The following is a 114,859-nucleotide window of genomic DNA, read 5'->3' as shown; positions in this document are numbered from 1 at the left end:
TGATCTTCGAGCCCGGCGCGGATGATCTGCCGGCCGTCGTACAGATACTCGGGTCCGATGAAGCCGACCACGGTATTGGTCAGAAGCGGATCGAACTTGCGCGCGACCGTGTAGGCGCGCACCTCGCACGTCTGCTGATCGACGCCGTGATGCGCGTTCGCCGAAAGCGCGCTGCCCTGGCCGGTTTCGAAGTACATGAGATTGTCGCCGACCGTGCCGCGCTTGAGCGACAGGCCCGCCTCGTGCGCTTCCTTCAACAGCGCGAGCGACACGCCGAAGCTCGCGTTGGCCTTCTCGGTGCCGGCGATCGACTGGAACACGAGGTCGACGGGGGCGCCTTTTTCGATGGCCGCGATCGTATTGGTCACATGCGTGAGCACGCAGGATTGCGTGGGGACATCGTAACGCTGGCGGAATTCGTCGATCATCTCGATGAGCGCGGTGATCGCGCTCAACGAATCCGATGCGGGATTGATGCCGATGACCGCGTCGCCGCAGCCGTACATGAGGCCGTCGAACATCGAGGCGGCGATGCCTTTGGTGTCGTCGGTCGGATGATTCGGCTGCAGGCGCACCGACAAGCGGCCGGGCAGCCCGATCGTATTTCGAAAGCGCGTAACGACCGGGCGTTTTTTGGCCGCGAGGATGAGGTCCTGGTTGCGCATCAGCTTCGACACGGCCGCGACCATTTCCGGCGTGAGGCCGGCCGTGACGGCGACGAGCGCGTCGGTACAGGTGGTATCGGCGAGCAGCCAGTTGCGGAAGTCGCCGACCGTCAGGTGTGAGACCGGCGCGAAGGCCTCGGACGAGTGATCGTCGATGATGAGGCGCGTGACTTCATCGTCCTCGTAAGGGATGACCGCTTCGGTCAGGAAGGTTTGCAGCGGCACGTTCGCCAGCGCCATTTTCGCTGCGACGCGTTCTTCTTCCGTTGCCGCCGTGACGCCGGCCAGTTGATCGCCGGAGCGCAACGGGCTGGCCTTCGCCAGCAGCGTCTTGAGGTCCGCGAAGCGGTAGGTTCGGCTTCCGATGGTTTCTGCGTAAGTCATCGCTCGGTCCTTTTCCTGCTGTGCACCGTGGATATTTTGCGCTGGTTCTTCAATCTTCGAGCAGCGCATCCGCCGGCGCAATGTCCCGCTGATGCCGCGTAGCGAGAAAGTATCCATAGCCAAGGGCCAGGAACCCCGCAAACACGAGCGCGACGAGCCAGTTGAAGTAGATCATGGTCGCGAGACAAACCACGGCCGCGCCGAGCGCAAAACCGGGAAAAACCGGAAACATCGGCGCCTTGAAAGGCCGCTCCATGTGGGGCTGGGTCCGGCGAAGCTTGAAGAGCGACATCATGCTGATGATGTACATCACGATCGCGCCGAACACCGACATCGTCACGATATTCGCCGTCAGCGTCTGCCCGCCGAACTGGATCAGGTTATCGCTGTAGATCGCGGCGATCCCGATCACGCCGCCCGCAATGATCGCCCGATGCGGCGTCTTGAACCGCGGATGCACCTTCGCCAGAAACTCCGGCAGATAACCCGCACGCGCCAGCGCGAAAATCTGGCGCGAATAGCCGAGGATGATGCCGTGGAACGACGCGACCAGTCCGAAAAGACCGAGCCATACGAGCATGTGCAGCCAGCCGCTGTTATTGCCGACGATGAACTTCATCGCCTGCGGCAGCGGATCGTTGATGTTCGAGAGCTTGGTCCAGTCGCCCGCGGCCCCCGCAAACACCATCACGCCGATCGCGAGCAGCACGAGCGTGATGATGCCCGCCACGTAGGCAATCGGAATCGATCGCTTTGGGTTCTTCGCTTCCTCGGCCGCCATCGCGACGCCTTCGATCGCAAGGAAGAACCAGATCGCGAACGGGATCGCGGCGAACATGCCGGAGAACGAGCCGACCGAGAAGCTGTCGGCGCCGGACCAGCCGCCCTTCACGAAGTTCGACCACTGGAATCCCGGTGCGACGACGCCCATGAACACGAGCAGTTCGAAGATCGCGAGCAGCGTGACGACGAGCTCGAACGTTGCCGCGATCTGCACGCCGACGATGTTGAGCGCCATGAAGACGAGATACGCGCCCATCGCCGCGTGCTTCGGATCGAGCCCGGGAAACTGCACGTGCAGATAGGCGCCGATCGCAAGCGAGATCGCGGGCGGCGCGAACACGAATTCGACGAGCGTCGCCGCACCCGCGAGATAGCCGCCGACCGGGCCGAACGCCTGCCGCGCGTAGGCGAACGGGCCGCCGGCATGCGGAATCGAAGTCGTCAGCTCGGTGAAGCTGAAGATGAACGTGGTGTACATCGCCGCGATGAAGAGCGCCGTCACGACGAACCCGAGCGTGCCGGCGCTTGCCCAGCCGTAGCTCCAGCCGAAATATTCGCCGGAAATCACGAGGCCGACCGCGATACCCCACAGCTGCCACGTGCCAAGCGTCTGCTTCAGTTCGTGGTGCGTGACGACGCCCGCATGCTGATTCGTCGATTCGATGCTCATCGGCTGGCTCCCGGATGAAAACGCGTGAAGGTGAGAGGACGTGTGCCGCGTCGCGGCCCGAACTGCCAATGTAGTGAGCCAAAAACGGCGGGCGTTATCGAAATTCGGCAGGAAATCGGACGTGTTTCGTAGGCTTCCTGTAATGTCGGCGAGCGGGCCGCGGGCCGCCAAAGCGCTTGCGTGCGATAATTCGCGTCCCGATCAATCGTCGAAACGCGCGTCGTCACCTTGAAAAATCTGCTCGTGAGCCTGGACCGGCTCAAGGATTTCGATGAAGTCGTCGACGTCCGCACGCCGCTCGAATTCGCCGAGGATCACATTCCCGGTGCGATCAATGCACCCGTTCTGAGCAACGAGGAGCGCGTGATCGTCGGCACGATGTACAAGCAGGTGTCGCCGTTCGAGGCGACGCGCGTCGGCGCCGCGATGGTTGCGCGCAACATCGCCCGGCATCTCGAGACCACCTTCGCCGACCGCCCGAGGAACTGGCGTCCCCTCATTTATTGCTGGCGCGGCGGCAAGCGTTCCGGCTCGATGACGACCTGGTTCAACATGATCGGCTGGCAGGCGCGTCAGCTCGACGGCGGCTACAAGACGTACCGGCGCGCGACGCTCGATTTGCTCGACGCGCTGCCGAAACGCTTTCGCTATGTCGCGCTTGTCGGTCATACGGGCAGCGGCAAGACGCGCCTGCTGCAGGCGTTGCGCGCGGCGGGCGCGCAGGTGCTCGATCTGGAAGGGCTCGCAGCGCATCGCGGGTCGCTGCTCGGCGCGCTGCCGGGCGAGCCGCAGCCGTCGCAGAAGAGTTTCGACTCCGCGCTCGTCGGCAAGCTGCGCGGGTTCGACGTTTCGCGGCCGGTGTTCGTCGAGGCGGAGAGCCGGCGCATCGGTTCGATCACGCTGCCGGAGTCGCTGCTCGTGACGTTTCACCGGGGCGCGTGCGTCGAGGTGGAGGCGAGCCACGACGACCGCATCGCGTTCCTGCTGCAGGATTACGGCCATCTCTTCGACGAGCCCGCGTTCTTCAAGCAGCAACTCGCCAAGCTGATAGGCCTGCATAGCCGCGAGCGCGTGACGCACTGGCATCGACTGATCGACGAGGGCGCGCGCGGCGCGTTGTTCGGCGAACTGATCGACCTGCATTACGACCCGGCCTATGCGCGCAGCAGCGGCGCGCATTTCACCGAGCTTGAGCATGCGACGCATGTGCTCTTTCGTCCGAACGATGCCGACAGCGTCGAGCAGGCGAGGGCGCTCCTTGCACAACTGAACGAAACGGCCGTTGCAATCGGTTGAAGACCGGCGCGCGAGCCCTGGCCCCGAATTCGCATACAACAACGCTTTATTCCCAAGACCATGAACCCCACCCTTCGACAACCGCGCATCGCACTCGGACTCGTGACGTTTGTGCTGATCGCCGTGATCGGCCTCTTCTACGTGAAGTGGTTCCCGTACTACAACCGCGCGTTCGTCGCGGCGAGCCAGCATTCGATCGGCAAGTCCATCCTGATGGGCACGGCCGCGAGCGCGCCCGAGCCGTCGCTCAAGGCTGCGCTCGATTACGCGCTGGCTTACGGCAAGGCGATCTGGCAGGCGATGGTGCTCGGCCTGCTGCTCGGCTCCGCCGTGCAGGCGCTGATTCCGCCGCAGTGGGTGGCGCGCGCGCTGGGCCGCAGCGATTTCGGGAGCGTCGTGAACGGCGGCCTGATGTCGTTGCCGGGGATGATGTGCACGTGCTGCGCGGCGCCGGTCGTCGCGGGATTGCGGGCGCGGCAGGCGGCGCCGGGCGCGGCGATCGCGTTCTGGCTCGGCAACACGGTGCTGAATCCGGCGGCGCTGGTGTTCATGGGCTTCGTGCTCGGCTGGCAGTGGATGGGTCTGCGCCTCGGGCTGGGCGTGTTGATGGTGTTCGGGCTCGGCTACGTCGTGAACCGGATGGTGACGCCGAAGGAAGCGGAGGCGTCGCGCGAAGCGCTCAAGCAGATGATCGATGAAGACGAGCCGGGCACGGCGTTTTCGCGCTGGATGAAGATTCTGGGCCGGATGACGCTGCGTCTCGTGCCCGAGTACATCGTGCTCGTGCTGTTGCTTGGCGCGGCGCGTGCGTGGCTCTTTCCGCATATCGGACCGGACATCGACAACAGTCTGATCTGGATCGTTGCGTTTGCAGTCGCGGGGATGCTGTTCGTGATACCGACGGCGGGCGAAGTGCCGATCATTCAGGCGATGCTCTCGCTCGGGATGGCGGCGGGGCCCGCCGGGGCGTTGCTGATGACGCTGCCGCCGATCAGCGTGCCGTCGCTGGCGATGCTCGGACGGTCGTTTCCGCGGCGCGTGCTCGTGGTGGTTTCGGTTGCCGTGGTGGGGTTTGGAATTGTCGCGGGGGGGATTGCCGTCGCGGCGGGGTTCTGATTTTTTCTGACGCGCGGGACGGGCTTGGTTGTCTGAGCAAAGTCCCGATTCCCGCTGCAAGCAGAATCTCGCTACCCGCCGGCCCCCGCCCGAATAAGCAGCTTGAACGGCAGAGCAAGCAACATCGTTCCGCCGACCCCGGCGAGCCAGAGCGCAAGAAACCAGCAAACTTGCGCCAGCCTGCCGCGCCCTGCGACCTTAGTGATAGTGATGTTCGCCATGGCGCACCTTCCCTCTGAAGACCCAATACCCAAGCGTGGTGTACGCCACGATCACGGGCAAAATGACCGCCGCCCCGACAATCGTGAACAACTGGCTGGAGCGCGGTGCAGCCGCATCCCACAACGAAACGCCCGGCAGGACTTCCTGCGGTGAAATGCTCACGACGAGACCCGCGAACCCGAGCAGCACAAACCCGAGCGCCATCGCAAATGGCCGCCTCTCATGCCGGGAGCGAATCGAGCGTCGCATGATCCACGCGCACGCAACCACCAGCACCGGCACCGGCAGCAGCCGATAAAAGAGCGGCGAATCGAACCAGCGCATCGCGATGCCCTGATCCTGAAACGGCGTCCAGATGCTGACCACGGCAATCGTTGCGAGCTGCAGGACGGTTAGCGGCCACACGATCCGATAGAACCGCCGCTGCAGGTCGCCCTCGGTCTTCGCAATCAGCCAGCAGCAGCCGAGCAGCGCGTACGTCACTACCAGTGCCGCGCCCGTGAACATGCTGAACGGCGTGAACCAGCCAAACGCGTCGCCGGAAAAGCGGCCGTCCGCGACCGGGATGCCGTCGAGGAACGCGCCCAGCGCTACGCCCTGGAAGAACGTCGCGCCCGCCGATCCGCCGATGAACGCAAGGTCCCAAAGGTGCTTCGTGCGCGACGCCTTCGCACGGATTTCGAACGACACGCCCCGGAAGATCAGGCACACGAGCATCAGCACGAGCGGCAGATAGAGCGCGGAAAGCACGGTCGAATAGAGCATCGGAAACGCGGCGAACAGGCCCGCGCCGCCGAGCACGAGCCAGGTCTCGTTGCCGTCCCAGACGGGCGCGACGGTGTTCATCATGACGTCGCGGTCGTGTTCGTCGGGAAAGAGCGGAAACAGGATGCCGATGCCGAGATCGAAGCCGTCCAGCACGACGTACATCAGCACGCCCAGCGCGATGATCGCGGCCCATGCGAGGGTGAGATCCATGAATTACGCTCCTTCGATCGATTGAGTGACGGCGCTCAGCGGGCGCCTCGCGGTGTGGCCGGCATCGTCCATGTCGGGCGCGCGGGTCGTCGTGCCGGGCAGCGCCGGGCCGTGCTTCAAGAGCTTCAGCAGGTAGTAGATGCCGGTGCCGAACACGAGCGTATAGACGATCACGAAGACCAGCAGCGACACGCCGACCTGCTGCGCCGTGACGGGCGACACGGCATCGGCCGTGCGCATCACGCCGTACACGACCCACGGCTGGCGGCCCGCTTCGGTCGTGACCCAGCCCGCAAGCAGCGTGATGAAACCAGTCGGCCCCATCGCCAGCGTGAAACGCAGGAACCAGCGCGATTCATAGAGCCTGCCGCGACGGCGCAACATCCAGGCCGCCGCCGACATCGCGATCATCAGCACGCCGAGTCCCGCCATGATCCGGAAGCTCCAGAAGACGACGGTCGAATTCGGCCGGTCTTCCTTCGGGAAGGACTTGAGTCCGCGAATCTCGCCGTCCCAGCTATGCGTGAGGATCAGGCTGCCGAGGTGCGGAATCGATACGGCGTACTTCGTCGTCTCGGCTTCCATGTCCGGGATGCCGAACAGGTTCAGCGCGGTGCCGCCTTGCTCGGTGTCCCACAGGCCCTCGATCGCCGCGATCTTCGCCGGCTGATGTTCGCGCGTGTTGATGCCGTGCGCATCGCCGACGATCGCCTGCACCGGCGTCAGCACGAGCAGCAGCCAGAGCGCCATCGAAAACATCTTCTTGATGGCCGGATCGCGGCGGCCCTTCAGCAGGTGCCACGCGCCGGTCGCGGCAACGACGAGCCCCGCGACGATGAACGCCGCGATTGCCATGTGCGTGAGCCGGTACGGGAACGACGGATTGAAGATGATCGCGAACCAGTCGACGGGCACGACGTGGTCGCCTTCGATGCGAAAGCCCTGCGGCGTCTGCATCCAGCTGTTCGACGCGAGGATCCAGAACGTCGAGATCAGCGTGCCGATCGCGACCATCAGCGTGGCGCCGAAATGCGCCTTCCTGCCGACCTTGTTCCAGCCGAACAGCATGATTCCGAGGAAGCCCGCTTCGAGGAAGAACGCGGTCATCACTTCATACGTGAGGAGCGGCCCGGTGATCGGCCCGGCGAAGCTGGAAAAGCCGCCCCAGTTGGTGCCGAACTCGTAACTCATCACGACGCCCGACACGACGCCCATGCCGAACGCGACGGCGAAGACCTTGGACCAGAAGAGACACAGTTCCTTGTAGACGGGCTTGCCGGTCTTGAGCCACGCGCCTTCGAGGACCGCGATGAAGCTCGCGAGCCCGATGCTCAGCGCCGGAAAAATGATGTGGAACGATACGGTAAAGGCGAACTGAATTCGCGCGAGATCCAGCGCTTCCTGAGTCGATTGCATGATGGATTGGGCGGGTTGCGCACGTCGCTCGGCGGCGCGCTTTCGTCAGTTGTTCGTTGATGGTTTGTCGGTTATGCGGCTTGTGACGGAAGAAGCTTAGCGAGCTTTCGAGATGCGTGTTGCGTCGCGTCAAAGAGTTACAAATGCGCGCAAATGCCGCAGGATCAAGGACTTGGCGCGTCTAAAGGCCTGAATTCTCTTGATTTTCGAGACAAGGCGAACGAACGCGTCGCGCGCACGGCGCGCCATTTCCGCGACAATCGACCGCACTGCGACAATCCGGTCGCGCGTGTTTGTCGCGGCATTTGTTAGAGCGATTGGAAGGCGAAGAAAAACTGTCGGCGACTTCGCGCAATTCCTTCGATCCCGCATGAGACGTGGTGCGCATAATGCTTGGAACCGTGGTTAGACATGGAAACCTGCCCGTGGGGAACTGTGCCATGTCGTCACGACGTCGGCCGTGCCGAACGGTTCGACGGATAACATAGCGGCTTTTTTGCCGCGCCAATGCGACCAGAAGAGGAGAAACACAATGCGTCTCGATGACGAAGCGGAAAGCCAGAATGTCGAGGACCGTCGCGGCGGCGGCGGGGGATTTCGGGTCGGCGGCGGCAGTATCGGGATCGGGACGATCGTCGTGGCACTGGCGGCCTCGTATTTCTTCGGCATCAATCCGATGGTGATCATCAACGGCGCGTCGCAAATGCAGTCGCACGCACCGCAGCAGCAGGCCGCACCCGCGAACCAGCCGCCCGCGAACGACGCAGGCGCGGTCTTCGTGCGCCGCGTGCTCGGCAATACCGAACGCACATGGCAGGAAATCTTTCACACGCAGTTCAATCAGGACTATCCGCCGCCGAAGCTCGTACTGTTCTCGGGCGGCACGCAGACCGCTTGCGGGGTCGGCGAAACGGCGATGGGCCCTTTCTACTGTCCCGCGGACCGCAAGGTGTACATCGACTTGTCGTTCTATCGCGAGTTGCGCGAACGCTTCGGCGCGAGCGGCGACTTTGCGCAGGCCTACGTGATCGCGCATGAAGTCGGGCATCACGTGCAGAACGTGCTCGGGATTTCGGAGAAAGTCGATGCCGCGCGCTCGCGCATGTCGCGCGAGCGCGCGAACGCGCTTTCGGTGCGCGTCGAATTGCAGGCCGACTGCTACGCCGGCGTGTGGGCCGCGACCGCGCAGCGCGACAACGCCAAGCTGATCGAGCCCGGCGACTTCGCGGAAGGCCTGAACGCGGCAGCCGCAATCGGCGACGACCGGCTCCAGAAGCAAACCCAAGGTCGCGTAGTGCCCGAAGCGTTCACGCACGGCACGAGCGAGCAGCGTCAGCGCTGGCTCAAGCGCGGACTCACGAGCGGCGATATTCGCCAGTGCGATACATTTGCGGCGTCGACGCTTTGAGCGTTTGATTAAAGCGATGGGTCGGGCCGCGCTTGCAGTGCACGCGGTCCTGCACTTTTGCCGCGATGCGTAGTGCGGCAACTCGAAGCGCGCAGCTCCGCGAACCTTATGCGCATAAAGCTCACGGAGGGGATGGTGTCGACAAATGAACGTCATCGAGCAGGCCGACGACGACGCCTTGCCGCGCGAATAAGCAAAGCAGAAATCGTCGGTTCCTTGCAGGCGGATGGATCGTTAGGCTTCTTCATCTGTCCGCTTGCGAATCCATCGACATGCCCAAACACATTCTGCTGAACGCATTCAACATGAACTGCGTCGGCCATATCAATCATGGCCTCTGGACGCATCCGCGCGACCAGTCGACGCGCTACAAGGACATCACGTACTGGACGGAACTCGCGCAGTTGCTCGAACGCGGCTTGTTCGACGGCCTTTTTCTCGCCGATATCGTCGGTGTCTACGATGTCTACCAGCAATCGGTCGATCTGCCGCTGCGCGAATCAATCCAGCTTCCGGTCAACGATCCGCTCCTGACCGTCTCCGCGATGGCCGCCGCGACCCGGAATCTCGGCTTCGGCGTCACGGTGAACCTGACCTACGAATTGCCGTATCTGCTCGCGCGACGCTTCTCGACGCTCGATCATCTGACGGACGGCCGCATCGGCTGGAACATCGTGACCGGGTACCTCGAAAGCGCCGCGAAGGCGATGGGCCTCGGGCAGCAGATCGAGCACGACGAACGCTACGACCGCGCCGAAGAATTCCTCGACGTCGTGTATGAGTTGTGGGAGCGAAGCTGGGAAGAAGGCGCGGTGCGCGCGGACCGCGAAGCGCGTGTCTACGCTGATCCGGCGCGCGTGCGGCCGATCGCGCATCACGGCAAGTACTACGACGTCGAGGGCTTTCACTTGTCGGAGCCGTCGCCGCAACGCACGCCGGTGCTGTTCCAGGCGGGATCGTCGGGGCGCGGGCAGGCGTTCGCCGCGCGCCACGCTGAGTGCGTGTTCGTCTCGCAGCAGGAGCGCGGCGCGTTGAAAAAGCTCGTGAGCGGCGTGCGTGACGAGGTCGAAAGGGAAGGCCGTCAGCGCGACGACATCAAGTTCTTCATGGGCATGTCGATCGTCACGGCAGCTACCGAGCGCGAAGCGCGCGAAAAATACGACGACTATGTGCAATACGCGAGCCCCGAAGCCGGCCTCGCTCACTACGCGAGTTCGAGCGGTATCGACTTCTCGCGCTATGCGCGCAACGAGCCGATCCGCTATGTGAAGAACAACGCGATCCAGTCGGTCGTGAAAAACCTGACCGCGGCCGGCCGCGAGCGCACTGTCGCCGACATCCTCAGCCAGGAATTGCAGCTCGGCGGGCGTTACCCGACGCTTGTCGGAAGCGCGTCGCAAGTCGCGGATGAGCTCGTCGCGTGGATCGACGATACCGGCATCGACGGCTTCAACCTCGCGCGCACGGTGACGCCCGAGTGCTATCGCGATTTCGTCGATCTCGTCGTGCCCGAGTTGCAGGCGCGCGGCGCATACAAGACGGAGTACGCCTCCGGCACGCTGCGCGAAAAGATTTTCGGCGCCGGACGCGCGCATTTACCGGCTGCGCATGCGGGGTCGAACAGGCGGGATCAACGGGAGCCGGTCAGAAAAGCGTCGTAATAAACGTTTGCACGTAATTCTTGCCGATTAAATGCTTGACGAAAAGTGGTGCGCGTCGGACGATGTTGGAATCGTCTCAATATCGTCCGCCCAATGACACTGGAATCCGTTGTCGCGCCGCTGTTGTCTGCCCTGGTTCGCCTGGGGCCTGAGGACGTGCCGCTACAAACACCGCTGGAATGGCCTATCGTCGCGGAGGATGGTGCGCTTCTGTTTGAAACCGGTACCATCGTGCGCGACGAAAACGCGCGCGACTTCCTGTTCGCGCACTTCGAGCCGCATCGTCGAAGGGAAGCCGAGGCGCCGCGTGAATCGCGTGATACTGAAGCGCCGCGCGATGCCGGGCCGCTGAAGCTCGACGACATCGGACTTGCGATCGGCGCGCGCGTGGGGCTGCGCGCGACAGTGGGCGCCGGCTCGGCGATGTACGCCTCGCGTGTGATCGGGTTTTCGTCGGGACGGCGCAACGGGGAGCGCGCGCTGTTCGTCACGCAGCCGGTGATGAACGGCATGGATCCGCTGGAACTCATCCTCGGCGAACAGGTGGAGATGGTGGCGCTGTCGGGGCGCGGCGTGTTCCGCTTCGCGTGCACGGTCGATGCCCTGTGCCGCGAACCGTTCAACTACGTCGTGCTGTCGGAGCCAGGCAACATCAAGCGTCTGCGGGCGCGCAAGTTCGCGCGCATGCCGACCCGCCTCGCGGCGCGCTTTTCAGCAGAAGCCTCGACCCAGCCGCTCGGGCAAGTGGGACGCGTGTGCGACATCAGCCCCTACGGGATGTCGCTCGCGGTGGTCGAGCCGACCGCGCAGGTCGGCGAGCGGCTGCGGGTGTCGTTTCACTTCAACACCGACGACATCGACGTCCACATCGACACGCACGCCATCGTGCGCCACGTCGGCACGGCCGATGGCGCGCAGCAGGGCGTGGCCTACGGACTGGAATTCGAGGCGCTCGAACCGTCGCAGCGCATTGCGCTGAAGTCGTTCATGGCCGAGCACAGCTAGGCGGCGGGCGACGCTCAGCCGGGAAAGCCGTCGGGAAAGAGCCGTTCGACGGCAGCTTCGAAGTGCTGCACCGGCGCCGCGCCGCGCAGGGCGATCGGCGGAGGCGGCTCTTCGCCGGGCGCGCCCTCGCGCGACAGCACGGCGAACGGCACGCCGGTCACGCCGATCTTCTTTGCGAAGTCTTCGTCCTCGATCACGAGGTCGGTGAATTCGCCTTCCGCGAGCGATTCCTCCAGCAACTCCGGATCGATGCCGCAGGTCGCGGCGATGTCGAGCAGCGCATCGGTGTCGCCGATGTCGAGGCCGTCCTCGAAGTACGCCTTGAAGAGCGCGTGATGCACGAGATCGTAGCGATTCGACTCGCGCGCGAACATCGCCGTCTCGAACGCCTTGCGGCTGCGCGGGTGGACGGCCGGCATGCGCAGCGTCAGGCCGCGCTCGGCTGCGAGCGGGTAGACGGACTTTTCCCATTGTTCGATCAGCGCGTCGCTGTTGGTGTCGGGCAGCGGCGTCGGCTCGGGGCGCAGCTCGAAAGCGTGCCAGCGGATCTCGACCGAATCGCCGTAGGCGTTGCGCAGCTGGTCGAGGACGGGCGTCTGCAGGTAGCAGAACGGGCATACGAAGTCGGACCAGACGTCGATAAACAAAGAAGGCGTGGATGCCATGAAAAGCCTCGGGGATGCGGGCGGCGCGGCTCATCTGCGCGCCGCCATCTGAACGAAAACCGCTATGTTAACGCGCCGGTGCGCCGGTGCGCTCAGAACCCGCCGTCGAGTTCGATCCTCGTGCCGTCGAAGAAGCGCGACAGACGAAATGCGCGCGGATCGACGAGCGGTGCGTCGTTCGCGACGATGTCCGCCATCAGCTTGCCCGCGCCCGGGCCGATGCCGAAGCCGTGCCCCGAAAATCCCGTCGCGATGAACGCGCCGCGCAGCCGCTCGACGCCCGAAATCACGAGCACGGCATCCGGCGTCACGTCGATATAGCCGGCCCACGACTGCGCGACCGGCGTCTTCGCCAGCTCCGGAAAGATCGCGCGGAACTCGGCGAGCGCGGCGTCGTTGAAGGATGCAACGGGCGCCGGATCGAGCGTGCGCACGGATTCGAACACGGTCGGCTGGTCGAGCCGCCAGCGACGCGGCCGGCGCAGTTCCTCGAAGAAGCGCGCGCCGATGCCGATCTTGATCGAGCCGAACTGGCTCTTGAACGCCGGCAGGAACTTCGCGAAGAGCCGGAAGCTGTCGGGCGTGATGTCGTGGTAGCTATGGAAGGCGTTCGCGAGCGTGTAACCGCCGTCGAGCCGCTTGCGATAGCCCATTTCCTGATTGCACGCGCTGACCTCCGGACCCTCGGCGACCACCGCCGTGCGCATGACCGACGAGCGCACCATCAGTTGCGGCACGTCGATGCCGAGATTGCCCGCGAAGAGCCGCGTCCACGCACCGCCCGCGACGACGACGCTCGCGAAATGGATCAGCCCGTATTCCGTCACGACGCCGCTCACCGCGCCGTCGGCCGTTTCGATGCCGCGCGCGGCGCATGGCGTCAGCACCTTCACGCCGCGGCGCCGCAGCGCGTTCGCGATGGCGGGCGCGGCGCGTTGCGGTTCCGCGCGGCCGTCGGAGGGCGTGTAGATGCCACCCGCGAAGCGGCGCGTGGAGCCTGTCATCAGCGAGGCGGTTTCGTCGGCGGAAACGATGCGCGAATCGATGCCGTCGCGCCCGACGAGCCGCTGCGCCCGCGCGAGCCAGTCCTCGTGAACGTCAAGTGACCTGGCGTCGTCGGCGGCGTAGAGGATGCCGCATTGCCGGAAGCCAGTTTCGACGCCGAGCCTGGCGTCGATTTCCCGCCAGAGTTTCAGGCTTTCCAGGCTCAGTTCCAGTTCGCGCAGGTCGCGATGCGTCGCGCGGCACCAGCCCCAGTTGCGGCTCGACTGTTCGCCGGCGATCTGGCCTTTCTCGCACAGCGCGACCGAAAGTCCTTTCTCCGCAAGAAAGAGTGCGGTCGAGACGCCGATGATTCCCCCGCCGATCACGACCACATCGGCACGTTCGGGCAACGCACGGTCCTCGCTTACCTGTTCGACTTGCGGACCCATCCCGCCTCCATGACTTTCGATGTCTGCGCGCCGCTTCCCGATCCGCTAGGATGAAGAGGGCGCTCCGCGTTTCGCCGCTGGCCAGGGCGAAAACGCTCCATGATAAGTGCCCATTTAACATCCGTCGACCGTCCGGGCATCGCGCGTGCTGCACTCATTCGTTCGCACGCGCGGGAGACAAGCCGCGCGGCGGCCAGTCGCAGCAAATCCACGTCACATTTCTGGAGAACACTCGTGCAAAAGACAGCATCGGCAAAATGGAGCGGCGGCATCAAAGACGGTAAGGGTTTCATCTCGACGCAAACCGGCGTGCTGAAGGACGCGCCGTATGGCTTCCAGTCGCGCTTCGAAAGCGGCCCGGGCACGAACCCGGAAGAACTGATCGGCGCGGCGCACGCGGGCTGCTTCACGATGGCGCTCTCGCTGCAACTCGAACAGGCCGGCATGAAGGCCGAGAGCCTGGAAACCAAGTCGACCGTCACGCTCGACAAGGTCGGCGATGGCTTCTCGATCACCGCCTGCCAGCTCGACCTGAAGGCGAAGATTCCGGGCGCCGACAAGGCCGCCTTCGAAAAGGCGGCCAACGCGGCGAAGGAAGGCTGCCCGGTGTCGAAGCTCTTCGCTAACAACGCCAAGATCACGCTGAACGCGGAACTCGAATCCTGATTCATCCCATCGAAATGATGGAAGCGCAAGGCGCGGCCCCGGCCGCGCCTTTTTTCATTGCGTGAGTCATTGCGTGAGTTCGTCGATCATCAGCCTGGCCGCCGCGGAAAGTGCCGCGCCGCGTCGCGTGACGATGCCGTAAGGTTCGGTGCGCGAGCGCACCGCGATCGCGAGGCGTCGGGCGAGGCCGTGCCCGGTGAGGAAATGGGCCATGTCAAGTGGCATCAGCGAAACGAGCGTCGGGTCGCGTTGCAAGAGAAGGACGGTCGTGATGGTCGATGACGTTTCGACCGGATGCAGCGGCAGCGGCAAGCCCGCTTCCTTGAACTCGCGCTCGAAGAGGCTTCGAAGCGGCATGATGCTCGGATAGACGATCCAGCGGCTTTGCGCGAGGTCGGCGAGCGTGACCTCGGGCGCATCGATCAGCGCGTGCTCCAGGCCCGCGACGATCGCAAGCGGCTCGTCGCGCAGTTCCACGTAGTCGTAGTGATCCGGCTGGCGCGCGACGCTCGCGCGGCAAATTGCCAGATCGAGCCGTCCCTGATCGAGTAGCGCAAGCAGGCGCGCGCTCGTGTCTTCCACCACTTCGACCGTCAGCGCGGGCTGTTTCGCGCGCAGGCGCGTGAGCGCATCGACGAGCACGCCCGACACCGCCCCCATGATCGATCCGACCGCGAGCCGCCCGCCCGCGCCTTGCAGGATGCCCGCCATTTCCTCGCGCAGATGCGCGACGTCCATGTGAATCAGCCGCGCGTAGCGGATCACGCAACGTCCGAGTTCGTTCGGCTGGATGCCTTGCGGAGAGCGCGAGAAGAGCGTCGCGCCGAACGTCGCCTCGATTTCCCGCAGCGCCTTGGTCGCGCCGGGCTGCGTGAGCGCCATTTCGTCGGCGGCGCGATGCAGCGAACCGTGCTCATCGAGCGCGATCAGCAGGCGAAGTTGCTTCAGGCGCAGGCGCGCGGCAATCGAATCGACGTTGGGCAGCATGGGCGGGATCGTGCGGCTAGGGATGACTAGGGAGAACGCGAAGATAACGGAAAGTTATCACGCGAGCAGCAGCTTTCATTATTCAAAGCGGCGCGCTTTCCCTACATTTGCGGGCAGACGCCTGTTGCGTCATGCGAGAACGAAACGCTTTGCTGAATGGAGACCCGATGAAACTGCTGCGATATGGCGCCCCCGGCCGCGAGAAGCCCGGCCTGCTCGATAACACTCACACCGTCCGCGACCTCTCCGGCGTGATCGACGACATCGCGGGCGAAGCGCTTCTGCCCGAAGCGCTGGAGCGCCTGCGCAAGCTCGATCCGAACACGCTGCCCGCCGTTGCGGCCGGCGAACGTATCGGGCCGTGTGTGGGGCGCATCGGCAAGTTCATCTGCATCGGCCTGAATTACGCGGATCACGCGGCCGAATCGGGCCTGCCCGTGCCGGCCGAGCCGGTCGTCTTCAACAAGTGGCTCTCGGCGGTGGTCGGCCCGAACGACGACGTGCGCATCCCGCGCGGATCGAAGAAGACCGACTGGGAAGTGGAACTGGGCGTCGTGATCGGAAAGGGCGGCGCCTATATCGACGAAGCCGACGCGCTCTCGCACGTCGCGGGCTATTGCGTGATCAACGATGTGTCGGAGCGCGAATACCAGATCGAGCGCGGCGGCACCTGGGACAAGGGCAAGGGCTGCGACACGTTCGGCCCGATCGGTCCGTGGCTCGTCACCGCGGACGAAGTGCCCGATCCGCATCGTCTGAGCCTGTGGCTCGAAGTCGACGGCAAGCGCTACCAGAACGGCAGCACGAGCACGATGATCTTCAATGTCGCGCATATCGTCTCGTATCTGAGCCGCTTCATGAGCCTGCAACCGGGCGACGTGATCTCGACGGGCACGCCGCCGGGCGTCGGCATGGGACAGAAGCCCGAGCCGGTTTACCTGCGCGCCGGGCAGACGATGCGTCTCGGCATCGAAGGGCTTGGTGAGCAGCAGCAACGCACTGTCGATGCATGAGGAGAACGCGATGAACCAGTACGACTTCACGAAGCGCGGCGCGGTGGTGACAGGCGGCGCGCAGGGCATTGGCCTCGCCGTGGCCGAGCGGCTGTTGCAGGGCGGCGCGCGTGTCGCGCTGTGGGACCGTGACGAAGCGGCGCTCGCCGCCGCGAAGCAAGCTCTCGCGCAGTTCGGCGATGTACTGACGGTCGTCGTCGACATCACGCAGCGCGATGCTGTGCAGCGGGCCACCGATGCGACCATCGCGCGCTTCGACGCGATCGACGTGCTCGTGCACAGCGCGGGCATCGCGGGCGCGAACGCGCCGCTCGCCGACTACGCAGCCGAGGAGTGGTCGCGCGTGATCGACGTCGATCTGAACGCGACCTTCCATGTGAACCAGGCGGTCGTTCGCACGATGATCGAGCGCGGGTATGGGCGCATCGTCAATATCGCGTCGATCGCGGGCAAGGAAGGCAATCCGAATGCGTCGGCCTACAGCGCGGCCAAGGCGGGCGTGATCGCGCTCACCAAGAGCCTCGGCAAGGAAACCGCGGCGCTCGATATCGCCGTCAACGCGATCACACCGGCCGCCGCGCGCACGAAGATCTTCGAGCAGATGGCGCAGCAGCATATCGACTACATGCTCTCGAAGATTCCGCGCGGGCGCTTCGTCGAGGTGAACGAGATCGCGTCGATGGTCGCGTGGCTCGTGTCGAAGGAGAACTCGTTCACGACGGGCGCCGTGTTCGACCTGTCCGGAGGGCGGGCGACTTATTGATCCGCCCGTCGAACGACGTCAATAAAAGCAAGCAACAAGTTGCATCGGAGGAGACAAACCGTGGAAACCCTATCGTCCGCCGTTCCGCAGGCCGCGACTCACGACGACGCCCAGCTCTACCGCAAGGTGTTCTGGCGTTTCGTGCCGCTCTTCGTGGCGTGCTTCGTGTTCTCGTATCTCGACCGCATCAACATCAGCTTCGCGAAGCTGCAGATGCAGAGCGAACTCGGTTTCAGCGATGCCGTCTACGGCTTCGGCGCGAGCGTGTTCTTCGTCGGCTACTTCCTCTTCGAGGTGCCGAGCAACATCGTGCTGCATCGCGTGGGAGCGAAGCGCTGGATCGCGCGGATCATGATCACGTGGGGCATCGCGTCGGCGGCGATGATGTTCGTGCACACCGAAACGTGGTTCTACGTGCTGCGGTTTCTGATCGGCGGGCTGGAGGCGGGCTTCGTGCCGGGCGCGCTCTACTTCTTCACGAAGTGGTTTCCTTCATCGCGGCGCGGGCGCATCAATTCGTTCTTCATGGCGTCGATTGCGCTGTGCGGGATCATCGGCAGCCCGCTCTCCGGCGCGATCATGAAGTTCTGCGATGGCCTGAACGGCATGCCGGGCTGGCAATGGCTCTTCCTGCTCGAAGGCATTCCGTCGGTCGTGCTCGGGATCGTCGTGCTCGTGATGGTCGACGACAGCATCGAGAAAGCTAAATGGCTCGATGCCGGCGAGAAGCGCGCGCTCTCCGAGCAACTGGCACGCGATCCGAAGGTCGGCGAAGTGCATTCGCTGAAGGCCGCGTTCAAGGAGCCGGTCACACTCGTGATGGCGGTGATCTACCTGTTCCTCGCGATGGGCATCTACGGCCTCGTCTTCTGGATGCCGCAACTCGTGAAGACGGCCGGCACCACGGACACCTTCGCGATCGGCCTGATCTCGATGCTGCCTTACGCGGTCGCGGGCATCGGCATGATCCTGATCGGCAAGAACTCGGACCGCACGGGCGAACGCCGCTGGCACCTCGGCGCGTGCGCGTTCGCGGGCGCCGTCGGCTACGTGCTGTGCGGCTTCTTTCCGACCAACACGGTGATGCTCGTGATCGGCCTCACGATTGCGGCGACCGGCATCATCACGTCGCTGGGTCTCTTCTGGATCCTGCCGACGCGCTTTCTCTCCGGCATCGCGGCGGCGAGCGGCATCGCGCTCATCAACTCGGTCGGGCAGTTCGGCGGCATCATCAGTCCGTACATGGTCGGCAAGGTGAAGACGATGACCGGCAGCGCGACGCCCGGCCTCTATGCGATCGCCGTGGCGTGCCTTTTGGGCTCGGCGCTGATCCTGTGGGGCTTGCCGAAGCGCCTGTACTTCCGCGAAAACGCGGGCGAGTGAGCGGTCAAGGCCTTGGACACGCCGGGTTTCGAAACCCGGCGCATTGTCAGTGGCGCGCGCCGCGCGCGGCGGACTTCAGGGACTGCTTGTGCGCGTACATCCTGCTGTCGCTCGACGCGAGCAGGTCGGCAATCGACGCGTGTCGCGCGGGATCGAAGTCCGTGTGGCCGACGCTGAAGCGGATGTCGTAGCCGCGCTCGGCCGCTCTGTTGCGCGCCGTCAGCGCCCGGTGCAGCCGCGCGACGACATCCTCTGTATGCGTGCCCTGCGCATCCGTGAGCAGCGCGACGAATTCGTCGCCGCCCAGCCGCCCGATCACATCGCTGTCGCGCAGTTCGCTGCGCAGGACCTCGGCGAACGTCGCAAGCGCGCGGTCGCCTTCCGCGTGACCGTAGGTGTCGTTGATCTGCTTGAAGTCGTTCAGGTCGAAAAAGAGCAGCGACGCCTGCCGCTCCAGCCGCCGGCACACGTTCAGCGCGTGTTGCGCGAGCGCTTCGAAGCCGCGCCGGTTAGACAGTAGCGTCAGTTCATCCATCGTCGCGAGCTGCACGGCGGCGAGTTCCTGCTCGGCCATGCAGGCCAGATCGCGCAGGAGCGCGCGATCCTCATCGTCGAGTTCACGCGGACGCACGTCGATCAGACACAGCGTACCGAGCTTCGAGCCATTCGGCACGGTGAGCGGACAGCCCGCGTAGAAGCGGATGCCCGGCTCGTCGACGACGAGCGGATTGTCGTGAAAACGCTCGTCGGCGCGCGCGTCGGGGATCAGCAGGATGTCGTCCTGCGCGATGGCATGCGCGCAGAACGACACGTCGCGCGGCGTTTCGGTCGCTTCCAGCCCGACGCACGACTTGAACCACTGGCGATTTTCATCGACGAGGCTGACGAGCGCGATCGGCACGCCGAACAGGCGCTTTGCGAGACGCGTGAGGCGGTCGAAGCGTTCTTCTGGCGCGGTGTCGAGAATCTTGAGCGAGCGCAGCGTCTCGATGCGCGCGCTCTCGTTGGCGGGTTTCGGCGGGATGAGCATGCGTGTTCGGATTCCTTGGTTTGAATGACGCGTATGGCGCTGCGAGACAGGCGTCGGTTTCGTCATACCTGTATCGATTGATCGATGATAGGGCAAAAAGTGCCCCGGATCTGCGCCTGCGTGCTGTCACACGCGTTCCGTATCGTGCCGTTGTGGACTGCGCGGCGCGGCTTGCGCACCATTTTTCGTTATGATGCCCCGGTGTCCGCGCGCGCCGCGCGCCAACAAGAACGATTGCCCGCCCGGAGCGCCGATGAAATTTAAACTCGACTGGACCGTCATCTCACCCATCGTCGCGCTCGCCGTGCTCGGCCTCGCGGTCGTGCTGACGAACGGCATCCTGCTCGTGCTCGCCGGCGTCGCGCTCGCGTTCGCGGTGTTCGCGGCGGTGCATCACGCGGAAGTGATCGCGCATCGGGTGGGCGAGCCGTTCGGCACGCTGGTGCTCGCGGTGGCAGTGACGGTCATCGAAGTGGCGCTGATCGTCTCGGTGATGCTCACGGGCGGGCCCGAGAAAGCCGCCTTGCCGCGCGACACCGTATTCGCCGCGATCATGATCGTGAGCAACGGGATCGTGGGGCTGTGTCTTCTCGTCGGCGGCATGCGGCATCACGTGCAGGACTTTCAGTTGCAGGGCGCGAGCGCGTCGCTCGCGATTCTCTGCGCGCTCTCGGTCCTCACGCTCGTGCTGCCGAATTTCACGAGCACGGTGAGCGGGCCGGTGTTGTCGATCTCGCAACTGGTGTTCGTCGGCGTGGTTTCGCTCGTGCTCTATATCGTGTTCGTGTTCGTGCAGACGGTGCGGCATCGCGACTACTTCCTGCCGCCCGTGCCCATCCGCGATCCGGATGCCGTCGACGACGAAGTGCATGCGCCGCCGCCTTCCGCCGGTCAGGCCTGGGCGGCGCTCGCGTGGCTCCTGCTTTCGCTGGTGTCGGTGGTAGGGCTCGCGAAGCTGCTGTCTCCGGCGGTCGAGGCGGGCGTGGCGAAGGCCGGTGCGCCGGAGGCCGTGGTCGGTGTGGTCATTGCGGCGCTCGTGCTGCTGCCCGAAGGCCTTGCAGCCTTGCGCGCCGCGCGGCTCAACCGGTTGCAGACTTCCCTCAATCTCGCGCTGGGGTCGGCGCTTGCCAGCATCGGCTTGACGATTCCGGCCGTGGCCGTCGTTTCCATCGCGATCGGGCAGCCTATCTCGCTCGGGCTCGATTCCAAAGAAATCGTGATGCTCGGCCTGACGCTGCTCGTCAGCGTCATTACGCTCGGCACCGGGCGCTCGACGGTGCTCCAGGGCGTCGTGCATCTCGTCATCTTTGCGACGTTCCTGTTCTTGTCGGTGGTGCCGTAGGCCGGATGAGTTTCGACCTCCCCGCGGCTCCCGCGGTCGTCTTTTAAGCTACCGTTCAGGGCTTTTTCGCGAAGCGGGCCGCCGTGCGCGTTTCGCGATGGCATCGGCTGCATCTGCAGTACGCTTTAACAGCAAGTGCATGCGCGGCAGGTCGGCGAGCGAGTGAGTGCCGGCGACACGATCGCAGGAGTGCTCGATCCAATCGAAGATCGGCTCGTCCCGCTTATTGCGCGCATGGACGGCTTGCTCTATGCGCGCCACTCGACGCGCTTCGCGACAGCAGGCATGCTCGTCGCACGCATCGCCGGCAACGGCGCGCCGAGGCGGGGTGATTTGCCGGTGCCCTGAAACTTCAATCCATCGCCGCATGCGCAAGCGATTCGTCCGGTACCTTTTTCGCCGGCCGGATCAGCAAGACGAGCGGCACTACGAGCAGCGTCGCGACGAACATCAGCTTGAAGTCGTTCAGATACGCGATCATCGCGGCCTGCTGCGTGATCGACTGGTTGAGCACCGCCATGTCGTAGGTCGATCCACTCGCGAGCATTGGCTGCAGCGCCGGATTGAACGCGGTCACGTTCGCGGCAAGGTCCGCGTGTGCCACCTGCGTGTTGCGCGTCATCAGCGTCTGCACGATCGAAATGCCGATACTGCTGCCGATATTGCGCATCAGGCTGTAGATAGCGGTGCCGTCGGCGCGTAGCTCGGGTGTGAGCGTCGAGAACGACAGCGCGGAAAGCGGCACGAACACGAGCCCGAGTCCGAAGCCCTGGATCACGCCGGGCCACACGATATCCGATGCCGAGAGGACGATCGTGTAATGCATCATCTGCCACAGCGCGAACGCCGAGATCAGAAAGCCCGCGAGCAGCATCAGCCGCGCATCGAAACGCTTGAGCAGCCGTCCCGCGAACATCATCGCGATCATCGTGCCCGCGCCGCTCGGCGCGGTGACGAGCCCGGTCGTCGCGACGGGGTAGTTCATCAGGTTCTGCAGCATCGGCGGCAGGAGTGCACGCGTTGCGTACATCACCGCGCCGATCACGAAGATGAACGACACGCCGGTTGCGAAATTGCGGTCCTTCAGCAACTCGTAGCGGAAGAACGACTTCCTGCCCGCCGTCGCCGTGTGCGCGATGAAGAACGCGAAGCTGATCGCCGCGAGAATAGCCTCGATGCGGATTTCGAGCGAGCCGAACCAGTCGAGCTGCTCGCCTCGATCGAGCATCGCCTGGAACGCGCCGATCGCGAGACTCAGGGTGGCAAAGCCAAAGGCATCGAACTTCACGCCGTGCTTGGGTTCTCTCGCGGGCAGGAACGTCAACACGCCGAAGAGCGCGAACGCGCCGATCGGCACGTTGATGAAGAACACCCAGCGCCAGTTGTAGCTGTCGGTGAGCCAGCCGCCGAGCGTCGGGCCGAGGATCGGGCCGACCATCACGCCCATGCCCCACACGGCCATCGCCTGGCCCTGCTTCTCGCGCGGATTGATGTCGAGCAGGATCGACTGCGAGAGCGGCACGAGCGACGCGCCGAAGATGCCCTGCAAGAGCCGCGAGCCGACGATCTGCCCGAGCGTCTCCGAAAGGCCGCAGAACGCCGACGCAATCGTGAAGCCCGCAATCGAAAATGCGAGCAGGCGCTTGACGCTCAGGCGGTCGGAGAGCCAGCCGGTGAGCGGCGTGGCGATTGCGGCCGCGACGATGTACGACGTCAGCACCCACGTGATCTCGTCCTGTGACGCCGACAGGCTGCCCTGCATGTGCGGCAGCGCCACGTTGGCGATGGTGCTGTCGAGCGTCTGGATCAGCGTCGCGAGCATGATCGAGATCGTGAGCATGGGCCGGTTGATCGGCGCGGCTGCGCTCGCCGGAGCGGCTTCGGAAGACATTTGAAAGGGATCGCCGGAAGATGATAAGCATGCTTATTATAAGCGGGCTTTACGCGCCGGACGCGTCCGCTTCCCTATAATCACGCGATGCAAACCCAACTCGACAAACGCTTCGGCTTTCTCGTGTCCGATGTCGGCCGGCTGGTCGGCAAGCGGTTCGACGATCTCGCAAAGTCGTCGCTCGATCTGACGCGCGCGCAATGCCGCGCGCTCGCGTATCTCTCGCATTACGGCGAGGTGAATCAGGCGCGGCTCGCGGACCTGCTCGAAGTCGCGCCGATCTCGGCCGGGCGGCTGCTCGACCGCATGGAAGAGGGCGGCTGGATCGAACGCATGCCGAATCCCGACGACCGCCGCGAGCGGCAGGTCCGCATGACGGCGAAGGCGCAGAAGGCGCTGAACGCGGCGCGGCGCGTCGGCGATGAAATCGCAGCCGAAGCGCTTTCCGGCTTCAGCGCGGCGGAGAGCGAGCAGCTGATCGCGCTGCTTGCGCGCGTGCGCTCGAACCTCAGCACGATCGTGGACCGCTAGCCGCTCAGATCATTCAGATCACATTGAGCATCGCGAGCGCGGTCTCCTGCAGCGGATGCAGCACGCGGGCGAGCGCCGCCTCCTTCGTCTCCTTGCCGATCAGCATGTTGGTGCTGAGCGCCGCGACGACCTCGCCGTGGCGGTCCTTCATCGGCACCGCGATACCCCTCACGCCCAGTTGCAACTGTTCTTCGATCACGGCGAAGCCGTCCGCGCGCGCCTGACGGATCTTTTCGTGGAGTTTCGTCTTGTTGGTCAGCGTCTGGGGCGTGAAGGGCTTCAACTCGGTATCGTCGAGCCATTGGCGGACCGCGTCTTCGTCGGGCTTGTGGGCGAGCAGCACGACGCCCGGCGAGGTCAGCGGCGCCGGCACGCGCGCGCCGAGCACGAAGCCCGTCGTCATCACGCGCGAGGTGCCGTTACGCGCGATGAACACCAGTTCCCATTCGTCGAGCACGCTCACATAAACCGACTCGCCGAGCGTCGCGCTCAGTTGCTGCAGGTACGGCTGCACGGTGCGCGGCAGCCGCGCGGAATCGAAATACGACCAGCCGACCCGCAGCACGCGCGGCGTCAGCCCGAACAGTTTGCCGTCGGTCTGCACGTAGCCGAGATGCTCCAGCGTCAGCAGATAGCGCCGCGCGGCGGTGCGCGTGAGGCCCGTGCGCATCGCGGCTTGCGTCGGCGTCATGCGGGCGTGCTGGTCGTCGAATGCTTCCAGGATCGCCAGGCCCTTTTCCAGTCCGGCGATCCAGTCGCGCTTGTCGAGCGATGTCTTCGTCATGAGCAATAACCCTCGTTCCGTGCGATCAGTGAACCGATATGCGCGATTATCGCGCGTTCGCGCCCGCTTTGCTCTGTCGCGTCACGGTCGTCGCTCCTATGCTTCGCCCATTCCGACAGCCAGGACCCGACATCATGCCCATCACCGGCACGACCCGACTCTTCTTCTGCATCGCCGATCCCGTCGATCAGGTGCGCGCGCCAGAAGTCTTCAACTCGATTTTCGCGCGTCACGGCATCGATGCCGCGATGGTGCCGTTGCGCGTGCCCGCCGCGCGGCTCGAAGCGACGCTGCGCGCGTTGCTGGACTCGCCGACGGTCGGCGGTGTGTCGCTTTCCATTCCGCACAAGGCGGCGGCCACGAGCATCGTCGATCGCGCGTCGCCGGCCGCGCTCGCCGCGAACGCGGTCAACGCCGTGCGCCTCAACGCGGCGGGCGAACTCGAAGGCGAACTGTTCGACGGTCTCGGCTTCATGCGCTCGCTCGCGCGCGCCGGCATCGCCCACGCGGGGCGGCGCGTGCTCGTGCTGGGCGCGGGCGGCGCGGCGTCGGCGGTGACGACGGCGCTGGCGGCGGCCGGCGTCGGCGAGATCGCGCTCTTCGATCCGGACCGCGCGAAAGCCCGGCAACTGGCGGCGCTCCTGCAACGCGACTTCGGCATCGCCGCTGCCGATGTGTCTTCGAACGATCCGGCGGGCTACGACGTCGTCGTCAACGCGTCTCCGCTCGGCCTCAAGGCCACCGATCCGCTGCCCGTCGACGTCGGCCGGATCGGCGCTGCCGCGGCCGTCTGCGACATCCTGATGAAGAACCAGCCGACGCCGCTCCTGCGCGCGGCGCGCTCGCGCGGCCTCACCGCCGAGCCGGGCTTCGACATGCTGATCCTGCAGACGCCGCTCTATCTCGACTTCTTCGGCTATCCGGAGCTCGCCGAATCAGTGCGCGCCGACGATTCGTATCTGCGGGAACTGCTCGTGCCGGAAGAGCTTCGTCGATCCGGCACATCGGCAAACGTCGGCTGAACGGCTCCGAAAATTTTAACCAAATGGTTAGTGCTAACCCCTGAAACGTTCGTTAATCGGACATATGCGTTCGATAATCGCACAAAATCTTGCGTAAGCCATTGCCTGCGAGGTCGCCGTCTCATATTCTCCACTCACCCCGACGCGACCCGCGCATGAACCGCTGGAAGCGTCGCCGGATGAGGGAAAGACAGCGATCCATCCGGCCTGTCGTTCGCAACAAGCGCCCCCGCGAAGACGCGAGCGAAGACTCACTGAAGATTCAATCGATTCATCCATACTGGAGACAAACATGGCTAGTTCCATGGACCACGAGCCGCAGGGCGAGCATCAGGCAAAGAAGGCCACCGCGAGCGGCTGGATCGGCTCGGCGCTGGAGTACTACGACTTCTTTATTTACGCGCAGGCTGCCGCGCTGATCTTCCCGCAACTGTTCTTCCCCTCGGGCGATCCGAAGACCGCGATCGTCGCGTCGCTTGCGACTTATGGCGTCGGTTACGTGGCGCGTCCGATCGGCGCGTTCGTCCTCGGTCACTGGGGCGATACGCACGGCCGTAAAACCGTGCTCCTGATCTGCATGTTCCTGATGGGTGCATCGACGATGGCAGTCGGCCTCCTGCCGACCTATCACCAGATCGGCATGGCCGCTCCGGCGCTGCTCGTGGTGCTGCGCCTGGTCCAGGGTTTCGCCGTTGCGGGTGAGATCTCCGGCGCCAGTTCGATGATTCTCGAACACGCTCCGTTCGGACGCCGCGGCTACTATGCGAGCTTCACGCTGCAAGGCGTGCAGGCCGGACAAATCCTGGCTGCCGCTGTGTTCCTGCCGCTTGCGTACTTCATGCCGGAAGACTCGTTCAATTCGTGGGGATGGCGCATTCCGTTCCTGATGTCCGCTGGTGTGCTGTTCGCGGGTTACATCATCCGTCGCGAAGTGAAGGAAACACCTGCTTTCGCGAAGGAAGCGGGCGAAACGCAAGTGCCGAAGTCGCCGATCAAGGAAGCGTTCAAGTACAGCTCCAAGGACATGTTCCGCGTCGTCTGCATGGCGCTGATGAACGTGATTCCGGTCGTCGCGACGATCTTCGGTGCGGCCTACGCGGTGCAGGCTTCGTACGGCATCGGCTTCCACAAGAGCGTGTACCTGTGGATTCCGGTCGCAGGCAACATCCTCGCGGTGCTGGTGATTCCGTATGTCGGCGATTTGTCTGACCGGATCGGCCGACGCCTGCCGGTGATGGTCGGCGCAATCGGCTCGGGCCTGCTCTCGTTCGGCTACCTGTATGCGATCAGCATCCACAACGTGCCGCTTGCGATCGTGATGTCGCTTCTCATGTGGGGCGTGGTGTACCAGGGTTATAACGCGATCTTCCCGAGCTTCTACCCGGAACTGTTCCCGACCCGCTCACGCGTCTCGGCGATGGCGATTGCGCAGAACGTCGGTACGCTGATCACGGCTCTCCTGCCTGCGCTGTTCGCACTGGTCGCGCCGCCGGGATCGAACAACATCCCGCTGACGGTCGGCTCGATCACGCTGGCGGTGACGGTCATTGCAGCACTGGCGGCTTACAGCGCTCGTGAGACGTATCGGATTCACCTGAACGATCTCGGCGAGCCGGACGCGGTGCCGATCGACAACCTCGACTATGAGCGCCTGCGCGCCCAGACGATGGCGGAGGAAAAGCTGGCGAAGGCTTCTGCCTGACAGCGGCGAGTTGGTGTAACGAAGAAGGCCACGCGCGAGCGTGGCCTTTTTTTATCTGGCGGGGACGTTATCGTCCGAGGGTCTGCGTCGGCAGCGGCCGCCCGTCGACCAGCGCCTTGCCGTATTCGATTGCAAACGAGCACGCCACCGTGGCGGAGGCGAACTTGCCGAGCGGTCCCATCGCGCGCCGGATGCCGTTCGGCTTCTCGACGAGTAACAGCACGTTGAAGGCCTCGGGCGTTCGGGAAACGATCGGCGTCAGCCCCCAGCCCTTGTATTCGATTGGAGTTCCGTCCATTGCGAGTCTCCTTGCCGTGCGGCGTCATCGGGAGTCACAAGACTAGTCTTGCGCACGACCGTGCGAAACCCTGCATAAGCAGGTGGCCGGATGGGGGCGCGCCGGGTCAGAACGGTTCCGAGCGGACGTCGAGTTCCCCGAAGCGCTTCCACCGGTAGACCGCCGCCGACAGCAGCCAGCACAGCACGAACACCCCGACGATCAGATAGCCGATCATCCCGAAGTTGTCGTTCAGGCTTGCTATGCCGTCCCAGAACGCGCCGCCCGGATGCAGCCGGTCCGCGATGAGTCCGAGCGCTTCGACCGTCGCGATCAGGAGCGCGACGATCACCGAGATCGTCGTGACCGTGATGTTGTAGTAGAGCTTGCGCACCGGCTTCACGTACGCCCAGCCGTAGGCGCCGAGCATCAGGATGCTGTCGGTCGTGTCGATGAGCGTCATGCCCGCCATGAACAGCACCGGGAACACGAGGATCGACCAGACCGGCATGCCCTGCGTGCCGCCCGCCGCCGACAGCCCGAGCAGGCTGATTTCCGTCGCGGTATCGAAGCCGAGCGCAAACAGGAAGCCGACGAAGTACATGTGCCAGCTCTTTCTGACGAGACGAAAGAGCGGTCTGAACAGGCGCGCGAGCAAGCCGCGCCCGGCGAGCAGCATGTCGAAGTCTTCGTCGGCGTAGCGCTTGCCGCGCCGCACGCGCGCGAAGGCGCGCAGCACCGAGCGCAGAATCGCGAGATTCATCAGCGCGATCGCGAAGAGGAAGCACACCGAGACGAGCGCGCCGATCAGCGAGCCGATTTCGCGGAAACCCGAGAGTCGCGTCTGGAGCGCGGTCGCGGTCGCGGCGATGAAGAGCGACGCGAGCACGACGATCGTCGAATGTCCGAGCGAGAACGCGAGGCCGACCGTGATCGGGCGTTCGCCGGCTTGCATCAGCTTGCGCGTGACGTTGTCGATGGCGGCGATGTGGTCGGCGTCCACCGCGTGGCGCAGCCCGAACGAATACGCGAGGAGACATGTGCCCATCAAGAGCGGATGACCGTGGAAGGTCACGAAGGCCCAGCCCCATGCAAGCACGTTGAACGCGATCAGGAACGCGTAAAGGCCCGCGACTCGTCGACGCAGCGTGCCACGCTCACAGCCGAACAACGCTTTGACAAGGAGGGTCATCGGTTCTCCAGAGAGGACCGCACAGGATAATACTTTTCATAAATATCGTCACACTGCCAAAACGATCAGATAGCATGAACGCCGACGGGCCGATGGCCGCAAGGAGGGTATATGCAGAGGATCACGATCACCATCGACGACGAGCTGCTCGCCGTCGTCGATTCATTGATGGCCGCACGCGGCTATACGAGCCGTTCGGAGGCGCTGCGCGACATCGTGCGCGAGAGCCAGGCGCGCGAGCCCGCGGACGATTCGCGCAGGCAATGCATCGCGACGCTCACCTACGTCTACGATCACGCGACGCGCGATCTCGCCCGGCGCATCACGCAGGCGCATCATGACCGCCACGATCTCTCGGTAGCGAGCATGCGGGTGCATCTGGACCACGAAAGCCTGCTGGAATCGTCGGTGCTGCGCGGTCGGGCGCACGATGTGACTGTGTTCGCGAACAGCGTGACGAGCCAGCGCGGGGTGCGCTACGCGCATCTGCATACGATTCCCGCGACCATCGAGCGCGCGCGGCATCATCACGGCGACGATGCCGCGCAGCACGAACACCTGCACGTCTGACGCGCACGCGTTGCTGCTTCAGGCTTCCACGAGAAACTGCACGATGCGGTCGCACACGCGGCCGAACATCTGCGTGCCCGTCACCGTGCCGCAGCCGCGCGCGCGGGCTGCTTCGATGAACGGCGTGAGCGGCGGCTTGGTGACCACGTCGCCGACGAAAGCCGTCGCGGGCATGCGCGACACGTCGATCGGCAAAGGGTCTTCGGCACGCATGCCCATCGGCGAGGCGTTGGCCACGACGTCGTAGTCTTCAGCGGCCACGTCGCTTGCAGCGATGCTCGCGCTGCCAAGTCCGAGTTCCGCGAGGCGCGCTACGAGTGCTCCGGTACGCGCGGCGTCGTTGTCGCGCACTGCGAGCGAGGCGACGCCGGCATTGACGAGCGCGTGCCCGATCGCCGACCCGGCCCCGCCCGCCCCGACAAGCAGCGCACGCTTGCCGTTCAGGTTGCAACCCGCGTCCTCCAGCGCCGCGACGAAACCCGTGCCGTCGAACATGCCTCCGTGCCACGAGCCGTCCGCCTGCCGGCGCAGCGTGTTGACCGCGCCGAGGAATTTCGCTTCGTCGGAAAGCGTCGCGCAATATTGCGTCGCGTTGAACTTGTGCGGCACGGTGATGATCACGCCGTCCGCGTTCTGCATCCGCGCCACCGCCGCGAAGAATCCGGGCAGGTCGTCCGGCGCGACATGCGCCGGCACGACGATCGCGTCGCGCCCCGCCGCGCGCAGCGCAGCCGTCACGCCCGAGGGCGATTTCACCTGCGCAATCGGATCGCCTACGATGAAATACACGCGCGTCGCGCCGCTCAAGCCCGTGTCGAGCGATGCCGAAAACGAGTTGTCCTGATCCATTGTGCTGCCTCCATGTCGAATCCGCTTTTTCATGCCCAGTATGATGCGGGCAAAGACAAGGTGAACTTTAATCTGAAGTGGAATTGTATTCAACAATTAAATCTGGAATAGTGTTCCGATGGACGGCTCGTTGGGAAAGACAGGGCGGCGACGTTACAGCGTGCTTTCCTGATAGAACGCCACCGTCTGCCGCAGGCCGTCTTCGAGCGACGTCTGTTGCAGACCGGGCAGCAATCGCGCGAGTTCCGGGTCCGCGGGAAACGAGGTTGTGATTGGCAGCGGCGCGCCCGCAGCATCGATGCGCGCGCCCGGCGCGATCGATTCGATCTGCGCGATCACCGTCTCGACGCTGGCGATCTCGCCCGCGAGCGTGAACGCATGCGCCCCGCGGAGATCGCGCAGCAGCGCGGCTTCGTATGCGGCGGCGACGTCTTCGGCGAAGACGAGACCCGTCGATCCGGTGAACCGGATGGTGTACGGCGTGTTGCGCGCCGCCGCCCGGCACGCGAGGCTCGGCCCCGCGCTCGATCCGCTTTCGCGCCCCGCGCCATACACGACGAGCGGCCGAAAGCCGACGCTCGCGATCCCGTGGTCGTGCCAGTAAGCGCGCGCCGATCCCTCGCAAGCCAGCTTGAACGCGCCGTAATGCGTCTGAGGAAAGGGCGTGACGCCGTCGTCGGGACCGAAGACGCCCGCGCTGCTCGCGTACAACACGCTTTTCAAGCCGGCCGCGCGGGCCGCTTCGAACACGTTGAGCGTGCCGATCAGGTTGATCTGCGCGCCCCGGACCGGATCGGCGGCGCACGCAGGCGTGAGCACGCCGGCGAGATGGATCACCGCGTCGCAGCCGTGCATTGCGCGGGCGACGTCGCTCGCGGATGAAATGTCGCCCGTCTGCCATTCCGCGCTCGCTGCACGCTGCCGTGCCAGCGCGCGTAGCAGTCGGCGGTCCTCGCGCACGTCGAAAGCACGCACGTTCAGTTCCCGCGCGAGCAGGCGCCGCATGACCCACGCCCCAAGAAATCCGCTTCCACCGGTGACCAGCACTCTCATCCTCGTCTCCTTCGTCTTGAAAAAACCGTTTGCAAATTGGCATTTGTGGAATAGTATTCCAACATCAAAGAATATTCCACATCGATGACGGATCGCCTGGCGAGCCGGAACGAACGAAGCCAAAGGAGTTTGAAATGGTGGAGACACTGGGCGGACTGGGACAGAACGATACGTTCGATGTCGTGGTCGTCGGCGCTGGCGGAGCGGGCATGTCGGCGGCGCTGTTCGCGGCCATCGACGGCGCGCGCGTTCTGCTCGTCGAAAGCACGGAGTATGTCGGCGGGACGACCGCGTATTCGGCGGGCACAACCTGGATTCCGGGCTCGAAGCACGCAGCCGACGTCAATCGCGACGATTCGGTGCAGAACGCCGAAGCGTTCCTGCAACGCGCGGTCGGCACGCGCAGCAGCGAAGCGATGCGCCGCGCGTTCCTCGCGGCGGGGCCGAAGGCGGTCGCGCATATCGAAGCGAACTCGGACGTGAAATACCGCGCGCGGCCGTTCCACCCCGACTATCTGTCCGAGCTCGAAGGCTCGACGCTGCGCGGCCGTGCGCTCGAACCGCTTCCGTTCGACGGCCGCAAGCTCGGCCGCGACTTCGCGCTGATCCGTCCGCCGATCCCCGAGTTCACCGTGCTCGGCGGCATGATGGTCGATCGCGACGACGTCGGGCATCTGCTGAAGATGACGAAGTCGTTTGCGTCGCTTCGTCACGCGGTGAAGCTGCTCGCGCGCCATGCCCGCGACCGCATGAGCTGGCCGCGCGGCACGCGGCTCGTGATGGGCAATGCGCTGATCGGGCGCCTGTTGTATTCGCTGCTCGCGCGCGGCGTGACGGTGGTGGTCGGCACGAAAGTCGAGGCGCTGCATCAGGGCGCGCACGGCGTCGAAGCGATCACGCTGACGCACAAGGGCGAGCGTCGCCGCATCGCCGTGAAGGGCGGCGTGATTCTCGCGAGCGGCGGCTTCAACCGTCATCCGGCCAGGCGCGCCGCGATGCTGCCGGGCGCCGATCAAAGCTGGTGCCCCGGCGCGCCCGGACACGCGGGGAGCGCGCAGGATCTCGCGCTTGCCGCTGGCGCGCGCTACGGCGAAGGCGCGCTCTCGAACGCGTTCTGGGCGCCAGTCTCCGTGCGCCGCCGCAGCGACGGCACGACCGCCGTTTTCCCGCATTTCCTGATGGACCGCGGCAAGCCGGGGATGGTCGTCGTGGACAAGGACGGCCGGCGTTTTCTCAACGAGAACACCTCGTATCACCTGTTCGGCATCGCGATGCAGGAAGCGAACCGCAAAGGCCAGTCGGTGCCGGCGTATCTCGTCACCGACGCCGAAGGCCTGCGCAAGTACGGCCTCGGCATGGTGCGTCCGGGCGGCAAGGGCCTCGGACCGTTTCTCGCCGACGGCTATCTCACCGAAGGCCGCACGCCCGGCGAACTGGCGTCGAAGCTCGGCATCGATGCGGCCGGTCTCGCGGACAGCATCGCGCGCATCAACCGTTATGCCGAGACGGGCGTCGATCCCGACTTCCAGCGCGGCACCACCGACTACCAGCGCGCGAACGGCGACGCCACGTGGACCGGCCCGAATCCGTGTCTCGGTCCGATCGGCCGCGCGCCGTTCTACGCGGTGCGCCTCTATCCGGGCGACATCGGCGCGGCGACCGGCCTCGTCGCCGACGAGAACGCGCGCGTCCTCGCCCGCGACGACCAGCCGATCGGCGGCCTCTACGCGTGCGGCAACGACATGCAGTCGGTCATGGGCGGCGTGTATCCCGGTCCCGGCATCACGTTAGGTCCCGGCCTCGCGTTCGCTTATCTCGCGGGGCGCCACGCGGCGGCGCGCGCGCGCGCTGGCGCGAATGCCAGCCAGAACAAGATCGCGACGACCGCATGATGAAACCGACCGAACGAAGCAGACTCCCCATGAAGCTGGAACCGATTCTCGAATGTGACGTGCTGGTGCTCGGCTCTGGCGCAGGCGGTCTCGCCACCGCCGTGACCGCCGCGACGCGCGGTCTCTCCGTGATGGTCGCCGAAAAGGAAGACGTGTTCGGCGGCACGACCGCGTGGTCGGGCGGCTGGATGTGGATTCCGCGCAGTCCGCTCGCGACGCGCGCGGGCATCGTCGAGGACATCGAGGCGCCGCGCACGTATCTGAAGAGCGAGCTTGGCGCGCACTTCGATGCCGACAAGGCCGAAGCGCTGCTCGAACACGGCCCGCAGATGGTCGAGTTCTTCGAGCGGAACACGTCGATGCGATTCATCGACGGCAACCGCGTCCCCGATTTCCATACGACAAACGGCGCTGCGAAGGGCGGCCGCTCGGTGTGCGCGATGCCGTTCGACGGCCGCGAGCTCGGACCGCTGATCGACAAGCTGCGCCCGCCACTCGATGAAGTCACCATCAAGGGCATGGCGATCGGGTCGGGACAGGACCTCGCGCACTTCTTCAACGCGACGCGCTCGCTGCGCTCCGCGTGGCATGTCACGCGGCGGCTCGTCGCGTTCGCGGGGCACAAGCTCCGCTACGGGCGTTCGATGCATCTCGTGAACGGCAACGCGCTGGTCGCGCGGTTGCTCAAGTCCGCCGCGGATCGCGGCGTGGACTTGCGCACGCGGGCCAGGGCCGTCGAGATCCTGCGCGAGGGCAATCGCGTGACGGGTGCGCGCGTCGAGATCGAAGGCGTGATGCATGTGGTGCGCGCGGCGCGCGGCGTGGTGCTCGCATGCGGCGGCTATCCGCACGACATCGCGCGCCGCGCGGAGACCTTCGCGTATACGCCGTCGGGGCGCGAACACTGGTCCGCGGCGCCGCGCTCGAATACCGGTGACGGCATTCGTCTCGGCGAAGCGATCGGCGCGCACTTCGACGCTTCGCTCGACACCCCCGCCGCATGGGCGCCCGTGTCGCTCGTGCCGAAGGGAAAGGGCAAGCCGGAAGCGGCGTTCCCGCATCTGATCGAGCGCGCGAAGCCGGGCGTGATCGCGGTGACGCGCGGCGGCAGGCGCTTCGTCAACGAGGCTTCGTCGTATCACGACTTCATCAGCGCGCTTATCGGCACGACGCATCCGGGCGATGAAGTGTGCGCGTGGCTCGTCTGCGATCATCGTTTCCAGCGGCGCTATGGGCTCGGCTTTTCGAAGCCCTTTCCGTTTCCGGTCGGGCCGTATCGACGTTCCGGCTATCTGAAGCAGGCCGCCACGCTGCACGAACTCGCGGCTCAATGCGGCATCGATCAGCAAGCGCTCGTCGATACCGTGACCACCTACAACGCCTACGCTAAGGACGGCTTCGATCCGCTGTTTCACAAGGGCTCGACGCCCTATAACCGCGTGCAGGGCGACGCGCTGCACGGCCCGAATCCGTGTCTCGCGCCGATCGTCGATGGACCGTTTTATGCGGTCAAGCTGCTGCCCGGCAGCCTCGGCACGTTCTCGGGCCTCGCGACCGACGCCCGGGCGCGCGTGCTCGACGAAAGCCATGCGCCGATTCCCGGCCTCTTTGCCGTCGGCAACGACGCGGCCAGCATGATGGGCGGCTGCTATCCGAGCGGCGGCATCACGCTCGGGCCCGCGATGACCTTCGGCTATCTCGCGGGCATCGCGCTCGCCGAGGCGCTTCAATCCGAAGCCGTCGCCGACATTTCAACTTTCAAACGTGCAAGGACAATGCAATGACTCTTTACGACGTAGTGACGCTCACGGTGAAAATCGGCACCAATGCGCAGGTCTTCGAAAACATCAGGGCGAACAGCGAGCAACCCGGCGCGAAACTGCTCGGTTGCTGGTACTCGGACATCGGCGCGCTCGGCCGCGTGATGGTGTTGCGCGGCTTCGAATCGGAAGCGGCGCTGATCGCCGAACGACGCCGCCTGCTGCTCGAAGGCAATCCGTTCAACTGCGGCGAGTTCGTCACGGACGTGAGCGTCGACAGCTACTCGCTCTTCCCCTTCCTGCCGCCGATCGAACCGGCCGAGTACGGCGGCATCTACGAGATGCGCGTCTACGGGACCAAGCTCGCGAGCCTTCAGCACACCATCGATGCGTGGAAGAACGCCGTGCCGGAACGCACGCAGCGCTCGCCGCTCGTCGGCGCGATGTATGCGCTCGACGGCACCGTGCCGCGCTTTCTGAACATCTGGCCGTACAAGAGCGTCGACGAGCGTTCGCGTATCCGTGCCGAAGCCGTGAAGGACGGCATCTGGCCGCCGAAGGGCGGACCCGCGCACCTCACGACGATGGAATCGACCATCTACGTGCCCGCGCCGTTTTCGCCGCTGCGCTAAGGAGGGCACATGTCAAAGGAAAACCTGCGCCCGCTGTCGCTTTCCGCGCTGACCGTGCTCGAACTCACGCCGCCGCAGATGGTGGAATGCGCGGCGCAAGCCGGCTATGACTTCGTCGGCCTGCGGCTTCTGCCCGCGACCGATCACGAAGTGCGTCACGACATCGTCGGCGATACGCCGTTGAAACGCGAAACGCTAGCGCGCCTGAAGGACACCGGCATACGCGTGCTCGATGCGGAGATCCTGCGCCTGAAGCCCGACACCGATGTGCGCGCTTACGAGCCGATGATGCAGACCGCCGCGGAACTCGGCGCGCGCTATCTGCTCGTCGCGGGCAACGATCCCGACGAAGCGCGCACCGCCAATCGCCTCGCGCAACTGTGTGAGCTCGCGGCGCCGCTCGGCCTCACGCCTTCGCTCGAACCGATGCCGTGGACCGACGCGAAGGACATCGTGCGGGCGGCACGGATCGTGAAGGCGTCGGGGGCGAAGAACACGGGCCTCATCGTCGATCCGCTTCACTTCGACCGCGCCGGTTCGTCAACGGACGAGTTGCGCGCATTGCCGCGCGAATGGTTCGGCTACGTGCAGTTCTGCGATGCCCCCGCCGAACGTCCGAAGGACCTGGAGACACTGCTCTACCAGGCGCGCTGCGAGCGGATGATTCCCGGCGAAGGCGGCCTCGATCTCGCGGGCATTTTGCGCGCGTTGCCGGACGGCGTGCCCGTGAGCATCGAAGTGCCGATGGAACGCTGGGCGAAGACCGCGAAGGCGGTCGAGCGCGCGAAGAAGCTGCGCGAAGCGACGCTCGCAGTGCTCGACAAGGCGTACGCGCTGAGTTGAGTCGCGCAAATTTTCGTGCGTGCCCGCGTCGTTCTATTGAGTTCCGAGCTGGAATCGTGTTCTCATTGAGAATCGGACATTCCTTGAGGAAGCAATGGCAGGCAATCTGGAACGCGCGCTCGGGATCATAGAGTTGCTGGCGAAGAACGGTGGCAGCATGCAACTCGCCGCAATCGCGGACACGCTCAACATTCCGCGCAGCGGCACGCACCGGCTGCTGTCGATGCTGATCGACGAAGGCTATGTCCGTCAGGACGAAGAGCACGGCGAATACATGCTGGCGTTGAAGCTCGTGTCGCTCGCGCTCATCTATCTCTCGACGGGCGGCGTGCTCGACGTCTCTCAGCCGGTGCTCGACCGGCTGGCGGCGGCGTCGGGGGAACTGGCGCGGCTCGGCGTTGTCGAGGACGATCACATCACGTTCGTCGGCAAGGCGCAGGGCGCGAAGTCGGGTCTGCGCTACGACCCCGACATGGGCAGCCAGCCGCCGCTGCATTGCACGGCGAGCGGGCAGGCGTGGCTGTCGTCGCTTTCCGACGAGGAAGCGCTCGAACTCGTCTCGCGTCAGGGCGGGCTCGGCAAGCCGGGGCAGGGCGGCCCGAAGGCGCCCAAAACGATCCAGCAGTTTCTTCAGGACCTGCAGGGCGCGCGCAAGCGCGGCTATGGCATCGCGAGCGAAACGTACGAAGCCGGCATGACGTCGATGGCCGCGCCGATCCGCAATCCGGTGACGGGCGTCGTGGTGGGTGTGGTGAGTCTCGCCGGGCCGACGAGCCGTCTGCCTGAAGCGCGTCTGAAGGCGCTCGCGCCCGCGCTGCTCGAAGCTGCGTCCGACATGGGCGCGGCCACCTTGAGTTCGCCGTACTTCAAGCGCAGCGTGCAGGCACCGGCTGCCGCTGCGCCTGCAACTCAGGCGACGAAAGCGCCTGCGGCAAAGAAGCAGCGTGCGCGCGTGACCTAAGTGCCCGCCTGCGGAACGACGCCGCCCGTCGCCATCCACAACACTTCTGCGTCTTGCTCGCTCGTCGACACGGCCGCGTGTCCGGTGCGGCTGTCGAAATAGAGGCTGTCGCCGGCGTTCAGATGCGTCGGCGTGTATAGCTCCGAATATAGGCACACGCTGCCGCTGATCACATACAGAAACTCCTCGCCTTCGTGACGGCCCCAGTCGTCGAAGGCGTCGAGCGTGTGCGCCGTGATGCGGATGCGAAACGGCAGCATCGCCTTGTGCGCGAGATCGGTGGCGAGCAGTTCCATCTGGTAGCCGCGATACGCGTGACGCTGCCCCTGGTCCTTGCGCGTGAGCGAGCGCCGGCCGCTCGCGCCGGGCGCGGACGCCGAGCCGAACAGCGCGCCGAGGTCGATCTCCAGGCCGCGCACGATCTTCTGCAGCACGTCAAAAGTGGGCGACATCAGCCCGTTCTCTATCTTCGACAACGCCGAACGCGACACGCCGCACAGCCGGCTCGCGGTTTCGAGCGTGAGGTCGTTCGCGAGCCGCGCGGCCTTGACCCTGCGTCCGAGATCGGATGTCGACTGTTCGGTGATCGCTTCGGTGTTTCTGGTCGCCATGGGTCGAATGTTTTCTTTCTCTTAGTTTCCGATAGTAACATCGATGCGGTCCGTGAATTCTTCATGTTCCACCGGGACCAATCGGCTATAACGGTATGAAAGCGCCATACCAGTTCATGGTTTTTACCTAGAGCGCCGGTTGCGCTGCGGTCAGCGGGCGGTGTCGTGTATAGTGGGCCGACCCGCTTTAGTTTCGTATCGGAAATACAAGGAGTCATTGTGGACGCTAATTCGATTCTCGCCGAACTCGGCATTACGAAGCTCGCCGACGGCGGCGACATGGACGTCACCTCGCCGATCACCGGCGCGCTCATCGGACGCGTGAAGACGCACGGCCAGGCGGACGTCGATGCCGTGCTCGGCCGTGCCCGCGCGGCATACGAGCAATGGCGCGACGTGCCGGCGCCGCAGCGCGGCGAACTTGTGCGGCTTCTCGGCAACCGCCTTCGCGAGAAGAAGGAAGCGCTCGGACGGCTCGTCTCGCTCGAAGCGGGCAAGATCCTGCAGGAAGGGCTCGGCGAAGTGCAGGAAATGATCGACATCTGCGACTTCGCGGTCGGCCTGTCGCGCCAGCTTTATGGCCTCACGATCGCCTCCGAGCGTCCGGGCCATCGGATGGCGGAAACATGGCATCCGCTCGGTGTCTGCACTGTGATCTCCGCGTTCAATTTCCCGGTGGCGGTGTGGTCGTGGAATGCCGCGCTTGCGCTCGTCTGCGGCAACGCGGTGGTGTGGAAGCCGTCGGAAAAGACGCCGCTCACCGCGCTCGCCGTCGATCGCATCATGCAGGATGCGATCGCGGAATTCGGCTCTGCGCCCGAAGGGCTGACGGCGCTCGTCATCGGCGGACGCGAAGTGGGCGCGCAACTCGTCGCCGATCCGCGTTCGGACATCGTCAGCGCGACGGGCAGCACCGCGATGGGCCACGCGGTTGGCGTGGAAGTCGCGCGCCGCTTCGGACGCTCGATCCTGGAACTGGGCGGCAACAACGCGGGCATCGTATCGAAGAGCGCGGATCGCGAACTCGCGCTGCGCGGCATCCTCTTTTCGGCGGTCGGCACGGCGGGACAGCGCTGCACGTCGCTGCGGCGCCTGTTCGTGCACGAAAGCATCTACGACGACACCGTCGCGCGCCTGAAAGAACTATACGCGAAGGTTCCGATCGGAAACCCGCTGGAGAAGGGTGTGCTGATGGGTCCGCTCATCGACGCGCCGTCGTTCGCGCGCATGCAGCAGGCGCTCGAACAGGCGAAAGCGGAGGGCGGCACGGTGTCCGGCGGCGAGCGCGTCGAGGTGAAGGGCTGCGAAGAGGGCTATTACGTGCGCCCGGCGCTCGTCGAGATGCCAGCGCAGACGCAGGTCGTGCTCACCGAAACCTTCGCGCCGATTCTCTACGTCCTGCGCTACAGCGACTTCGACGAAGCCATCGCGGCGAACAACGCGGCTTCGCACGGATTGTCGTCGTGCGCGTTCACCACCGACCTGCGCGAAGCCGAGCGCTTCCTGTCGGCGGCGGGCAGCGACTGCGGCATCGCGAACGTGAACATCGGGCCGAGCGGCGCGGAAATCGGCGGCGCGTTCGGCGGCGAGAAGGAAACCGGCGGCGGCCGCGAGTCCGGATCGGACGCGTGGAAGGGCTACATGCGCCGCGCGACCAACACGGTCAATTACTCGTCGGCACTGCCGCTCGCACAGGGCATCGATTTTTCGATCGGCTGAACCAACCGGACCGGGCAATGGCTTCGAAAGTGGTGATCGTCGGCGGCGGGGTGATCGGCAGTTCGGTGGCGTACTTTCTGCGCGCAAGCGCGCCGGACGTCGAGGTCACGGTGATCGAACGCGATCCGACGTACGCGCGTTCGTCGTCCGTGTTGTCGGCGGCGTCGATCCGGCAGCAGTTTTCGACGCCGCTCTCGGTGCAGATGTCGCTTTATGGCATCGAGTTCCTGCGCTCGATCGGCGAGCGGCTGGAGGTGAATGGCGCGAAGCCGTCGATCGACCTGCACGAAGGCGGCTATCTCTTTCTCGCGACGCCCGCCGGCGAGGCAACGTTGCGCGCGAATCACGCGCTTCAGCGAAGTCTTGGCGCCGATATCAGCCTGCTCGACAAGCCGCAGTTGCAAGAGCGCTTTCCATGGCTGAACGCCGACGATCTCGCAGCGGGTGCCTTTGGCGAAAGCGGCGAGGGCTGGTTCGACGGCTACGGCCTCGTGCAGGCGCTGCGCAAGAAGGCGCAGGCCCTCGGCGCGCGTTATGTGGCTTCTGACGTTACCGGCATGAAGCGCGAAGGGCGCACGGTCACGTATGTGCTCGCGTCGAACGGCGAGCGTTACGCTTGCGACGCGGTCGTGAACGCCGCGGGCGCGTGGTCGAGCCGCGTCGCCCAGATGATCGGCATAGAGCTTCCCGTGCGGGCGCGACGGCGCAGCATCTTCAATGTGTCGTCGCCGGCGAGGCTTGCGCCGTGTCCGCTCCTCATCGATCCGGGCGGCGTGTACTTTCGCCCTGAAGGGCGGACCTATATCTGCGGCACGTCGCCGTCGGCGGACAACGATCCCGACGACCTGCCGCTCGACGAAGTCGATCACGCGCTGTTCGACGATGTCATCTGGCCGGCGCTCGCGCATCGTGTGCCGGGGTTCGAGGCGCTGCGCGTCGAGAACTGCTGGTCCGGCTATTACGAGTACAACGTGCTCGACCAGAATGCGATCATCGGGCGTCACCCGGACATCGACAACTGCCTCTTCGCGAACGGTTTCAGCGGCCATGGACTGCAACAGGGACCGGCTACCGGACGCGGCGTCAGCGAACTGGTATTGCACGGCCGCTATACGACGCTAGACCTGTCGTCGCTTGGCTGGGAGCGGGTGCTCTCGAACCGGCCGATCGTCGAAAAGAACGTGGTCTGATGCGGTGCAACGTAAGGCATCCTTTGTGGTTGGTATTTGCCCGGGTCCGCCCGGGCATTTTTTTAGCTTCATCAAAGTGTGCGGCGCTGTGTTGTTCTGGCAACATCCGGCGCCTGCCGGGGCGGCGAGGCACTGGCGCCAGCGAGCTCGCCCGCCGTCCATCGAGAAAATCCACTAGGGCGCTTCGCCTTTCAAGCGCGCACTCTTTCAGTGAAGGCCAACCTTTCCATCGACTTCCACAAGGAGCGACACATGGACACCAACACGCATGCGACTTTCGCGACGTGGTTGGACGACGCCGATACCGCCGGCGACGAACAAGCACCCCAATCCCATCATTCGAGCCAGGTCTGCGCAGAGCCGGAGTATGTCGCCGAAGTCTGCGGACGCTTCGCCGGCGAAGGCGCGGAGGATGGCCAGCCAAGCCGCGTCGTGCGCGGCTATAACTAAACGTATTGCCTGACGCTTTATCGATTCATCCCGCTTTTCAGCGGACCGCCCGCAGTGTGCATTCGGCGGCCATTTTCGGCCTGCCGGGCACCGCGCGGCGTGCCTCGACCCCGCCTCCGGCCATCGGCCATCCGCATTTTCTCCCTGCCTTCCGTTGATCCGACTCGCCGTTCGCCGCGTTGCGTCCCTGTATTTTTGCGTTGACTCTTGGCCATAACCAGCCTATAAACATCCCATTGGATGGTAATAGGATGGCTAGAATGGCAAAAACAGCAATCGAAGCCCCGCGCCCGAAAGGTGGCGAGAGCGAAAAAATCACGATCAACCTCGGTCCTGTCGATCTCGGGCAGATCGACCTGCTCGTCGAAGAGGGCTTTTACTCGAACAGGACGGACCTGATCCGCACGGCGATCCGCAATCAGCTTGCGATCCACGCGAACGTCGTCAGCGAGACCGTGACGCGCCGCGAACTCGTGCTCGGCATGCAGCATTTCTCGAAACGCGATCTCGAAGCGGCGCTTGCCGCCAACGAGCGTCTGCAGATTCAGGTGCTGGGTCTTGCCAGCATCGCCACCGACGTTTCCGCGGAACTTGCACTTGCCACGATCGAATCGATCGTGGTGCTCGGAGCGTTTCACGCTTCGCCCGCGGTCAAGGCCGCGCTTGCCGACCGGATCGGCTAGCGCCCCTCACACGACAACTGGAACAAAGATGAAACTCAACGAAGGCTTTATGAATTCGATGCACAAGGTCATGGCGCTGCTGCGCAATGGCAGCCCGGCCGAAGCGACCGAAGCGATCCAGCGCGCATTGCGCGGCGAGGAAGCCGACGATGGCCGCGCGCACGAGGCACCTGCAACTGCGCCCACGCCCGAACCGGCACCGGCGCCAGCACCGGCATCGAAAGCCAGGACGTTCAAACGCACGGACCTCGATGTCGAGGATCGCGGCCACTTCACGACGCGCTCCTGCGCGAACGCCGCGGGCATGCGCGAATATCGGCTGTATGTGCCGTCGGGATATCGCGACGAGCCGCTGCCGCTTGTCGTGATGCTGCACGGCTGCACGCAGGACGCCAACGACTTCGCCTCCGGCACGCAGATGAACGCGCTCGCCGAACGGCACAACTGCATCGTCGCGTATCCGATTCAGCCGCAGCACGCGAACGCGTCGAAATGCTGGAACTGGTTCAAGCCGGGCGACCAGGAACGCGACAAGGGTGAGCCGTCGCTGATCGCGGACATCACACGCGACGTGATGGCGAGTCATCGCGTCGATCCGGAGCGGGTGTATGTCGCCGGCTTGTCGGCGGGCGGCGCGATGGCGGCGATCATGATCCGCGCATACCCCGAGCTGTATGCCGCGGCGGGCATTCACTCGGGCCTCGCGCATGGCGCGGCGCACGACCTGCCTTCCGCACTTGCGGCGATGCGCGGCGGCAAGCGCAAGGGAATGAAGATGCATCGTGCGCCGACGCAGGCGCCCGAGCGTCCGCTGATCGTCTTTCACGGCGACGCCGACAAGACCGTGCATCTCGCCAACGCGACCGAACTCGTGCGCGGCTTCGACGTGGAAGCCTCGGTGCAGCGTCACGAAGCGCATGCGGCGGGCGACGGCCACGCGTGTACGGTGAGGCATCTCAAGTCCGCACGCGGTGTCGATGCCGAGTCATGGACGATTCACGGCGCGCCGCACGCATGGGCGGGCGGCAGTTCGCGCGGCACCTATACCGATCCCGCCGGTCCCGATGCGAGCGCCGAAATGATGCGCTTCTTCCTCGCGCATCCGCGCGGCCGCTGACCGCTTCGTCGTCGTCCAGCGTCTGTCCATCGCGTGCGCGGCGCGTGCGTCGCGCCGTTGCGACGCGCGTATTCCCCAATGTAATTCATTCCTTCGACGATGCGCCGGGCAATAGAGCCTGGCCTCCATCGCATCGTGCATTGCCCGATGGAGTTCGCTTTTTTGATCGCCTACGCTGAACTGAACAAGTCTGGGGATCGCATATGGGCAGCACCGCATCATCGAGCATTGCGATAAGCGAAACGAAGCGCCTTCGTGGCGCGTGATTCTTACGAGCATCGCGATGACTCATCTCTCCCCCGACGACGATCCGCCCGTCAGCGGCCTCGCGCCGTTCTGGCGCCGGCGCGATCTGCCTGACGTGGCCGGCGATGCGCGGCGCATCGGGCGGTGCGTGACCGCATCGGCGTGTTTCGTGGTCGCATGGTCGCTCGTGGAAGTGCCGTGGGAAATCGACATCTCCGGTAGCGCGGGCGCGGACGGCACGGCGTACGCGAGCAGTGGCCCGATGAGCAGTCCGGAGGAGATCGCGGCCGTGCTCGCATCGAAGACATTGCTCTTCCTGATAGTCGGACTGGCGCTCAGGCGCAGACTCTTCGCGAGGTACGTGCTGCTCTTCGTATGCCTGATGAGCGTGCTCGCGATGGCGCCGGAGATTCCCGTCGAGTATGCGCATTCGCGCTGGCTCGCGACGCTCTCGGCCGTCGAGTGTCTCGGCAAGCTGGCGACGTTCGTGTTTCTTGCGCTCGACTTGCGCACGAAGCGCTGAATACTTCGTAGAGCGTCGAAGCCCAAAGCGGGTTATCTTCACGTAGCGGCCGCCGTGTGAGGCTGGATCGACGACGGCGGGCCAAATCGCCGCGCCGGATCACCGGATGCGCTCACGTCGGGTATCGGCGAATCGACAATAACGCGGTCCTCTCTGGAGAATTTGTCATGTTCCAAGTTCGCGCCGTTTCAGCAGCTATCGTGGCATCGATCGGCATCGGGCTCGCATGGGCGCCCGTCTCGATGGCGCAGACCGCGGCCCCGGATGCGGTCGCGTCCACGCCGAAGGAAGTCAAGAAGGCGCAGAAAAAGGCCGCGCGGGCGAAGAAGAATGCAGAGTTGAAGGAACTCGAGAAGAACGGCTATCAGCCCGGCGGGGACCAGCAGAATTATCCGCAGAACATTCAGGACGCGCAGCGCAAGGTCGATGCCGAGAAGGCAGCGAAGGGAACGGCGGCTTCGGCGCCCTGATGCGCAGACGGCGCTTCGAAACATCGACATGTAATGGACCCGCTTGCGTGCGGGTCTTTTTTTGCGCGTGGCGCACGTTGAAGAAGTGTTGGAAGATCGGTGCAGTGATCAATGCCGGGAGAACCCGTGGCGAACTTCGAACTCGACAATCCGTTTCTTGAATCGCTTGGCGCAATGTTCACCGAATGGCGCGCCGGCTATGCCGAATTCACCATGCCGGTCCTGCCGGAGCATCTGAACCGGCAGCATGTGCTCCAGGGCGGCGCGATCGCCACGCTGCTCGACGCAGCGTGCGGCTACGCTGGCCTTCACACCACGGAAGACGTGCCGCTGCATGCATTCACGTTGTCGCTTACGGTGAACTATCTGGACCGGGGGCTCGGCAGTAAGGCGGTGGCGAAGGGCTTCCTGGAGCGACAGGGGCGGTCGATCTACTTCTGTCGCGGGGAAGCGTGGATCGACGACCGGCTGCTGATCGCCAGCGCGCAGGGGACATTCAAATATGCGAGGCGATGAAGGGTGGTCCGGATCCTGTACCGTGGCGGTACCTGGCCGCGCCCGCTTTCGGCCGATATCGGGCCACAATATGGCCTGATCTGATCACTTTTGCCTCGCATGCCCCTCAAAAACCTCCTCCGCCGCCTCGACCTCACGACGCTGCAGCTTTTCCTCGCGATCTTCGAGGAAGGCACGCTGACGCGCGCAGCCGAGCGGGAAGCGATCGCGGTGTCGGCAGCGAGCAAACGACTGCTGGAGCTCGAGCAGGCCGTGGGCGCCGTGCTGTTCGAGCGCCGTGCGCGCGGCATGGACCTCACGCCCGCCGGCGGAACGCTGCTGCATCACGCGCGCCGGGTGCTGCGCGACATCGAGAACATCGGCATCGAACTCGCCGAGCACGCGAGCGGCGTGCGCGGCTACGTGCGGATGATGGCGAACCTGTCCGCGATCGTCGAATTCCTGCCGGAAGACCTGCGCGCGTTCATCACGCGTCACGACCAGATCAAGATCGACCTGGAGGAGCGCCCGAGCGGCGGCGTGATCGAAGCGGTGGCCGACAGCCTTGCCGACCTCGGCATCTGCTCCGGCGATGCCGACACCCGCGGTCTTCACACGGCGCACTATCGCCATGACCGCCTCGCGATCGTGATGCGCAGCGACCATCCGCTCGCGAACCGCGAACGCGTCCGCTTCGAAGAGACGCTCGACAGCGATCACGTCGGCCTGCATTCGGCCAGTTCGATCAACATGCGCACGCATCTCGCCGCGCGTCAGGCGGGCAAGCCGCTCAGGCTGCGCATCCACGTGCCCGGCTTCGACGCCGTCTGCCGCATGGTGCAGGCGGGGATGGGCGTCGGCGTGCTGCCGTTCGACGTCTATCGCGCGATGGGGCAGCAGCTCGGGCTCGTCGCGGTGACACTCGATGAAGAGTGGGCCGAACGCAGTCTCATCATCGCCGTGCGCGACGCGAACGCGCTTTCCCCCGTGAGCCGGCTGCTGTTCGACCATCTGCGTTCGGTCGAAGCCAGCGAGAGACACAACCCCGCGTAAATCCCGAGCGTTCGCGATCCGCGAACGGTGCTTGCCGAAATGCGGTTGGACATCGCAAGCCGCCGCTCATAACCTGCTCTCATACGAAACCCACACGGAGACAGGCACCATGAGCGGACCCCTTGACGGCATTCGCGTCATCGAGATCGGCACCCTGATTGCCGCACCCTTCGCGGCACGCATGCTCGCGGAATTCGGCGCAGAGGTGATCAAGATCGAGACCCCCAACGGAGGCGATCCCCTTCGCAAATGGCGAAAGCTGCATGAAGGAACGTCGCTCTGGTGGTATCTCCAGTCGCGCAACAAGAAGTCCGTCTGCGTGAACCTGAAGTCGCCCGAGGGGGTGGAGGTCGTCAAGCGTCTGGTGAAGGATGCCGACGTGCTGGTCGAAAACATGCGGCCCGGCGCGCTGGAAAAGCTCGGCATCGGCTGGGACGTGCTGCACGAAATCAACCCGAAGCTCACGATGGTGCGCATCTCCGGCTACGGCCAGTCGGGTCCGTACCGCGACCGGCCGGGCTTCGGCGCGATCGGCGAGGCGATGGGCGGCATCCGCTACACGACCGGCGACGAGGACGGCCTGCCGGCGCGCGTCGGCGTGAGTCTCGGCGATTCGCTCGCGTCGCTGCATGGCGTGATCGGCGCGCTGATGTCGGTGCTGCGCGTGAAGACCGGCAAGGGCGACGGCCAGGTGGTGGATGTCTCGCTCGTCGAGAGCGTCTTCAACCTGATGGAAAGCCTCGTGCCCGAATACGACCTGCTGGGCCACGTGCGCGAAAGAAGCGGCGGCGCGCTGCCAGGCATCGCGCCGTCGAACACGTATCGCACGGAAGACGGCGGCTTCGTCGTGATCGCGGGCAACAGCGATCCGATCTACAAGCGCCTGATGCACGTGATCGGCCGCCCCGATCTCGCCGACGATCCCGCGCTCGCCCACAACGACGGCCGCGCGCTGCAAAGCACGATGCTCGACGAAGCGATCACCGCGTGGACCTTGCACCAATCGGTCGACGACGTGCTCGCGACGCTCGAACGCGCGGAAGTGCCGTCGGGGCGCATCTATTCGGTCGCCGACATCGTGGCCGATCCGCATTACCAGGCGCGCGGCATGTTGCTCGACGCGGACTTGCCGGGCGGCGCGTCGGTGAAGATGCCGGGTATCGTGCCGAAGCTGTCCGATACGCCGGGCGAAGTGCACTGGCAAGGACCTGCGCTGGGTGAACACACGGCCGACGTGCTGGCTTCACTCGGCTTCGATTCGAACGATGTCGAGCGCCTGCGCGCAGAAGGAGCCGTGCAATGAACAGCATGACGAACCGTGACTACACCCAGCGCCTGATCGTCCAGGAAGTGGCCCCGCGCGACGGCTTGCAGATCGAGCCGCAATGGGTCGAGACGAGCGACAAGATTGCGCTGATCGATGCGCTGTCGACCTGCGGCTTCACGCGGATCGAGGCGGGCTCTTTCGTGTCGCCGAAAGCGATTCCCGCCCTGCGCGACGGCGACGAAGTGTTCCGTGGCATCGGCCGCCGTCCGGGCGTGATCTATGTAGCGCTGATTCCGAACGCAAAGGGCGCCGAGCGCGCGCTGGCCGCGCAGGCGGACGAGCTCAATCTCGTGATGTCCGCGAGCCAGACGCACAACCGCGCGAACATGCGCATGTCGTGCGAGGCGTCGCTCGCGGGCTTCGGCGATATCGTGCGGCTCGTCAAGGGGAGTCGCGCGAGCCTCAACGCGACGGTCGCGACGGCGTTCGGCTGCCCGTTCGAAGGACGCATCGATGAAGACCGCGTGATCTCGATCGTCGATGCATATCGCGAGATGGGGATCGCCGGCATAACGCTCGCCGATACTACCGGCATGGCCAATCCGCGCCAGGTCGCGCGGCTGGTCGAACGCGTGCTCGGTCGCATTCCCGCTGACGCCCTCACGCTGCACTTTCACAACACGCGCGGTCTCGGTCTCGCGAACGTGCTCGCTGCCTACGACGCCGGCGCGCGCCGCTTCGACGCCGCGCTTGGCGGTCTCGGCGGCTGTCCGTTTGCGCCGGGCGCGTCGGGCAACATCTGCACGGAAGACCTCGTGAACATGTGCGACGAGATGGGCATCCCGACGGGCATCGACTTGCAGAAGCTGATCGCACTGTCGCGGACGCTGCCGGCGCTCGTCGGCCACGACGTGCCGGGGCAGCTCGCGAAGGCGGGGCGCAACTGCGATGTGCATCCGGTGCCCGAGTACGTCAAGTCAATCTGAATTCACCCCTCACCAACTTATTCGACCGGACGGCGCATCGCCAGTCCGGCGTGGAGACAATCATGAGCGATCTGGGCGCAGTAGCGGCAACGAACCGTCCGCTAGCGAAGGAAAACACGGCGGACATCATTCGCAAGGTGGCGTGGCGGCTGATGCCGCTCATCATGCTCTGCTATCTGTTCGCATTCTTCGACCGCATCAACATCAGCTTCGCGAAGTTCCAGTTGCAAAGCGATCTCGGTTTCTCCGATACCGCCTACGGTCTCGGCGCGAGTCTCTTCGTGATCGGCTATGTGCTCTTCGAGGTGCCGAGCAACCTGATGCTCTACAAGGTCGGCGCGCGCAAATGGATCGCGCGGATCATGATCTCGTGGGGGCTGGCGACGACGGCAATGGTCTTCGTCTCGAACGAATGGCAGTTCTACGGGCTGCGCTTCATCATCGGCGCGATGGAAGCGGGCTTCGCGCCGGGCGTGCTGTACTACCTGACGCTGTGGTTCCCGGCGAGCTATCGCGGACGCATCACGTCGCTCCTGTTTCTTGCTTCGGCGTTCTCGGGGCTGGTCGGGGCGCCGCTGTCGGGGCTCGTGCTCGGGCATATGAACGGCGTGCTTGGCATGCCCGGCTGGCACTGGCTCTTCCTGCTCGGCGGCCTGCCTTGCGTGCTGCTCGGCATCCTCGTGTTGAAGGTGCTGAAGGATCGCGTCGATGACGCCGGGTGGCTCACCGCAGCGGAGAAAACGTACCTGAAGAGCCAGATTTCGTCGCAAAGCAAGCCGGCGCCCGGCGGCCATTCGCTCCTCGGGGCAATCAAGACGCCCGGCTTCCTCACGCTCGGACTAATCTACTTCCTGATCCAGATCGCGTCGTATGGCCTCAACTTCTGGGCGCCGCACCTGATTCGCGCAGCGGGCACCAACAATCCGACGATCATCGGCCTGCTCACCGCCGTGCCCTATGTGTGCGGTGCGATCTGCATGGTCGTGGTGGGCCGCATGTCGGACAGCTCCGGCGAGCGTCGCAAGTTCGTTTGCGTGTTGCTGCTGATGGCCGCGGCGGGCTTCTTCGCGGCAGGCGTCTTCGACAAGCAGACGACCTTGCTGATCGTGGCGCTCGGCGTGATGGGCGCGGGCGTGGTGGCTGCGATCCCGGCCTTCTGGGCGCTGCCGCCCAAGCTCCTGAGCGGTGCGGGCGCCGCGGGCGGCATTGCGCTGATCAATACACTAGGGCAACTGGGCGGCATCGTGAGCCCGGTGATGGTCGGACGCATCCGCGATCTCACGGGCAGCACTACACCCGCGCTGTATGCGATCGGCTGCATGAGCGTCGTGTGTGCGCTGATACTGATGTTCGGGCTGCCGCAATCGCTCAGGCAGAAGGATCACGCGGAGTGATCTCCGCAGCGGCCTGACTCATCAGGGAACGAAGGCCCCGCAGCGATGCGGGGCCTTCTTCATATCAGGCGTCTCATCCCTTCCAGGTCCACTCGCGAATCTCATCGCGATCGATGCCTTCCGCATGCGCATAACGGACGCTCTCGATCACCTGATCGTGCAGCCAGTTCTTCGCATGCGCACCGGTATCGCGCAGACGCGGCACGCGGTCGATCACGTCGATGGCGAGCGTATAGCGGTCCACGCCGTTGATGATCGCAAGCTCGAACGGTGTGTTGATATTGCCCTTCTCGCGATAGCCGTGCACGTGCATGTTCTCGTGATTGGTGCGGTTGTACGTGAGCTTGTGCACGAGCGTCGGATACGAGTGGAAGTTGAAGATGACCGGCTTGTCGCGCGTAAAGAGCGAATCGAAATCGCGCGCCGAAAGACCATGCGGATGTTCGGTCTCCGGCATCAACCGGAACAGGTCGACCACGTTCACGAAGCGGATCTTCAAATCGGGAAACTGCTTCTTCAGGATCTCGACGGCGGCGAGCGACTCCATCGTCGCGATGTCGCCAGCGCAGGCCATCACGACATCCGGTTCGTGGCCCGCGTCGGTGGACGCCCAGTCCCAGATGCCGATGCCCTTCGCGCAATGCACGATGGCGTCCTGCATGTCGAGGTACTGCAGATGCGGCTGCTTGTCCGCGACGATCACGTTCACGTAGTCGCGCGTGCGCAAGCAATGATCCGCCACTGAAAGCAGGCAGTTCGCATCGGGCGGCAGATAGATGCGCACGACATCCGGGCTCTTGTTCGTGACGACATCGAGAAAGCCCGGGTCCTGATGCGTGAAGCCGTTGTGATCCTGCCGCCAGACGAGCGACGTGATCAGCAGGTTGATCGACGGAACCGGCGCGCGCCAGTCGAGTTCGTTCTTTGCTTTCTCCAGCCACTTGGCGTGCTGGTTGAACATCGAATCGATCACGTGCACGAACGCTTCGTAAGTCGCAAAGAGGCCGTGGCGGCCCGTCAGCACATAGCCTTCGAACCAGCCTTCGAGCGTGTGCTCGGAGAGCATCTCCATCACGCGGCCGGCGGGGTCGAGCGCGCCGCCGTCGCTGTCTTCGGGTTTCGTTTCCGCGATCCAGCGCTTGCCCGACGCTTCGTACACGCCGTCGAGCTTGTTGCTCGCGGTTTCATCAGGACCGAAGAGCCTGAAGTTCGACATGTTGTTGCGGATCACGTCGCGCAGGAACTTCGCCAGCACCGCGGTCGGCGACGTATAGACGCTCGCCGGGCTTTTCACGTCGAACGCGTAGTCGCGGATGTCGGGCAGATGAAGCGCATGCCGCAGGCGTCCGCCGTTCGCATGCGGATTCGCGCTGATGCGGCGCTCGCCCTTGGGCGCAATCTCGCGAAGTTCTTCGATCAGCCGGCCCTCGGGATCGAACAGCTCGTCGGGCTTGTAGCTGCGCATCCAGTCTTCGAGCATGCGCAGGCTCTTGCGGTTCGTCGCCGGATCGAGCACGGGCACCTGATGTGAGCGCCAAAAGTCCTCGACCTTGTGGCCTTCCACTTCTTTCGGTCCGGTCCAGCCTTTCGGCGAACGCAGCACGATCATCGGCCAGCGCGGGCGCGCGGTGTCGTTGTTCGCCCGCGCGCGTTGCTGGTTCGCGCGAATCTCGCCGATGCACTGTTCCAGCGTCGCGGCCATGCGCTGATGCATGTCGTGCGGATCGTCGCCCTCGACGAAGTGCGGCTTGTAGCCGTAGCCGACGAAGAGCGCTTCGAGTTCTTCATGCGGAATGCGCGCGAGGATGGTCGGATTGGCGATCTTGTAGCCGTTCAGATGCAGGATCGGCAGCACGGCGCCGTCCTGCACCGGATTGAGAAACTTGTTCGAATGCCACGACGTGGCGAGCGGACCCGTCTCCGATTCGCCGTCGCCGACCATCGTGGCGACGATCAGATCGGGATTGTCGAACGCGGCGCCGAACGCATGCGACAGGCTGTAGCCAAGTTCGCCGCCTTCATGGATCGAACCGGGCGTCTCCGGCGTGCAGTGCGAACCGATCCCGCCCGGCGACGAAAACGCGCGAAACAGCTTCAGCATCCCGGCTTCGTCGTAGCTGCGGTCGGGATAGACCTCCGAGTAATAGCCTTCCAGATACGCATTCGACAGCGTCGCGGGCGCGCCGTGTCCCGGCCCCGAGACGAACAGCACGTTCAGGTCCTGCTTCACGATCAGCCGGTTCAGGTGGACCCAGGTGAACGATTGCCCCGGGTCCGATCCCCAGTGCCCGAGCAGGCGCCGCTTGATGTGCTCGGGCTTGAGCGGCTCGCGCAAGAGCGGATTTTCCCGCAGATAGATCATGCCGACCGACATGTAATTGCAAGCGCGCCAGTAGGCGTCGAGCTTGCGCAGTTCGTCGGGGGAAAGCGGCGTTTGCGATGCGGTCGTGGCGGGCGTCTGCCCTTGAACGTCGTCGTTCAATTGCCTCTCCAGTTGTTGGTGCGCCAGGCGGTTGCGCGCTCAGCGCGATGCGGTGCCCATTCCGGCGTGCGTCCGCGCTCGGGGTTCACGATTGATTATGGGACTATCGACCCCACTCTCGCAGAGACCGCGAACGTCTGTGCAAGTGCGCTACCCGACCGCTCTCGCCGCCAGAGTTCCCGTGCGACAAAACGCCCGAACTGACGGCGATCCATCAGCATCGTCGAGCAAGACGGCGTTTTCGTGACAGCCGGGCCGCACCCGAAGCCGCGCCGCACGCGAATTCCGATCGGCTCATAAAATAGCGTATGACCGACCATTCCCCTGTCGCCGATTTTCATCCTGCCGTCGCCAACTGGTTCGAGCGCCATTTCCCGGCCGCCACCGCCGCGCAGGCGCGCGCGTGGCCGCTCATCCGCACGCGCCGCTCGACGCTCGTCGCGGCACCGACCGGCTCCGGCAAGACGCTCACCGCGTTTCTCGCCGCCATCGACGAACTCGTGCGCGACGGCCTCGCGCACGGCGCGGCGCTGCCGGACGAGACGAGCATCGTCTACATTTCGCCGCTGAAGGCGCTGTCGAACGATATCCGCGTGAACCTGCAAGAGCCGCTCGCGGGCATTTCGGACGAACTCGCGCGGCTCGGCCTGCCGCCGGTCGAGATTCGCGCGGCGGTGCGCACCGGCGACACCACGCAGCAGGAGCGCGCCGCCGTCAGGAAGCGCGCGCCGCATATCCTCGTCACGACGCCGGAGTCGCTCTACGTGCTGCTCGGTTCGGACTCGGGGCGCGCGATGCTGTCCACGACGCGCACCGTGATCGTCGACGAGATTCACGCGGTCGCCGGCACGAAGCGCGGCGCGCACCTCGCGCTGAGCCTCGCGCGCCTCGATGCGCTCTGCGAGCGCAAACCGGTGCGCATCGGCTTGTCCGCGACACAGAAGCCGATCGAGCTGGTCTCGAAGTTTCTCGTGGGCGAGGGCGAGCCGTGCGAGATCGTCGATGTCGGACACGTCCGCGCGCGCGACCTTGCGCTCGAACTTCCGCCGATGCCGCTCGAAGCCATCATGTCGAACGACATGTGGGAGCGCGTCTATGACCGTCTCACCGAACTCGTCGCGCAGCATCGCACGACGCTCGTGTTCGTGAACACGCGCCGGATGGCCGAGCGCGCCGCGCGCCATCTGACCGACCGGCTCGCCAAGGAGGCGGTCGCGGCGCATCACGGCAGTCTCGCGCGCGAGCACCGGCTGGACGCCGAACAGCGGCTGAAGCGCGGCGAACTGCGGGTGCTGATCGCCACCGCTTCGCTGGAACTGGGCATCGATATCGGCGATGTCGAACTCGTTTGCCAGATCGGCTCGCCGGGGTCGATCGGAGGGTTCTTGCAGCGCGTCGGGCGTTCGGGGCATCAGGTCGGCGGGATGCCGAAAGGGCGGCTTTTCCCGACTTCGCGCGACGACCTGATCGAATGCGCGGCGCTGCTCGACTGTGTGCGGCGCGGCGAACTCGATGCGCTGTCGGTGCCGCGCGCGCCGCTCGACGTGCTCGCCCAGCAGATCACGGCGGAGGTGTCGTGTCGCGAGTGGAGCGAGGACGCGCTCTTCGAGCGCTTCACCCGCGCGTATCCCTACGCGACGCTCGCGCGCGAGAAGTTCGACGCCGTCGTGCGTTCGCTCGCGGAAGGTTTTACGAGCCGCCACGGTCCGCGCGGTGCGTATGTGCATCGAGATGCGGTGAGCGGCACGCTGCGCGGACGGCGCGGCGGCAGGCTGACGGCGGTGACGTCCGGCGGCGCGATCCCCGACAACGCCGATTTCGCCGTGCTGTTGGAGCCGCAGGGCTTGCAGATCGGCACGGTCAACGAGGATTTCGCCGTCGAAAGCCTCGCGGGCGACATCTTCCAGTTGGGCAACACGTCGTACCGGATCTTGCGGATCGAGGGCGGGCGCGTGCGTGTCGAGAACGCGAACGGCCAGCCGCCCAACATCCCGTTCTGGCTCGGCGAGGCGCCGGGCCGGAGCGACGAACTGTCTCACGCGATCGCGCGCATGCGCGGCCAGATCGACACGTGGCTCGGCAAGAAAGGCGCGGCGCCGCTCGATGCCGCTGTCGAGTCGCTGGCGGCGGAGGCGGGCATCGACCGGGACGCGGCGCGGCAGATCGTCGAATATCTGGCGCGTGCGCGTGCCGCGCTGACGGTCCTGCCGACGCAGGACACCCTCGTGATGGAGCGCTTTTTCGATGAATCCGGCGGCACGCAGCTCGTGATCCACGCGCCGTTCGGCAGCCGCGTGAATCGCGCCTGGGGGCTCGCGCTGCGCAAGCGCTTCTGCCGCACCTTCAACTTCGAACTGCAGGCCGCCGCGACCGAGGACGCGATCGTGCTGTCGCTCACGCGCAGCCACAGCTTCGCGCTCGACGAAGTGTGGCGCTACCTGCGCTCGAACACGGCGGAGCACGTGCTGATCCAGGCGCTGCTCGACGCGCCGCTATTCGGCGTGCGCTGGCGCTGGAACGCGACCAACGCGCTCGCGCTGCCGCGCTACGCGGGCGGACGCAAGGTCGCGCCGCAGTTGCAGCGCATGAAAAGCGAGGACCTGCTCGCGGCGATCTTTCCCGATCAGGTGGCGTGCGCGGAGAACGTCGTCGGCGAGCGCGACGTGCCGGAACATCCGCTCGTCGAGCAGACGCTCGACGACTGTCTGCACGACGCGATGGACAGCGAGCAATGGCTCGCGATCCTGCGGCGCATCGAGGACGGCGAGCTGCGGCTCGTGACGCGCGACCTGCCGGCGCCTTCGCCGCTGGCGGCTGAAATCCTGTCGGCGCGTCCGTACGCGTTCCTCGACGACGCCCCGCTCGAAGAGCGCCGCACGCAGGCCGTGCTGGCGCGCCGCTGGAGCGACCCGGAATCCGCAGACGATCTCGGCGCGCTCGACGCCGAGGCAATCGAAGGCGTGCGCGAGGAAGCATGGCCCGTCGTGCGCGGCGCCGACGAAATGCACGAGGCGCTGATGAGCCTTGCGTGCGTGACAGAAACCGAGGCCGGGCGCAACGACGGCTGGTCCGCCTGGCTCGACGCGCTCGCGAATTCCGGGCGCGCCACGCGCTTGCGCGTCGCGGAGCATGACGCGCTGTGGGTGCCGGTCGAGCGCCTGATGTGCGTGCGCGCCGTCTATCCGCAGGCGCCGATGCATCCCGCGTTGCACGCGCCCGAGGGCTACACCGATCCGTGGTCGGAAGACGACGCGCTCGTCGAGATCGTGCGCGCGCGGCTGTCGGGATTCGGTCCGCTGACGGTGCCGGCAATCGCCCGGGCGCTGACGCTGCCCGCATCGGCGGTGGCGCTCGCGCTGACAAAGCTCGAAGCCGAAGGCTACGTGCTGCGCGGCCGCTTCACGCCCGGCGTCGTCGATGAATGGTGCGAGCGGCATTTGCTCGCGCGGATTCATCGCTACACGGTGCGTCGGCTGCGTCGCGAGATCGAGCCGGTCGAGCGGCAGGACTTCATGCGCTTTTTATTCGAATGGCAGCATCTTTCCGCCGACACGCGCGGCGAAGGACGCGACGCGCTGCTCGCGGTCGTCGAGCAACTGGAAGGTTTCGAAGCTCCCGCCGTCGCGTGGGAAGAGGAGATGTTGCCCGCGCGAATCGCGGACTACTCGGGCTAGTGGCTCGACGAAATCTCGCGCTCGGGCAAGGTCGTCTGGAGCCGGCCGGGCGGACGCTCGCGCGCGGCAGGCGGCCCGGTGCGCGGCACGCCGATCGTCCTTCTGCCGCGCCGTCATCTCGCCGCCTGGAACGCGCTGATGCGACCGGGCGAGGCGCCGGAGATGAGCTCGCGCGCGCAGCTCGTTCACGACGCGCTGAAGGCGCACGGCGCGATGTTCTTCGACGAACTGCTCGCCGACACACGCCTTTTGCGCACGGAACTGGAGACCGCGCTCGGCGAACTGGTCGCGCTCGGGCTCGTGAACGCCGACAGCTTCGCCGGCCTGCGCGCGCTGCTCGCGCCGGCGGCGAAGCGCAACGCGTTCAGCCGGCGGCCGCGCCGGGGCGGCATGTTCATCGGCGGCATGGACGACGCCGGGCGCTGGGCACTTCTGCGCCGCACCGAAGCGGACGGCGCGCCCGACGCCGTCGAACATGCCGCGATGGTGCTGTTGCGCCGCTACGGCGTCGTGTTCTGGCGGCTGCTGGAGCGCGAAGCCGACTGGCTGCCGCCGTGGCGCGATCTGCTGCGCGTGTTCCATCGGCTGGAGGCGCGCGGCGAGATTCGCGGCGGACGCTTCGTCGCGGGCATCGCGGGCGAGCAGTTCGCGCTGCCGGAAGCCGTGCCGCTGTTGCGCGAAATGCGCAAGCGGACGCCCGATGGCAGTTTCGTCGCGGTGAGCGCCGTCGATCCGCTCAATCTCGTCGGCACGCTCTTGCCCGGTGAGAAAGTGCCCGCGCTGCCGGGCAACCGCCTGCTGTTCCGCGACGGCGTGCCGGTCGGCGCGGTGATCGCGGGCAAGACGCGCTATCTGGTGGAACTCGACGGTGAGGAACGCGAAACGGTGCGCTCGAAGCTCGTGAAGCGCAGCGCGCGTTCGATCGGCGGATTGACCGGGCTTTCGGGGACGACCGCGGGCGCAGCCTTGCCGCACTGAACGCCATCGGCTGTGTCGGCAAAGCCGGCGCCGAAGACGCCAGAAGCCAAAACCTATGCGCAAGACGCCAAAAAGCGGTCCGCAATGCATCGGCTTCGATGCATTGCGGACCGCTTCACCTGTGTTGCCGACTACTTACTTCGAAACCAGCTTCTTGCGAAACGGCCCGGGTGGCGCGGCCGGCACGTTCTGCACCGAGACGCCCGGATAGTTGGAGAGACGGTTTGCGTTCACGGCGGGACGCGCGCGAAAACCCTGGTGCGCGCCGGTCCGCGAACCGCCGACGATTGCGGTCATTGCTTCGCGGTCGAGAAGCACACTGTCCGATAGATCCTTGATGACGATGACGGCCATGACATTTTCCTGAAGGTTCGGAGTCGAAACCGGCGTGACGACGGGTCACGCTACGAAGCGCACGGATGCCGGAACACTGCACGCACCCAGTATAGGCAATCCGTCCGCGGTTGTGACCGGCGCGACCCCACGTCCGGCCACAACGCATGAAACGGCGAAAGGCCGCTCGCGACCTTGGCAGGTCGCGAACGGCCGGGTCGCCGGAAAACCGGCGGCGCTATGGCGTTCTCAGAACAACACCGTGGCGTTCGCCGCGCCGATCTGTTCCGGGTTGACGTCGAAGCGCGGTGCGACGAAATTGGGACCGATCACGCTGTTGTTCAGTGCAGCGACCTGCACGTTCTGGTATTGCTGGATGTTCTGGTTCACGTTGACGTTGACGTTCGCGAACGGGCCGAAGCCGCCTTGCGCGAGCGAAGCGCCGCCGTGAACGGACGACATCGCGTGGCGGTCGAGTTCCTGGCTGTGATGAAGGTCCTGGATCATGATGGACGACATGTTGGTTCTCCTGGCGTGCGTGCTGTGGTGGTGGGCGAGGTTCGAGCCGCGCTCAGAACAGGTTGATCGTGTTCGTGTTGGTCGCCTTCTGGATCGGCTTGACGTTCGAATCGATGTCGCTGACGAATGCGGCGTTGTTGCCGTTCGCGCTGGAAACGTTCTGCGTCTGGCCGATCAGCTGCTGCGTGTTGACGGTCACGTCGAGCTTTGAGAAGTCGTAGCCCGGGATGAAGAAGGCAGAGTTGCCGCCACGCACTGCCGACATGGCGCGGCTGTCGAGTTCTTCGGTCTTGGCGAGGTCTTTGATCATCAGCGATTTCATTTTGGTGCTCCTGGAGAGGGAAGGCTTTCGGGTTGGTCGAGCATTCTGTCTGCTCGGGTGGGATAAATGCATGGCCTGTGCCAAGCGGAGCGCGGACAGCGAAAATACTTTCAAGCGATTGAAAGCAAAGGATTATTTTCGAGGATGCGAGGAAGGCGGGGCGGCTGGCGACGAATTGCCCGGCGGCTTGCGCCCAACAGGCGCGGCTCACCTGTTGGATCGCGTGCGACACACGGATGCGAGCCGTCGATGATCGAAAACCAGATTTGCGAAAGGCGCGAGCGAAGGCTAGTATCGAACGTGCACATGTAGTTTGTTACGACAAGTGAATTGTCGGTCGATTTGGAGCCGCGTCGAGTCGCACAGATGACAAGCTTTTCAGAAGCGATTCGTACATTCCACAGCGACGACCAGTCGCGCGACTCGTTTTTGGCAGAGATCGACAGCGCGCTGGCGGACACCCGCGAGCCGCACTCGAAGCTCGTCGCGATCCTCGATGAAGTGCACGCCGCCAGGCCGCTGCCGCCCGACGTCTACGCGGCAGTGAAGCGTCGCATCGACGAAGCATCGCTCTCGGCGCCTCAGCGCAACGCCCATCCCCTCCCTCCCGACAACGCAGACGAAACCCGCGTGCAGACCACGCCGGCGGGCTTCACGCCGCGCCATTCGTCGGGGCAGACCTTTTCGGGCAATGGTCAGGTGGTCGCCGAGCTGGATCAGGTGAAAGGCGTCGGCGACACGCTCAACGGCCGTTTCGTGCTCGAAGAATGTCTCGGCATCGGCGGAATGGGCACCGTGTACAAGGCGCTCGACCTGCGCAAGCTGGAGGCGTCCGACCGCCGGCCCTATGTCGCGATCAAGGTGCTGAACCTGCAGTTCCGCGGCAACCCGAAATCGCTGATCGCGTTGCAGCGCGAGGCGCGCAAGGCGCAGACGCTCGCGCATCGAAATATCGTCACGGTGTACGACTTCGACCGCGACGGCTCGGTCGTCTATCTGACGATGGAGTATCTGTCGGGCCAGCCGCTATCGCGCTTGCTTCGGAACCCGAATTTCAAGGGCATGCCGTTCGCGGAAGTCGCCCCAATCTTCAAGGGCATGGCGAACGCGCTCGCCTACGCGCACGAGCGCGGCTTCGTGCATTGCGACTTCAAGCCGGCCAACGTGTTTCTCACCGATACGGCCGAAGTGAAGGTGATCGACTTCGGCATCGCGCGCGTGTTCCAGCGGCCCGAAGAGGAAACCGAAGCGACCATCTTCGATCCCGGCAGCCTCGGCGCGCTCACGCCCGCGTACGCGAGCCCGGAGATGCTGGAGCATCGCGAGCCCGATCCGCGCGACGATGTGTACGCGCTCGGCTGCATCACCTACGAACTGCTGACGGGCAAGCACCCGTTCGACCGCGTGCCCGCGACACAGGCGCGCAGCGCGGGCATGAAGGCCGCCCGTCCCGACGATCTCGGCAACAAGCAATGGCGGGCGATCAAGGCGGCGCTGTCGTTCGACCGCGAAGCGCGCACGCCGACCGTCGCGCAATTTTCCGACGAGCTTGCCGAGGAGCGGCCGGCCGCCGCGACGGGATCGAAAGGCAAGCCGAAGCTGATGCTCGGCGCGGCGGCGCTGGCCGCGGCCGTGGTCGCGGGCGCCGGCTACTACTTCTACGATCAGTCGAGGAGCGAGCAGGAAGGCGCAAAAAGCGCGCAGGAAACCGATGTTGCGGGCAGTGTCGTGGTGCCGGCGGCGGCGCCTCCGGCACCAGCCGTGGCCGTCGTGCCTTCGGCGCCCGCGGCGCCTTCAGCCGCCGTGGCGTCCGCGGCCGTTCCAGCGCCAGCGCTCACGCTCGATGCGGTCATGCCGGCGTTGGCCGCCGTGCCATGCTCGGCGCTCGTCGCGACGGTCCACGACCAGACCGTCGACGTGCAGGGCTACGTGTCGGAGCGTTACGGGATGGGGCGTCTCAGGCAGGTGCTCGGTGCGCTCCCGGGCGTGAAGACGGTCAACCTCGGCGTGCAGCCGGTCGCCGACGACAAGTGCGACGTCCTCAAAGTTGTCGGGCCGTACTGGACGGCAAACCATCAGACGGGCCGGCCTGCTTCGTTGCGTTCGCGCGCGCCCGGCGCGCGGCTGACCGAAGGCCAGCCGCTGATCGTCGACGTCATGACGCCGGGCTTCGATTCGTATGTCAACGTCGATTATTTCCAGCTCGACGGCACCGTGGTCCATCTCCTGCCGAACGAGCGCGCGAAGGACAACCAGGCGCCGCCGCACTACACCGCGACCATCGGGACGATGGGCGACTGGGTGGTCGGCAAGCCGTTCGGGTCGGAACTGATCGTCCTGCTCATCACGCCTGCGCCGCTCTTCGATTCACTGCGCCCAGACAGCGAACCCAAGGCCGACTATCTGCGCGCCGTCGATGCGCGGCTTGCGCAACTCGCCGGTAAGTACGGCCGCGACCACGTGGCGGTCGACATCGTGCAGATCAGCACGCAGGCGCGCAAGCACTAGCCGGGCGTCGCGCGCGGCGCTTTTTTGCATCGCACGATTACTTCATGTCCCGCGCTACGCGAAAGCCGTTTTGCGACTGCCGCACGCTGGCGCTGTACTTGAAGCGCGTCGCAGACTGCATGTACGCGGCGCCCTCGCGCCACGATCCGCCGCGTATCACGCGCACCGAGCACGCGGGATCGTCCCAGACGCGGCCGTCGGCGGGCGCGGACTTGTAGGAGCTGTGCCAGCAGTCGGCGACCCATTCCCAGACGCTGCCGTTCATGTCGAAGAGGCCATACGGATTTCCCGCGAACGAGCCGACCGCGACCGGGCTCTCGGTCGTCCACGGATCGCCGCAGTCCTTGCAGTCCGCGTTGCCTTTCTTCATCTGGTCGCCCCACCAGTAGACGGTCGACGTGCCGCCGCGCGCGGCATATTCCCATTCGGCCTCGGTCGGCAGGCGGTACGCCTTGCCGCCCACCTTCGACAGCCATTTCACGTAGACCTGCGCGTCGTCCCAGCTGACGTTGCGCATTGGTGAATTGTTCGGCGGATTGCCATCGATAGCGATACGCGTGCAGGCGCCTGCGTCCGCGCAGGCGTTCCACTGCTCGACGGTGACCTCGTATTTGCCGATGGCGAACGGCTGGGCGATCGCCACGCGATGCGGCGGCTTTTCGGCGGGGTCGTCGGAGTTGCTGCCCATCGTGAACGTGCCGGCCGCGAGCGGGATCAGTATCGGGCAGTTCGGGCAGTCCTTGATCTCGCTGCCGCTCGCGGCTTTCGCGGCGACGGACGGCGCGGGCGTCGCCGGCGTCGCTGGCGCTGGCGCCGCGGGCTTTGCCGTTTCGACCGGAACCGCCGGCTTGGCCTTTGCGGCAGGAGCAGGCGCAGGCGCCGGTGTGGGTGTTGCGACGGACGGCGCGGCACGCGAGGCGGGTGCTTCGCTCTTCGCGCCAGCGGCGCGCAGCCGCTCGATGCGCGCCTTCGCGAGCGCCGCGAACCGGCCGTTCGGGTACGCCTTCAGATAGGCTTCGTAGTCGCTCGGATAGGTGCTGTCCTTGATCGAATCCCAGAAGGTCAGCTCGTACTGCTCGCTGCTGTCCTTGGGCAGGATGCCGCGCATGCGCGTCGACGCCGCGTCGGGCGGCACCGCTTCGTCCGCCTGCACCGATGCGACCGCAAAGCCCGGACGGGCGTCGCCGAAACTGAACTCGTGCTTGAGCGTCGATGCAACCCACGGGACCTGCCGGCCGTGCGTCGCGGTCGCTACCGCTGCCGCCGCCGAGCGGAAGAGCGCGTTTGCATCGCGGGGGCGTGTCGCGAGGGTGCGCAGCAGCTCGGCCGTATAAACACCGTGCGTGGAGCCTTCGGCAGCGAGCGAACCGGGCGCCGTCGAGTACGCGACGAGCGTGTTCGCAGGCAGCGCGAGCGCATGCTGCGGTGCGGCTTCGAACGGATCGTTCAGGCAGGTGTCCAGGATGACGATGTTCGTGCGCCGTGTGCTCCGGCCGCCGTTGGTCATGCCGTCGAGCACGTTCGCGAGCGCGATGCCCTTCGTGACGAGGCGCGCGGGCGACGCGCTGTCGGCATCGACCGGAATCAGCAGCGTGTCGCGCGAGGTCCGCAGCCCGTGCCCGGCGAAATAGACGACGCCCGTGCCTTCCGCACCGAGCCGCCGGTCGAAATCGGCGAAGGCCTGCTTCATCTGCGCTTCGGTGAGGTTCGCACGGCTCACGACTTCGAAGCCGAGCGCGGCGAGCGCATCGCTCATGCGGCGCGCGTCGTTCAGCGGGCTGGCGAGCGGCTGCCCGGCGTAACCGGCGTTGCCGATCACGAGCGCGATACGGGGGGAATGCGCTGGCGGAGCATCGGCGACGCGCTCGATGGCGGGCCGGTCCTCATGGGTGGCTGAAGTGGCCGGCGCCGCTTGCGCGCACGGGACGCCGATCGTTCCGAATATGCATACGATCAAGAGTTTTCGCCACATATTCACACCCTGTCTGTCCGGCATTGAAGATGGCTGGCCGACGTTGCGTGTTTCGACTTCGCGTTGCGTAGCTGCAGCGGCGAGTTGCCGGTGCGAAACCCGAAACCCAGCAGCGACAACGATAGCACGGTGTCAGGCGATGCTTAATCCCATTGTGCAGGTATTCGTTTGGGGGATATCGCGATTTCCGATGCACCCGGGAACGCGGTTGTACGTATCTTTTTGAGGACTTCCGTTCTAAGCTAAAAGACGAAAAGAGGAAGAAAACCGAGGACGTTGCCGAAAGCCCCGACATGGACGCGCGAGCGCCATGCCGGCAGCCGGTCGATGTCCAGTCCATGGCGGGAGGCTGCGTAAACATGCTGAGAAGAACAATGCTTGGCGCGCTGGCTTCACTCGCGGCGCTGGCCGCGGACAAATCGTTTCCTGCACCGCGGCCACGCACGCCTTCGCCGCAGAATGCGGAGGCGTACATCATCTGGCCGCCGGACGGCGCGGTGATCACGGGCGGCAAGCTCTGGGTGCGCATGGGTCTGCGCAACATGGGCGTGTGTCCGAAGGGCATCGACCTGCCGAACGTCGGGCATCATCACCTGCTGATCGACACGGACCTGCCGCCGATGGATCAGGAGATTCCGTCAGACCGCAACCATCTGCACTACGGTGCGGGCGAAACCGACGCGCGGATCGAACTGCCGCCCGGCAAGCACACGCTGCAACTGCTGATGGGCGACATGAACCACGTGCCGCACGATCCGCCGGTGTACTCGAAGAAGGTCACCATCACCGTACGATGAAACCGGCATCGATGAAGCCGGCAGGATGCATGCGGGCAGAACCCAGGGGCAATGTCCAGCGGAGGGCACAAGCCATGAACAAGCTAATCGCCGCGGCCGCACTCGCGGCTTGCGTCTTCTCGGGCGCCGCGGCGGCGGGCCCGACACCGGCTCCGCCCAATGCCTATGCGTACATCGGCTATCCGAACGACGGGCAGGTGGTGCCGGCCGGCAAGCCGTTCAAGGTCTGGTTCGGTTTGCGCTACATGGGCGTCGCGCCGCGCGGCGTGAAATATCCGAACACGGGGCATCATCATCTGCTGATCGACACCGATCTGCCGCCGATGGATCAGGAGATTCCGTCGGACCGCAATCATCTGCACTACGGTGCGGGCGAAACCGAGACGCTGCTCGAACTGCCACCGGGAAAACACACGCTCCAGTTGCTGATGGGCGACGACAAGCACATTCCGCATAACCCACCGGTGTATTCGAAGAAGATCACGGTCATCGTGAAGTAGGACCCCTTTCCTTTTTCCTGAAAGCGCGCGGCCGGGGGAGCTTCCTTCGGCCGCGCGCTTTTGCGTACTGCGCCTGCACGAATCGCCTTCAACCCCCTGTTGCCCGATGTCCAACACCCGACAGTCAGGGTGTTGGATCACCAACGTCATGTGCCCAGCCGACGGACCGTCTGGCAGCAAATCGACCATCCCACGAACTCCTTTGTTTATAAGGCTCGGCGAACTATTTTTCGGGCTGGCATCGCGACTGGCACAGGCCATGCGTTAATGCCATCCGAGCAGACAGAATGCTCGACCAACCCGGAAAAGCCCATCCCTCCCAAGGAGCACCGAAATGAAATCGCTGATGATCAAAGACCTCGCCAAGACCGAAGAACTCGACAGCCGCGCCATGTCGGCCGTCCGCGGCGGCAACGCCTTCTACCTGCCCGGCTACGACTTCTCGAAGCTCGACGTGTCGGTGAATACGCAGCAAGGCATCGGCCAGACGCAGAACGTGTTCAACCAGAATGGCAACAACGTCGCGTTCGCCACCGATATCGATTCGAAGGTCAAGCCGATCCAGAAAGCCGACAACTCGAACACCGTCAACATCTACGGCGGCGGCCTCGCAGCCTGATCCCGGCCCGCAGACGAATACCACACTCTCTCAACACGAAACGCAAGGAGCACCGCCATGTCCACTCTCTCGATCCGCGATCTCTCGCACAGCGCCGAACTCGACCGTACCGAAATGTCCGCAGTCCGCGGCGGCAACGCCTTCTACCTGCCGAGCTACTACTCCGACTCGAGCTTCAACGTCAGCACGCAGCAGCTCATCGGCCAGACGCAAAACGTCTACAACGCGAACGGCAACAACGTCGCGTTCGCTACCGACATCGATTCGAAGGTCAAGCCGATCCAGAAGGCCGACAACTCGAACACGGTCAACGTGTATGGCGGCGGCCGGGCCCTGCTGTAAGCGGCAACTGCAACACCGAATCACCTGCGGAGGTCCGCGACCTCCGCAAGACACTCTCTCAATCGTAAGACACACAGCGCAAGGAGCACCACCATGTCCAGCCTCATGATCCGCGATCTCTCGCACAGCACCGACCTCGACAGCCAGACGATGTCCGCAGTCCGCGGCGGCACCGCCTTCTACCTGCCGAGCTACTACACGGACTCGAGCTTCACCGTCAACACGCAGCAGGGAATCGGCCAGACGCAGAACGTCTTCAACGCGAACGGCAACAACGTCGCGTTCGCCACCGACATCGACTCGAAGGTCAAGCCGGTTCAGAAAGCCGAGAACACGAACACCGTCAACGTGTTCGGCTCGCTGTAAGCAGTGCAGCAAGCGCGAGGGTTCGGGGACCCTCGCGACGCAGTCCCGCGGCCCGGCCGAGAGTCATCGCGTCGGGCCGCCCATTTCAGCAGACTTCGCAGAGAAACTCGAATCGCGTGTAGTGACGAACCTGTATGGAGTCGCGCGACGCGCTGTGCTCTACTGTAGTTTCGTCGTCCAGCCACGCTCTGTTCGTTGCTCTGTTCCCATAGAAGCCAGTGCATTCACCGGGAGTGAGATCGTGCAAGCCCTGTTGCCTTTGTTGCGCATGAAAGCCGGGCGTGGCATCGGAAGACGGCTCGCGTCGCTTTCGCGGCTCGCGCTTTACGGCGCCTGTTGCGCGACGCTGCTCACCGCGTGCATCGATGTCAAGGTTCCGACCTACCAGCGGCCCGACACGCCCGAAAAGACCGCGTATTCGAAGCCGGTTGTCGCGGCGAGCGAAACGATCCAACCCGACTGGTGGAAGCAATTCCACGATCCCTATCTCGACTCGCTGGTCGCACGGGCGATCAACAGCAACTTCGACATCAAGGTGCTCGCCGCGCGCATCCAGGTTGCGGGAGCGCAGATCGGCGAGGCGCGTGCAGGCGCGCTGCCGACGATGGACCTCGGCGCCGGCGCGAGCTTCGAAAAGACCACCGGCCAGGCCTTCAGCAAGCAGTACAACCTCGCGACGCAGGTGAACTGGGACATCGACATCTGGGGCGCGGTCGAGAAGGGCGTGCAGGCGCAGAAAGCCGAATTCCGCGCGACCGAGTGGGACTGGCGCGCGGCCTATCTGAAGCTCGTCGCCGATGTCTCGACGACCTACTTCCAGATCCTTCAGTTCGACGACCAGATCGAGCAGCAGAACGCAACCATCAAGACAAACCAGCAGATCCTGACGATCTTCGAGGGCATGCAGAAGAACGGTCTGGTGCCGAAGACGCAGGTGCTCACGCAGCGCGCCGAACTGAACCGGCTGACGCGCGAGATGCTCGAATTGCGCCGCTCGCGCGATCTCGCCGACAACGCGCTCGCCACGCTGATCGGCGTGCCGGCCGGCGACTTCAAGGTGCCCGACGGCCACCTGCAGAAGCGCGTGCAGATTCCCGTCGTGCCGCAAGGCCTGCCGTCGCAACTGCTCGCACGGCGGCCCGACCTGATCGCGGCGGAGTATCGCGTGCTCGAAGCGTACGACCTCGTCGGGCAGGCAAAGCTCGCGCAGTTGCCGACGATCAGCCTGACGGGCCGCGGCGGCAGCGCCAGCTTCCAGCTCACCGACTTGCTCAAGACTTTTACATTCAGCTTCCTGCCGAGCATCAATATTCCGATCCTCGATCCGAGCGTGCGGGCACACGTCAAGACGACGGAAGCGCAGACGACGGTGGTCGAGCAGCAATACCGCGCGACGGTGATGGGCGCGTTCGAGGAAGTCGAGAATGCGCTCGTCAATCTGGATTCGCACCAGAAGCAGCGCGTCGAGTTGCAGCAGGAAGTCGATCATCTGACGATCGTCGCCGCGCAGATCGACGCGCAACTTAAAGAGGGCGTGATCTCGCAGCTCCAGGTATTCGAAACCGAGCGCACGCTGCTCGCCGCGCAGCTCGCGCTGCTCGCGAATCATCAGCAGATGCTGTCGGATACCGTCACGCTTTACAAGGCGCTGGGCGGCGGATGGCCGGGCGTCAACGTGCAGAAGGAAAGTAAGGAAGCGTTGAAATAAACCAGTGCGTTTGATCCGGACTTCCGAAGATGAACGAAGCGGCTGTGATATGGCGTCGGCAGCCAGTGCCCGGCGATTGACTACGGCAATGCGTGACTTACACTTTCTACAGTCGCCGCCCGGCGGGCGGCTCAGTCCAACAAAGTCTATTTGTCCGCGTGTCGGCGGGCTTTCCTCTGACGCGCACGCGGCAGCGGCTAGACGTTCCCTGTGACGTGGACATGGCTCCTGGCGATTCGATGGCAGAGGTGCACGCGAGCGTGGGCGAGGCATTCGATGTCGTGCTCAAGCCGGTATCGCATCCGGAGCTGGCGGAAATCCGCATCGACGAAAACCTGTTCGCGATCGGCCGCGCGGAAGCACCGTTCGATTCGTGTGCGCCTGAGGCCGTAGCGCAACTCTCGCGGCGTCACGCGCGCATCTTCATCGAGCACGGCGCGGTGTATATCGCCGATCTCGACAGCAAGAACGGCACGTCGGTGAACGGCGCCGAGGTCCGTCAAAAGCCCGCGCTGCTGCATAACGGGGACACGATCAGCTTCGGCAGCAAGCTTTCGTATCGCGTGCAGTTCGTGCCGCGCGCGAAGAACCGCGCGAGCGTGGCGCGCACGGTCACGGTGACGCTCGCGCCCGAACGCGATGACCTCGGCCTGCAACCGATCGACATCACCCAGTATCCGTTTCTGATCAGCAAGGCCGACGACCTGTTCGCGCGTCATCGCGCGCAATATCCGCATCAGGTCAATTATGTTTCGCGGCGCCACGCGCATGTGTTCTTGAAGAACGACACGCCATTCGTAGAGGATCTCGGCAGCACCAACGGTACGTTCGTCAACGGCAAGCGGCTCGAAGCGGCTGCGGTCCCGCTCGAGAAGGGCGACGTGCTCGCGTTCGGCGGCACGCATTTCGTCTATCGCGTGAGCGTGCGCCGTGAACCGGAAGGCGATTCGACGCTCACGCAGGTCAGGGAGGCCGTCGACCCCGAAGCGGCCGACAGCGACAAGACGACCTTCGTCGGCTCGGCGCACTCGTTCCTCGACATCTTCTGCATCGATCAGCCGCTTGCCGCCGAGGACGAAGTCAACGAGGAAGCCCTTCCAGAAGCCGCCGATGCGAAGAAGGACGGCGAGCGCCGCCGCGATCGCAGCCGCTTCACGATGCTGTTCTCCGCGCTGCGCATCGCGTTCACGGGCAACGAACGGCTGACGAGCAAACGCGGCCTTGCCATCGGCGCGGCGCTGATCGCGGCGCTGGTGGCGATCGGGCTGACGATCTACTTCAGCGGTTCGTCCGAACGCCGGGTGAAGGGGCTGATGGCGAGCGGACAGTACGAAGAGGCGGCGAATGTCGCGAACGACTATCTTCAGCGACATCCGGATGACACGCGTTTCACCGCGCTCGATACCGAAGCGGTGCTGAAGGCGAAGGTGCCGGAATGGCTCGCGGCGCTGAAGAGCAAACAGTTCGACAAGGCGAACGCGATCATCGGGGAGATGAACCGGCTCGGCGCGAACAACGCCGACGTTCGGCCGCTCGTGAACGAACTGGAATGGATCGGCAAGCTGGAGAGTTTTGTTGTGGGACGCGGCGGGCCTGACGCGCCGATTCGCATGTACGCGGACGAAGACCGCATCGGTGAAATCCTCAGGCACTGGGAAGACGATGCGTCCGTCCATCAGCGTTCGCTCGACCGCATCGCTTCGTATGTCCCTGCGTTCGCGACACCGTATGCCGAAGCGCTCAGCCATCTGCGCAAGCTGCAGAGCGACGACTCGGTGTATCTCGCGGCGATCGACCGTCTGAAGGCCAGCATCGCGAAGGAGTTGAGTCAGGATCACGCGGAAGCGCTGCAAGGCGTGCTGAGTGAATACGCGGACAAATACCCGCGACTGGGCGGGCTCGACCGGGTGCGCGCGGACCTCGGCAACTACCTCGATTTGCAGACGCAGATGCGAGGAACGAGCCTCGCTCCGGTCGTCGCGATGATGGGCAAAGTGAAGTTCGATACGCCACCGTTTCAGGAGCGCTATGCGCAATTGAGTGCGAACCGGCTGCCGTCGCAGGATGTCCTGAGCCGCTATGAAAGCGTGCGCGATGCATGGCGAAGCGGCCAGAGCGCCCAGGCCATCGACGGCTTGCAGAAGATGCCCGCCGGCCCGTGGTCCGAGGTGATCGCAACGGAACTGGCGCACAAGAAGGCCGTCGCCGCGCAGTTCGCCGATGTGCAGAAGGCGCGCGGAACGAAGGCCTACGAAGATGCGTTGCTGAGCTTCTACGGAACGCTCGATCCCCAGCAGGACGCGTTTTACGTGAAGTCCGTCGATCCGGATGTCGCCGCGTTCAGGGACAAGGCCATCGCGCGCGCGCAGGACCTGCTCAATCGCGCGCAGACGCAGTGGACGCAGTATCGGGCGAACGGTTCGATCGGCGGCACGCAGCGGCTGGAGGCGGGCATCTCCGACACCTTCCGAACGCAGGCGCGCCTGCTCGCGGGCGCGCAGTCGGATGCGCAGGGCGGCATGCGCATCTTCAGGCAGGTGAAGGCGGATGGCGCGGCGAAGTGGCAGAAGATGGCCGACGAGATCGATGCGGAAGCGCAACTCCAGCGGCGTTCGCTGCAGGAGTTGCGCATGGTGCTCGAACCGGGGCTGCTCAAGGACAAGCTGGCATTGATCGGAGGGGCGGGCAGTGAAGAACGACGCACACCTTAAGCCCTTCGCCGAGGCGCTGGAGGATCACGGCGCGGAAGGCGTCGCGATCCTCACAGCCGAGCCGTGGCGGCTCACGCAGGCGCTTGTCATTTCGATGGTGGCGCTCGTCGTCGCGGCGGTCGTCTGGTCGTTCGTCGGCCGCGCCGACGTGATCGTGACCGCGCAGGGCACGCTCTCGCCGGAATCGGAAGTGCGGCGCATCTATGCGCCGATCGATGGCGAACTCGCCGATCTCTATATCGCCGAAGGACAGCCGGTGCAGAAGGACGACGTGCTTGCGCGCATCAATGCGCGCGGTGCGATCGAAGCAGCGAGCAACGCGCTCGAAGCGCGCCTCAAGCTCGATGACGCCGAGCGCGAATGGAGCCAGTTTCCCGAGAAAAAGCTCTTGATGGAGAGAAAGGCGGCGGCGCTGAAGGACCAGATGGAAGTCGAGGAGCGGCTGCATCAGAATCGCGTGTCAGAAGGCACGACCAAGCTCGCCGAAGGGCAGAAGGCACAGCTTCAGGAAGCGCGCAGTGCGCTCGAAAGCGCACGGCGTGCGCGCGACAATGCCAAGCTCGATCTCGACCGCTTCGCGCGTCTCTTCGCGTTGCCAGGCGGTGGCGGCATCGCCGAGGCGCAGGTCGAGCAAAAACGCAATACGTATCTGGAAGCGGATAGCGCGTTTCGCGTCGCGCAGTCGAAGCTTTCGGAACTCGACTTCCGGCTGAGCCACGAGTATTCGCAAGCGAAGGCGCAGCTCGAAACCAGCGGGCAGGAAGCGGTCAACCTGCGGCTGCAATACGAATCCGCGATGCGCGAGATCGCCAGCACGCAGGACAAGTTGCGTCTGCAGTTACAAACGGCACGACTGGTAGCCGATGCCGCCGCGCGCATCCGCTTCGAGAATATCGACAAGGACAATTTCCTGCTGATCCTCGCGCCGACCTCCGGCGTGATCACTGACGTCACCTCGACGCAGCCCGGCGACAAGATCCAGGCGAACACGCCGCTTGGCGGCATCGCGCCGAAGAACGCGAAGCCGGTGATCAAGATAGAAATCGCCGAGCACGACCGCGCGTTCCTGCGCGAAGGGCAGCCCGTCAAGCTCAAGTTCAATGCGTTTCCGTACCAGCGCTATGGCCTGATCGACGGCACGCTCGCGTTCATCTCGCCCGCGACGAAGCCGAGCCCGCAGAGCAAGCAGCCGGTGTACGAGGGACGCGTGACGCTCGATCGCGATTACTTCCAGGTGTCGGATACGAAGTACCCGCTGCGTTACGGCATGACGGCGACGGCCGAGATCGTCGTGCGCGAGCGGCGGCTGATCGACCTCGGGCTCGATCCGTTCAGGAATGTGGCCGGCTAGGAATGACAGTATCGACCGCGCTTTCGAGCGCGTTCCCAACCTTCAAGGAGCGAATGAGATGACGGCGATTGTGCGTATCGATGAAGAGGTGGTCGACGTCAGCGAGTTCGTGAGGCTGCTGAAGCTGAACGGCCAGTTCGACAGCCTCATCGAACAGCTCGTGCGGGACAAGCTGACGGTGCGGGCTGCGAAGCAGCACGGCGTCGTCGTGAGCGCGGACGAGATCCAGACGCGTGCCGACCAGTTCCGCCGCATTCGCGGCCTGCATCGGGCGGCGGACATGAACAACTATCTCGACGCGCTCGGCGTGAGCCTCGACGAGTTCGAGGTGTTCATCACCGAGACGCTGTATCAGGAGAAGATGCTGGAGCAGGTCGGCACCGATGCGGCTATCGAGGAATACTTCCAGTTGAATTCGCCGAAGTTCGACAGCATCGAGGTGAGCCATATCGTGCTCGATACCGAGGGCAAGGCGAAGGAGATGATCTCCTATCTCAACGACGACCCCGAGAGCTTCGCGGAGATGGCGCGCGAACATTCGGTCGCGGATACGCGCGAGGAGGGCGGCAAGATCGGCCGCGTGTTGCGCGGGCAGTTGCGCACCGACATCGAAGCGAAGGTGTTCAACGCGAACGTGGACGAACTGCTGGGGCCGTTTCCTGCCGCCGATGGCTCGTCGTTCGAGATCTTCTCGGTCACGGCGAAGCACCCGGCCAAGCTCGACGAAGACGTGGCAACCGAAATCCGGCGGCTGCTGCGCGAGGACTGGCTGATCGCGCGCGCGCAGGAACACGTGATCGAAGCGCGCTGAACGAAGGATCGATAGCTCATGGAAGCGCCACCCAAATCCGATTCGCCCGTCGACTCGACCGCCGATTTTCTTGCGACGGTGGAGTTGCTGTCGCCGTTCACGCGAGACGAGATCGAGCAACTGGCGGAGCATGCGCAGTCGCGTTTCTTCGCATTCGGCGAGACCGTGTGCAACGCGGGAGACGTCGCCGACGGGCTCTTCGTGATCAAGGCCGGGTCCGTGCGGATCTTCACTGAGGAGCACGGCAAGGAAATCAGCATGGGGGTGAGGAAGGAACGCGAAGTCTTCGCCGACATCGCGATGCTGCGCGAATACCGTCATGAGTCTTCGGTGCGTTCGTCCGGAAAGACCGAGCTGCTGTTCATTCCCCGCAGCATCATCGAGCCGGTCATTTCGAGGAACCAGGCCGCGGTCGCGTTCGTGACGAGCTATGTCGCGATCAATTCGGCGGGCGGCTTCGTCGCGCGCCTCTTCGATCTGCGCGGCAAGCTGAACAAGTCGGAACTCGAGGAATGTGTGCGCAGCGTGGGCGTGAAGCGTGTCGGCGCGGGCAAGGAGATCCTCAAGCAGGATTCGCGCGACGACCGGCGTCTCTATGTCGTGCGGCAGGGCGAAGTGCGTATCGTGCGCGACGAGGGCGGCACGGAGCATCTGCTCGCGACGCTCGGCCCCGGCGAAATCTTCGGCGAGAAAGCGTGCGTGATGCGCCAGGAACAGATGGCTTCGGTCGTCGCGAGCGCGGACACGCGCCTGCTCGTGATTCCCGAAAAGACGGTGCACTTCATTCTGGAGCGCAACGCGAAGCTGCGTGAAGTGCTGGAGGATCGGATCCGTTTTACCGAACGGGAACTGCAGCGACAGAAGAAGCTCGCAGAGCGCCGCAAGCTGCCTTCGATGCTCGACCTGCACACGAAGCCCGAATTCGGTGAGCGCATCATCAAGCGGTTCGCGTGGGTCGAACAGGCCGAGGAGATGGACTGCGGCGCCGCCTGCCTGGCGATGATCTGCAAGCACTACGGCATCTCGATGACGCTCGGCAAGCTGCGCGAACTCGCGAACGTCACGACGCAGGGCGCAACGCTCGACAGCCTTGCGCGTGCGGGCGAATCGCTCGGCTTCACGACGCGCGGCGTGCAATGCACGTTCGAATCGCTGCGCGGCTTCGACTTGCCCTTCATCGTGCACTGGGAAGGCTATCACTACATCATAGTGTATGGCGTGTCGAAGGAATGCGTGTGGGTGGCGGACCCGGCGATCGGCTTCAAGAAGATGACGATCGACGAATTCGAGCGCGGCTGGAGCGGCACGTGCCTGCTCTTCACGGCCGGGCAGGACATGGCGCAGATCTCGGTATCGCGCTCGCCGTGGATCAGGTTCGTCGGCTACCTCAAGCCTTATCACAAGATCCTGCTGCATCTGTTCCTCGCGACGTTCGTGATCCAGGTGCTCGGCGTGATCCCGCCGCTCATCATCCAGAACATCCTGGACGGCGTGATCGTGCACCAGAACGTCGGCTTGCTGCATGTGCTGATCGTCGGGCTCATCATCTCGAACCTGTTCTCGCAGCTGATGTCGACGATACGCGCGTATCTCGCGAACTTCATGGTGCGCAACATGGACTTCGCGATGATGTCGCAGTTCTTCAAGCACACGCTTTCGCTACCCTTCGGCTTCTTCGCCAAGCGCAAGACGGGCGACATCTTCGCGCGCTTCCAGGAGAACCACACGATCCGCGCGTTCCTGACCGAGTCGACTGTCACGACCGTGCTCAACCTGCTGATGATCTTCATCTACTTCACGATCATGTTCCTCTACAACGTGAAGATGACGCTGATCCTCATCGTGTTCGTGATTCCGATCATGGTCCTGACCGCGGTCGCTACGCCACGGATCAAGCATTACGCGCGCGAGGTCTTCGCCGCCGCCACCGATGCGAAGTCGTTCCTGATGGAAGCGCTCGGCGGTGTCGAGACGGTCAAGGGCATGGGCATCGAACGGCCCGTGCGTCTCAAGTGGGAGAAGAAGTACGCGAAGTCGCTGGAGGTGCAGTACAAGGCGCAGCGCTTCAATATCGCGGTGGGCCTCGGCAGCCAGTTGCTCAACACGGCGACGACGATCGCGATACTCTGGGTTGGCGCCAACATGGTGCTCTCGCACGAGATGACGATCGGCCAGCTGATCGCGTTCAATGCGTTCATGGGCAGCGTGCTCTCGCCGCTGATGGGGCTGATCGGGCTATGGAGCCTGCTGAACGATGCGGGCGTCGCGATGGAACGTCTCGGCGACGTGCTCGACATGGAGCCGGAGGAGAAGCCTGGTGATCTTGCATCCCGCGTGATGCTGCCCGACCTGCAGGGAGATATCAGCCTGAACGGCGTGTATTTCAAGTACGGCGAGTCGGACGCGGACTACGTGCTGGAAAACATCAGCTTCGACATCAAGCCGGGCGAGCTGGTCGCGATCGTCGGCCGCAGCGGCTCGGGCAAGACGACGCTTGCGAAGCTGCTGGTCGGCTTCTATACGGCGACCGAAGGCAAGATGATGGTCGACGGCTACGACATCAACGTGATCGACAAGGGCTATTACCGCGCGCAGATCGGCTACGTGATGCAGAGCAACCTGCTGTTCTCGGGGTCGATCGCGGAGAACATCGCGAGCGGCGACGAAGCGCCGGACCGGCGGCGCATCGAGGAAGTCGCGAAGATGGCCGATGCGCACGCGTTCATCGCGAAGATGCCGCTCGGCTATGAGCAGATCGTCGGCGAGCGGGGCGTGGGCCTGTCGGGCGGACAGATCCAGCGCCTTTGCATTGCGCGAGCGCTGTATCACGATCCGCGGCTGCTCGTATTCGATGAAGCCACTTCCGCGCTCGACACGCAATCCGAGAGCAACATCCTCGGCAACATGCAGGAGATACTGAAGGGCCGTACAGCGGTGATCATCGCGCACCGGCTTTCGACGATCATGCGCGCTGACAAGATTCTGGTGCTTTACGAGGGCGGAATCGTCGAGCAGGGCAAGCACGACGAGCTCGTCGCGCGCAAGGGGATGTACTACCAACTGGTGCAGAAGCAACTGAGCGCAGCATGAAAATACTCGATCAACCGGAAGACATCACGCCTCAGCCGGGCTCGGCCATCTCGTATGCGGGGCTCATCGAGAAGATCGAGATTCTTCGCTCGACGTTGCGATGGTCGTCGAAGCTCGAACGCCCCGAGATCGAAAAGCTGTTGAAGCAGGCGAGTTCCTTGCGCGACGAGGTCATGCAGTTGTCGCACAAGGAGCGCTTCGTGCAGGCGGCGACCGCCGAGCCGAAGCGTGTCGACCAGACGCCCGGTGCGCGGCGCCAGGGGCTGCTCGAACGCAGCTTCATCTTCGAGGGCACGTTCGGCGACAACCCCAAATTGCTCGAAGCGCTGGAGATTGCGGAGAAGGCGGCGCCGACCGATCTGCCGGTTCTGATCGACGGCGAAAGCGGCACGGGCAAGGAACTGATGGCCAAGGTGATCCATGCGAACGGTTTGCGCGCGGACAAGCCCTATATCTCCGTGAACTGCGGCGCGATTCCGGACAACCTGCTGGAGTCGGAGTTGTTCGGGCACAAGAAGGGCGCGTTCACGGGCGCGTCGAACGATCGCAAGGGCAAGTTCGAGAGCGCGCATACGGGCACGATCTTTCTCGACGAGATCGGCGAGCTGCCGTTATCGGGGCAAGTCAAGCTGTTGCGCGTGCTGGAGGCGCACGAGATCCAGCGCGTGGGATCGGATGAACCGATAGGAGTCGACACGCGGATCGTCGCGGCGACCAACCGCAATCTGCGCAAGTTTTGCGAGGAGGGGCGGTTTCGCGAGGACTTGTTCTATCGGCTGAGCGTGATCCATCTGACCTTGCCCCCATTGCGCGAGCGCCGCGACGAGATTCCGCTTCTGCTCGCCTATTTCAGCGACGAGGCGGCGGCGACTCTCAAACGGCGACCCGTGCGGATGTCGCCGCGGCTGCGCGATTTCCTCAAGAACTACGATTACCCGGGCAATATCCGCGAGCTGCGCAATGTGGTTTACCGGATTGTCTGCCTGGCGGTGGACATGGCGGACATCGAGCATTTGCCGCTCGATATCCGGCCGAAGTCGGCGGGCATGGTCGCGATGAACGACGCGCAGGTGAGCGTCGGCATCGGTGGGGCGACGTCGCTCAGCGAAGCGAAGCGCACGGCCAGCGATGAGGCAGAGCGCGCTTTCCTGGAACGCGGACTGATGGAAGTCGGCGGGACGGTTGCCGAACTGGCGCGGCGGTTCGAGATGAATCGTTCACACGTGCAGATGCTTTTGAAAAAGCACGGACTTCATTCGAAAGACTTTCGCCAGCAGGCGGGGCAGAGGGACAAGGAGGGGTAAGCCGCCGGCGGATCAACCCATCGAGCGGGCCAACGCGAGCGCCCCGAGGTTGCCTTCGCCAAAACCGTGGTGCCCCCTTCGCTCGACAATCTCGAAGAACATATCCCCGGGCTCGCGTTCGAGGAACGTCTGCAGGAACAGCTCCGGCGTCCCGTCTTCACCGATTTCGCCATCGACGAGAATCCCGCGCGAACGCAATTGCGCGACATCGAGCCCATGCCCCGGCAGCCTCGCATCGAGCTGATCGTAGTAGCGCGCCGGCGGCTCGACGAACCGCACTCCGCGCGCGATCAGCGCATCGACGGAAGTAAAAATATCGGTCGACGCCAGAGCGATATGCTGCACACCTTCGCCTTCATGATCGGGCAGATACTGCTGCATCAGATCCGTGCGATACGTGCCTTCCTCGTACACCGGAATCCGGATCGAACCACACGGCGAGACCGTCACCGCCGAATCCTGCGAAACGTGCCAGTCCGGGTGCACCTGATGAATCTCCTCGAAGTGCAGCACTTCGCGGTAGAAATCGAGCCATTCGCGAATGCGTCCCGCGCCGACCGTCTGCGTCAGGTGGTCCACTTCGAAAAGGCCCGTGCCCGCGCCCGGCGCGCTTGCCGCATCGGCGCCTTCGATCGGACGAAAGTCGATGTCGTAGATCGAGGCCTCGCTGTCGCCCGCCGGATGCTTGCCCGGCCAGTGGTCGACGAAATAGATGTGCGAGTCGCCGATGCCCTGGATCGCCGGAATCGCCAGTTCGTTCGGGCCGATCTTCTCGCCCTCGAAATCCCAGGCGCCGAAATCGACGGCGCGCTCGTGCGCCGTCTGCGCGTCGAGCACGCGGATGCCGATCGCGCAGATTCCCACGCCGTGCGTCTCGGCAAAGCGCGACGCGAACGAGTCGGGCTCTGCGTTGATCAGAAAATTCATGCTGCCCTGCCGGTACAGCGTCACCGCCTTGCTGACGTGCTGCGCCACCGGCACGAAGCCGAGCCGCCCGAAAAGCGCCGCGAGTCCTTCCGGGTCCGGGCTCGAAAACTCGACGAATTCCAGTCCCGCGATGCCGAGCGGGTTGTCGCCGGCGCCTTCGTCGGGAGTCGGGCGGGCGGAAGAATCGGAGTCGAAGTGAGTCATCGGCTTTATCTCTGAATGGGTCGGCAAGCATCCAGGCGATGCGATCGGGCGACGGGGACCGCGGCGGCCCGGCGCGTTGCCGGCCTGGTCCGCGACCGGGGCCAAGTCACGCAAACCTGGAAAAGTTGCCCGTAGAGTAGCGGTTGCGCGATCGGGATGTCAAAGCCGGCGAAGCCGGCCATGCTGCCTCGTCCGGCAAAGGCGGGGGCGGCCTGCCGCGGAATCGGGTGCGCCGCATGCGGCGGCGCAGTCGTACAGGCACGTAAGGAGTGTACCGTCCAGACGATGCACAAGCGGATCGGCGGCCCGAAGCCTCACGCAGCCAGCCGCCCGGTACCCATCGAAGGCCGCTTGGCCTGCGGCGGAAACACGTTCCACGAGCCATCGTCGTGGCGGAAGAAGATGATCGCGAGCATGCCCGTCGGGCGCAGCGCCTCGACGCAGACATAGCGTCCGAGCGTCGTGCGGCAGAAGCGTACGACGCGGGCCGGCATCGCCGGAGTCGGCGCGAGCCATTTGTCGACGGCCCAATGCAGTGATTGTTTGTCCGTGTGCATGATCTTCCCCTTGATCCTGGCGAGCTGCGCTTCAGGCAGCGTGGGCGCCGGCGAAGAACCGGCTGCGCTTTGCAACGATCAACGCCCGGAAAAGTCCCGCGACCGCATGAATCGCGACGCGCGGGCTGGCGAAGCAGGCTTCCACTTGCTGGCTGCGGTTCACACCGAACAGGCACCACGTGCAGAAGTGCTCGCAGTTGTTCGTGAGCAGCCGGTAGTTGTCTTCGCCGAGGCGGCTTTGCGCACGGCGAACCGCTTCGAATCCGACGAATGCAGCGGTCGGATTGAGGCGAATCGAAACCTGATGGCCGGCCGCGAACTCGTCGAGCGAGATTTCTTCGACCGGACCGCGATGCAGCGACTTCGCGAAGCCCGCATAGTGAATGACGCGGCCGTTGCCGATATAGATGCCGTGGTGTTCGTAGCCCGAGCGAAGCGTGACGAGCTGGGTGCCGAGCGCCGGTTCCGTGTCGAACGAAAAGGCGGTCGCGGAGACGACGCCCTGGTGTTCGAACATCGCGGAAGTTTGGTTGACTGACATGGCTCGCTCCGATTGTTTTTTCGTCCGAGCCGCTGAGGTGTCTGTTTTGCGTCTCGTTGCGAAGCTAATTGCATCAATCGGGCCAGTTCTTTCAGTGCATTGATTTAAAAGGAAAATATGGAAATGAGGATCGCTTTTGGCTCGTTGCCTGTCGCGACGAGGCCAACACTTTCGACGATGTTTGTTGGGCGACCAACACCACCACTTTCAGCGCGCGCTTAAGCCGCGAGACGAGTCCGCAACGAAGAAATCGAGCGATGAGGAGAGTGTTAGCCGTCAGCAACCCGTGCAACGGCGAGTGTTGGCGCCGGGCCAACGAAAGCGGGCCGGCCAGGCGGTGCACAGGCAGTGCGAAAACGCCGGCGAACCCCGCCGCGTCAGGCGCTTGCGCGAAAGCCAGGTGTCAGGGTGAAAACCGGCATGGGGCTTGCAAGATATCGGGCGTTCCACCCTCGACGCACACGCCTGGAGACTCGACATGAGCGCCATCACCGTCACCGACCTGCAATACGACCGCGAGCTCGATCACCAAGCGATGGCCACCATCGGCGGTGGCGGCGGCGCGCCGTGGGTATATGGATGGATCACGCCCTATTCGCCGCCGCGGCAGCAAGGCTTCGGCGGTGTCGTGAACATCTACGACATCACCAACAACTTCACCGCCGACCAGATGATCAACCAGTTCCAGTCGGTCGATGTCCGCAACAGCGGCGACAATTCAAACATCACCGTGAGCCCGAACGCGATCGCTGGCAACGCCAAGACGGTCTAGCGACGAGGCTCGCGCGAGCGAGACCACTCGATTTGCCACGCGGGGCACGGCGCGCGGGTGCACAATTGAACGGCACCGCGAGTGCCGCCGCGCCGCATCGGATCAACGCGGTATTGATGATCGGAAGATCGCAGAGGGTGTCGTGACCATGACCACTCAGTTTCGATGGACATCGGCCGCTCGCACGGACGCGGGACGCGTGCGGCAGATCAACGAGGACGCCTTGCTCGACGAGCCGGCGCGTGGCCTGTGGGCCGTCGCCGACGGCATGGGCGGCCATGCCGTCGGCGATCTGGCGAGCCGTCTCGTGATCGAGAGCCTGGCGGGCGTCACGGCGCCCGACGGCCTCGCGAGCGTCGTTGCCGATGCGCGCGAGCGCCTCGCGCAGGTGAACGGCCAGCTCCGCATGGAGGCGGCCCGGCGCCAGGTGCAGCGCATCGGCAGCACGGTTGTCCTCCTGCTTGCGCGCGAGCGCTGCTGCGGCTATCTGTGGGCCGGCGATAGCCGCATCTACCTGTGCCGCGACGGGCGCCTGCGTCAGCTCACGCGCGACCACAGTCACGTCGAGGAACTGAAGGCACGGGGCCAGCTCACCGCCGAGCAAGCGCTGCATCATCCGGCGCAACACCTGATCACGCGCGCGGTCGGCGCGACCGATTCGCTGCAACTGGACGAAGCCGCCGTCGACCTGAATGACGGCGACACCTTCCTGCTGTGCAGCGACGGCCTCTCCAACGAAGTGAGCGAACAGGAGATCCTGAGCGAACTCGCGCCCGGCGACTGCGAGCGGGCGGCCGAGCGGCTCGTCGATCTCGCGCTCGCGCGCGGCGGGCGCGACAACATCTCGGCGGTGGTCGTGCATGCGCAGGATCTGTTCGGCTCGGAGAAGACGCAGTTGAATCCGGCGGTCTGAGGCCGCGTCATTCGACCACCACCGTCCCCGTCATCTGCGGATGAATCGAGCAAAAGTAACGGTACGTCCCCGGCTTCGCGAACACGAACGAGAAGCTCTGGTCCGTGTCCATCGGCGTGGACTTGAACGTGCTCTTGTTCTCGTCGACGATGGTGTGGATCATGTCGTCGCGATTCACCCATGTCACCTTCGTGCCCGCCGCCACGCGCAGGGTCTGCGGACTGAACGCGAAGTTGTCGATGTGGATCGTCGCGTCGCTGGCATTGGCGGACCTCGCAAGCGGGCTTGCTGCGATCGCGGCGAGCGCGAAGAGGGTCAGGGCGGCGTGTCTGCGTGACTCGTTCATGATCAGGCTCCGAGGGTCGTATCGACGATGGCGAGTTCGCCGCGTTGCGCGACGTAGTTGACGGAGCGCAGGCCGAGCATCGAGCGCAGACGGTCGGCGGGCACCTTCATCGGTCCGGGGCCGGCGGCCGCGCCCGGCGCGGGCTGCGGAAATGCCGTCGACATCGCCGAGTAGAAGCTCATCGTGCCTTCTACCTTTTGCGCGACCTGGTGCACGTGGCCGTTCAGCACCGTCACCGAGCCGAAGCGCTTCATCAGCGCGAGCGCGCGGGCGCTGTCGTCGGTGCCCCAGCCCCATTGCGGATACAGCGACCACAGCGGGATGTGCGCGAACACGACGATCGGCGTGCTGCTCGAACGGCCTTCGAGATCGCGCCTGAGCCAGTCGAGCTGCGCATCGCCGAGAAAGCCGAGGCCGCCGCCCTTAAGGTCGATCACGTTGACGAGCCCGATGAAATGCACGCCGCCCTGGTCGAAGCTGTACCATTTCGTGCCGCCGTTGCTCTTCGAGAAGCGCTCGAAGTACGGCGCGCCTTCGTCGACCAGCACGTCGTGCTCGCCGGGTACGTAATGCACGTCGAGCCCGGCGCCGTCGATGATCTGCGCGGCGGTATCGAACTCGGCAGGCTTCGAGAGATGCGTGATGTCGCCGGTGTGGATCATGAACGCGGGACGCTGCGGCATGGCGCGGACCTTCGCGATGGCGTCGGCGAGGGTGCTCGCCGGCTCAATGTTCGGGTCCTTCGCGAAGCCGATGTGGCTGTCGCTGATCTGTATGAAGCTGAATGAGCGGCTGTCGGCCTGTGCGGCCTCGGCGCTGTTGAACAGGCGTGAGCCGGGCACGCCGCCGGAAAGCGTCCATACGACGCCGGCGCCTGCCCAGGCCATGCAGGAGAGCGCCGTGCGGCGGCGCTGGCCGTGTGTGCTCAGTTCGTTATCGGTCGGATCGGTCGGATCGGTCATTGCGGTCTCCTCGAAAAGGTTGCGGCGAAATGCTCGATGTAAAGGTCGAGACCTGCCGCAACTGGTTGCGTGAGCGAACGAGCCGCTTTCGGGCGAGGCCCGCGCAGCATTCGTCCATCGAACCCGCGGCGCCGCGCGCTTATTCCATCTATATTTTTTGCATCGGCGGCAGAAAGCGGGAATAAACGGCGCGCGGCGTTAGTCTTTGGGATCAGAGACGGCGCGGCGGCAATTTCCGCGGCGCCATTCGATGAACGGGCCTCGTAACGGGAGCCGCGCGATGTGGCATGTGAGATCCGCGAAAAAGGACGCCCGCGAAGCGCCGACGCGCTTCGAGGCGACGCTGCTTCCGCATCTGGACGCGGCGTACAACCTCGCGCGCTGGCTGACGGGCAGTCCGAGTGACGCCGACGACGTCGTGCAGGAAGCGTTTCTGCGCGCGTTCCGCTTCTTCGACGGCTTCGAAGGCGAAGAGGCCGGCAATGCGCGTGCGTGGCTGCTGCGCATAGTGCGCAATACGTGGTTCACGGAATGGCGGCGCCGCCTGCACAAGGCGGACAGCACGTCCTACGACGACGACCTGCTGGGCGACGAGCCGCTGCCCGGCTGGATCGACGAGTCGGGCAACGATCCGGAGACACTCGCCGTGCGCCGGGACGAAGTGCACCTGATCCACCGCGCGCTGGAAACGCTGCCGGTCGCTTACCGGGAAGTGCTCGTGCTGCGCGAACTGGAGGACTTGAGTTATCGCGATGTCGCATCGGTGATCGGCGTGCCGGTCGGCACGGTGATGTCGCGGCTCGCTCGCGGCCGGCCGTTGCTTGCGGCCGCGGTGCGCGCAGCGCAAAGCAGTGCGGGCGAGCGGCCGGGCGTGCGGCTCGTGCGCAGGCCAGCGGCGGGATCAGCCGACCCAGGGGAGTCGAGCAATGGACAATGACAACGAAATCGTTTCGCTGGGCGCGCGGCTGCGCGACGGCTCGCTGTACCAGCGCGCGCCGGATCATCTGCGCGCGCAGATCGTAGCGCGCGTGCGCAGCGAATCGGCGCCCGCGCTGCAGGCGCGTCCGGACAAGCGTTCGCGTTGGGGCTGGCCTGCATGGACGACGTGGTCCGGTCCGTTCGTCGGCGGGACGCTTGCGGGCAGCGCACTGTGCGCGCTTGCGTTCACCACCTTCCTGACCTTGCAGCGCACCGCGCCGTCCGATGGCATCGCGCAGGAGGTCGTGTCGAGCCATGTGCGCGCGCTGATCTCGGACCGCACGATGGACGTGCTGTCGAGCGACAAGCACACCGTAAAGCCGTGGTTCAACGGACGCATCGACTACGTGCCGCCGGTCGTCGATCCGCGCGAGCCGGGCTTTGCGCTCGTCGGCGGGCGGCTCGACTACGTGGGGCATCGGCCGGTCGCGGTGCTGGTGTATCGCTATCTCAAGCATCCGATCGACGTCTACGTGTTCCCCGACGGCAGCCATTCCGCGAACGCGCCGCCCGCCAAGCCGACGACGGCCGTCACGCAGTCCGACGATGGCTATGCGCTCGCGAACTGGCATCGCGACGGCATGAGCTACTGGGCGGTCAGCGATGCGTCGAGTTCGGTCCTGCGCCAGTTCGCCCAGGCGCTCCAGACGGACGAAAGTCACTGACGAAGAACGCGGGGCAAGGAGCCGGCGCAAACGTTTCGCCATCGGCATAGCGATTGCTGAAAAGGCGAGGCCGCAGCGCAACCGGATGGCGTCGCGGCACGCCCGCATCGTTGCGGTGCGGGCGGGCAGCGAATTCCCATCCGTTCTGACCGACTCCTTGGAGCGCCGTATGAACGACATGTCGAAGGAAGAAGAGATCCGCAGGAAAGCGTATGAACTTTGGGAAGCATCGGGCAGCCCGGAAGGCCGTGCCGACGAGTTCTGGGAAGAGGCGCGCGCGAGTGTCGGGGGAGACGACGCCGAGCCGGTATCGGAAGACCAGAGCGACACCGGGCCGGCCGGCGACGCGATGACGAAAACCTGACCGAACAAGAACACGCGCGGCTCGAACGACAAAAAGCGCTTAGGTCACTTTCATCGGACACAACAAAGCGGCGGGTTTTTCGATAAACCCGCCGCTTTTTCATGTGCGCCAGCCCTCACGCGTTCGGGTATCTCCGAATATTGTCTGATCCTTACAATTTCTACACTCGATCACCGATCAGTTTTGCACAAACGTTCGGTTAGAAAAGCGCCAGCCGGCACGCCACATCGGGGCATCCCGTCTGACAAAAACGATTCATGCGACGGAGACACATCATGGGTATCAAACTGAAGCTCATCGCGGGTGCGCTCGCATTTGGCGCATTCGCCACGGCCTACGCTGCGGATCCGATCAAGATCGGCGTCGACGGCCCGTTCACCGGCGGCTCTTCGTCGATGGGCGTGAGCATGCGCGACGGCGTGCGGCTCGCTACCGCCGAGATCAACAAGTCGGGCGGCGTGCTCGGCCGGCAGCTCGTGCTTGTCGAGCGCGACGACGAAGCGAAGAACGAACGCGGCGTGCAGATCGCCCAGGAACTGATCAACAAGGAGAAGGTCGTCGCGGTGGTCGGCTATATCAACACCGGCGTCGCGCTCGCTTCGCAACGCTTCTTCCAGGAAGCAAAGGTACCGGTCTTCAACAACGTCGCAACGGGCACGATCATCACGCGCCAGTTCGACGACCAGCCCGATAACTACGTCTTCCGCAACGCAGCGCCTGACCGCATTCAGGCGCCGATGATCGTCGAGGAAGCGATCGCGAAGCGCGGCTTCAAGAAGGTCGCGATTCTCGCCGACTCCACGAACTACGGCCAGCTTGGCCGCGAGGACCTGGAGAAGGCGCTGGCGGCGAAGGGCGTGAAGCCGGTGGCCGTCGAGAAGTTCAACATCAAGGACGTCGATATGACGGCCCAGTTGCTGAAGGCGAAGGAAGCGGGTGCCGAAGCCGTGCTGACCTACGGGATCGGGCCGGAACTCGCGCAGATCGCGAACGGCATGGCGAAGCTCGGCTGGAAGGTGCCGCTCGTCGGCAGCTGGACGCTCTCGATGGCGAACTACATCGATAACGCCGGCGCGAACGGCGAAGGTGCGCGCATGCCGCAGACCTTTATCCAGGAAGCGAACACGGCCAAGCGCAAGACGTTCATCGACGCGTACCTGAAGGAGTTCAGGCCGAAGAACGACCGCATCGATTCGCCGGTGTCGGCGGCGCAGGGATACGACTCTGTCTACCTGCTCGCAGCGGCGATCACGCAGGCCGGTTCGACCGAAGGTCCGAAAGTGCGCGCCGCGCTCGAAAACCTGAACTCGAAGGTGGAAGGTGTCGTGATGGTCTACGACAAGCCGTTCACGCACGGCGATCACGACGCGATCAGCCCGAACGTGCCGGTGGTCGGCGAGGTGAAGGGCGGCCGCGTGGTCTACGCGTACGACGCCGACAAGAAGGGCGGCAGCACGCTTCGCACGAAGCAGACGACCGCATCGAACTAAGGCGTTGGTCGTGTGCGCGGGAGCCGCGCCCGCCTGACGGCGGGGCGGCTTTGCTTTGTGTTTCGCTTGGTGTCTGACCTCTCGGCGGCTCGACGATGTCCATTCTTCTCCAGCTTGTCTATAGCGGCATCGCGCTCGGCATGATCTACGCCGTGATCGCGTTCGGCTATCAACTCACGTTTGCCACTTCCGGCACGCTGAACTTCGGGCAGGGCGATGCGCTGATGCTCGGCGCACTCGTCGGCCTCACGCTCGTCTCGGTGGGCGTCAACTACTGGCTGATGATTCCGCTCGTGTGTCTCTTCGGCCTCGCGCAGGGCGCGTTCGTCGAACGCATCGGCGTGCGGCCCGCGATCAGGATCAAGTCCGAATTCGGCTGGATCATGTCGACGATCGCGCTCGGCATCATCTTCAAGAACGTCGCGGAAAACGTCTGGGGCCGTGACGACCTGCGCTTTCCGTCGCCTTTGCCCGAAGCGCCACTCAAGGTCTTCGGCGCCAACGTGCTGCCGATGGAGCTGCTCGTCGTGGGCGGCGCGCTCGTGATGATGCTCGCGGTCGAGTTCTTCAACCGCAAGACGATCTTCGGCAAGGCCGTGGTCGCGACCGCGAACGATCGTGACGCCGCTTCGCTCATGGGCATCAATACCGGCCTCGTGATCACGTTCTCATATGCGCTCTCGTCGCTGACGGCCGCGTTCGCGGGCGTGCTGATCGCGCCGCTCACGCTGACCGGCGCGACGATGGGCGCGGTCCTCGGACTCAAGGCGTTCGCAGTGGCGATCATCGGCGGGCTGTCTAGCGGGATGGGGATCATCGTCGGCGGGATGATTCTCGGCATAGCGGAGACCACTACCGGCTTTTATATTTCGACCGGCTACAAGGACGTGCCGGGACTCGTGCTCCTGCTGATCGTGCTGGCGATGAAGCCGGCGGGTCTCTTCGGCAAGACTGCCATCAAGAAAGTCTGAGGCTACCGTGAACATCAAGAAAATCGTCGCGGGTGCTGTCGGACTCGTCGCACTCGCGGTATTCCCGGTGCTGTCGGGTAATCCGTATTACATCCACCTCGTCGAGACCATCATGATCTACGCGATCCTGCTGTTCGGTCTCGACATCGTGGTGGGGTATACGGGGCAGGTGTCGCTCGGGCATGCGGGGCTCTTCGGCGTCGGCGCGTACACGGCGGGCGTGCTCTTCATCAAGCTCGGCATGCCGTTCTTCGTCACGGCGCCGCTCGCGATCCTGGTGACGGCGGGCTTCGGCGCGATCCTCGCGCTGCCGGCGCTGCGCGTGTCCGGCCCCTATCTCGCGATGGTGACGCTTGCGTTCGGCACGATCATCCAGATCCTCATCAACGAGATGGATTTCCTGACCAACGGACCGATGGGCCTCAAGATTCCGAAGCCCACGATCGCCGGCCACATGCTGAACGAAGTCGAGTATTACTGGCTCGTCGCGGTGCTGCTGGTAGTGTCGCTGGTGGTCGTGCATCGCGTGCTGAAGTCGCATCTGGGCCGAGCGTTCGAGGCGCTGCGCGACAGCCCGATCGCGTCGGACTGCATGGGCGTGTCGGTATATCGCCACAAGGTCTATGCGTTCGTCATCAGCGCGGGTTTCGCGGGTCTTGCTGGCTGCCTCTATTCGTATTCCGAGCAGTACATCTCGCCGAACACCTACAACTTCGAACTGACGATCCTGTTCCTGCTCGCGATCATCATGGGCGGACGCAAGACGCGCACGGGCGCGGTGCTCGGCTCGACGATCATCGTGCTGCTGCCGAAGCTGCTCGACGACATCTCGATGTTCCGCACGGTGTCGACGGTGCTTGCGGCGGTCGTCGTGATCGGCGCGGCGATTGCGCTCGCGCGCCGCATCAGCACGCCGAAGAAGGTAGCGATTCCGGTGATCGGCACGGCGGGCCTCGCGATCTTTTCCTACTGGATCGATGCACTGACGGATTGGCGCCTGACCATTTTCGGCCTGATGATCCTGCTGGTCGTGTATTACCTGCAGGACGGCATCGTTGGCTTCGTACGCAAGATCCTGAGTCTCGGCCGCGTGCGCGTGACAAAGATCGATCCTGCCGATCTCGCGAATGCACAGGCGGACGCGGTGCTCGCGGTGCGTCCCGAGGGCGCAGAGAACATTCTCGAATTGCGCAACATCCTGATGCAGTTCAGCGGCCTGAAGGCGCTCAACGACGTGAACCTGACGGTGCGGCGCGGAACGATTCACGGCCTGATCGGACCGAACGGCTCGGGCAAGAGCACGATGATGAACGTGCTGACGGGCATTTATGTGCCTAGCGCGGGGGCGATCGAATACGACGGGCAGTCGATTGCGGGGCGGACGTCGGCGAACATCGCGCTGTCGGGCATTGCGCGGACGTTCCAGAACGTGCAGTTGTTCGGCGAGATGACTGCGCTGGAGAACGTGCTGGTCGGACTGCATCACACGTTCAAGTCGAATTTTGCCGATGTCGGGCTGATGACGGGGCGTTACCGGCGCGAGGAGCGTGCCGCGCGGGAGCGGGCGTTCAACCTGCTGCGCTTCGTCGGGCTGGAGGATGTAGCGACTGAGGAGGCGCGGAATCTGCCTTATGGCCGTCAGCGGCTGCTGGAGATTGCACGGGCGCTCGCGCTCGATCCGCAGTTGCTCCTGCTCGATGAGCCTGCGGCGGGGCTGACGGCGCCGGATATCCGCGAGCTGGTTGCGATCATTCGCAAGGTGAGGAATCACGGGATCACGCTTGTGCTCATCGAGCATCACATGGACGTGGTGATGAGTGTCTGCGACACGGTCTCGGTGCTGGACTTCGGGCAGAAGATTGCCGAAGGAAAACCTGCCGAGGTGCAGGCTGATGAGAAGGTTATCGAGGCTTATTTGGGTGGGCAGGCAGCATAGGGCGTTCATCGCTCGCGCTGGGGCGTGGTTGTTTTGAACACCGTTTGATATTTTCGGGCTTCTATGGAACTTGTTTTCTTAACGGTCTATTAGCACGCCCCTGTGCGGGGCGGCAGTCACTTTCTTTGCTGCTGCAAAGAAAGTAACCAAAGAAAGCAGCTTTTTCAGGCAGCAGTCGCAAACCGGCAACGCACTAGCAATACCGATTGGCCCAGCCCCTAAGTGTCGCCCTCAACGGACTTTAGGGGCTTGGTGCGCGGCACGCACTGTGTCATCGCGCAGTGAACAAGTTGGCACAGCAGTCATTCATCCGTTTTCGCTTCGCTGGACGAGAGGTGCATCGTCGCGCGGTTTGGGTTCGCGGTCGTTGCCATCCGCTGGTTTTCGGTTGTGCCCGTCGTCCGAGCGAAGCGCGGACGGACCGGAACGCAGCGCATACCACTTTGTTGGACTGCGAGGGGTGTCAGTGCGTGCGCGCGCCAAGCCCGGTGGTCCTTTGAGGGCGACACTTAGGCGCTGGGCCAGTCAGTGATGCGAGTGCGTTGCCGGTTTGCGACTGGTGCCTGAAAAAGCTGCTTTCTTTGCTTACTTTCTTTGCAGCAGCAAAGAAAGTAAGTCCCGCCCCGGACAGGGGCAGTGCTAATAGACCGACAAGAGAACAAGTTTCACGCAAGAGCAGAGACCAAAACCGGCGCAAATAACGTACAGCCCAACCGCAACGCAGAGAACCGAAAAAAATGCTATCGATCAGAAACCTGCACGCCGGCTACGGCAAGGTAAAAGTGCTGCATGGCATATCGATGGACGTGCCTAAGGCGCAGGTGGTCACCTTGATCGGCTCTAACGGAGCCGGCAAGACCACGACGATGCGCGCGATCTCCGGCATGATCAAGGCGACCGACGGCGAGATCACAATGGGCGTCGGCAACGAGGCAAAACGCATCGACGCGATGGACTCGCACAAGATCGCGCGCCTCGGTCTCGCGCATTCGCCCGAAGGCCGGCGCGTCTTCGCCACCATGTCGGTCACCGACAACCTCATCCTCGGCGCATTCCCGCGCCTGACCTGGGCGCGGCCGAAGGGCGACGTGTCCGCCGACCTCGAACGCGCCATCGAACTCTTTCCGCGCCTCAAGGAACGCCGTCATCAACTGGCCGGCACGCTCTCAGGCGGCGAACAGCAGATGCTCGCGATGGCGCGCGCCATCATGCTCAACCCGGATGTCGTGCTGCTCGACGAACCGTCGATGGGCCTGGCTCCCATCCTCGTCGAAGAAATCTTCCGCATTATAGAAAGGCTCAAGCAGGAAGGCGTCACGATGCTGCTCGTCGAACAATTCGCGGTCGCCGCGCTCAATGTCGCGGACTATGGCTACGTGCTGGAAAACGGCCGCATCGCCACGCACGGCCCGGCCGAGCAGTTGCGCAACGATCCGTCGGTCAAGGCTGCCTACCTCGGCACCAGCCACTAACCCCCAACGGTCGACCGGCCTTCGGCCCGGTCGATCAGCCATTCCCTCCAGATTCACGCATGCGCCGATGCGCTCCGATTAATCGGAGGAAACGGCGCGCGTGACCGTGCCAAGAGCGCATCGCCGTGCGACCCGGATCACGCGCCAAAGCACCCCACCGCCTGTTCAGCAGACGCTGAATGCACCCCCGTCACGGGCCAGGAATCCATATGGACGTCGTCGGCGATAAAATGTACTATTTGGTACACATTGGGGCGACGTGATTCCAGGTGCTGGCGCGCGGTCGCCGGCAGGCGCACTATGATGGTGATGTCCGCCGTCGACGTGATTGCAGCGGAACCGTAAGGCCTGATCCAGGAACTCGTTAGAAAAAGGAGCGCTGCGATGATCAGCGGAAAAACGACGCTTATCGCCCATCTGGGTTTCCCGACCGAGGCGTTCAAGGCGCCGATGATCTACAACCCGTGGTTCGAGAAAAACGGCATCGACGCCGTCGTGATGCCGATGGGCGTCAAGCCCGAGGACTACGAGGCCTTCCTGCCGATGCTGTTCCGGCTGAGCAACATCCGCGGCGCGCTCGTCACGATGCCGCACAAGGTCACGACCGTCGGCCTCGTCGACGAGGTGACGCCCACCGGCCGCATCGCGGGCGCATGCAACGCGATCCTCAAACGTCCGGACGGCAAGCTCGTCGGCGATCAGTTCGATGGCGCAGGCTTCGTGCGCGGCGTCGAGCGCAAGGGCCGTGCGCTCAAGGGCGCGCGCGTGCTCGTGGTGGGCAGCGGCGGAGTGGGCTCGGCGATTGCTGCATCGCTGGCCGCGGCCGGCGTTGCCGAGATGGCACTCTTCGATACCAATACGCCTTCCGTCGAAGCGCTCGCTGGCCGGCTGCGCGACCACTATTCGCAACTCGTCGTCACGACGGGATCGAAAGACCCGGCGGGCTTCGACGTTATCGTCAACGCGACGCCGCTTGGCATGAAGGAAGACGACCCGTTGCCGTTCGACATCGACCGCATTGCGCCGAGCACCCTCGTTGGCGAGGTCGTAATGAAGTCCGAATACACTCCGTTGTTGCGCGCGGCGAAGGAGAAGGGCTGCGCGGTGCAGGTCGGCACGGACATGCTGTTCGAGATGATCCCCGCTTACCTGGAGTTTTTCGGCTTCGGCACGGCGACGCCCGACGAGCTTCGCGCGGTATCGCAGATCAAGTACGCCTGACATCCGTGCCGAACAGCCGCGGACAGAAGCACGACACGTTCTCGGGCCATTTACTGTGCACGGAGCGCGCGGCCGTTCCTATACTTCGATAAGTGCATAAGTAGCAGCTCTCATCCTCTGACGAATAAACGAGCGCGCGACAAGCGTAAATCTGGAGGAATCATGGGATTGACTGCATCGGGCGCGACCTCGGACGACAAGGCCGGCGCGCCTGCGCCCCATCATCCGGCCCCGCATCATCCGGCCCTCTGGAGTCTTGCGCTCGCGGCGCTCGGCATCGTCTACGGAGACATTGGCACGAGTCCGTTGTACACGCTCAAAACAGTGTTCGATCCTGCAAACGGATTGCCGCTCGAACCGCTCAACGTGATCGGCATCGTGTCGCTGATCTTCTGGTCGCTCATCATCGTCGTGTCGCTCAAGTACGTGACGCTGATCCTGCGCGCCAACAACCACGGCGAAGGCGGGATCATGGCGTTGCTCGCGCTTGCGGCCTCGTCGGTCGCGAGCCGGCCGCGGCTGCGTCATGTGCTGCTCGGCATCGGCGTGATGGGCGCCGCGCTTTTCTACGGCGACGGCGTGATAACCCCGGCCATCTCCGTGCTGAGCGCGGTCGAGGGACTCGAAGTCGCCACGCCGCTCCTCAAGCCGTACGTCATTCCGGTCACGCTGATCGCCCTCACCGCGCTCTTCATGATGCAGAAGCACGGTACGGCGGGCATCGGCGCGGTATTCGGGCCCGTGATGGTGGTGTGGTTCTTCGTCCTCGCCATCGCGGGCGCTGTCAATATCGCAGACGCGCCGCGCATTTTGGAAGCGCTCGACCCCCTTGCGGGCCTCGCGTTCTGCCTGCGTCACCGCTGGCTCGCATTTGTCGCGCTGGGCGCGGTGGTGCTCTCGCTCACGGGTGCCGAGGCGCTCTATGCCGACATGGGCCACTTCGGCGCGCGGCCGATCCGTGTCACTTGGTTCGGCATGGTCTTTCCTGCGCTCGCACTGAACTATCTGGGGCAAGGCGCGCTGCTGCTCGCCGATCCCTCGGCGTTGCAAAACCCGTTCTATCATCTCTTTCCGCAATGGATGCTCTATCCGATGGTCGGGCTTTCGACCGTCGCGACGGTGATCGCATCGCAAGCCGTGATCTCCGGCACCTATTCGATGACCAAGCAGGCGATGCAGTTAGGCTTCCTGCCGCGCATGAACGTGGTGTACACATCGGCCAAGGAGATCGGGCAGATCTATGTGCCCGGCATCAACTGGACGCTTCTGATCGCCGTGGTCGGGGCGGTGCTCGCGTTCGGCTCGTCGACGGCACTTGGCTCGGCTTATGGCATCGCGGTGACAGGGACGATGCTCATCACGACCGTGCTGACGTTCTTCGTGATTCGCTACGCGTGGCACTACAACTGGCTGCTGTGCGTGTGCGCGACGGCCTTCTTCTTCGTGATCGATGCGACGTTCTTCTCCGCGAACTTATTGAAGATCGCGCAGGGCGGCTGGTTCCCGCTCGCGATCGGGTTCGTCATGTTCACGATCATGGCGACCTGGGGCCGCGGCTGGGAGATGATGCTGGCCGAAGCGCGCCTGCGCGCGGGCACGACACCGCTCAAGCCGTTTCTCGCGTCCTTGCTGGCGAAGCCGCCGGTGCGCGTGGAAGGCACCGCGATCTTCATGAACGCCGATCCGCATGGCGTGCCGCATTCGCTGCTGAACAATCTCGTGCACAACCGCGTGCTGCACGAGACCGTGATCTTTCTCACGGTCGCGAACAGCGAGGTGCCGTGGATTCCGTCGAACCAGCGCGTGTCGGTGCAGTCGCTCGGGCAGGGCTGTTATCAGGTGACGGTTCTCTACGGCTTTAAGGACGAAGTCGATTTGCCTGCTGCGCTGGAAGCGTGCGCGTCGTCGGGGGTGCGGTTCGATCGCACGCAGATCTCGTGGTTCCTGAGCCGTGCGACGGTTGTGCCGACGCCGGGCAAGGGCATGGCGCTCTGGCGCGAACGGCTCTTTGCCGTCATGCTGCACAATGTGGGCAACGTTGCCGCTTATCTGAAACTGCCCGCCGACCGCGTGATCGAACTGGGGGCGCGCGTCGAGATCTGAACACGGCGACGAGGGACGCCACCGAAAACTGACAAGCACGCGACGACCTGCTGAACGGAGACAACATGAGCGAAACTGTCCGGCCTTATCTGCCCGCCACCGCACGCACGGTCGAGCGGGGCAAGATCGTATCGGCACGCGAGGCCGTGCGCCTGATCCGCTCGGGGAACACGATCGCGACGAGCGGTTTCGTCGGCATCGGCTTTGCGGAAGCGGTGGCGGTCGCGCTCGAAGAGCGGTTCCTCGAAGGCGATAGCGCGGGCGGCGAAGCGCTCGCGGACCTCACGCTCGTCTATGCAGCAGGCCAGGGTGACGGCAAGTCGAAGGGGCTCAATCATCTTGCCCGCGAGGGTCTCGTGCGCCGAGTGATCGGCGGGCACTGGGGGCTCGTGCCGGGTTTGCAGCAGCTCGCGATCAACAACCGCATCGAAGCGTACAACCTTCCGCAGGGCGTGATCTCGCAACTCTTTCGCGATATCGCCGCGCATCGTCCCGGACATATTTCGACAGTCGGTCTCGGCACCTTCGTCGACCCGCGCAACGGCGGCGGCAAACTCAACGCGCGCACCACGGACGATCTTGTCACGCTGATGCAGATCGACGGCAAAGACTATCTTTTCTACAAGACCTTTCCGATCGACGTCGCGATCGTGCGCGGCACGACGGCTGACGTCAACGGCAACATCACGATGGAGAAGGAAGCGCTGACGCTCGAAGGGCTGTCGATCGCAATGGCCGCGCGCAATTCCGGTGGCATCGTGATCGCGCAGGTCGAGCGGCTCGCAGAGTCGAACACGCTCAACTCGCGGCAGGTGAAGATTCCGGGCGTAATGGTCGATTGCGTGGTGGTCGCGCAGCCAGAGCATCATTGGCAGACCTTCGGCGAGCAGTACAGCGCTGCGTTTTCGAGCGAGCTGCGCGTCGCGGCGAGTTCGGTGTTGCCGATGGCGTTGTCCGAGCGCAAGATCATCGCGCGTCGCGCGGCGTTCGAACTGATGGCGAACAGCATCGTGAATCTCGGCATCGGCATGCCGGAGGGCATCGCGAGCGTGGCGAACGAAGAGCAGGTGATCGATCTCTTTACGATGACGACGGAGCCGGGCGTGATCGGTGGCATTCCGGCGGGCGGCCTGAATTTCGGTGCCGCGACCAACACGCAGGCGATCATCGACCAGCCGTACCAGTTCGATTTCTACGATGGCGGCGGACTCGACATTGCGTTCCTCGGGCTCGCGCAGGCCGACCGCGAAGGCAATCTGAACGTGAGCAAGTTCGGCCCGAAGCTCGCGGGCGCGGGCGGCTTCATCAACATCAGCCAGAGCGCGAAGAAGGTGGTGTTCGTCGGCACGTTCAACGCGGGAAAGCTGGATATCGCGATCGAGGACGGGCATATCTGGATCGTGCGCGACGGGACTTGCCAGAAGTTCGTCGATGCCGTCGAGCACCGGACGTTCAGCGGCAGGTATGCGGCCGAGCGCGGTCAGCCGGTGCTGTACATCACCGAGCGCTGTGTGTTTTCGCTGACGCCTGAAGGGCTCGAGTTGATCGAGGTAGCGCCGGGCATCGACGTGGAGCGCGACATCCTCTCGCAGATGGGCTTTGCGCCAGTCATCAAGCGGCCGCCCCGGCTGATGGATGCGCGCATCTTCCAGAGCGCGCCTATGGGTTTGCGCAATATCCTGCTGCGCTTGCGTATCAGCGAGCGGTTCAGCTATGACGCCGAGAAGAACATGTTCTTCATCAACTTCGAAGGACATGAAGTCGCGACACTCGACGATGTTGAGGCGATACGGCGCGAGGTCGAGGCGAAGCTCAGCGGGTTGAAGGTCAGGCCGCACGCCATCGTCAACTATGACAATTTCTCGATCCGGCCGGATATGCTCGACGCCTATTCGGAGATGGTCACGAAGCTCGTGAATGGTTGTTATGAAGGGGTCACGCGATACACGACTTCCAGCTTCTTGCGGCTCAAGCTTGGCGATGCGCTCAAGAAGCGCGGCCTGGCCGCGTATATCTATGAAAGTCCTGAGGAAGCACGTGCGGCCGGCGCGGGGGGAGGGGCTGGATAACACCGTTTGATGTTTCTGCGCTTCTATGGAACTTGCTCTCTTAGTGGTCTATTAGCACTGCCCCGGACAGGGGCAATGCTAATAAACCGATAACAATACAAGTTCCACAGAAAGCGCATGAGCATCAAATGGTGTCAACGCACGCGGCGCCCAGCAGCGGAAATTTTCAACCTGCTATGCCGGATGCCATATCCAAAATAAATGACGACCCCAATGGCCATCCAGACAATAAGTCGAATCCATGTATCGGCGGGCAGGCCCGCCATCAGGAAGACTGAAGAAAGCGCCCCCAGCGGTGCGACGACGAACACGGCCGGCGTCCTGAACGCCCGCTTCAAGTCCGGCTGAGTAATCCGCAACACGAGCACCCCGACGCAAACGACCGCAAAGGCGAACAGAGTCCCGATACTCACCAGCTCTCCGACAAGCCCGATCGGCAACAGCCCGGCCAGCACCATCACGATCAGCCCCGTAATGATTGTCGTGATGTAAGGCGTGCGAAACCGCGGATGAATCTTCGAAGCGAACGGCGGCAGCAGCCCGTCGCGTGCCATCGAGTAGAAGATGCGCGGCTGGCTCAGGAGCAGCACGAGCACCACCGACGTAAGCCCGAAGATCGCGCCGAGCTTCACGATAGGCGAGAGCCAGCGCATGCCGATCGCATCGACGCCGACCGCGATCGGGTCCGCTACGTTGAGCTTGTCGTAAGGCACGATGCCCGTGAGCACATACGACACGAGCACGTAAAGCAGGGTGCAGATCGCAAGCGAGCCAAGCAGGCCGAGCGGCATGTCGCGGCTCGGGTTCTTCGTTTCCTGCGCGACAGTCGATACGGAATCGAAGCCGATGTACGCAAAGAACACGACCGCCGCACCACGCAGCACGCCGCTCATGCCGTACACGCCCGATTCGCCCGTGTTCGGCGGGATGAACGCGCCATGCGGATTCGTGCTCGTCGTCCAGTGCGCCGTATCGACATATCCGATGCCCGCGATGATGAACGCAATCACGATCACCACTTTCACCACCACGATGACGCTGTTCACGCGAGCCGATTCGCGGATGCCAATCACGAGCAGCATCGTGATCAGCCCGACGATCACCATCGCCGGCACGTTGAGGAGCGCGCCCGCATGGCTCCAGCCGTGCCCGGGTTCGTAGGAGAAGGGCGCTTGCGAAAGGCGCGCGGGAATGTCGACGCCGAGCGAATGCAGAAAGCTCACCACGTACCCCGACCAGCCGATCGCGACGGTCGTCGCCCCCACGGCATATTCGAGGATCAGGTCCCAGCCGATCAACCACGCAATGAACTCGCCCATCGTCGCGTAAGCATACGTGTAGGCGCTGCCGGAGACGGGCACGGTCGAGGCCATTTCCGCATAACACAGGCCCGCAAGTCCGCAGACGATGCCCCCGAGCACAAACGAGATCGTGATGGCCGGTCCCGCGTTGGTGGCGGCCGCGTGCCCCGTCAGCACGAAAATCCCCGCGCCGATGATGCAGCCGATGCCAAGCATGGTCAGGTCGAGGCCGGAGAGCGAGCGCTTGAGCGTGTGTCCGCCTTCCTCATGCAGGACCTCATCGCTTTCCGAGGCCTCGGCCTGCAACGCATCGATGGACTTTCTTTGCATCATCGTCACGATACTCTCCTGTTCCCTGAGGCATCATTGAAAGGGCGGTCTTATTCCGTGATAGCAGATTTAATAGAAGAATTCGAGCTTTAAGCAGGAGCAAGACGCGCGCCCGGACCGCACTATAATCACAATGTAAATAGCTTGTTTTAGCCCCGGGGTCAGGTTTGCGAGCCAGTGGACGCTTGCGCCGTCCCGGGTTACTCACACAGTGGAGATTGAATATGTCCATCCGTATTGGTGATGAAGCCCCCGACTTCACGGCAGAAACAACTGAAGGAACCGTCCGCTTTCACGAGTGGATCGGTGACAAGTGGGCCATCCTGTTTTCGCATCCGAAAGATTTCACGCCGGTCTGCACGACCGAACTGGGCTACTTGGCACGGCTCAAACCCGAATTCGACAAGCGCAACACCAAGGTGATCGGCCTGTCCATCGATCCGGTCGACAATCATTCGAAGTGGGCAAAGGACATCGAGGAAACGCAGGGTACGGCGGTCAACTACCCGATGATCGGCGATGCGGACCTCAACGTCGCCAAGCTCTACGACATGATCCATCCGAACGCGAGCGGCGGTCCGCGCACGGCGGTGGACAACGCCACCATCCGCGCCGTGTTCATCGTCGGCCCGGACAAGAAGGTCAAGGCCACCTTTACCTATCCGATGAGCGCGGGCCGCAATTTCGACGAGGTTCTGCGCCTCCTGGACGCGCTGCAACTCAACGCGAAGCACGCCGTGGCCACGCCCGTGAACTGGAAGCCGGGCGAGGACGTGATCATTCCGACGTCGGTGTCGGATGAGGACGCAAAGAAGAAGTATCCGCAGGGCTTCAAGACGCTGAAGCCGTATCTGCGTACGGTCGAGCAGCCGAAGTAAGCCTGTCGCGCGGAAGTGGCCGGCCGTACCCGTCGAGGGTGCGGCCGGTTTTTTTAGTGGCCCGCGATCGACGGATCGGCGGGCGCCGTCGCCGCATCGACCGGATGCACGGCCTGCTTGATCAGGAGCGCGACGCACGCGATCAGGCCCGCTACCGCGATCACCGTGAAGATGCCCGCGAAAGTGAACTGCCGCCGCGTGAGTTCGGCGACGAGAAACGAGCCCGCGATGCCGCCGAAGCGCCCGATGCCGAGCATCCACGCGACGCCGGTTGCGCGTCCCTGAGTCGGATAGAACGCGGCCGCGAGCGCCGGCATCGACGATTGCGCGGTATTCATCAGGATGCCGGCTGCGAAGACGCTGACCATAAGCCAGCCCACATCGCCGATCGACTGGCCGATCGCATAGACGGTAACCGCGGTCAGTGCATAACCCGCCGCGATCACGCGGTTCGGATTGAAGCGGTCCATCAACATGCCGAACAGCACGGCGCCCACGCCGCCTAGCGGAAAGAGCGCAGAGATGAGCGTTGCGCGTTGCGGGGTAAGGCCCGCTTCCTTGAAGAGGATGGGCATCCAGTTGATCGACGCGTAGAAGATCACGAGGCCCATGAAATACGCGAGCCACAGCATCACCGAGCCGACCACGTACGACGGCGAAAGCACCACGCTCAAGCCGCCCTTGGCGCTCGTGCGCGGCGCCTGTTCGGTCATGATGAAGGCGGTCGCGCGCGATGCGCTCGCGGACACGCGTGAGAGTGCTGCGCGAATCTTCTCCGCCGGATGGTTCTTCGCGACCATGTAGCGCACCGATTCGGGCATCACGACCATTAGCAGCACGGCAAGGATGAGCGGAGTCACGCCACCTAGGACCAGCACGCTGCGCCAGCCGAAATGCGGGATCATCCACGCGGCGAGAAAGCCGCCGAATGCCGCGCCCAGCGGAAAGCCGCAGAACATGAGGTTGGTGAGCGTCGCGCGCCGCTGGTCCGGGCAGTACTCGCTCATCATCGTGACCGCGTTGGGCATCGCGGCACCGAGGCCGAGGCCGGTGACAAAGCGCAGCACGGTGAGCTGGAACAGGTTGCCCGACCACGCTGACGCAAGGCACGCGAAGCCGAAGACGGTCACCGAGACGATCAGTAGCAGACGCCGCCCGAGCCGGTCCGAGAGCGGACCCGCCGCGAGTGCGCCGAACGCGAGTCCGAAGAGCGCCGCACTCAGTACCGGCGCAAGCGCCGGCCTGCTGATGTGCCATTCCGTGACGAGCGACGGCGCGATGAAGCCGATGGCGGCGGTGTCGAAGCCGTCGAGAAGCACGACGACGAAGCACATCGCGAAGATGAGCCACTGAAATCCAGAGAACGGGTGCTCGTTCAGGAACGTCTGTATGTTGACGGTCGTACCTTTATCCATTTTTATTACCCCGAGAGTGAAGACTCCAACGCACGACGCAGCTGCGCCGCATGCGTTCGCTCCCCGAATTGTGCAGCGCACCCGCATGGGCGTCGACATTCGCGGGCACAGGATTACCCTAATAGAAATGCTGCGCGGCGACGCTTCCCGAGGCACGCATCGTCATCGGCATCGAGCCTGCGTCAGGCCTTGCCCGTCTGGCGCTCGGTCGAGGTCGTCACTTCGCCTGGCCGGCGCAGCATCTTGTCGACTTCGCCCGCATGCATCTCCTCGGTATGGATCATCTGGCGCGCGAACTCTTCCAGCGCGACGGAGCGGTCCTCGACGAGCGCGAGCAGATCGCGATAGAGCTTCAGCGCGACATTCTCGGCCTGGAGCGACTCGCGCAGGATCGACGCGATATCGAACGTGTGCGAATCGAGCAGCGGCCCGATCGCGAGGGAGGGATACGCGCCGAGCGTCGTGATCCACTCTCCGACCTGCTGGGCATGCAGCAGCGACTCGTCGGCCTGCTCGCGCAGCCAGGAGACGATCGGGATGCGCCCGAAGCCGAAGACGAGAAACGAATAGTGCGTGTAGCGGACGACGCCGGCCAGTTCGGACTCGAGAATCTGGTTCAGCACCGCGACGACTTTTTCCTTGTCGATTTCCCTGTCGATCTCTGACATTGCTGCCTCCATTCGTGTCTTGCGCGGCGAATGCGCGATGCGCAGAGCCGCTGTTAGCCGCGATCTCCGACATCAGCTAATTGTAGTCACGCGGACGGATCGTGCGAGGCGTTTGTCGAACTGCCTCCGCGACGATGCGCTCTACGCGCAAGATACGGTCCCAGGACACGGTGGCGCGCGAGAGACAAGCGTGCCGAAGCGACACGCAATGGGGAAGAAGGCAATGCGGAAGTTGACGAAGGCGCCTGCACCCGAGTTCGATGGCCCGGGCGAGGCGGGCATCAGGCGGCTTCTTCCAACAGCCGCGTCGCGCAGTTCGCGAGGAGGTAGGTCATTGCGGTCCGGGCGCTGTCGGCGTCGGACGCCTCGATCGCCTGCACCACCTTCGCGTAGTCCGCGAGATTCGACTGGTGCGCGAGCGCGTGAGGATGTTCGGCCGGCTTCGCCGCCCGCAATGCCATGCGCACGATGTGGCCCATTTGGCGCAGGAGTTCGTCGCCGCTCGCATCGACGATCGCGGATTGCAGCGCGTCCTCGGCCGCGCAGGCCGCCGCACCGTTCGCGTCCGCCTGCGCGAACCTCTGGTAGGCGGCCGCAATCGCGATGCGCTGGTTGCGGGTCGCGCGCTCGGCCGCGAGCGCTGCCGCGCGCGGATCGACGAGCGACCGGAATTCGATCAGCCCGCGCAGGTACTCCGGGTCCGCCGCCGCACGAAGCCGCCATTCGGCGACTTCATGGTCGATGATGAGCCACTCCGTCGGCGGCCGGATGCGCGTGCCGGTCTTCGGACGCACGTCGAGCATCCTTCGCGAGATCAGGATGGAAAGCGCCTCGCGCATGATGGTGCGGCTCACGCCATGTTTCTTTGAGAGCTCGACTTGCGGCGGCAGCACGTTCGCTGCGTATTCGCCATTTACGATGCAGGTAACCAGTTGGTTCACCACTCGTTTGACGAGCGATACTTCGTATCCATGGTTCATTTGTTCTTCTCGTAGAATCACCTGAATGCCAGTCCGTTCGCCGCCCACCCCGAGCGGCCTGCGTTCGCATGAACGCTGGCGCGATAGTATTGCTGCGATGCCATGCGCGGCGGCTGGCCGTGCTGCCTCGGTGCTGTCGGCGCCGCTTCGATTTCCAGCCTGATTTCCAGCCTGTTTTTTAGTTCGATTACCGCTTCGATCCCGCTTCTGTGCCGAACGTGTGCCGCTGTCGTGCAGACTTCGCGCTCTTGTGCGCGCCTCTTGCTGCGCTTTTTCCGGGGGGCGAACTTCGCGTCTCCTTGAATCGATGGACGCGGCTCGCCTTGTCTTTGCTCTGATCTTCTGGTCTTCAGGTGATGCAGGACGGTCGTCCGGTCGCGGAGATACCGACCGGACGCTTCGCTCCGAGCGCCGCCAGACCGTTCGGTAATTTTTATCCGCTGCGCCGTGACGGTCGGCAAAAGAAGCCTATCGCTCGCTGGCTTCCTTGCCAATATGGTGCACCGCGGATTCGTCTGCGCAACGTTCGTCCGCCCACACACATTTTGCAAAGGCGCATCGCGCAAGCGTTTGCGCGTGCCCGCGGGTTGCGAAAGTACGTCAGGCGGCGCCTTCGAAGATCTCGCGCAGCCATTGCGTGAAAACGCGAACGCGCGACGAGAGTTGACGGCTTTGCGGATACAGAACGGAAACGGGCATGGACGGCGGCGGAAAGCTGGCGAGCACGACTTCGAGCCTGCCCGCGGCCAACTCGTCGAGCACGCGATAGCGCGGCACCTGAACGATCCCCAAGCCCGCCAGCGCGGCGCCGGTGTAGAGCTCGGCGCCCGTCACGGAGACGCTCGACGGCAGTTCCATCTCGACGACGCGGCCATCGACGCTGAATTCCAGCGGCAACATGCGGCCCGATCCGCTCGACATGTAGTTGACCGCGCGATGGGTGCCCGCCTTGCCGAGCGCATCGAGCGACGAAGGCGCGCCATGCTTCGCGAGATACGCGGGACTCGCCACCGTTACCTGCTCCATCAGCGCAACGCGCCGGCCGACCATCGACGAATCCTGCAGCGTGCCCGCGCGCAGCACGCAATCGATGCCCTCGCGCACGAGATCGACGAGCCGGTCGTCCTCGCCGATCTGCAACTCGATGTCCGGATAGCGCGCGATGAACGCCGGCAGCGCAGGCGCGACGAAGTGCCTGGCGAGGGTGCCCTGCAAGTTTGCGCGCAGAAGGCCCTTCGGCGCGACATGACGAAACGATCCTTCGGCTTCTTCCATGTCCGCGACGAGCCGCACGCAGCGCCGGTAATACGCCTCGCCGTCGTGCGTGAGGCGCACGGTGCGCGTCGTGCGTTCGAGCAGGCGCGTGCCAAGGCGCTCTTCCATGCGCTTCATCAGGTTCGTCACGGTGGCGCGCGGAATCTGCAGATCGTCGGCCGCCTGCGTGAAGCTCTTTCTCTCCGCAATGCGGATGAAGACCTGCATTTCCATAAAGCGGTCCATGCGTTCTCGTCGGGTCGGTTCGAGCGGATTGTTGAAGCAGATGGAGCGATGGTAACAAGACTGCTGCGATTATTCGCGCCCGGGCCGCAACGGGAAGATGAAGATCGCGGCGACGATGCCGAGCACGCCGCCGATCAATGTCTCCCAGGCGCGCGCGGCGAGTAGCGGCACCGAGTGCGTACCGCTTGCCGCCATCGTCACGATCAGCGTGAATGCGAAGGCCGCGCATGCGACGTCGTAGCGTTCTGGCAGCGCCATTGCATAGACGATCATCGCGAACGCGGCCACGCACCAGAGCACGAGCGGCGCATGCACGGCAAGCGGCAGGCACGCGAGTGCGAGCGGCACGCCGACCAGCGTCCCGACGATCCGGCGCCGAACCCGCGCTAGCGTCCCCGTCGCCGAGCCCGCAACGACGTAGGTGCAGGCCGTGATCGCCCATGAGGACTCGACGAGACCCAATGCGTCGTTCATCGCAACGATCGCGAGCGCGCCGCTTGCGGCCTGCAATCCCATGATGAATTCCGCCGACATGCCGTGACGGCCCGACGGCAGCCCCGGCGCGAGCGCAGCAACGGTGGCCGGGCGTTCGGCGGGGCCGCTCAGCATGCGCGGAACGATCGACGCGAGCGCGGCGATCGCGACCGCTACGGCGATCGTCGGCAGGTCGCCGGGCGCGAGATGCATGCCGTAGGCGAGCAATTGCCCGATGTAGACCTGCGATCCGACGCCCGCGCCCAGCACGCCAAAGCGCTTCAGATAGCCGACGAGAAACGCACCGGACACGAGCATCAGTTCCGGACCCGCGCGCGCGACGTGTTGCAGGAGCGGCGCGAGCAGGCAGAACATCGCCGCCCCCGCGCCCGCCGCGATACACAGCAGTGCGAGATCGCGGCTCGATTCGGGACGCGTCGTGCGCGCCTCCGACACGCTCGCCCAGAGCGCGAAACTGCCCGCCAGCGCGCCGAGCAGGGCGCCCCCCGGCAATCCGTGCGCGATGTCCTGGAGTGAGCCGAGCGACGCGGCAATGCCATAAGCGGTGACGAGACGCAGGCCCTTGATTCGCCGGTGCGTGCCCGGATCGATGCGTTCCAGCCAGCCGGCGACCGGCGCGAACGGTCGTGCGCGAGCGCGCATGGCAGCGGCCTCGTGGTCGTCGTCAGCGGGGTTCATCGTCCATGCTCGCTTTGCGTTTCGCGCGTTCACTGATTCTCGGAGGCCGCACGGCAATTCGCCGAAGAGGCGGCCAAAGCGCGCGCTATTTGCCGGATCGCGGGCGCGGTGCCGCGTGCACAATGCTCGCCAGGGTAAGAACTCAGGGCAACCATGCGACCGATCCGGCCGGGCATCGACAGGGAAAAAGCACGGCTTCGCGCACTCGTGCAGATTCCGGCGCTGACGCTTCTCGTCCTGTGCGTGCTGTGGATCACCATCCTCGTGCGGCTGCAGATCGAGAAGTCGGCCGTGCTGCGCGACACGCAGGACGCGGCCCGCACGATTGCGCGTTCGCTGCAGACGCATACGCTCAAGACGATTCACGACGTCGACGTGATCGCGCTGCTCATCAAATACGGTTACGAAACCGCGCCCCTCACGTTCGATCTCGCGCGCTATCAGGCCTATGGGCTCATCACCGCAGACACCGCGCTGCAAGTGACGGTAGTCGGCGCGAACGGGCATGTGCTCAGCTCGACGCTGCCGTTCAAGGGCGTGGTCGACCTGAGCGACCGCGAACACTTTCTCGTGCACCGCTCGAATCCTCAGACGGGACTCTTCATCAGCCGTCCCGTGATCGGCCGCGTGTCGAAGCAATGGTCGATTCAGGCGACACGCCGCATCGACAATCCGGACGGCAGCTTCTGCGGTGTCGTCGTCATTTCGGAAAACCCCGCGTATCTCACCGATGGTTTCTATAACAGCGCGGCCCTCGGACGTCACGGCCTCATTGCGGTGATCTCGAAGCAGGGCTTCACGCTCTCGCGCCGCGCGGGCGAAGCGCCCAGCACGACAGGCGGGCCGAGCCTCGACCGCTATCGCGACATCTCGCACGCGCCGGTCGCGACGATGGTCGATCCGGTCGACCACATCGAACGGGTTGTCGCGAGCAGCACCGTGGATCGATACGGCCTCGCGGTGGTCGCGGGCCTCTCGCTCGATGAAGCGCTCGACGACTATTACCACATGCGCCGCGTCTATGTGACGATGGCCGCCGTCATCTCCGCGATGCTGATCGGCTTTGCGGCATGGATCATGGCGCTCGTGTCGAAACTGCACCGGGGCAAGGACGAACTGCGGCGCCTCGCGCAAACCGACCGGCTGACGGGACTCTACAACCGCGGCCGCATCAAGGACGTGCTGCACGACGCGGCCGCGGCGCCCGACGCATGCGGCAACGTCGCGGCGATCTTCGTCGACCTCGACAACTTCAAGGAACTCAACGACAGCTACGGGCATCAGTGCGGGGATCAGGTGCTCACGGTCGTGGCCGACCGGCTGCGCGCGGCGGTGGGCGAACACGGCGCGATCGGACGGCTCGGCGGCGACGAATTTCTCGTCGTGATCGAGGCACGCGATGCGCTCGAAGCCGGCATAAGGAGCGCGCAATCCATCGCTGCCGCGCTTGCGGCGGACGTCAGCGTGCATGGCAAGCCGTATGTGATCCGCGCGAGCCTCGGGCTCGCGGTGCTCGCCATCGGCGACACCGCCAGCGATCTCGTGCGCAAGGCGGACCAGGCGATGTACGAGGCCAAGCGCTGCGGCCGGGGCGTCCGCGCGACGACCTGGCACGCCTGGTCCGAAACGAGCGAAGGCGCCCGCGCTCCGCACAGCGCTCCGGAGCGCTCGATCGCCTGAGGCGCCTTCACTCCTGCCACGCCGCGCCGTCTGGAAACGCGTAGCGCTCGAGCGACTTCGCATGCATTTCGATGCTGTACCCGGGCGATTGCGGCGGCATATAGCGCCCGTTCGCGATCACGACAGGATCGATGAAATGCTCATGCAGATGATCGACATATTCGAGCACGTGATTATCGAGCGACGCGGAGACGCAGACGTAATCGAACAGCGAAATATGCTGCACGTACTCGCATAATCCGACGCCCCCCGCGTGCGGACAGACCGGCACGCCGAACTTGGCGGCCATCAGCAGCACGAGCAGCACTTCGTTCAGGCCGCCGAGCCGGCAACTGTCGACCTGACAGAAGTCGATGGCCTGCGCCTGAAGCAACTGCTTGAACATCACGCGGTTGTGGCAGTGCTCGCCCGTTGCGACCCCGATCGGCGCGAGCCGCCGCCGGATCTCTGCGTGGCCGAGGATATCGTCGGGGCTCGTCGGTTCTTCGATCCACCACGGGTCGAACTCGGCGAGGCGCCGCATGTTGGCAATCGCTTCGTCGACTTCCCAGACCTGGTTCGCATCCATCATCAGCTTGCGCTCCGCTCCGATTTCCTCGCGAAGGATGCGCGCGCGCCGCACGTCCTCTTCCAGGTTGCCGCCCACCTTCTGCTTGAAGTGCGTCCACCCTTGCGCGACGCCTTCGCGAGCGAGGCGCCGGATCTTGTCGTCGTCGTACCCGAGCCAGCCTGCCGAAGTTGTGTATGCGGGATAACCCTTGGCGAGCATCTCGCGTTCGCGCTCGTCCCGCGTGGGCTCATGGCGGCGCAGGATCGCGAGCGCCTCTTGAGGCGTGAGCACATCGGTGACATAGCGGAAGTCGAGACAACGCACGAGCGCTTCCGGGCTCATGTCAACGAGAAGCTTCCACACCGGCTTGCCTTCGGCCTTCGCCCACAGGTCCCAAACCGCGTTGACGACTGCCGCGGTCGCGAGGTGGATCACGCCCTTGTCGGGGCCGAGCCAGCGCAACTGGCTATCGGATGTGATCGCGCGCCAGAAGCCGCCCATGTCCGCGGCGATATCCTCCAGCCGCTTGCCGACGACGAGCGGCGCCAGCGCGTTGAGCGCGGCCACGCAGACCTCGTTGCCGCGCCCGATCGTGAACGTGAGGCCGTGGCCGGTGAGGCCATCGGGCGAATCAGTTTCGAGGATCGCGTAGGTGGCGGAATAATCGGGCGCGGCGTTCATCGCATCGGAGCCGTCGAGCGAACGCGAGGTCGGAAACCGGATATCGCGCGCGGATAGCTTGGTGATGGTGGTCATTGTCGGCTCCTTGAAAAGAACATGACGGCTTAAAAGCCGCGACGATTTGTTCAGGCGGATCGCACTTCGGATCTCTTCGCCTAAGAGGACGTTGACAAGCTCCATTCCGCCTCCTAGCCTGCTAGCATGTTAGTTCGAAATCAGGGGCGGTGTGAGCGATTCGACCAACGACACGAGTCTCGCCGCCGACCCCTACAGCGCACTCGCGAAGCTACATGGCGCCGGCCGCGGCAGCCTCACCGACGCGGTTGCGCAGGCGTTGCGCGCCGCTATCGTCAGCCTCGCGATGGAGCCCGGCATGATGATCGACAAGCTCGCGATATGCGAACGCATGGGCGTCTCGCGCTTTCCGGTGTCTGCCGCGCTCGCGAAACTCGCGGCGGCGGGGCTCGTCGAGGTCTTGCCGCAGCGCGGCACGCGCGTCACGCCGATCGTGATGCACGACATTCGCCAGCACCTGTTCATTCGCAGCGCGCTCGAAGTGGAGACCGTCCGCATGCTGGCAAGCGCCGAACCCGGTTCTACCGACAACACGCTCGACACACTGGAGGCCAACCTCGCGAAGCAGCGCGAGGTGGTCGCGGCGGGCATGCGCCCGGAATTTCACACGCTCGATCTCGGCTTTCACGAGATCCTGCTCGACGCGATCGGACTGCCGCGCGTGAAGGAGATCGTCGCGGTCTCGCGCAGCGCGCTCGACCGCGCGCGCCGCCTGATGGCGAGCCCTGAGCGTCATGCAAACACGATTCTGGAACACGAGCGCATCGTCGATGCAATCCGGGCAGGCGATGCGGATGCCGCCGCGCAGGCGATGCATCATCACCTCGATGAAGTCGTCGCTGAATTGCGGCGCTTTGCTGGCGAAAGACCCGACCTGTTCAAGGAGTAAGACGCGAAACAAAAGGCTTAACGCAGTCAACTCGGTGTGAGGAGACAACAAATGAAGCTACTAAAACTGGCAAGCGCGGCCGCATTGCTGGCGGCCGCGGGCATGGTCGCGACCGGCGCGCGGGCCGCGGAAGATTTCAAGGGCGTGACGGTCAACGTGATGACCTTCGCCGGGCCGCAGATCGCGGAACCGTTGCAACGCCGCGCGCCCGAATTCGAAAAGCTGACGGGCGCGAAGGTCAACATCCAGACGGTCCCGTTCTCCGATCTCTATCAGAAACTCCTGACCGACTGGGCTTCGGGCTCGAACTCGGTCGATGCGGCCGTGTTCGCGCCGCAGTGGATGGTCGACTATACGAAGGGCGGCTTTCTCGAAGACCTCTCGGGGCGCATCGCGAAAGACGCGGCATTGAAAGAGAACGACGTGATGCCGTTCTTCAGCGACTTCTCGCAGAAGTTCAATGGCAAGACGTATCTGGTCGCGCTCGACGGCGACTTCCAGATGGTCTACTACCGCACCGATATCCTCCAGCAGCTCGGCAAGCAGCCGCCGAAGACCTGGGACGACTATCTCGACATCGCGAAGGCCGCAAACGGCAAGACCTTCGGCGGCGACGGCAAGCCGGTCGCGGGCTCGTGCATTTCGAAGAAGCGCAACGCGCAGGCCTACTGGGCGATCATCTCGATCGCGGGCGGCTATCTCCAGTCGAAGGGCACGGCGCAGGGCGCATTCTTCGATCCGCGCAGCTTCAAGCCGCTCGTCAACAACGACGCCTTCAAAGCCGCGCTCAACGTGCTGAAGGAATCGACGACCTACGGTCCGCAGAACGAGATCAACCTCGACGTCGGCGATACGCGCAGCGCATTCATCTCGGGGCACTGCGCGCTGACGCTCGACTGGGGCGACGTCGGCGTGCTCGCGATCGATCCGAAGCAGTCGAAGGTGATCGACAAGGTCGGCGCCGTAATCCTGCCCGGCTCGACGAAGGTGCTGAGCCGCGACACCGGCAAGCTCGTTCCATGCGACAAGGCCACTTGCCCGTATGCAGTCGATGGCGTGAATCACGCGCCGTTCGCGGCGTTCGGCGGGTGGTCGGGCGGCATCAACGCGAAGGCGAAGCCGAAGGTCAAGGAAGCCGCCTACGCGTTTCTCTCGTTCATGAGTCAGCCGGCCCAGTCGAATGTGGACGTGACGATCGGCGCGAGCGGCTTCAATCCGTATCGGCGGTCGCAGTTCACCGACCTGTCGATGTGGAAGAAGGCGGGCATGAGCGAGACGGCAGCCGGCTCGTATCTCGGCGCGATCAAGGCGAGCCTCGAAAGCCCGAACATGGTGATCGACCTGCGCATTCCGCAGAACCAGCGCTATGAACAGGTCGTGCTCGACACGGCGGTCGCGCGCTTTCTCGCGGGCGAGCTCGACGCGGATGCCACGATGAAGGCAATCGAAAGCGGCTGGAACGAAATCACCGACGATCTCGGCAAGGACGACCAGTTGCGTGCCTACAAGGCGTCGATCGGGGCGAAGTAGCGACTACGGGAGACCCGCTTCGATGCAATCTTCGTCGCATGCTTCATCGGCTGAAACGCCGCGTCACGCGTGGCGGCGCTCGTCGGTCTCGAACTGGCTCGACCGGCAGGCGCCGTATGTGTTTGTGTTGCCGACGGTGCTCGTCATCCTCGGCTTCTCGATTTTTCCGCTCGTGACGTCGGCGTATCTTTCGCTGATGCGCTTCGGGCTCGGCGAAGGTGGCTACGAGCTTTCTTTCGTCGGGCTGCGCAACTACGTGCGCCTCTTCAGCGGCACGCAGCAGTTCCACTTCGTCGGCGTGTTCCGGCCGCCCGGTGTCGTGAGTGTTGCCGTCATGCTCGCGGCTTTTCTCGTGACCGCCTGGTGGCTCGTGCGCTATCTGCAAGGCACGCGCCGCTCGGTCATGGGCTTCGCCGGACGGTCGATACTCGCCGTGACCTTCGTGGCGATCGTGTGGCTCGCGATCAATACGACAGGCAAGGGCGGCGCACTCGGCAGCCTGATGGTCACGCTCTTCTACGTGCTGTTTGGGGTGGCGCTGCAGTTTCTGATCGGGTTCGGCCTCGCTTATCTGTGCACGCTGCCGCTCAAGGGAGGGCGCTTTTTTCGACTGCTGTTCTTTCTGCCGCTGATGGTGACGCCCGTGGGCATCGCGTACATGTTCCGCATGATGGCCGATACCTCGGTCGGGCCGCTCGCGCCGCTGTGGTCGCTACTCGGCCTCGGCCAGATTGCGTGGGCGGCGGACCCGTGGCTCGCGAGAACCGTGGTCGTGATCGGCGATACGTGGCAATGGGTGCCGTTCATGTTCCTCGTGCTGCTCGCGGCACTCGAAGGCACCTCGCGCGACCAGATCGAGGCGGCACAACTCGACGGCGCATCGGGCTGGCGCATCTTTCGCGACGTCACCTGGCCGTCGATCGCGCCGGTTGCGGCGAGCGCGGTGCTGATACGCCTGATCGAAGCCTTCAAGATCGTCGACCTGCCGAACGTGCTCACTAACGGCGGTCCCGGTATTGCCACCGAATCGATGACGCTTCACGCGTTCATCGAATGGCGCACGCTCAATCTCGGCGGCGCGTCGGCGGTGGCCTACATGTTGTTCTTCATCTCGACGATCGCCTGCGTATCGTTCTTTCAACTCGTCGTGCGACGCGCGAGAGGGCAGCGCTCATGAACGCTTTCAAGCGCCTTTTCGTGCGCGCCCGCATCGACGAGATGCCACCGGGTGCGCGCCTCGTCGCGTATGCGCTGCTGGCGCTGTGGTCGCTCGTCGTGCTGTTTCCGCTCTACTGGATGGCGATCACTTCGTTCAAGCTGCCCGTCGACGTGTCGAGCGGCCCCGCGTATCTGCCCTTCATAGACTTCAAGCCGAGCCTCGACGCATGGCACTACATCTTCGTCGACCTCGGGCCGGACACCTTCCGGCCGTATCTGAACTCGCTGATCGTCGCGAGTTGCGGCACGGCGGCGGCGGTCTTCTTCGGGTCGATGGCAGCGTATGCGCTCGCACGCATCGAGTACCGGCCACCTGTCGCGGCGGTCGGCCTCGGCGCGCTTTTGATCGCCGCGCTGGTCGCGGCGGTCGGCTGGGGCGGCGTGGATCTGCGCATCGCGGCCGCCGCCGCCGTCGCGCTCTTTTTCCTGCTGCTGCGTCCGCTGATTCGTCGCGCGCGCAGGCATCTAGGCAACGATGATATCCTCTTCTGGATCGTCTCGCAGCGTATCCTGCCGCCGGTGGTCACGGTGATCCCGATCTATCTCACCTTCAAGAGCGTCGGCCTGCTCGACACGCATCTCGCGCTCATCATCACCTACGCGACCGCGAACGTGCCGATCGTCGTGTGGCTGATGTTCGATTTCTTCGACGGCGTGCCGAAGGAAATCGAAGAAAGCGCGCAGATCGACGGCGCGACGCGCTTCTCCATTCTGTTCGGCATCGTGCTGCCGCTCGTCGCACCCGGTCTCGTCGCGACGAGCCTCCTGGTCCTGATCCTCTCGTGGAACGAGTACCTGTTTGCGCTCTTTCTCACGACGGCCAACGCGCAGACGATGCCGCTCCTGGTCGCCGCGCAGAACGCGACGCGCGGTCCGCAATGGTGGAACATGTCGGTACTGATTCTGATCATGATCCTGCCGGTGATGCTGCTCACCCTCACGTTGCAGCGCTTCATCGTCAAGGGCATTCTCGTGGGAGCGGTCAAGGGATGACGGACATGCAGATGCCCGCGCAAGATGCGCGGCTCGGCCAGATCGCGGCGGGCCAGCATTCGAAGAGCGTCTCGCTGCGCAACGTCGGCAAGACGTTCGGCGACACGCGCGTGCTACGCGATCTCACGCTCGACGTGCACGCGGGCGAGTTCCTCGTGCTGCTCGGCGAATCGGGCTGCGGCAAGACCACGGCGTTGCGGATCATCGCGGGGCTGGAGTCGGCGACCGAGGGCACCGTGCATGTCGGCGACAAGGACGTGACGCAGCATCTGCCGCGCGACCGCGATGTGGCGATGGTGTTCCAGTCATATGCGCTCTATCCGCACAAGACAGTGTTCGAGAACATCGCGTATCCGCTGCTCGTCAGAAAGCGCCCGAAGGCCGAGATCGAAGCTGCCGTGCGCGAGGTGGCCGCGAGCGTGCAGCTCGAACCATTGCTTGCGCGCTATCCGCGCCAACTTTCCGGCGGGCAGCGGCAGCGCGTTGCACTCGCCCGCGCGATCATCAGAAGGCCCGCCGCGTTCCTGATGGACGAGCCGCTCTCGAATCTCGACGCGAAGCTGCGCGGGCACATGCGCGCGGAACTGAAGCACATGCAGCACGAGCTCGACATCACGACGATCTACGTCACGCACGACCAGATCGAGGCGATGACGCTCGCACATCGCGTCGCGCTGATCGACAAGGGCGTGCTCCAGCAACTCGATACGCCCGCGCGCATCTATTCGGATCCGGCCAACCTGTTCGTTGCGGGTTTCATCGGTTCGCCGCCGATGAACTTCCTGCGCGGCACGCTCGCGAATCACCGCTTCGAAGCGCAGGGCCTCGCGCTCGGAGCGAACGTGACGCAACAGGGCGAAGTGACGCTCGGCGTGCGCCCGGAGGAATGCACGCTCGTGGCGGTGTCCGATGGGGAACTGAAAGGACGCATCTATTCGGTCGAACTGATCGGCGACCATTCTCTTGTCACGATGAACGTCGGCGCGCAGCAGGTGGTCGTGAAGGTCTCGAACACGTTTGCAGGCGAGATCGGCAGCGAGGCGGGCGTGCGCGTGAACCGCGAGCGCGTCTATTTCTTCGATCAGGCTTCGGGCGAACGCATCCGCTCCTGAATAAGACTATATTTGAAGGGCAGGACCATGGTCCGCGTGTCCTGCAAGGAGGGACGACATGCGGCGCATCTATTTTCTCCTGCCCGACGTGAAGAGCGCTAAGGGCATCATCGACGAACTGCTGCTCAAGCGGGTGGAGTGGCGTCACATTCACGTGCTCGCGCGGCCACATACGCCGCTCGAAGACCTGCCGCAAGCGACACTCGCGCAACGCAGCGACCTGCTTTATGCACTCGGACGCGGCACAGCCGCGGGCGGCGTGACAGGCATGCTGGCGGGCCTCGTCGCGATGGCATTTCCGCCCGCCGGCCTCACGATCGCCGGCGGCGCGGTGGTCTGCATGGCGCTCGCGAGCGCCGGCTTCGGCGCATGGACCGCAACGATGATCGGCGTCGACGTGCCGAACACACGGCTCAAGCGCTTCGAGAAGGCGATCGAGAACGGCGAATTGCTGATGATGGTCGACGTGCCGAAGGATCGCGTGGAAGAGATCGAGGAACTCGTGAAAAGCCATCATCCCGAAGCGGATGTCGAGGGCACGGACCCGACGATTCCCGCCTTTCCATGAATTCACGCCGCGCGCTTCGCGCGGCGTTTTTCTGATGCGCTAAGATCACGTGCCAGTGTGCGGGGCGCTTGCTTTCGCGCGCCGCCGGGTTTCCACGAAATGCTTAAAAAAATAAACGAGAAATCGCGAAGTTTCGAATTAACGATGGTTTTTCAACCGAGGGTCGAAAATCGATGCGCCGAGTAGTATTCAATCAAAAGGGTGGTGTCGGAAAATCCACCATCGTCTGCAATCTGGCTGCTATCAGCGCGTCGCAGGGATTGCGCACGCTCGTGATCGACCTCGATCCGCAGGGCAATTCCAGCCAGTACCTGCTCGGTGCCCAAGCGCAGAACGCGCAGCCGAATCTCGCCACGTTCTTCGAATCGGCGTTGAGTTACAGTTTCCGCGAGCCGGATTTCAATTCGTTCATCCATTCGACGCCATTTGAAAATCTCGACATCGTTCCGTCACATCCGGGTCTGGATGCGCTGATGGGAAAACTCGAATCGCGCTACAAGATATATAAGCTGCGCGACGCGCTGAAAGGCCTGCAGAATTACGACGCCGTTTATATCGACACGCCGCCCGCGCTCAATTTCTTTACGCGTTCGGCGCTGATCGCGGTCGAGCGCTGCCTGATTCCGTTCGATTGCGACGATTTTTCCCGCCGCGCGCTGTATTCCGTGCTCGAAAACGTGCAGGAGATTCGCCATGACCACAATCCCGGGCTGGCCGTCGAAGGCATCGTGATCAATCAGTTCCAGCCGCGCGCGAGCCTGCCGCAGCAACTCGTCGACGAATTGCGCAGCGAAGACCTGCCGGTGCTCAACTCGCACTTGTCGCTGTCGGTGAAGATTCGCGAGAGCCATCAGCACGCGCGGCCGATGATCTACCTCGAGCCGCGTCACAAGCTCGCGCAGGAATATCTCGCGCTGCATAACGAGCTCAACGCATAGGGCCCGATGGGCGCGCGCCGCGCCCGCCCTGACGCATGACGTACATCCTGCTCTCCGATGCCGTGCTCATCGCGCATCTGGCGTTCGTCGCGTTCGTAGTGTTCGGCGGCTTTCTCGTGCTGCGGCGCCGGCGCTTCGCATGGCTTCACCTGCCGGCGCTCGCATGGGGAATCGCGGTGGAACTCGCAGGCTGGATCTGTCCGCTGACGCCGCTCGAAAACCGCCTGTTGCAACTGGGCGGCGAGGCCGGCTACACGGGCGGCTTCATCGAGCATCTCATCGGACGCGTGCTTTATCCCGGCGATCTCACGCCGACACTCCGCTATGGACTCGCGTTCGTGCTCGTCGCCGTGAACGCCGGCGGTTTATGCGGTCGTGATCGCGCGCAGCCGGCGCGGGCGCTGAAGGTCAGCTCTTTCTGGTGGTCTTCGCGACGAAATGCGTCGGTGCGTGCTGCACCTTTTCGCTTCCGCACTTCGGACAACGGAGATGAATCGTCGCGTGCTCGGCGAGATGTTCCGCGTGCTCGAACGTTTCGCCGCATTGCTCGCATCGATACTGATAGGTCGGCATGGCTCGTCTCCAACACCGGGTCCGCGAGGCAGACCCGGCTATCAACCATTCTAGACTGCCGTGCGATGCACGAAAGGCGTTTCGGGGGTCGGAAAGCCCGCTTGCTTGAACGTTTCGGCAATCACGCGATTGGTGTCGAAGTAGACCTGCCAGTAGTGTTCCGTCATGGTGTAGGGGCGCACGCAGAGCATCGGACCTTCGGGCGTGAACGAAAGAATCTCGACATCCGGCGCCGGACTCTCGGCTACGTTCGGTATCTGCGCGATGGCCGCCTTGAGCCGCGCGATGGCGTCGAGCGGATCGACGCCATTCGCGATCTTCGCGGTCAGCTCGACGCGCCGGTTCGGCAGCAGGCTGTAGTTCCAGATCGTGTCGGAGAAGATCTTGTTGTTGCCAACGATGGTCGCGACGTTGTCGGGCGTCGTGATCATCGTGCCGAAGAGGCCGAGTTCCATGACCGTGCCGGTCACACCGCCCGCCGTGACGAAGTCGCCGACCTTGAACGGCCGCAGCACCTGCATGAAGATGCCTGCCGCGAAGTGCGCGAGCAGGCCGCCCCACGCGACGCCGATCGCGAGACCGAGGCCCGCGAGCAGCGCGGCGAACGACGTCGTCTGAACGCCGAAAATCTGCAGGATCGCGAGGATCAGCAGCAGGTTCAGGAGCGCGCCGATGATCGAGCCGAGGTAGTGCGCGAGCGTGGGATCGACGCGGCCGTTGCGCGCGAGCACCTTGCGCGTCGTGCCGATCACGAGGCCGATCAGCCATCGCCCGATGATCCACAGGGCGATGGCAGCGATCACATTGATCGCGAAGTCCACGCCGCGGGTCATGATGAAAACGCGCACCGTTTCGATGTTCATATCTTTCTCGTTTGACCCGCGCCAATCGGAAAATTCTTCGCTGATGCCTTGAGATTTATAGGCGACTGGCCGCGCGACTGCAAGAACCGTGAACGGTCGTGTTCAGGTCCAGTCGGTCGGGGTGTCGTTGGGGTCGGCGAGCGTAAGGCCGGCTGCGGGCAAAGGCAGCGCCGTCTTGTAGCGAACCTGCTTGAGCGCGAAGCTCGACCGGATATTCGATACGCCCGGGATCTTCGTGAGCCGTTCGAGGATGAAGCGCTCCAGCGCCATCACATCGGGCATGACCACGCGCAGCAGATAATCGGCGTCGCCCGTCATCAGATAGCACTCCATCACCTCGGGCCGCGCGCTGATCGCTTCCTCGAAGCGGTGCAGCGCGTCCTCGACCTGCTTTTCGAGGCTCACCTGGATGAACACGTTGATGCGCAGGCCGAGCACTTCGGGGTTGAGCAGCGTGACATGCTGCTTGAAGAGGCCCGCCTTTTCGAGCGCGCGCACGCGGTTGAAGCACGGCGTTGGCGAAAGGTTCACCGCGTGCGCGAGTTCCGCGTTGGTGATGCGCGCATTCTGCTGAAGCTGGTTGAGGATACCGATGTCGATCCGGTCGAGACGCTGCTTGGACGAAGACGTCATAGTCGAAATATTCCGTGAAAGGCTCGCGATCAGGAATAAATACACTATCAGCGGCGTCAGGGCCAGATAAAAGAGACGCACATTCTGTCCGGCGATGGTTATGCTGTTTTGAATCTCTTTGAATAGTCTCAGCCCTTTAGCGGAGTCGCGCAATGACGGATTTAGCGAGCGGAACCAGCCAGATCATCTCTTTAGCGAAAGGTCGCGAAGACACCGACCCGCAGGAAACAGCCGAATGGCTCGAAGCGCTGGATGCCGTCGTCAAGCATGTCGGCAAGGAACGCGCGCAGTATCTCTTCGACCGGCTCGCGGATCACGCGCGCTCGATCGGCGTAGAGTCGGCGCGCGCCCGCGTCACGCCTTACCGCAACACGATCGACATCG

The 114,859-nt window shown here is 64.3% G+C and carries 101 protein-coding genes and 2 pseudogenes (2 of these 103 only partly in view); 68 read left to right on the top strand and 35 right to left on the bottom strand.

What is annotated here, in order from left to right; translation table 11 throughout:
- Together AWB81_RS03295 and eat are read right to left on the bottom strand one after the other, a co-directional pair.
- Positions 1–1,049, bottom strand: the 5' portion of a protein-coding gene (locus tag AWB81_RS03295; protein WP_062632458.1) for an ethanolamine ammonia-lyase subunit EutB. Its footprint begins 328 nt before the window's first position; 1,049 of the gene's 1,377 nt are visible here — the first part of the coding sequence; its start codon is at positions 1,047–1,049; the stop codon falls past the left edge of the window.
- Positions 1,050–1,098: 49 nt separating this feature from the next.
- Entirely contained in the window at positions 1,099–2,502 is a 1,404-nt protein-coding gene (gene eat / locus AWB81_RS03290; protein ID WP_062632457.1) for an ethanolamine permease, read from the bottom strand.
- 228 nt (positions 2,503–2,730) lie between these two features.
- Between eat and mnmH the strand changes: the two genes are divergently transcribed.
- Both mnmH and AWB81_RS03280 read left to right on the top strand, forming a co-directional pair.
- Positions 2,731–3,798 (top strand): tRNA 2-selenouridine(34) synthase MnmH, encoded by a 1,068-nt coding sequence (mnmH, locus tag AWB81_RS03285; protein WP_062632456.1) that lies wholly within the window; start codon positions 2,731–2,733, stop codon positions 3,796–3,798.
- A gap of 60 nt (positions 3,799–3,858) precedes the next feature.
- On the top strand, positions 3,859–4,914 hold the full coding sequence (locus AWB81_RS03280) for a permease (RefSeq protein WP_062632455.1): 1,056 nt from the start codon (positions 3,859–3,861) through the stop codon (positions 4,912–4,914).
- Between the two features lie 198 nt (positions 4,915–5,112).
- On the opposite strand, the gene cydB is transcribed toward AWB81_RS03280, so the two are convergent.
- Together cydB and AWB81_RS03270 are read right to left on the bottom strand one after the other, a co-directional pair.
- Positions 5,113–6,114 carry a cytochrome d ubiquinol oxidase subunit II gene (gene cydB, locus AWB81_RS03275; RefSeq protein WP_062632454.1) on the bottom strand — a complete coding sequence of 334 codons (1,002 nt, stop codon included), beginning with the start codon at positions 6,112–6,114 and terminating at the stop codon, positions 5,113–5,115.
- A gap of 3 nt (positions 6,115–6,117) precedes the next feature.
- Positions 6,118–7,530, bottom strand: a complete 1,413-nt coding sequence (locus AWB81_RS03270) for a cytochrome ubiquinol oxidase subunit I (protein ID WP_062632453.1) — start codon at positions 7,528–7,530, stop codon at positions 6,118–6,120.
- Between the two features lie 532 nt (positions 7,531–8,062).
- On the opposite strand from AWB81_RS03270, the gene ypfJ reads away from it, so the two are divergent.
- The 3 genes from ypfJ (at position 8,063) to AWB81_RS03255 (ending at position 11,604) form a co-directional block, all read left to right on the top strand.
- Complete coding sequence (gene ypfJ, locus AWB81_RS03265) at positions 8,063–8,938, top strand: KPN_02809 family neutral zinc metallopeptidase (protein WP_062632452.1); 876 nt, start codon at positions 8,063–8,065, stop codon at positions 8,936–8,938.
- Positions 8,939–9,210: 272 nt separating this feature from the next.
- Positions 9,211–10,599 (top strand): LLM class flavin-dependent oxidoreductase, encoded by a 1,389-nt coding sequence (locus AWB81_RS03260; RefSeq protein WP_062632451.1) that lies wholly within the window; start codon positions 9,211–9,213, stop codon positions 10,597–10,599.
- Positions 10,600–10,692: 93 nt separating this feature from the next.
- Positions 10,693–11,604, top strand: coding sequence for a flagellar brake protein (locus AWB81_RS03255; RefSeq protein WP_062632450.1), 912 nt, complete (start codon positions 10,693–10,695; stop codon positions 11,602–11,604).
- Between the two features lie 14 nt (positions 11,605–11,618).
- Here the strand turns inward: AWB81_RS03255 and AWB81_RS03250 are convergent, their stop codons facing one another.
- Both AWB81_RS03250 and AWB81_RS03245 read right to left on the bottom strand, forming a co-directional pair.
- Entirely contained in the window at positions 11,619–12,269 is a 651-nt protein-coding gene (locus AWB81_RS03250) for a DsbA family oxidoreductase (protein WP_062632449.1), read from the bottom strand.
- Between the two features lie 92 nt (positions 12,270–12,361).
- On the bottom strand, positions 12,362–13,702 hold the full coding sequence (locus AWB81_RS03245) for an NAD(P)/FAD-dependent oxidoreductase (RefSeq protein ID WP_062632448.1): 1,341 nt from the start codon (positions 13,700–13,702) through the stop codon (positions 12,362–12,364).
- A 234-nt stretch (positions 13,703–13,936) separates the two neighbouring features.
- Here AWB81_RS03245 and AWB81_RS03240 point away from each other — a divergent pair, with 234 nt between their 5' ends.
- A complete protein-coding gene (locus AWB81_RS03240; RefSeq protein WP_062632447.1) occupies positions 13,937–14,368 on the top strand; it encodes an OsmC family protein in 432 nt (143 codons plus the stop codon).
- Between the two features lie 66 nt (positions 14,369–14,434).
- Here the strand turns inward: AWB81_RS03240 and AWB81_RS03235 are convergent, their stop codons facing one another.
- On the bottom strand, positions 14,435–15,355 hold the full coding sequence (locus tag AWB81_RS03235) for a LysR family transcriptional regulator (protein ID WP_062632446.1): 921 nt from the start codon (positions 15,353–15,355) through the stop codon (positions 14,435–14,437).
- 167 nt (positions 15,356–15,522) lie between these two features.
- Between AWB81_RS03235 and AWB81_RS03230 the strand changes: the two genes are divergently transcribed.
- The 3 genes from AWB81_RS03230 to AWB81_RS03220 are packed head-to-tail and all read left to right on the top strand — an operon-like array spanning position 15,523 to position 18,514.
- Entirely contained in the window at positions 15,523–16,368 is an 846-nt protein-coding gene (locus AWB81_RS03230) for a fumarylacetoacetate hydrolase family protein (RefSeq protein WP_062632445.1), read from the top strand.
- A 10-nt stretch (positions 16,369–16,378) separates the two neighbouring features.
- Positions 16,379–17,131 carry an SDR family oxidoreductase gene (locus AWB81_RS03225; protein WP_062632483.1) on the top strand — a complete coding sequence of 251 codons (753 nt, stop codon included), beginning with the start codon at positions 16,379–16,381 and terminating at the stop codon, positions 17,129–17,131.
- A gap of 60 nt (positions 17,132–17,191) precedes the next feature.
- Complete coding sequence (locus AWB81_RS03220) at positions 17,192–18,514, top strand: MFS transporter (RefSeq protein WP_062632444.1); 1,323 nt, start codon at positions 17,192–17,194, stop codon at positions 18,512–18,514.
- Between the two features lie 46 nt (positions 18,515–18,560).
- Here the strand turns inward: AWB81_RS03220 and AWB81_RS03215 are convergent, their stop codons facing one another.
- Positions 18,561–19,544: a sensor domain-containing diguanylate cyclase gene (locus AWB81_RS03215; RefSeq protein WP_062632443.1), complete on the bottom strand. Its 984-nt coding sequence runs from the start codon at positions 19,542–19,544 to the stop codon at positions 18,561–18,563.
- A gap of 253 nt (positions 19,545–19,797) precedes the next feature.
- On the opposite strand from AWB81_RS03215, the gene AWB81_RS03210 reads away from it, so the two are divergent.
- Together AWB81_RS03210 and AWB81_RS03205 are read left to right on the top strand one after the other, a co-directional pair.
- Positions 19,798–20,886, top strand: a complete 1,089-nt coding sequence (locus AWB81_RS03210; protein ID WP_062632442.1) for a calcium:cation antiporter — start codon at positions 19,798–19,800, stop codon at positions 20,884–20,886.
- 162 nt (positions 20,887–21,048) lie between these two features.
- Positions 21,049–21,234 carry a hypothetical protein gene (locus tag AWB81_RS03205; protein WP_208545280.1) on the top strand — a complete coding sequence of 62 codons (186 nt, stop codon included), beginning with the start codon at positions 21,049–21,051 and terminating at the stop codon, positions 21,232–21,234.
- 4 nt (positions 21,235–21,238) lie between these two features.
- Here AWB81_RS03205 and AWB81_RS03200 read toward each other — a convergent pair whose 3' ends face one another.
- Complete coding sequence (locus tag AWB81_RS03200; RefSeq protein ID WP_062632440.1) at positions 21,239–22,777, bottom strand: DHA2 family efflux MFS transporter permease subunit; 1,539 nt, start codon at positions 22,775–22,777, stop codon at positions 21,239–21,241.
- 87 nt (positions 22,778–22,864) lie between these two features.
- On the opposite strand from AWB81_RS03200, the gene AWB81_RS03195 reads away from it, so the two are divergent.
- Positions 22,865–23,308: a MarR family winged helix-turn-helix transcriptional regulator gene (locus AWB81_RS03195; RefSeq protein WP_062632439.1), complete on the top strand. Its 444-nt coding sequence runs from the start codon at positions 22,865–22,867 to the stop codon at positions 23,306–23,308.
- Positions 23,309–23,321: 13 nt separating this feature from the next.
- Here the strand turns inward: AWB81_RS03195 and AWB81_RS03190 are convergent, their stop codons facing one another.
- Positions 23,322–24,092: an IclR family transcriptional regulator domain-containing protein gene (locus AWB81_RS03190; protein WP_062632438.1), complete on the bottom strand. Its 771-nt coding sequence runs from the start codon at positions 24,090–24,092 to the stop codon at positions 23,322–23,324.
- Positions 24,093–24,226: 134 nt separating this feature from the next.
- Between AWB81_RS03190 and AWB81_RS03185 the strand changes: the two genes are divergently transcribed.
- Positions 24,227–25,114: a shikimate dehydrogenase family protein gene (locus AWB81_RS03185; protein ID WP_062632482.1), complete on the top strand. Its 888-nt coding sequence runs from the start codon at positions 24,227–24,229 to the stop codon at positions 25,112–25,114.
- A gap of 292 nt (positions 25,115–25,406) precedes the next feature.
- Positions 25,407–26,816 carry an MFS transporter gene (locus tag AWB81_RS03180; RefSeq protein ID WP_087134779.1) on the top strand — a complete coding sequence of 470 codons (1,410 nt, stop codon included), beginning with the start codon at positions 25,407–25,409 and terminating at the stop codon, positions 26,814–26,816.
- A 67-nt stretch (positions 26,817–26,883) separates the two neighbouring features.
- On the opposite strand, the gene AWB81_RS03175 is transcribed toward AWB81_RS03180, so the two are convergent.
- Both AWB81_RS03175 and AWB81_RS03170 read right to left on the bottom strand, forming a co-directional pair.
- Complete coding sequence (locus tag AWB81_RS03175) at positions 26,884–27,114, bottom strand: hypothetical protein (protein ID WP_062632436.1); 231 nt, start codon at positions 27,112–27,114, stop codon at positions 26,884–26,886.
- A 106-nt stretch (positions 27,115–27,220) separates the two neighbouring features.
- Positions 27,221–28,285, bottom strand: a complete 1,065-nt coding sequence (locus AWB81_RS03170; RefSeq protein WP_062632435.1) for a HoxN/HupN/NixA family nickel/cobalt transporter — start codon at positions 28,283–28,285, stop codon at positions 27,221–27,223.
- Positions 28,286–28,396: 111 nt separating this feature from the next.
- Here AWB81_RS03170 and nikR point away from each other — a divergent pair, with 111 nt between their 5' ends.
- Positions 28,397–28,855, top strand: coding sequence for a nickel-responsive transcriptional regulator NikR (nikR, locus tag AWB81_RS03165; protein WP_062632434.1), 459 nt, complete (start codon positions 28,397–28,399; stop codon positions 28,853–28,855).
- An 18-nt stretch (positions 28,856–28,873) separates the two neighbouring features.
- Here nikR and AWB81_RS03160 read toward each other — a convergent pair whose 3' ends face one another.
- Together AWB81_RS03160 and AWB81_RS03155 are read right to left on the bottom strand one after the other, a co-directional pair.
- Entirely contained in the window at positions 28,874–29,704 is an 831-nt protein-coding gene (locus AWB81_RS03160; protein WP_062632433.1) for a shikimate dehydrogenase family protein, read from the bottom strand.
- Positions 29,705–29,857: 153 nt separating this feature from the next.
- Positions 29,858–30,757 carry an NAD-dependent epimerase/dehydratase family protein gene (locus AWB81_RS03155; RefSeq protein WP_062632432.1) on the bottom strand — a complete coding sequence of 300 codons (900 nt, stop codon included), beginning with the start codon at positions 30,755–30,757 and terminating at the stop codon, positions 29,858–29,860.
- A gap of 134 nt (positions 30,758–30,891) precedes the next feature.
- Between AWB81_RS03155 and AWB81_RS03150 the strand changes: the two genes are divergently transcribed.
- The 5 genes from AWB81_RS03150 to AWB81_RS03130 all read left to right on the top strand — a co-directional run bounded on the left by AWB81_RS03150 (position 30,892) and on the right by AWB81_RS03130 (position 36,845).
- Complete coding sequence (locus AWB81_RS03150; protein WP_062632431.1) at positions 30,892–32,649, top strand: FAD-dependent oxidoreductase; 1,758 nt, start codon at positions 30,892–30,894, stop codon at positions 32,647–32,649.
- Positions 32,650–32,678: 29 nt separating this feature from the next.
- Complete coding sequence (locus AWB81_RS03145; protein ID WP_062632430.1) at positions 32,679–34,433, top strand: FAD-dependent oxidoreductase; 1,755 nt, start codon at positions 32,679–32,681, stop codon at positions 34,431–34,433.
- Positions 34,430–35,041 carry an NIPSNAP family protein gene (locus tag AWB81_RS03140; RefSeq protein ID WP_062632429.1) on the top strand — a complete coding sequence of 204 codons (612 nt, stop codon included), beginning with the start codon at positions 34,430–34,432 and terminating at the stop codon, positions 35,039–35,041. Before AWB81_RS03145 ends, AWB81_RS03140 begins: the two co-directional genes overlap by 4 nt.
- A 9-nt stretch (positions 35,042–35,050) precedes the next feature.
- Complete coding sequence (locus AWB81_RS03135) at positions 35,051–35,884, top strand: sugar phosphate isomerase/epimerase family protein (RefSeq protein WP_062632428.1); 834 nt, start codon at positions 35,051–35,053, stop codon at positions 35,882–35,884.
- Positions 35,885–35,978: 94 nt separating this feature from the next.
- Positions 35,979–36,845, top strand: a complete 867-nt coding sequence (locus AWB81_RS03130) for an IclR family transcriptional regulator (protein ID WP_062632427.1) — start codon at positions 35,979–35,981, stop codon at positions 36,843–36,845.
- Here AWB81_RS03130 and AWB81_RS03125 read toward each other — a convergent pair.
- Positions 36,842–37,456 (bottom strand): helix-turn-helix domain-containing protein, encoded by a 615-nt coding sequence (locus AWB81_RS03125; RefSeq protein WP_062632426.1) that lies wholly within the window; start codon positions 37,454–37,456, stop codon positions 36,842–36,844. The two genes, AWB81_RS03130 and AWB81_RS03125, sit on opposite strands and share 4 nt — an antisense overlap.
- Positions 37,457–37,675: 219 nt before the next feature.
- Between AWB81_RS03125 and amaB the strand changes: the two genes are divergently transcribed.
- The 12 genes from amaB (at position 37,676) to AWB81_RS03065 (ending at position 49,049) form a co-directional block, all read left to right on the top strand.
- A complete protein-coding gene (gene amaB / locus AWB81_RS03120) occupies positions 37,676–39,175 on the top strand; it encodes an L-piperidine-6-carboxylate dehydrogenase (RefSeq protein WP_062632425.1) in 1,500 nt (499 codons plus the stop codon).
- 17 nt (positions 39,176–39,192) lie between these two features.
- Complete coding sequence (locus AWB81_RS03115; protein WP_062632424.1) at positions 39,193–40,365, top strand: NAD(P)/FAD-dependent oxidoreductase; 1,173 nt, start codon at positions 39,193–39,195, stop codon at positions 40,363–40,365.
- A gap of 252 nt (positions 40,366–40,617) precedes the next feature.
- Entirely contained in the window at positions 40,618–40,815 is a 198-nt protein-coding gene (locus tag AWB81_RS03110; RefSeq protein ID WP_062632423.1) for a hypothetical protein, read from the top strand.
- 260 nt (positions 40,816–41,075) lie between these two features.
- On the top strand, positions 41,076–41,498 hold the full coding sequence (locus tag AWB81_RS03105; RefSeq protein WP_062632422.1) for a ribbon-helix-helix domain-containing protein: 423 nt from the start codon (positions 41,076–41,078) through the stop codon (positions 41,496–41,498).
- 28 nt (positions 41,499–41,526) lie between these two features.
- Positions 41,527–42,615 carry an extracellular catalytic domain type 1 short-chain-length polyhydroxyalkanoate depolymerase gene (locus tag AWB81_RS03100; RefSeq protein WP_062632421.1) on the top strand — a complete coding sequence of 363 codons (1,089 nt, stop codon included), beginning with the start codon at positions 41,527–41,529 and terminating at the stop codon, positions 42,613–42,615.
- Between the two features lie 283 nt (positions 42,616–42,898).
- Positions 42,899–43,384, top strand: coding sequence for a hypothetical protein (locus tag AWB81_RS03095; RefSeq protein WP_062632420.1), 486 nt, complete (start codon positions 42,899–42,901; stop codon positions 43,382–43,384).
- A 167-nt stretch (positions 43,385–43,551) separates the two neighbouring features.
- On the top strand, positions 43,552–43,854 hold the full coding sequence (locus AWB81_RS03090) for a DUF4148 domain-containing protein (RefSeq protein WP_062632419.1): 303 nt from the start codon (positions 43,552–43,554) through the stop codon (positions 43,852–43,854).
- Positions 43,855–43,980: 126 nt separating this feature from the next.
- The gene (locus AWB81_RS03085; RefSeq protein ID WP_062632481.1) at positions 43,981–44,370 is read left to right on the top strand and encodes a PaaI family thioesterase; all 390 of its coding nucleotides are present in this window, start codon (positions 43,981–43,983) and stop codon (positions 44,368–44,370) included.
- A gap of 99 nt (positions 44,371–44,469) precedes the next feature.
- On the top strand, positions 44,470–45,402 hold the full coding sequence (locus AWB81_RS03080; RefSeq protein WP_062632418.1) for a LysR family transcriptional regulator: 933 nt from the start codon (positions 44,470–44,472) through the stop codon (positions 45,400–45,402).
- Between the two features lie 109 nt (positions 45,403–45,511).
- Positions 45,512–46,705, top strand: a complete 1,194-nt coding sequence (locus AWB81_RS03075) for a CaiB/BaiF CoA transferase family protein (protein WP_062632417.1) — start codon at positions 45,512–45,514, stop codon at positions 46,703–46,705.
- Positions 46,702–47,655, top strand: coding sequence for a hydroxymethylglutaryl-CoA lyase (locus AWB81_RS03070; RefSeq protein ID WP_062632416.1), 954 nt, complete (start codon positions 46,702–46,704; stop codon positions 47,653–47,655). Before AWB81_RS03075 ends, AWB81_RS03070 begins: the two co-directional genes overlap by 4 nt.
- A 62-nt stretch (positions 47,656–47,717) precedes the next feature.
- Positions 47,718–49,049: an MFS transporter gene (locus AWB81_RS03065; RefSeq protein WP_062632415.1), complete on the top strand. Its 1,332-nt coding sequence runs from the start codon at positions 47,718–47,720 to the stop codon at positions 49,047–49,049.
- Between the two features lie 73 nt (positions 49,050–49,122).
- Here AWB81_RS03065 and AWB81_RS03060 read toward each other — a convergent pair whose 3' ends face one another.
- Positions 49,123–51,531, bottom strand: a complete 2,409-nt coding sequence (locus AWB81_RS03060) for a phosphoketolase family protein (RefSeq protein ID WP_062632414.1) — start codon at positions 51,529–51,531, stop codon at positions 49,123–49,125.
- 308 nt (positions 51,532–51,839) lie between these two features.
- Between AWB81_RS03060 and AWB81_RS03055 the strand changes: the two are divergent.
- A pseudogene (locus AWB81_RS03055) lies at positions 51,840–56,183 on the top strand (Lhr family helicase).
- 135 nt (positions 56,184–56,318) lie between these two features.
- Here the strand turns inward: AWB81_RS03055 and AWB81_RS03050 are convergent.
- The 3 genes from AWB81_RS03050 to AWB81_RS03040 form a co-directional block, all read right to left on the bottom strand.
- Positions 56,319–56,537: a hypothetical protein gene (locus tag AWB81_RS03050; RefSeq protein ID WP_062632413.1), complete on the bottom strand. Its 219-nt coding sequence runs from the start codon at positions 56,535–56,537 to the stop codon at positions 56,319–56,321.
- 228 nt (positions 56,538–56,765) lie between these two features.
- On the bottom strand, positions 56,766–57,035 hold the full coding sequence (locus AWB81_RS03045; RefSeq protein WP_062632412.1) for a hypothetical protein: 270 nt from the start codon (positions 57,033–57,035) through the stop codon (positions 56,766–56,768).
- A gap of 52 nt (positions 57,036–57,087) precedes the next feature.
- On the bottom strand, positions 57,088–57,357 hold the full coding sequence (locus AWB81_RS03040; RefSeq protein ID WP_062632411.1) for a hypothetical protein: 270 nt from the start codon (positions 57,355–57,357) through the stop codon (positions 57,088–57,090).
- Between the two features lie 366 nt (positions 57,358–57,723).
- On the opposite strand from AWB81_RS03040, the gene AWB81_RS03035 reads away from it, so the two are divergent.
- Positions 57,724–59,865 (top strand): serine/threonine protein kinase, encoded by a 2,142-nt coding sequence (locus AWB81_RS03035; RefSeq protein ID WP_062632410.1) that lies wholly within the window; start codon positions 57,724–57,726, stop codon positions 59,863–59,865.
- Positions 59,866–59,902: 37 nt separating this feature from the next.
- Here the strand turns inward: AWB81_RS03035 and AWB81_RS03030 are convergent, their stop codons facing one another.
- Positions 59,903–61,837, bottom strand: a complete 1,935-nt coding sequence (locus tag AWB81_RS03030) for an SUMF1/EgtB/PvdO family nonheme iron enzyme (protein ID WP_062632480.1) — start codon at positions 61,835–61,837, stop codon at positions 59,903–59,905.
- A gap of 359 nt (positions 61,838–62,196) precedes the next feature.
- On the opposite strand from AWB81_RS03030, the gene AWB81_RS03025 reads away from it, so the two are divergent.
- From AWB81_RS03025 to AWB81_RS02975, 11 genes are all read left to right on the top strand, one after another.
- On the top strand, positions 62,197–62,634 hold the full coding sequence (locus AWB81_RS03025) for a DUF4399 domain-containing protein (RefSeq protein ID WP_062632479.1): 438 nt from the start codon (positions 62,197–62,199) through the stop codon (positions 62,632–62,634).
- A 74-nt stretch (positions 62,635–62,708) separates the two neighbouring features.
- On the top strand, positions 62,709–63,134 hold the full coding sequence (locus AWB81_RS03020) for a DUF4399 domain-containing protein (RefSeq protein ID WP_062632409.1): 426 nt from the start codon (positions 62,709–62,711) through the stop codon (positions 63,132–63,134).
- Positions 63,135–63,468: 334 nt separating this feature from the next.
- The gene (locus tag AWB81_RS03015) at positions 63,469–63,753 is read left to right on the top strand and encodes a hypothetical protein (RefSeq protein WP_062632408.1); all 285 of its coding nucleotides are present in this window, start codon (positions 63,469–63,471) and stop codon (positions 63,751–63,753) included.
- A 57-nt stretch (positions 63,754–63,810) separates the two neighbouring features.
- Entirely contained in the window at positions 63,811–64,095 is a 285-nt protein-coding gene (locus AWB81_RS03010; protein WP_062632407.1) for a hypothetical protein, read from the top strand.
- Positions 64,096–64,188: 93 nt separating this feature from the next.
- Entirely contained in the window at positions 64,189–64,461 is a 273-nt protein-coding gene (locus tag AWB81_RS03005) for a hypothetical protein (protein ID WP_062632406.1), read from the top strand.
- Between the two features lie 268 nt (positions 64,462–64,729).
- Positions 64,730–66,169 (top strand): efflux transporter outer membrane subunit, encoded by a 1,440-nt coding sequence (locus tag AWB81_RS03000; protein WP_062632405.1) that lies wholly within the window; start codon positions 64,730–64,732, stop codon positions 66,167–66,169.
- A gap of 221 nt (positions 66,170–66,390) precedes the next feature.
- A complete protein-coding gene (locus tag AWB81_RS02995) occupies positions 66,391–68,880 on the top strand; it encodes an FHA domain-containing protein (RefSeq protein WP_062632404.1) in 2,490 nt (829 codons plus the stop codon).
- Positions 68,858–70,231: a beta-barrel domain-containing protein gene (locus AWB81_RS02990; RefSeq protein WP_062632403.1), complete on the top strand. Its 1,374-nt coding sequence runs from the start codon at positions 68,858–68,860 to the stop codon at positions 70,229–70,231. The genes AWB81_RS02995 and AWB81_RS02990 overlap by 23 nt, the downstream gene beginning before the upstream one ends.
- 58 nt (positions 70,232–70,289) lie before the next feature.
- Positions 70,290–71,042: a peptidylprolyl isomerase gene (locus tag AWB81_RS02985; RefSeq protein ID WP_062632402.1), complete on the top strand. Its 753-nt coding sequence runs from the start codon at positions 70,290–70,292 to the stop codon at positions 71,040–71,042.
- A gap of 18 nt (positions 71,043–71,060) precedes the next feature.
- The gene (locus tag AWB81_RS02980) at positions 71,061–74,132 is read left to right on the top strand and encodes a peptidase domain-containing ABC transporter (RefSeq protein ID WP_062632401.1); all 3,072 of its coding nucleotides are present in this window, start codon (positions 71,061–71,063) and stop codon (positions 74,130–74,132) included.
- Positions 74,129–75,436 (top strand): sigma-54 interaction domain-containing protein, encoded by a 1,308-nt coding sequence (locus AWB81_RS02975; protein WP_062632400.1) that lies wholly within the window; start codon positions 74,129–74,131, stop codon positions 75,434–75,436. The genes AWB81_RS02980 and AWB81_RS02975 overlap by 4 nt, the downstream gene beginning before the upstream one ends.
- Before the next feature lie 12 nt (positions 75,437–75,448).
- Here AWB81_RS02975 and AWB81_RS02970 read toward each other — a convergent pair whose 3' ends face one another.
- The 3 genes from AWB81_RS02970 to AWB81_RS02960 form a co-directional block, all read right to left on the bottom strand.
- The gene (locus AWB81_RS02970) at positions 75,449–76,567 is read right to left on the bottom strand and encodes a 4-hydroxyphenylpyruvate dioxygenase family protein (protein WP_062632399.1); all 1,119 of its coding nucleotides are present in this window, start codon (positions 76,565–76,567) and stop codon (positions 75,449–75,451) included.
- Between the two features lie 314 nt (positions 76,568–76,881).
- Positions 76,882–77,124 carry a hypothetical protein gene (locus AWB81_RS02965; protein ID WP_062632398.1) on the bottom strand — a complete coding sequence of 81 codons (243 nt, stop codon included), beginning with the start codon at positions 77,122–77,124 and terminating at the stop codon, positions 76,882–76,884.
- 31 nt (positions 77,125–77,155) lie between these two features.
- Positions 77,156–77,665, bottom strand: a complete 510-nt coding sequence (locus AWB81_RS02960) for a lecithin retinol acyltransferase family protein (protein WP_062632397.1) — start codon at positions 77,663–77,665, stop codon at positions 77,156–77,158.
- A 478-nt stretch (positions 77,666–78,143) separates the two neighbouring features.
- On the opposite strand from AWB81_RS02960, the gene AWB81_RS02955 reads away from it, so the two are divergent.
- Both AWB81_RS02955 and AWB81_RS02950 read left to right on the top strand, forming a co-directional pair.
- The gene (locus AWB81_RS02955; RefSeq protein ID WP_062632396.1) at positions 78,144–78,437 is read left to right on the top strand and encodes a hypothetical protein; all 294 of its coding nucleotides are present in this window, start codon (positions 78,144–78,146) and stop codon (positions 78,435–78,437) included.
- Positions 78,438–78,579: 142 nt separating this feature from the next.
- Positions 78,580–79,350 (top strand): PP2C family protein-serine/threonine phosphatase, encoded by a 771-nt coding sequence (locus tag AWB81_RS02950; RefSeq protein ID WP_062632395.1) that lies wholly within the window; start codon positions 78,580–78,582, stop codon positions 79,348–79,350.
- A 7-nt stretch (positions 79,351–79,357) separates the two neighbouring features.
- Here AWB81_RS02950 and AWB81_RS02945 read toward each other — a convergent pair whose 3' ends face one another.
- Positions 79,358–79,696, bottom strand: a complete 339-nt coding sequence (locus AWB81_RS02945) for a cupredoxin domain-containing protein (RefSeq protein WP_062632394.1) — start codon at positions 79,694–79,696, stop codon at positions 79,358–79,360.
- Between the two features lie 2 nt (positions 79,697–79,698).
- Complete coding sequence (locus tag AWB81_RS02940; RefSeq protein ID WP_062632393.1) at positions 79,699–80,658, bottom strand: metallophosphoesterase family protein; 960 nt, start codon at positions 80,656–80,658, stop codon at positions 79,699–79,701.
- Positions 80,659–80,938: 280 nt separating this feature from the next.
- On the opposite strand from AWB81_RS02940, the gene AWB81_RS02935 reads away from it, so the two are divergent.
- The 10 genes from AWB81_RS02935 to AWB81_RS02885 all read left to right on the top strand — a co-directional run bounded on the left by AWB81_RS02935 (position 80,939) and on the right by AWB81_RS02885 (position 93,927).
- Entirely contained in the window at positions 80,939–81,595 is a 657-nt protein-coding gene (locus tag AWB81_RS02935; RefSeq protein WP_062632392.1) for an RNA polymerase sigma factor, read from the top strand.
- Positions 81,585–82,301 (top strand): anti-sigma factor family protein, encoded by a 717-nt coding sequence (locus AWB81_RS02930; RefSeq protein ID WP_062632391.1) that lies wholly within the window; start codon positions 81,585–81,587, stop codon positions 82,299–82,301. Before AWB81_RS02935 ends, AWB81_RS02930 begins: the two co-directional genes overlap by 11 nt.
- A gap of 169 nt (positions 82,302–82,470) precedes the next feature.
- Positions 82,471–82,665 carry a DUF2934 domain-containing protein gene (locus AWB81_RS02925; RefSeq protein ID WP_062632478.1) on the top strand — a complete coding sequence of 65 codons (195 nt, stop codon included), beginning with the start codon at positions 82,471–82,473 and terminating at the stop codon, positions 82,663–82,665.
- A gap of 275 nt (positions 82,666–82,940) precedes the next feature.
- Entirely contained in the window at positions 82,941–84,155 is a 1,215-nt protein-coding gene (locus tag AWB81_RS02920) for an ABC transporter substrate-binding protein (RefSeq protein ID WP_062632390.1), read from the top strand.
- Between the two features lie 95 nt (positions 84,156–84,250).
- A complete protein-coding gene (locus AWB81_RS02915; protein ID WP_062632389.1) occupies positions 84,251–85,126 on the top strand; it encodes a branched-chain amino acid ABC transporter permease in 876 nt (291 codons plus the stop codon).
- 7 nt (positions 85,127–85,133) lie between these two features.
- Complete coding sequence (locus AWB81_RS02910) at positions 85,134–87,062, top strand: branched-chain amino acid ABC transporter ATP-binding protein/permease (RefSeq protein WP_062632388.1); 1,929 nt, start codon at positions 85,134–85,136, stop codon at positions 87,060–87,062.
- Positions 87,063–87,799: 737 nt separating this feature from the next.
- Positions 87,800–88,534, top strand: coding sequence for an ABC transporter ATP-binding protein (locus AWB81_RS02900; protein ID WP_062632387.1), 735 nt, complete (start codon positions 87,800–87,802; stop codon positions 88,532–88,534).
- A 384-nt stretch (positions 88,535–88,918) separates the two neighbouring features.
- Entirely contained in the window at positions 88,919–89,755 is an 837-nt protein-coding gene (locus tag AWB81_RS02895) for a shikimate dehydrogenase family protein (protein WP_062632386.1), read from the top strand.
- 162 nt (positions 89,756–89,917) lie between these two features.
- The gene (locus tag AWB81_RS02890; RefSeq protein ID WP_062632385.1) at positions 89,918–91,858 is read left to right on the top strand and encodes a potassium transporter Kup; all 1,941 of its coding nucleotides are present in this window, start codon (positions 89,918–89,920) and stop codon (positions 91,856–91,858) included.
- 65 nt (positions 91,859–91,923) lie between these two features.
- Complete coding sequence (locus AWB81_RS02885; protein ID WP_062632384.1) at positions 91,924–93,927, top strand: acyl CoA:acetate/3-ketoacid CoA transferase; 2,004 nt, start codon at positions 91,924–91,926, stop codon at positions 93,925–93,927.
- Positions 93,928–94,061: 134 nt separating this feature from the next.
- On the opposite strand, the gene AWB81_RS02880 is transcribed toward AWB81_RS02885, so the two are convergent.
- The gene (locus tag AWB81_RS02880) at positions 94,062–95,558 is read right to left on the bottom strand and encodes an amino acid permease (RefSeq protein ID WP_062632477.1); all 1,497 of its coding nucleotides are present in this window, start codon (positions 95,556–95,558) and stop codon (positions 94,062–94,064) included.
- 224 nt (positions 95,559–95,782) lie between these two features.
- Here AWB81_RS02880 and AWB81_RS02875 point away from each other — a divergent pair, with 224 nt between their 5' ends.
- Positions 95,783–96,436 carry a peroxiredoxin gene (locus tag AWB81_RS02875; protein ID WP_062632383.1) on the top strand — a complete coding sequence of 218 codons (654 nt, stop codon included), beginning with the start codon at positions 95,783–95,785 and terminating at the stop codon, positions 96,434–96,436.
- A 53-nt stretch (positions 96,437–96,489) separates the two neighbouring features.
- On the opposite strand, the gene AWB81_RS02870 is transcribed toward AWB81_RS02875, so the two are convergent.
- From AWB81_RS02870 to AWB81_RS02850, 5 genes are all read right to left on the bottom strand, one after another.
- Positions 96,490–97,851, bottom strand: coding sequence for an MFS transporter (locus AWB81_RS02870; protein ID WP_062632382.1), 1,362 nt, complete (start codon positions 97,849–97,851; stop codon positions 96,490–96,492).
- Between the two features lie 182 nt (positions 97,852–98,033).
- On the bottom strand, positions 98,034–98,519 hold the full coding sequence (locus AWB81_RS02865; protein WP_062632381.1) for a ferritin-like domain-containing protein: 486 nt from the start codon (positions 98,517–98,519) through the stop codon (positions 98,034–98,036).
- Between the two features lie 281 nt (positions 98,520–98,800).
- Positions 98,801–99,499, bottom strand: coding sequence for a FadR/GntR family transcriptional regulator (locus AWB81_RS02860; RefSeq protein ID WP_062632380.1), 699 nt, complete (start codon positions 99,497–99,499; stop codon positions 98,801–98,803).
- A gap of 600 nt (positions 99,500–100,099) precedes the next feature.
- Positions 100,100–100,999: a LysR family transcriptional regulator gene (locus tag AWB81_RS02855; protein ID WP_062632379.1), complete on the bottom strand. Its 900-nt coding sequence runs from the start codon at positions 100,997–100,999 to the stop codon at positions 100,100–100,102.
- A gap of 69 nt (positions 101,000–101,068) precedes the next feature.
- Complete coding sequence (locus AWB81_RS02850) at positions 101,069–102,172, bottom strand: FUSC family protein (RefSeq protein ID WP_062632476.1); 1,104 nt, start codon at positions 102,170–102,172, stop codon at positions 101,069–101,071.
- A gap of 153 nt (positions 102,173–102,325) precedes the next feature.
- Between AWB81_RS02850 and AWB81_RS02845 the strand changes: the two genes are divergently transcribed.
- Positions 102,326–103,852, top strand: a complete 1,527-nt coding sequence (locus AWB81_RS02845) for a bifunctional diguanylate cyclase/phosphodiesterase (protein WP_087134777.1) — start codon at positions 102,326–102,328, stop codon at positions 103,850–103,852.
- 7 nt (positions 103,853–103,859) lie between these two features.
- Here the strand turns inward: AWB81_RS02845 and AWB81_RS02840 are convergent, their stop codons facing one another.
- Positions 103,860–105,158: an L-fuconate dehydratase gene (locus AWB81_RS02840; RefSeq protein WP_062632475.1), complete on the bottom strand. Its 1,299-nt coding sequence runs from the start codon at positions 105,156–105,158 to the stop codon at positions 103,860–103,862.
- A gap of 151 nt (positions 105,159–105,309) precedes the next feature.
- Here AWB81_RS02840 and AWB81_RS02835 point away from each other — a divergent pair, with 151 nt between their 5' ends.
- The 8 genes and pseudogenes from AWB81_RS02835 to AWB81_RS02800 all read left to right on the top strand — a co-directional run.
- A complete protein-coding gene (locus AWB81_RS02835; RefSeq protein WP_374730468.1) occupies positions 105,310–106,047 on the top strand; it encodes a GntR family transcriptional regulator in 738 nt (245 codons plus the stop codon).
- A 51-nt stretch (positions 106,048–106,098) separates the two neighbouring features.
- Entirely contained in the window at positions 106,099–107,577 is a 1,479-nt protein-coding gene (locus tag AWB81_RS02830) for an ABC transporter substrate-binding protein (protein WP_062632377.1), read from the top strand.
- 22 nt (positions 107,578–107,599) lie between these two features.
- Positions 107,600–108,754 carry a carbohydrate ABC transporter permease gene (locus AWB81_RS02825; protein ID WP_062632376.1) on the top strand — a complete coding sequence of 385 codons (1,155 nt, stop codon included), beginning with the start codon at positions 107,600–107,602 and terminating at the stop codon, positions 108,752–108,754.
- Complete coding sequence (locus AWB81_RS02820) at positions 108,751–109,788, top strand: carbohydrate ABC transporter permease (RefSeq protein WP_062632375.1); 1,038 nt, start codon at positions 108,751–108,753, stop codon at positions 109,786–109,788. The genes AWB81_RS02825 and AWB81_RS02820 overlap by 4 nt, the downstream gene beginning before the upstream one ends.
- An 11-nt stretch (positions 109,789–109,799) precedes the next feature.
- Positions 109,800–110,900, top strand: a complete 1,101-nt coding sequence (locus AWB81_RS02815) for an ABC transporter ATP-binding protein (RefSeq protein WP_062632474.1) — start codon at positions 109,800–109,802, stop codon at positions 110,898–110,900.
- Positions 110,901–110,958: 58 nt separating this feature from the next.
- Positions 110,959–111,468 (top strand): hypothetical protein, encoded by a 510-nt coding sequence (locus AWB81_RS02810; protein ID WP_062632374.1) that lies wholly within the window; start codon positions 110,959–110,961, stop codon positions 111,466–111,468.
- Positions 111,469–111,641: 173 nt separating this feature from the next.
- Positions 111,642–112,406: a ParA family protein gene (locus AWB81_RS02805; protein WP_062632373.1), complete on the top strand. Its 765-nt coding sequence runs from the start codon at positions 111,642–111,644 to the stop codon at positions 112,404–112,406.
- Between the two features lie 35 nt (positions 112,407–112,441).
- Positions 112,442–112,708: pseudogene (locus tag AWB81_RS02800) on the top strand (DUF2784 domain-containing protein); the annotation flags it as partial.
- A 106-nt stretch (positions 112,709–112,814) separates the two neighbouring features.
- Here AWB81_RS02800 and AWB81_RS02795 read toward each other — a convergent pair.
- The 3 genes from AWB81_RS02795 to AWB81_RS02785 all read right to left on the bottom strand — a co-directional run bounded on the left by AWB81_RS02795 (position 112,815) and on the right by AWB81_RS02785 (position 114,475).
- On the bottom strand, positions 112,815–112,979 hold the full coding sequence (locus AWB81_RS02795; protein WP_062632372.1) for an FmdB family zinc ribbon protein: 165 nt from the start codon (positions 112,977–112,979) through the stop codon (positions 112,815–112,817).
- A 50-nt stretch (positions 112,980–113,029) separates the two neighbouring features.
- On the bottom strand, positions 113,030–113,842 hold the full coding sequence (locus tag AWB81_RS02790) for a mechanosensitive ion channel family protein (RefSeq protein WP_062632371.1): 813 nt from the start codon (positions 113,840–113,842) through the stop codon (positions 113,030–113,032).
- Between the two features lie 102 nt (positions 113,843–113,944).
- Complete coding sequence (locus tag AWB81_RS02785) at positions 113,945–114,475, bottom strand: Lrp/AsnC family transcriptional regulator (protein WP_062632370.1); 531 nt, start codon at positions 114,473–114,475, stop codon at positions 113,945–113,947.
- A 152-nt stretch (positions 114,476–114,627) separates the two neighbouring features.
- On the opposite strand from AWB81_RS02785, the gene mdeB reads away from it, so the two are divergent.
- Positions 114,628–114,859, top strand: partial view of an alpha-ketoglutarate dehydrogenase gene (gene mdeB / locus AWB81_RS02780; protein WP_062632369.1) — the beginning only. Its footprint extends 2,468 nt past the window's final position; only the first 232 of its 2,700 coding nucleotides appear in the window; its start codon is at positions 114,628–114,630; its stop codon lies off the right edge, out of view.

This window comes from Caballeronia arationis (genome assembly GCF_001544975.2).
GTDB classification, from domain to species: Bacteria; Pseudomonadota; Gammaproteobacteria; order Burkholderiales; family Burkholderiaceae; genus Caballeronia; species Caballeronia arationis.
This window is presented reverse-complemented; position numbering and strand designations above follow the sequence as displayed.

Coding starts and splice junctions, on each gene's coding strand:
- AWB81_RS02840 (WP_062632475.1), bottom strand. CDS start 105,158: ATGACCACCATCACCAAGCTATCCGCGCGCGATATCCGGTTTCCGACC.
- AWB81_RS02995 (WP_062632404.1), top strand. CDS start 66,391: ATGGCTCCTGGCGATTCGATGGCAGAGGTGCACGCGAGCGTGGGCGAG.
- AWB81_RS03080 (WP_062632418.1), top strand. CDS start 44,470: ATGCCCCTCAAAAACCTCCTCCGCCGCCTCGACCTCACGACGCTGCAG.
- AWB81_RS03190 (WP_062632438.1), bottom strand. CDS start 24,092: ATGACGAAGACATCGCTCGACAAGCGCGACTGGATCGCCGGACTGGAA.
- AWB81_RS02970 (WP_062632399.1), bottom strand. CDS start 76,567: ATGACTCACTTCGACTCCGATTCTTCCGCCCGCCCGACTCCCGACGAA.
- AWB81_RS03090 (WP_062632419.1), top strand. CDS start 43,552: ATGTTCCAAGTTCGCGCCGTTTCAGCAGCTATCGTGGCATCGATCGGC.
- AWB81_RS03185 (WP_062632482.1), top strand. CDS start 24,227: ATGCCCATCACCGGCACGACCCGACTCTTCTTCTGCATCGCCGATCCC.
- AWB81_RS02845 (WP_087134777.1), top strand. CDS start 102,326: ATGCGACCGATCCGGCCGGGCATCGACAGGGAAAAAGCACGGCTTCGC.
- AWB81_RS02880 (WP_062632477.1), bottom strand. CDS start 95,558: ATGCAAAGAAAGTCCATCGATGCGTTGCAGGCCGAGGCCTCGGAAAGC.
- AWB81_RS02820 (WP_062632375.1), top strand. CDS start 108,751: ATGAACGCTTTCAAGCGCCTTTTCGTGCGCGCCCGCATCGACGAGATG.
- AWB81_RS03050 (WP_062632413.1), bottom strand. CDS start 56,537: ATGGCCGTCATCGTCATCAAGGATCTATCGGACAGTGTGCTTCTCGAC.
- AWB81_RS03145 (WP_062632430.1), top strand. CDS start 32,679: ATGAAGCTGGAACCGATTCTCGAATGTGACGTGCTGGTGCTCGGCTCT.
- AWB81_RS02805 (WP_062632373.1), top strand. CDS start 111,642: ATGCGCCGAGTAGTATTCAATCAAAAGGGTGGTGTCGGAAAATCCACC.
- AWB81_RS02830 (WP_062632377.1), top strand. CDS start 106,099: ATGAAGCTACTAAAACTGGCAAGCGCGGCCGCATTGCTGGCGGCCGCG.
- AWB81_RS02850 (WP_062632476.1), bottom strand. CDS start 102,172: ATGAACCCCGCTGACGACGACCACGAGGCCGCTGCCATGCGCGCTCGC.
- AWB81_RS02945 (WP_062632394.1), bottom strand. CDS start 79,696: ATGAACGAGTCACGCAGACACGCCGCCCTGACCCTCTTCGCGCTCGCC.
- AWB81_RS03230 (WP_062632445.1), top strand. CDS start 15,523: ATGAAACTGCTGCGATATGGCGCCCCCGGCCGCGAGAAGCCCGGCCTG.
- ypfJ (WP_062632452.1), top strand. CDS start 8,063: ATGCGTCTCGATGACGAAGCGGAAAGCCAGAATGTCGAGGACCGTCGC.
- AWB81_RS02915 (WP_062632389.1), top strand. CDS start 84,251: ATGTCCATTCTTCTCCAGCTTGTCTATAGCGGCATCGCGCTCGGCATG.
- AWB81_RS02935 (WP_062632392.1), top strand. CDS start 80,939: ATGTGGCATGTGAGATCCGCGAAAAAGGACGCCCGCGAAGCGCCGACG.
- AWB81_RS03095 (WP_062632420.1), top strand. CDS start 42,899: ATGACTCATCTCTCCCCCGACGACGATCCGCCCGTCAGCGGCCTCGCG.
- nikR (WP_062632434.1), top strand. CDS start 28,397: ATGCAGAGGATCACGATCACCATCGACGACGAGCTGCTCGCCGTCGTC.
- AWB81_RS03005 (WP_062632406.1), top strand. CDS start 64,189: ATGTCCAGCCTCATGATCCGCGATCTCTCGCACAGCACCGACCTCGAC.
- AWB81_RS03150 (WP_062632431.1), top strand. CDS start 30,892: ATGGTGGAGACACTGGGCGGACTGGGACAGAACGATACGTTCGATGTC.
- AWB81_RS02790 (WP_062632371.1), bottom strand. CDS start 113,842: ATGAACATCGAAACGGTGCGCGTTTTCATCATGACCCGCGGCGTGGAC.
- AWB81_RS02940 (WP_062632393.1), bottom strand. CDS start 80,658: ATGACCGATCCGACCGATCCGACCGATAACGAACTGAGCACACACGGC.
- AWB81_RS02925 (WP_062632478.1), top strand. CDS start 82,471: ATGAACGACATGTCGAAGGAAGAAGAGATCCGCAGGAAAGCGTATGAA.
- AWB81_RS03075 (WP_062632417.1), top strand. CDS start 45,512: ATGAGCGGACCCCTTGACGGCATTCGCGTCATCGAGATCGGCACCCTG.
- AWB81_RS03025 (WP_062632479.1), top strand. CDS start 62,197: ATGCTGAGAAGAACAATGCTTGGCGCGCTGGCTTCACTCGCGGCGCTG.
- AWB81_RS02900 (WP_062632387.1), top strand. CDS start 87,800: ATGCTATCGATCAGAAACCTGCACGCCGGCTACGGCAAGGTAAAAGTG.
- AWB81_RS02870 (WP_062632382.1), bottom strand. CDS start 97,851: ATGGATAAAGGTACGACCGTCAACATACAGACGTTCCTGAACGAGCAC.
- AWB81_RS03235 (WP_062632446.1), bottom strand. CDS start 15,355: ATGCTGCCCAACGTCGATTCGATTGCCGCGCGCCTGCGCCTGAAGCAA.
- AWB81_RS03000 (WP_062632405.1), top strand. CDS start 64,730: ATGAAAGCCGGGCGTGGCATCGGAAGACGGCTCGCGTCGCTTTCGCGG.
- AWB81_RS03170 (WP_062632435.1), bottom strand. CDS start 28,285: ATGACCCTCCTTGTCAAAGCGTTGTTCGGCTGTGAGCGTGGCACGCTG.
- AWB81_RS03130 (WP_062632427.1), top strand. CDS start 35,979: ATGGCAGGCAATCTGGAACGCGCGCTCGGGATCATAGAGTTGCTGGCG.
- AWB81_RS03155 (WP_062632432.1), bottom strand. CDS start 30,757: ATGAGAGTGCTGGTCACCGGTGGAAGCGGATTTCTTGGGGCGTGGGTC.
- AWB81_RS03015 (WP_062632408.1), top strand. CDS start 63,469: ATGAAATCGCTGATGATCAAAGACCTCGCCAAGACCGAAGAACTCGAC.
- AWB81_RS02895 (WP_062632386.1), top strand. CDS start 88,919: ATGATCAGCGGAAAAACGACGCTTATCGCCCATCTGGGTTTCCCGACC.
- AWB81_RS03215 (WP_062632443.1), bottom strand. CDS start 19,544: ATGCTCATCCCGCCGAAACCCGCCAACGAGAGCGCGCGCATCGAGACG.
- AWB81_RS03225 (WP_062632483.1), top strand. CDS start 16,379: ATGAACCAGTACGACTTCACGAAGCGCGGCGCGGTGGTGACAGGCGGC.
- AWB81_RS03270 (WP_062632453.1), bottom strand. CDS start 7,530: ATGCAATCGACTCAGGAAGCGCTGGATCTCGCGCGAATTCAGTTCGCC.
- AWB81_RS03135 (WP_062632428.1), top strand. CDS start 35,051: ATGTCAAAGGAAAACCTGCGCCCGCTGTCGCTTTCCGCGCTGACCGTG.
- AWB81_RS03100 (WP_062632421.1), top strand. CDS start 41,527: ATGAAACTCAACGAAGGCTTTATGAATTCGATGCACAAGGTCATGGCG.
- AWB81_RS02875 (WP_062632383.1), top strand. CDS start 95,783: ATGTCCATCCGTATTGGTGATGAAGCCCCCGACTTCACGGCAGAAACA.
- AWB81_RS02865 (WP_062632381.1), bottom strand. CDS start 98,519: ATGTCAGAGATCGACAGGGAAATCGACAAGGAAAAAGTCGTCGCGGTG.
- AWB81_RS02965 (WP_062632398.1), bottom strand. CDS start 77,124: ATGCACACGGACAAACAATCACTGCATTGGGCCGTCGACAAATGGCTC.
- AWB81_RS02795 (WP_062632372.1), bottom strand. CDS start 112,979: ATGCCGACCTATCAGTATCGATGCGAGCAATGCGGCGAAACGTTCGAG.
- AWB81_RS03035 (WP_062632410.1), top strand. CDS start 57,724: ATGACAAGCTTTTCAGAAGCGATTCGTACATTCCACAGCGACGACCAG.
- AWB81_RS03255 (WP_062632450.1), top strand. CDS start 10,693: ATGACACTGGAATCCGTTGTCGCGCCGCTGTTGTCTGCCCTGGTTCGC.
- AWB81_RS03030 (WP_062632480.1), bottom strand. CDS start 61,837: ATGTGGCGAAAACTCTTGATCGTATGCATATTCGGAACGATCGGCGTC.
- AWB81_RS03250 (WP_062632449.1), bottom strand. CDS start 12,269: ATGGCATCCACGCCTTCTTTGTTTATCGACGTCTGGTCCGACTTCGTA.
- AWB81_RS02920 (WP_062632390.1), top strand. CDS start 82,941: ATGGGTATCAAACTGAAGCTCATCGCGGGTGCGCTCGCATTTGGCGCA.
- AWB81_RS02960 (WP_062632397.1), bottom strand. CDS start 77,665: ATGTCAGTCAACCAAACTTCCGCGATGTTCGAACACCAGGGCGTCGTC.
- AWB81_RS03045 (WP_062632412.1), bottom strand. CDS start 57,035: ATGTCGTCCATCATGATCCAGGACCTTCATCACAGCCAGGAACTCGAC.
- AWB81_RS02815 (WP_062632474.1), top strand. CDS start 109,800: ATGCCCGCGCAAGATGCGCGGCTCGGCCAGATCGCGGCGGGCCAGCAT.
- AWB81_RS02930 (WP_062632391.1), top strand. CDS start 81,585: ATGGACAATGACAACGAAATCGTTTCGCTGGGCGCGCGGCTGCGCGAC.
- AWB81_RS02810 (WP_062632374.1), top strand. CDS start 110,959: ATGCGGCGCATCTATTTTCTCCTGCCCGACGTGAAGAGCGCTAAGGGC.
- AWB81_RS03125 (WP_062632426.1), bottom strand. CDS start 37,456: ATGGCGACCAGAAACACCGAAGCGATCACCGAACAGTCGACATCCGAT.
- AWB81_RS03115 (WP_062632424.1), top strand. CDS start 39,193: ATGGCTTCGAAAGTGGTGATCGTCGGCGGCGGGGTGATCGGCAGTTCG.
- AWB81_RS02825 (WP_062632376.1), top strand. CDS start 107,600: ATGCAATCTTCGTCGCATGCTTCATCGGCTGAAACGCCGCGTCACGCG.
- AWB81_RS03070 (WP_062632416.1), top strand. CDS start 46,702: ATGAACAGCATGACGAACCGTGACTACACCCAGCGCCTGATCGTCCAG.
- AWB81_RS02980 (WP_062632401.1), top strand. CDS start 71,061: ATGGAAGCGCCACCCAAATCCGATTCGCCCGTCGACTCGACCGCCGAT.
- AWB81_RS03210 (WP_062632442.1), top strand. CDS start 19,798: ATGAAATTTAAACTCGACTGGACCGTCATCTCACCCATCGTCGCGCTC.
- cydB (WP_062632454.1), bottom strand. CDS start 6,114: ATGGATCTCACCCTCGCATGGGCCGCGATCATCGCGCTGGGCGTGCTG.
- eat (WP_062632457.1), bottom strand. CDS start 2,502: ATGAGCATCGAATCGACGAATCAGCATGCGGGCGTCGTCACGCACCAC.
- AWB81_RS03020 (WP_062632409.1), top strand. CDS start 62,709: ATGAACAAGCTAATCGCCGCGGCCGCACTCGCGGCTTGCGTCTTCTCG.
- AWB81_RS02860 (WP_062632380.1), bottom strand. CDS start 99,499: ATGAACCATGGATACGAAGTATCGCTCGTCAAACGAGTGGTGAACCAA.
- AWB81_RS02975 (WP_062632400.1), top strand. CDS start 74,129: ATGAAAATACTCGATCAACCGGAAGACATCACGCCTCAGCCGGGCTCG.
- AWB81_RS03180 (WP_087134779.1), top strand. CDS start 25,407: ATGGCTAGTTCCATGGACCACGAGCCGCAGGGCGAGCATCAGGCAAAG.
- AWB81_RS02885 (WP_062632384.1), top strand. CDS start 91,924: ATGAGCGAAACTGTCCGGCCTTATCTGCCCGCCACCGCACGCACGGTC.
- AWB81_RS03105 (WP_062632422.1), top strand. CDS start 41,076: ATGGCAAAAACAGCAATCGAAGCCCCGCGCCCGAAAGGTGGCGAGAGC.
- AWB81_RS03200 (WP_062632440.1), bottom strand. CDS start 22,777: ATGTCTTCCGAAGCCGCTCCGGCGAGCGCAGCCGCGCCGATCAACCGG.
- AWB81_RS03260 (WP_062632451.1), top strand. CDS start 9,211: ATGCCCAAACACATTCTGCTGAACGCATTCAACATGAACTGCGTCGGC.
- AWB81_RS02985 (WP_062632402.1), top strand. CDS start 70,290: ATGACGGCGATTGTGCGTATCGATGAAGAGGTGGTCGACGTCAGCGAG.
- AWB81_RS02890 (WP_062632385.1), top strand. CDS start 89,918: ATGGGATTGACTGCATCGGGCGCGACCTCGGACGACAAGGCCGGCGCG.
- AWB81_RS03110 (WP_062632423.1), top strand. CDS start 40,618: ATGGACACCAACACGCATGCGACTTTCGCGACGTGGTTGGACGACGCC.
- AWB81_RS03175 (WP_062632436.1), bottom strand. CDS start 27,114: ATGGACGGAACTCCAATCGAATACAAGGGCTGGGGGCTGACGCCGATC.
- AWB81_RS02855 (WP_062632379.1), bottom strand. CDS start 100,999: ATGGACCGCTTTATGGAAATGCAGGTCTTCATCCGCATTGCGGAGAGA.
- AWB81_RS03065 (WP_062632415.1), top strand. CDS start 47,718: ATGAGCGATCTGGGCGCAGTAGCGGCAACGAACCGTCCGCTAGCGAAG.
- AWB81_RS03195 (WP_062632439.1), top strand. CDS start 22,865: ATGCAAACCCAACTCGACAAACGCTTCGGCTTTCTCGTGTCCGATGTC.
- AWB81_RS02785 (WP_062632370.1), bottom strand. CDS start 114,475: ATGACGTCTTCGTCCAAGCAGCGTCTCGACCGGATCGACATCGGTATC.
- AWB81_RS03245 (WP_062632448.1), bottom strand. CDS start 13,702: ATGGGTCCGCAAGTCGAACAGGTAAGCGAGGACCGTGCGTTGCCCGAA.
- AWB81_RS03040 (WP_062632411.1), bottom strand. CDS start 57,357: ATGAAATCGCTGATGATCAAAGACCTCGCCAAGACCGAAGAACTCGAC.
- AWB81_RS03280 (WP_062632455.1), top strand. CDS start 3,859: ATGAACCCCACCCTTCGACAACCGCGCATCGCACTCGGACTCGTGACG.
- AWB81_RS03010 (WP_062632407.1), top strand. CDS start 63,811: ATGTCCACTCTCTCGATCCGCGATCTCTCGCACAGCGCCGAACTCGAC.
- AWB81_RS02955 (WP_062632396.1), top strand. CDS start 78,144: ATGAGCGCCATCACCGTCACCGACCTGCAATACGACCGCGAGCTCGAT.
- AWB81_RS03160 (WP_062632433.1), bottom strand. CDS start 29,704: ATGGATCAGGACAACTCGTTTTCGGCATCGCTCGACACGGGCTTGAGC.
- AWB81_RS03140 (WP_062632429.1), top strand. CDS start 34,430: ATGACTCTTTACGACGTAGTGACGCTCACGGTGAAAATCGGCACCAAT.